Origin of the sequence: Variovorax paradoxus, assembly GCF_024734665.1 — a bacterium.
Taxonomy (GTDB): domain Bacteria; phylum Pseudomonadota; class Gammaproteobacteria; order Burkholderiales; family Burkholderiaceae_C; genus Variovorax.
Genome location: NZ_CP102931.1, coordinates 7,041,098 through 7,153,229 on the forward strand (window position 1 = coordinate 7,041,098; position 112,132 = coordinate 7,153,229).

103 protein-coding genes and 2 pseudogenes (2 of these 105 cut by a window edge) are annotated in these 112,132 nt (G+C 66.4%); 51 read left to right on the plus strand and 54 right to left on the minus strand.

Annotated elements, in window-relative coordinates; all coding sequences use genetic code 11:
* Nucleotides 1-2,271, minus strand: partial view of a DNA topoisomerase III gene (locus NWF24_RS32945; protein WP_258352188.1) — the 5' portion only. Its footprint begins 693 nt before the window's first position; only the first 2,271 of its 2,964 coding nucleotides appear in the window; it begins with the start codon at nt 2,269-2,271; its stop codon lies off the left edge, out of view.
* A gap of 85 nt (nt 2,272-2,356) precedes the next feature.
* Here NWF24_RS32945 and NWF24_RS32950 point away from each other — a divergent pair, with 85 nt between their 5' ends.
* Genes NWF24_RS32950 through NWF24_RS32960 form a run of 3 tightly spaced genes read left to right on the plus strand, consistent with a single transcriptional unit; the run spans nt 2,357 to nt 4,019 of the window.
* Entirely contained in the window at nt 2,357-2,998 is a 642-nt protein-coding gene (locus NWF24_RS32950) for an SET domain-containing protein (protein WP_258352189.1), read from the plus strand.
* A gap of 2 nt (nt 2,999-3,000) precedes the next feature.
* On the plus strand, nt 3,001-3,816 hold the full coding sequence (locus NWF24_RS32955; RefSeq protein WP_258352190.1) for a biotin--[acetyl-CoA-carboxylase] ligase: 816 nt from the start codon (nt 3,001-3,003) through the stop codon (nt 3,814-3,816).
* Nucleotides 3,817-3,821: 5 nt separating this feature from the next.
* The gene (locus NWF24_RS32960) at nt 3,822-4,019 is read left to right on the plus strand and encodes a sporulation protein (RefSeq protein WP_093055196.1); all 198 of its coding nucleotides are present in this window, start codon (nt 3,822-3,824) and stop codon (nt 4,017-4,019) included.
* A 13-nt stretch (nt 4,020-4,032) separates the two neighbouring features.
* Here the strand turns inward: NWF24_RS32960 and NWF24_RS32965 are convergent, their stop codons facing one another.
* The 3 genes from NWF24_RS32965 to NWF24_RS32975 all read right to left on the minus strand — a co-directional run bounded on the left by NWF24_RS32965 (nt 4,033) and on the right by NWF24_RS32975 (nt 6,751).
* Entirely contained in the window at nt 4,033-5,475 is a 1,443-nt protein-coding gene (locus NWF24_RS32965; protein ID WP_258352191.1) for a sensor histidine kinase, read from the minus strand.
* Between the two features lie 55 nt (nt 5,476-5,530).
* A complete protein-coding gene (locus NWF24_RS32970) occupies nt 5,531-6,202 on the minus strand; it encodes a response regulator transcription factor (protein ID WP_093055200.1) in 672 nt (223 codons plus the stop codon).
* Nucleotides 6,203-6,265: 63 nt separating this feature from the next.
* Entirely contained in the window at nt 6,266-6,751 is a 486-nt protein-coding gene (locus NWF24_RS32975) for a MarR family winged helix-turn-helix transcriptional regulator (RefSeq protein ID WP_093055202.1), read from the minus strand.
* Nucleotides 6,752-6,897: 146 nt separating this feature from the next.
* Between NWF24_RS32975 and recA the strand changes: the two genes are divergently transcribed.
* From recA to NWF24_RS32990, 3 genes are read left to right on the plus strand one after another with little or no spacing between them, the layout of a single operon-like run.
* Nucleotides 6,898-8,004 (plus strand): recombinase RecA, encoded by a 1,107-nt coding sequence (gene recA, locus NWF24_RS32980; RefSeq protein WP_093055204.1) that lies wholly within the window; start codon nt 6,898-6,900, stop codon nt 8,002-8,004.
* Between the two features lie 42 nt (nt 8,005-8,046).
* Nucleotides 8,047-8,505 (plus strand): recombination regulator RecX, encoded by a 459-nt coding sequence (recX, locus tag NWF24_RS32985; RefSeq protein WP_258352192.1) that lies wholly within the window; start codon nt 8,047-8,049, stop codon nt 8,503-8,505.
* Entirely contained in the window at nt 8,489-8,917 is a 429-nt protein-coding gene (locus tag NWF24_RS32990) for an SRPBCC family protein (protein WP_258352193.1), read from the plus strand. Before recX ends, NWF24_RS32990 begins: the two co-directional genes overlap by 17 nt.
* 9 nt (nt 8,918-8,926) lie before the next feature.
* Here NWF24_RS32990 and NWF24_RS32995 read toward each other — a convergent pair whose 3' ends face one another.
* The 8 genes from NWF24_RS32995 to NWF24_RS33030 are packed head-to-tail and all read right to left on the minus strand — an operon-like array spanning nt 8,927 to nt 15,269.
* A complete protein-coding gene (locus NWF24_RS32995) occupies nt 8,927-10,036 on the minus strand; it encodes a mandelate racemase/muconate lactonizing enzyme family protein (RefSeq protein ID WP_258352194.1) in 1,110 nt (369 codons plus the stop codon).
* Between the two features lie 5 nt (nt 10,037-10,041).
* Nucleotides 10,042-10,863, minus strand: a complete 822-nt coding sequence (locus NWF24_RS33000) for a transporter substrate-binding domain-containing protein (protein WP_375338430.1) — start codon at nt 10,861-10,863, stop codon at nt 10,042-10,044.
* Nucleotides 10,864-10,895: 32 nt separating this feature from the next.
* Nucleotides 10,896-11,624: an amino acid ABC transporter ATP-binding protein gene (locus NWF24_RS33005; protein ID WP_093076300.1), complete on the minus strand. Its 729-nt coding sequence runs from the start codon at nt 11,622-11,624 to the stop codon at nt 10,896-10,898.
* Nucleotides 11,608-12,264: an amino acid ABC transporter permease gene (locus NWF24_RS33010; RefSeq protein WP_371127368.1), complete on the minus strand. Its 657-nt coding sequence runs from the start codon at nt 12,262-12,264 to the stop codon at nt 11,608-11,610. The genes NWF24_RS33005 and NWF24_RS33010 overlap by 17 nt, the downstream gene beginning before the upstream one ends.
* A 22-nt stretch (nt 12,265-12,286) precedes the next feature.
* Nucleotides 12,287-12,970 carry an amino acid ABC transporter permease gene (locus NWF24_RS33015; protein WP_097197622.1) on the minus strand — a complete coding sequence of 228 codons (684 nt, stop codon included), beginning with the start codon at nt 12,968-12,970 and terminating at the stop codon, nt 12,287-12,289.
* A gap of 49 nt (nt 12,971-13,019) precedes the next feature.
* Nucleotides 13,020-14,261: a UxaA family hydrolase gene (locus NWF24_RS33020; protein ID WP_258352195.1), complete on the minus strand. Its 1,242-nt coding sequence runs from the start codon at nt 14,259-14,261 to the stop codon at nt 13,020-13,022.
* A gap of 14 nt (nt 14,262-14,275) precedes the next feature.
* On the minus strand, nt 14,276-14,602 hold the full coding sequence (locus NWF24_RS33025; RefSeq protein WP_258352196.1) for a UxaA family hydrolase: 327 nt from the start codon (nt 14,600-14,602) through the stop codon (nt 14,276-14,278).
* A gap of 7 nt (nt 14,603-14,609) precedes the next feature.
* Nucleotides 14,610-15,269 carry an RraA family protein gene (locus tag NWF24_RS33030; protein ID WP_093055222.1) on the minus strand — a complete coding sequence of 220 codons (660 nt, stop codon included), beginning with the start codon at nt 15,267-15,269 and terminating at the stop codon, nt 14,610-14,612.
* Between the two features lie 230 nt (nt 15,270-15,499).
* Here NWF24_RS33030 and NWF24_RS33035 point away from each other — a divergent pair, with 230 nt between their 5' ends.
* Nucleotides 15,500-16,270, plus strand: coding sequence for an SDR family oxidoreductase (locus tag NWF24_RS33035; RefSeq protein WP_258352197.1), 771 nt, complete (start codon nt 15,500-15,502; stop codon nt 16,268-16,270).
* A gap of 10 nt (nt 16,271-16,280) precedes the next feature.
* Nucleotides 16,281-17,123: an IclR family transcriptional regulator gene (locus NWF24_RS33040; RefSeq protein WP_258352198.1), complete on the plus strand. Its 843-nt coding sequence runs from the start codon at nt 16,281-16,283 to the stop codon at nt 17,121-17,123.
* A 23-nt stretch (nt 17,124-17,146) separates the two neighbouring features.
* Here the strand turns inward: NWF24_RS33040 and yiaA are convergent, their stop codons facing one another.
* Nucleotides 17,147-17,584 carry an inner membrane protein YiaA gene (yiaA, locus tag NWF24_RS33045; RefSeq protein WP_258352199.1) on the minus strand — a complete coding sequence of 146 codons (438 nt, stop codon included), beginning with the start codon at nt 17,582-17,584 and terminating at the stop codon, nt 17,147-17,149.
* A gap of 128 nt (nt 17,585-17,712) precedes the next feature.
* On the opposite strand from yiaA, the gene NWF24_RS33050 reads away from it, so the two are divergent.
* The gene (locus tag NWF24_RS33050) at nt 17,713-18,441 is read left to right on the plus strand and encodes a hypothetical protein (RefSeq protein WP_258352200.1); all 729 of its coding nucleotides are present in this window, start codon (nt 17,713-17,715) and stop codon (nt 18,439-18,441) included.
* Nucleotides 18,442-18,463: 22 nt separating this feature from the next.
* Here the strand turns inward: NWF24_RS33050 and argC are convergent, their stop codons facing one another.
* Complete coding sequence (gene argC / locus NWF24_RS33055) at nt 18,464-19,387, minus strand: N-acetyl-gamma-glutamyl-phosphate reductase (protein ID WP_258352201.1); 924 nt, start codon at nt 19,385-19,387, stop codon at nt 18,464-18,466.
* Between the two features lie 204 nt (nt 19,388-19,591).
* Between argC and sucC the strand changes: the two genes are divergently transcribed.
* The 9 genes and pseudogenes from sucC to NWF24_RS33105 all read left to right on the plus strand — a co-directional run.
* Complete coding sequence (sucC, locus tag NWF24_RS33060) at nt 19,592-20,758, plus strand: ADP-forming succinate--CoA ligase subunit beta (protein WP_042577345.1); 1,167 nt, start codon at nt 19,592-19,594, stop codon at nt 20,756-20,758.
* 10 nt (nt 20,759-20,768) lie between these two features.
* Nucleotides 20,769-21,662 (plus strand): succinate--CoA ligase subunit alpha, encoded by an 894-nt coding sequence (gene sucD / locus NWF24_RS33065; protein ID WP_007828710.1) that lies wholly within the window; start codon nt 20,769-20,771, stop codon nt 21,660-21,662.
* Nucleotides 21,663-21,766: 104 nt separating this feature from the next.
* Nucleotides 21,767-22,450 carry a TerC family protein gene (locus tag NWF24_RS33070; RefSeq protein ID WP_258352202.1) on the plus strand — a complete coding sequence of 228 codons (684 nt, stop codon included), beginning with the start codon at nt 21,767-21,769 and terminating at the stop codon, nt 22,448-22,450.
* Between the two features lie 28 nt (nt 22,451-22,478).
* Complete coding sequence (locus NWF24_RS33075) at nt 22,479-23,288, plus strand: Stp1/IreP family PP2C-type Ser/Thr phosphatase (RefSeq protein WP_258352203.1); 810 nt, start codon at nt 22,479-22,481, stop codon at nt 23,286-23,288.
* A gap of 66 nt (nt 23,289-23,354) precedes the next feature.
* Entirely contained in the window at nt 23,355-24,008 is a 654-nt protein-coding gene (locus tag NWF24_RS33080) for an FHA domain-containing protein (RefSeq protein ID WP_093174460.1), read from the plus strand.
* A gap of 51 nt (nt 24,009-24,059) precedes the next feature.
* The gene (locus NWF24_RS33085) at nt 24,060-26,315 is read left to right on the plus strand and encodes a CHASE2 domain-containing protein (protein ID WP_258352204.1); all 2,256 of its coding nucleotides are present in this window, start codon (nt 24,060-24,062) and stop codon (nt 26,313-26,315) included.
* A gap of 29 nt (nt 26,316-26,344) precedes the next feature.
* Complete coding sequence (locus NWF24_RS33090) at nt 26,345-27,148, plus strand: 3',5'-cyclic-nucleotide phosphodiesterase (protein WP_258355398.1); 804 nt, start codon at nt 26,345-26,347, stop codon at nt 27,146-27,148.
* A 208-nt stretch (nt 27,149-27,356) separates the two neighbouring features.
* The gene (locus tag NWF24_RS33100) at nt 27,357-27,872 is read left to right on the plus strand and encodes a pilin (protein ID WP_309148852.1); all 516 of its coding nucleotides are present in this window, start codon (nt 27,357-27,359) and stop codon (nt 27,870-27,872) included.
* Between the two features lie 100 nt (nt 27,873-27,972).
* Nucleotides 27,973-28,287, plus strand: a pseudogene (locus NWF24_RS33105) (IS3 family transposase); the annotation flags it as partial.
* Between the two features lie 417 nt (nt 28,288-28,704).
* On the opposite strand, the pseudogene NWF24_RS33110 reads toward NWF24_RS33105, so the two are convergent.
* From NWF24_RS33110 to NWF24_RS33140, 7 genes and pseudogenes are all read right to left on the minus strand, one after another.
* A pseudogene (locus NWF24_RS33110) lies at nt 28,705-28,931 on the minus strand (IS5/IS1182 family transposase); the annotation flags it as partial.
* 215 nt (nt 28,932-29,146) lie between these two features.
* Nucleotides 29,147-33,310, minus strand: coding sequence for a PilC/PilY family type IV pilus protein (locus NWF24_RS33115; RefSeq protein WP_258352205.1), 4,164 nt, complete (start codon nt 33,308-33,310; stop codon nt 29,147-29,149).
* 17 nt (nt 33,311-33,327) lie between these two features.
* The gene (locus NWF24_RS33120; RefSeq protein WP_258352206.1) at nt 33,328-33,924 is read right to left on the minus strand and encodes a pilus assembly PilX family protein; all 597 of its coding nucleotides are present in this window, start codon (nt 33,922-33,924) and stop codon (nt 33,328-33,330) included.
* On the minus strand, nt 33,921-35,066 hold the full coding sequence (locus tag NWF24_RS33125) for a PilW family protein (protein WP_258352207.1): 1,146 nt from the start codon (nt 35,064-35,066) through the stop codon (nt 33,921-33,923). Before NWF24_RS33125 ends, NWF24_RS33120 begins: the two co-directional genes overlap by 4 nt.
* 26 nt (nt 35,067-35,092) lie before the next feature.
* The gene (locus NWF24_RS33130) at nt 35,093-35,500 is read right to left on the minus strand and encodes a fimbrial assembly protein (RefSeq protein ID WP_258352208.1); all 408 of its coding nucleotides are present in this window, start codon (nt 35,498-35,500) and stop codon (nt 35,093-35,095) included.
* Between the two features lie 2 nt (nt 35,501-35,502).
* The gene (locus tag NWF24_RS33135) at nt 35,503-36,108 is read right to left on the minus strand and encodes a prepilin-type N-terminal cleavage/methylation domain-containing protein (protein ID WP_258352209.1); all 606 of its coding nucleotides are present in this window, start codon (nt 36,106-36,108) and stop codon (nt 35,503-35,505) included.
* On the minus strand, nt 36,102-36,602 hold the full coding sequence (locus tag NWF24_RS33140) for a type IV pilin protein (protein ID WP_258352210.1): 501 nt from the start codon (nt 36,600-36,602) through the stop codon (nt 36,102-36,104). The genes NWF24_RS33135 and NWF24_RS33140 overlap by 7 nt, the downstream gene beginning before the upstream one ends.
* A 158-nt stretch (nt 36,603-36,760) precedes the next feature.
* Here NWF24_RS33140 and NWF24_RS33145 point away from each other — a divergent pair, with 158 nt between their 5' ends.
* Nucleotides 36,761-38,449, plus strand: a complete 1,689-nt coding sequence (locus NWF24_RS33145; RefSeq protein ID WP_258352211.1) for a PglL family O-oligosaccharyltransferase — start codon at nt 36,761-36,763, stop codon at nt 38,447-38,449.
* An 8-nt stretch (nt 38,450-38,457) separates the two neighbouring features.
* Here NWF24_RS33145 and moaC read toward each other — a convergent pair whose 3' ends face one another.
* Nucleotides 38,458-38,940, minus strand: a complete 483-nt coding sequence (gene moaC, locus NWF24_RS33150) for a cyclic pyranopterin monophosphate synthase MoaC (RefSeq protein ID WP_258352212.1) — start codon at nt 38,938-38,940, stop codon at nt 38,458-38,460.
* A gap of 53 nt (nt 38,941-38,993) precedes the next feature.
* Here moaC and NWF24_RS33155 point away from each other — a divergent pair, with 53 nt between their 5' ends.
* Nucleotides 38,994-40,559: a M48 family metalloprotease gene (locus NWF24_RS33155; protein WP_258352213.1), complete on the plus strand. Its 1,566-nt coding sequence runs from the start codon at nt 38,994-38,996 to the stop codon at nt 40,557-40,559.
* 24 nt (nt 40,560-40,583) lie between these two features.
* Here NWF24_RS33155 and NWF24_RS33160 read toward each other — a convergent pair whose 3' ends face one another.
* From NWF24_RS33160 to NWF24_RS33170, 3 genes are all read right to left on the minus strand, one after another.
* Nucleotides 40,584-40,937, minus strand: coding sequence for a phage holin family protein (locus NWF24_RS33160; protein ID WP_093076271.1), 354 nt, complete (start codon nt 40,935-40,937; stop codon nt 40,584-40,586).
* Nucleotides 40,938-41,024: 87 nt separating this feature from the next.
* On the minus strand, nt 41,025-41,489 hold the full coding sequence (locus NWF24_RS33165; protein WP_093055263.1) for a hypothetical protein: 465 nt from the start codon (nt 41,487-41,489) through the stop codon (nt 41,025-41,027).
* Nucleotides 41,490-41,566: 77 nt separating this feature from the next.
* Complete coding sequence (locus NWF24_RS33170; protein WP_093055265.1) at nt 41,567-42,316, minus strand: TerC family protein; 750 nt, start codon at nt 42,314-42,316, stop codon at nt 41,567-41,569.
* 490 nt (nt 42,317-42,806) lie between these two features.
* Between NWF24_RS33170 and NWF24_RS33175 the strand changes: the two genes are divergently transcribed.
* Together NWF24_RS33175 and NWF24_RS33180 are read left to right on the plus strand one after the other, a co-directional pair.
* Nucleotides 42,807-43,277 carry a DUF3717 domain-containing protein gene (locus NWF24_RS33175; protein ID WP_258352214.1) on the plus strand — a complete coding sequence of 157 codons (471 nt, stop codon included), beginning with the start codon at nt 42,807-42,809 and terminating at the stop codon, nt 43,275-43,277.
* Between the two features lie 2 nt (nt 43,278-43,279).
* Nucleotides 43,280-43,585: a putative signal transducing protein gene (locus NWF24_RS33180; protein ID WP_258352215.1), complete on the plus strand. Its 306-nt coding sequence runs from the start codon at nt 43,280-43,282 to the stop codon at nt 43,583-43,585.
* Nucleotides 43,586-43,595: 10 nt separating this feature from the next.
* Here the strand turns inward: NWF24_RS33180 and NWF24_RS33185 are convergent, their stop codons facing one another.
* Nucleotides 43,596-44,156, minus strand: coding sequence for a YaeQ family protein (locus NWF24_RS33185; protein ID WP_258352216.1), 561 nt, complete (start codon nt 44,154-44,156; stop codon nt 43,596-43,598).
* Nucleotides 44,156-45,535, minus strand: a complete 1,380-nt coding sequence (gene purB, locus NWF24_RS33190) for an adenylosuccinate lyase (protein ID WP_258352217.1) — start codon at nt 45,533-45,535, stop codon at nt 44,156-44,158. The genes NWF24_RS33185 and purB overlap by 1 nt, the downstream gene beginning before the upstream one ends.
* Before the next feature lie 130 nt (nt 45,536-45,665).
* Between purB and NWF24_RS33195 the strand changes: the two genes are divergently transcribed.
* Nucleotides 45,666-46,277, plus strand: coding sequence for a glutathione S-transferase N-terminal domain-containing protein (locus NWF24_RS33195; RefSeq protein ID WP_093174417.1), 612 nt, complete (start codon nt 45,666-45,668; stop codon nt 46,275-46,277).
* A 53-nt stretch (nt 46,278-46,330) separates the two neighbouring features.
* Here the strand turns inward: NWF24_RS33195 and NWF24_RS33200 are convergent, their stop codons facing one another.
* The 4 genes from NWF24_RS33200 to NWF24_RS33215 form a co-directional block, all read right to left on the minus strand.
* Entirely contained in the window at nt 46,331-47,545 is a 1,215-nt protein-coding gene (locus NWF24_RS33200) for an SAM-dependent methyltransferase (RefSeq protein WP_258352218.1), read from the minus strand.
* Nucleotides 47,542-48,342, minus strand: a complete 801-nt coding sequence (locus NWF24_RS33205) for a DUF1365 domain-containing protein (RefSeq protein ID WP_258352219.1) — start codon at nt 48,340-48,342, stop codon at nt 47,542-47,544. The genes NWF24_RS33200 and NWF24_RS33205 overlap by 4 nt, the downstream gene beginning before the upstream one ends.
* The gene (locus NWF24_RS33210) at nt 48,339-49,685 is read right to left on the minus strand and encodes an NAD(P)/FAD-dependent oxidoreductase (RefSeq protein WP_258352220.1); all 1,347 of its coding nucleotides are present in this window, start codon (nt 49,683-49,685) and stop codon (nt 48,339-48,341) included. Before NWF24_RS33210 ends, NWF24_RS33205 begins: the two co-directional genes overlap by 4 nt.
* Before the next feature lie 293 nt (nt 49,686-49,978).
* On the minus strand, nt 49,979-50,593 hold the full coding sequence (locus NWF24_RS33215) for a glutathione peroxidase (protein WP_258352221.1): 615 nt from the start codon (nt 50,591-50,593) through the stop codon (nt 49,979-49,981).
* Nucleotides 50,594-50,722: 129 nt separating this feature from the next.
* Between NWF24_RS33215 and NWF24_RS33220 the strand changes: the two genes are divergently transcribed.
* The 3 genes from NWF24_RS33220 (at nt 50,723) to NWF24_RS33230 (ending at nt 53,090) form a co-directional block, all read left to right on the plus strand.
* The gene (locus NWF24_RS33220) at nt 50,723-51,580 is read left to right on the plus strand and encodes a ferritin (protein WP_093055286.1); all 858 of its coding nucleotides are present in this window, start codon (nt 50,723-50,725) and stop codon (nt 51,578-51,580) included.
* An 80-nt stretch (nt 51,581-51,660) separates the two neighbouring features.
* Entirely contained in the window at nt 51,661-52,542 is an 882-nt protein-coding gene (locus NWF24_RS33225; protein WP_258352222.1) for an RNA polymerase sigma-70 factor, read from the plus strand.
* An 86-nt stretch (nt 52,543-52,628) separates the two neighbouring features.
* The gene (locus tag NWF24_RS33230) at nt 52,629-53,090 is read left to right on the plus strand and encodes a carboxymuconolactone decarboxylase family protein (protein WP_258352223.1); all 462 of its coding nucleotides are present in this window, start codon (nt 52,629-52,631) and stop codon (nt 53,088-53,090) included.
* Nucleotides 53,091-53,096: 6 nt separating this feature from the next.
* On the opposite strand, the gene NWF24_RS33235 is transcribed toward NWF24_RS33230, so the two are convergent.
* Together NWF24_RS33235 and glnE are read right to left on the minus strand one after the other, a co-directional pair.
* A complete protein-coding gene (locus tag NWF24_RS33235) occupies nt 53,097-54,254 on the minus strand; it encodes a septal ring lytic transglycosylase RlpA family protein (RefSeq protein ID WP_258352224.1) in 1,158 nt (385 codons plus the stop codon).
* Complete coding sequence (gene glnE / locus NWF24_RS33240) at nt 54,247-57,042, minus strand: bifunctional [glutamate--ammonia ligase]-adenylyl-L-tyrosine phosphorylase/[glutamate--ammonia-ligase] adenylyltransferase (RefSeq protein WP_258352225.1); 2,796 nt, start codon at nt 57,040-57,042, stop codon at nt 54,247-54,249. The genes NWF24_RS33235 and glnE overlap by 8 nt, the downstream gene beginning before the upstream one ends.
* Nucleotides 57,043-57,067: 25 nt before the next feature.
* Here glnE and NWF24_RS33245 point away from each other — a divergent pair, with 25 nt between their 5' ends.
* The 4 genes from NWF24_RS33245 to NWF24_RS33260 are packed head-to-tail and all read left to right on the plus strand — an operon-like array spanning nt 57,068 to nt 64,777.
* Nucleotides 57,068-61,246, plus strand: a complete 4,179-nt coding sequence (locus tag NWF24_RS33245; protein WP_258352226.1) for a YhdP family protein — start codon at nt 57,068-57,070, stop codon at nt 61,244-61,246.
* Nucleotides 61,243-62,058, plus strand: coding sequence for a carbon-nitrogen hydrolase family protein (locus NWF24_RS33250; RefSeq protein ID WP_258352227.1), 816 nt, complete (start codon nt 61,243-61,245; stop codon nt 62,056-62,058). The genes NWF24_RS33245 and NWF24_RS33250 overlap by 4 nt, the downstream gene beginning before the upstream one ends.
* 2 nt (nt 62,059-62,060) lie before the next feature.
* Nucleotides 62,061-64,106 carry an ATP-binding protein gene (locus NWF24_RS33255; RefSeq protein WP_258352228.1) on the plus strand — a complete coding sequence of 682 codons (2,046 nt, stop codon included), beginning with the start codon at nt 62,061-62,063 and terminating at the stop codon, nt 64,104-64,106.
* Nucleotides 64,107-64,150: 44 nt separating this feature from the next.
* Nucleotides 64,151-64,777 (plus strand): response regulator transcription factor, encoded by a 627-nt coding sequence (locus tag NWF24_RS33260; RefSeq protein WP_258352229.1) that lies wholly within the window; start codon nt 64,151-64,153, stop codon nt 64,775-64,777.
* 4 nt (nt 64,778-64,781) lie between these two features.
* Here NWF24_RS33260 and NWF24_RS33265 read toward each other — a convergent pair whose 3' ends face one another.
* From NWF24_RS33265 to NWF24_RS33275, 3 genes are all read right to left on the minus strand, one after another.
* The gene (locus tag NWF24_RS33265; RefSeq protein ID WP_258352230.1) at nt 64,782-65,207 is read right to left on the minus strand and encodes an OmpA family protein; all 426 of its coding nucleotides are present in this window, start codon (nt 65,205-65,207) and stop codon (nt 64,782-64,784) included.
* A gap of 222 nt (nt 65,208-65,429) precedes the next feature.
* Nucleotides 65,430-66,089, minus strand: coding sequence for an OmpA family protein (locus NWF24_RS33270; protein ID WP_258352231.1), 660 nt, complete (start codon nt 66,087-66,089; stop codon nt 65,430-65,432).
* A gap of 196 nt (nt 66,090-66,285) precedes the next feature.
* Entirely contained in the window at nt 66,286-66,447 is a 162-nt protein-coding gene (locus NWF24_RS33275; RefSeq protein WP_258352232.1) for a hypothetical protein, read from the minus strand.
* Here NWF24_RS33275 and mltA point away from each other — a divergent pair.
* A complete protein-coding gene (mltA, locus tag NWF24_RS33280) occupies nt 66,446-67,594 on the plus strand; it encodes a murein transglycosylase A (protein WP_258352233.1) in 1,149 nt (382 codons plus the stop codon). The two genes, NWF24_RS33275 and mltA, sit on opposite strands and share 2 nt — an antisense overlap.
* A gap of 126 nt (nt 67,595-67,720) precedes the next feature.
* Nucleotides 67,721-69,991 (plus strand): PhoX family protein, encoded by a 2,271-nt coding sequence (locus NWF24_RS33285; RefSeq protein WP_258352234.1) that lies wholly within the window; start codon nt 67,721-67,723, stop codon nt 69,989-69,991.
* A 19-nt stretch (nt 69,992-70,010) separates the two neighbouring features.
* Here NWF24_RS33285 and NWF24_RS33290 read toward each other — a convergent pair whose 3' ends face one another.
* A complete protein-coding gene (locus NWF24_RS33290; protein ID WP_258352235.1) occupies nt 70,011-70,484 on the minus strand; it encodes an Lrp/AsnC family transcriptional regulator in 474 nt (157 codons plus the stop codon).
* Between the two features lie 105 nt (nt 70,485-70,589).
* Between NWF24_RS33290 and mdeB the strand changes: the two genes are divergently transcribed.
* The 10 genes from mdeB (at nt 70,590) to NWF24_RS33340 (ending at nt 81,997) form a co-directional block, all read left to right on the plus strand.
* Nucleotides 70,590-73,253 carry an alpha-ketoglutarate dehydrogenase gene (gene mdeB / locus NWF24_RS33295; protein ID WP_258352236.1) on the plus strand — a complete coding sequence of 888 codons (2,664 nt, stop codon included), beginning with the start codon at nt 70,590-70,592 and terminating at the stop codon, nt 73,251-73,253.
* Nucleotides 73,254-73,312: 59 nt separating this feature from the next.
* Nucleotides 73,313-74,089: a FadR/GntR family transcriptional regulator gene (locus NWF24_RS33300; RefSeq protein WP_097197659.1), complete on the plus strand. Its 777-nt coding sequence runs from the start codon at nt 73,313-73,315 to the stop codon at nt 74,087-74,089.
* Between the two features lie 152 nt (nt 74,090-74,241).
* Nucleotides 74,242-75,570 carry an MFS transporter gene (locus tag NWF24_RS33305; RefSeq protein WP_258352237.1) on the plus strand — a complete coding sequence of 443 codons (1,329 nt, stop codon included), beginning with the start codon at nt 74,242-74,244 and terminating at the stop codon, nt 75,568-75,570.
* Entirely contained in the window at nt 75,537-76,517 is a 981-nt protein-coding gene (gene ltnD / locus NWF24_RS33310) for an L-threonate dehydrogenase (RefSeq protein ID WP_258352238.1), read from the plus strand. Before NWF24_RS33305 ends, ltnD begins: the two co-directional genes overlap by 34 nt.
* 26 nt (nt 76,518-76,543) lie before the next feature.
* Nucleotides 76,544-77,560: a D-erythronate dehydrogenase gene (gene denD / locus NWF24_RS33315; RefSeq protein ID WP_258352239.1), complete on the plus strand. Its 1,017-nt coding sequence runs from the start codon at nt 76,544-76,546 to the stop codon at nt 77,558-77,560.
* Between the two features lie 6 nt (nt 77,561-77,566).
* Complete coding sequence (gene otnK / locus NWF24_RS33320) at nt 77,567-78,838, plus strand: 3-oxo-tetronate kinase (protein ID WP_258352240.1); 1,272 nt, start codon at nt 77,567-77,569, stop codon at nt 78,836-78,838.
* Nucleotides 78,835-79,500, plus strand: a complete 666-nt coding sequence (locus NWF24_RS33325) for a class II aldolase/adducin family protein (protein WP_258352241.1) — start codon at nt 78,835-78,837, stop codon at nt 79,498-79,500. Before otnK ends, NWF24_RS33325 begins: the two co-directional genes overlap by 4 nt.
* A gap of 12 nt (nt 79,501-79,512) precedes the next feature.
* On the plus strand, nt 79,513-80,334 hold the full coding sequence (gene otnI / locus NWF24_RS33330) for a 2-oxo-tetronate isomerase (RefSeq protein WP_093174382.1): 822 nt from the start codon (nt 79,513-79,515) through the stop codon (nt 80,332-80,334).
* The gene (locus tag NWF24_RS33335; RefSeq protein WP_258352242.1) at nt 80,331-81,527 is read left to right on the plus strand and encodes an amidohydrolase family protein; all 1,197 of its coding nucleotides are present in this window, start codon (nt 80,331-80,333) and stop codon (nt 81,525-81,527) included. Before otnI ends, NWF24_RS33335 begins: the two co-directional genes overlap by 4 nt.
* Nucleotides 81,524-81,997, plus strand: a complete 474-nt coding sequence (locus NWF24_RS33340; RefSeq protein ID WP_258352243.1) for a RidA family protein — start codon at nt 81,524-81,526, stop codon at nt 81,995-81,997. Before NWF24_RS33335 ends, NWF24_RS33340 begins: the two co-directional genes overlap by 4 nt.
* Here NWF24_RS33340 and NWF24_RS33345 read toward each other — a convergent pair.
* From NWF24_RS33345 to NWF24_RS33405, 13 genes are all read right to left on the minus strand, one after another.
* The gene (locus NWF24_RS33345) at nt 81,990-82,655 is read right to left on the minus strand and encodes a TetR family transcriptional regulator C-terminal domain-containing protein (RefSeq protein WP_258352244.1); all 666 of its coding nucleotides are present in this window, start codon (nt 82,653-82,655) and stop codon (nt 81,990-81,992) included. The two genes, NWF24_RS33340 and NWF24_RS33345, sit on opposite strands and share 8 nt — an antisense overlap.
* The gene (locus NWF24_RS33350; protein WP_258352245.1) at nt 82,652-83,611 is read right to left on the minus strand and encodes a PDR/VanB family oxidoreductase; all 960 of its coding nucleotides are present in this window, start codon (nt 83,609-83,611) and stop codon (nt 82,652-82,654) included. The genes NWF24_RS33345 and NWF24_RS33350 overlap by 4 nt, the downstream gene beginning before the upstream one ends.
* Before the next feature lie 27 nt (nt 83,612-83,638).
* On the minus strand, nt 83,639-84,229 hold the full coding sequence (locus NWF24_RS33355) for an NAD(P)H-dependent oxidoreductase (protein ID WP_258352246.1): 591 nt from the start codon (nt 84,227-84,229) through the stop codon (nt 83,639-83,641).
* 141 nt (nt 84,230-84,370) lie between these two features.
* A complete protein-coding gene (locus tag NWF24_RS33360) occupies nt 84,371-85,399 on the minus strand; it encodes an ABC transporter substrate-binding protein (RefSeq protein WP_258352247.1) in 1,029 nt (342 codons plus the stop codon).
* 412 nt (nt 85,400-85,811) lie between these two features.
* The gene (locus NWF24_RS33365) at nt 85,812-87,191 is read right to left on the minus strand and encodes an FAD-binding oxidoreductase (RefSeq protein WP_258352248.1); all 1,380 of its coding nucleotides are present in this window, start codon (nt 87,189-87,191) and stop codon (nt 85,812-85,814) included.
* On the minus strand, nt 87,181-88,068 hold the full coding sequence (locus NWF24_RS33370) for an ABC transporter permease (protein WP_176928797.1): 888 nt from the start codon (nt 88,066-88,068) through the stop codon (nt 87,181-87,183). Before NWF24_RS33370 ends, NWF24_RS33365 begins: the two co-directional genes overlap by 11 nt.
* On the minus strand, nt 88,046-88,846 hold the full coding sequence (locus NWF24_RS33375; protein ID WP_093055344.1) for an ABC transporter ATP-binding protein: 801 nt from the start codon (nt 88,844-88,846) through the stop codon (nt 88,046-88,048). Before NWF24_RS33375 ends, NWF24_RS33370 begins: the two co-directional genes overlap by 23 nt.
* Nucleotides 88,847-88,859: 13 nt before the next feature.
* Nucleotides 88,860-89,681 (minus strand): creatininase family protein, encoded by an 822-nt coding sequence (locus NWF24_RS33380; RefSeq protein WP_093076220.1) that lies wholly within the window; start codon nt 89,679-89,681, stop codon nt 88,860-88,862.
* A 176-nt stretch (nt 89,682-89,857) separates the two neighbouring features.
* Nucleotides 89,858-92,479 (minus strand): autotransporter family protein, encoded by a 2,622-nt coding sequence (locus NWF24_RS33385; RefSeq protein WP_258352249.1) that lies wholly within the window; start codon nt 92,477-92,479, stop codon nt 89,858-89,860.
* Nucleotides 92,480-92,636: 157 nt separating this feature from the next.
* Entirely contained in the window at nt 92,637-93,815 is a 1,179-nt protein-coding gene (locus NWF24_RS33390) for an MFS transporter (RefSeq protein ID WP_258352250.1), read from the minus strand.
* Nucleotides 93,812-95,437 carry an MFS transporter gene (locus NWF24_RS33395; protein WP_258352251.1) on the minus strand — a complete coding sequence of 542 codons (1,626 nt, stop codon included), beginning with the start codon at nt 95,435-95,437 and terminating at the stop codon, nt 93,812-93,814. Before NWF24_RS33395 ends, NWF24_RS33390 begins: the two co-directional genes overlap by 4 nt.
* Before the next feature lie 29 nt (nt 95,438-95,466).
* Nucleotides 95,467-96,237 (minus strand): amino acid ABC transporter permease, encoded by a 771-nt coding sequence (locus NWF24_RS33400; RefSeq protein WP_093076217.1) that lies wholly within the window; start codon nt 96,235-96,237, stop codon nt 95,467-95,469.
* Between the two features lie 80 nt (nt 96,238-96,317).
* On the minus strand, nt 96,318-97,091 hold the full coding sequence (locus NWF24_RS33405) for a basic amino acid ABC transporter substrate-binding protein (protein WP_258352252.1): 774 nt from the start codon (nt 97,089-97,091) through the stop codon (nt 96,318-96,320).
* 229 nt (nt 97,092-97,320) lie between these two features.
* Between NWF24_RS33405 and NWF24_RS33410 the strand changes: the two genes are divergently transcribed.
* The 4 genes from NWF24_RS33410 to NWF24_RS33425 all read left to right on the plus strand — a co-directional run bounded on the left by NWF24_RS33410 (nt 97,321) and on the right by NWF24_RS33425 (nt 99,415).
* Nucleotides 97,321-97,950, plus strand: coding sequence for a hypothetical protein (locus NWF24_RS33410; RefSeq protein ID WP_258352253.1), 630 nt, complete (start codon nt 97,321-97,323; stop codon nt 97,948-97,950).
* A gap of 57 nt (nt 97,951-98,007) precedes the next feature.
* The gene (locus tag NWF24_RS33415) at nt 98,008-98,550 is read left to right on the plus strand and encodes a GTP-binding protein (RefSeq protein ID WP_258352254.1); all 543 of its coding nucleotides are present in this window, start codon (nt 98,008-98,010) and stop codon (nt 98,548-98,550) included.
* Complete coding sequence (locus tag NWF24_RS33420) at nt 98,547-98,957, plus strand: roadblock/LC7 domain-containing protein (protein WP_258352255.1); 411 nt, start codon at nt 98,547-98,549, stop codon at nt 98,955-98,957. Before NWF24_RS33415 ends, NWF24_RS33420 begins: the two co-directional genes overlap by 4 nt.
* A gap of 98 nt (nt 98,958-99,055) precedes the next feature.
* Complete coding sequence (locus NWF24_RS33425) at nt 99,056-99,415, plus strand: hypothetical protein (protein WP_258352256.1); 360 nt, start codon at nt 99,056-99,058, stop codon at nt 99,413-99,415.
* Between the two features lie 103 nt (nt 99,416-99,518).
* On the opposite strand, the gene NWF24_RS33430 is transcribed toward NWF24_RS33425, so the two are convergent.
* Nucleotides 99,519-99,995, minus strand: coding sequence for an Lrp/AsnC family transcriptional regulator (locus tag NWF24_RS33430; RefSeq protein ID WP_258352257.1), 477 nt, complete (start codon nt 99,993-99,995; stop codon nt 99,519-99,521).
* A gap of 178 nt (nt 99,996-100,173) precedes the next feature.
* On the opposite strand from NWF24_RS33430, the gene NWF24_RS33435 reads away from it, so the two are divergent.
* The 5 genes from NWF24_RS33435 (at nt 100,174) to NWF24_RS33455 (ending at nt 109,917) form a co-directional block, all read left to right on the plus strand.
* A complete protein-coding gene (locus NWF24_RS33435) occupies nt 100,174-103,785 on the plus strand; it encodes an indolepyruvate ferredoxin oxidoreductase family protein (protein WP_258352258.1) in 3,612 nt (1,203 codons plus the stop codon).
* Nucleotides 103,786-104,076: 291 nt separating this feature from the next.
* Nucleotides 104,077-104,409, plus strand: a complete 333-nt coding sequence (yajC, locus tag NWF24_RS33440; RefSeq protein WP_013544185.1) for a preprotein translocase subunit YajC — start codon at nt 104,077-104,079, stop codon at nt 104,407-104,409.
* Nucleotides 104,410-104,498: 89 nt separating this feature from the next.
* The gene (gene secD / locus NWF24_RS33445; protein ID WP_258352259.1) at nt 104,499-106,382 is read left to right on the plus strand and encodes a protein translocase subunit SecD; all 1,884 of its coding nucleotides are present in this window, start codon (nt 104,499-104,501) and stop codon (nt 106,380-106,382) included.
* Between the two features lie 18 nt (nt 106,383-106,400).
* Complete coding sequence (secF, locus tag NWF24_RS33450; protein WP_093055365.1) at nt 106,401-107,354, plus strand: protein translocase subunit SecF; 954 nt, start codon at nt 106,401-106,403, stop codon at nt 107,352-107,354.
* 157 nt (nt 107,355-107,511) lie between these two features.
* A complete protein-coding gene (locus NWF24_RS33455) occupies nt 107,512-109,917 on the plus strand; it encodes a DUF1631 domain-containing protein (RefSeq protein WP_258352260.1) in 2,406 nt (801 codons plus the stop codon).
* A gap of 13 nt (nt 109,918-109,930) precedes the next feature.
* Here the strand turns inward: NWF24_RS33455 and NWF24_RS33460 are convergent, their stop codons facing one another.
* The 3 genes in view from NWF24_RS33460 to NWF24_RS33470 are tightly spaced (at most 34 nt apart) and all read right to left on the minus strand, a layout consistent with a single transcriptional unit that may run on beyond the window.
* On the minus strand, nt 109,931-110,449 hold the full coding sequence (locus tag NWF24_RS33460; protein WP_258352261.1) for a DUF494 family protein: 519 nt from the start codon (nt 110,447-110,449) through the stop codon (nt 109,931-109,933).
* A gap of 34 nt (nt 110,450-110,483) precedes the next feature.
* On the minus strand, nt 110,484-111,623 hold the full coding sequence (gene dprA / locus NWF24_RS33465; RefSeq protein WP_258352262.1) for a DNA-processing protein DprA: 1,140 nt from the start codon (nt 111,621-111,623) through the stop codon (nt 110,484-110,486).
* Between the two features lie 33 nt (nt 111,624-111,656).
* A protein-coding gene (locus NWF24_RS33470) for a LysM peptidoglycan-binding domain-containing protein (protein ID WP_258352263.1) crosses the window boundary here: on the minus strand, nt 111,657-112,132 show its end. Its footprint extends 742 nt past the window's final position; only the last 476 of its 1,218 coding nucleotides appear in the window; its start codon lies off the right edge, out of view; the stop codon is at nt 111,657-111,659.

Here is a 112,132-nt window from a genome sequence, read left to right on the forward strand (position 1 = left end):
GATGATCTCGCCGCTGTCTTCGTTCTTGTCGTCGCCGAAGTCGAACTCCAGCTTCCAGTTCTTCGCTTCCTCGTCGTACTTGATGACGATCTCGGAGGTGAAGGGCCAGCCGGCCTTGGAGCGGAAGCCTTCCAGCGGGCCGATGTGCTTGTCGCGCAGCAGCGCCTCGGCCTCGGCGACTTCGAAGGTGCGCCCGGCCGGCGACTTGCCGAACGAGAAGCCGCAGGCGTCTTCGCCGGTGCCGCTCTTGCCGGTGCAGGCGTAGCGGCGGTAGTTTTCGCGCACGATGCCGCTGCAGTTGGGGCACGGCGTCTGCAGGGTCGCGTAGTCGCCCGGCACGGTGTCGCGGTCGTATTCCTTGGCCTTCTTGACGATGTGCTCGGTCATCGCCGCGATCTCGCGCATGAAGGCGTCGCGGCTGAGCGCGCCCTTCTCCATCTGAGCGAGCTTGTATTCCCATTCGCCGGTCAGCTCGGCCTTGGAGAGTTCTTCCACGCCCAGGCCGCGCAGCAGCGTCATGAGCTGGAAGGCCTTGGCCGTGGGGATCAGCTCGCGGCCTTCGCGCAGCATGTACTTCTCGGAGATCAGGCCTTCGATGGTGGCCGCGCGCGTGGCTGGCGTGCCCAGGCCCTTCTCCTGCATGGCCTCGCGCAGTTCGTCGTCGTCGATGGTCTTGCCCGCGCCTTCCATAGCGCCGAGCAGCGTCGCTTCGGAGTAGCGTGCGGGCGGGCGCGTCTTCAGGCCCTTGGTGTCGACCGACTCGGCCTTCACGATCTCGCCCGGCTTCACCGGCACGAGGCGCTTGCCGTCCTTGTCGTCTTCCTTCTCGTCGTCTTGCGCTTCCTTGCCGTAGATGGCGAGCCAGCCGGGCTTGACCAGTACCTTGCCGTCGGTGCGGAAGGGATACTTCTTGCCGCCCTGCTCCACCGTGCTGATGCGCGTGGTCACCTGGTGTTCGGCGCTCGGGAAGAACACCGACATGAAGCGCCGCACCACGAAGTCATAGAGCTTCTGCTCGGCATCGCTCAGGCCGCTCGGGGCCTGCAGCGTCGGGATGATGGCGAAGTGATCCGACACCTTGGCGTTGTCGAAGATGCGCTTGTTGGGCTTGACGTAGTTGCCGTCGACCGCCTGCTGGGCGAACGGCGCCAGGTGCTTCATGCCGCTCGTGGCGAGCATGCCCATGGTCTGCTTGACCACCGGCAGATAGTCTTCCGGCAACGCGCGCGAATCGGTACGCGGGTAGGTCAGCGCCTTGTGGCGTTCGTACAGGCTCTGCGCCAGCGCCAGCGTGGTCTTGGCGCTGAAGCCGAAGCGGCCGTTGGCCTCGCGCTGCAGCGAGGTCAGGTCGAACAGCGCGGGCGAGGCTTGCGTGGTGGGCTTGCTCTCTTCCGTCACCGTGGCGGGCTTGCCGCGCGAGGCGTCGGCGATGGCGCGGGCTTCCTGCTCGTTCCACACGCGGTCGGCGCGCTGTTCGGAGTCGGGCTCGCCGTTAGCCAGGAGCGGCGCGTTGGCCTTCTTCCAGTCGGGGTTGAACCACTTGCCCGGGTACTCGCCGGCCTCGGCCGCGAAGCTGCCGTGGATTTCCCAGTAGTCGCGCGAGACGAACTTGCGGATCTGCTCCTCGCGCTCCACAACGACGGAGAGGGTCGGCGTCTGCACGCGGCCCACGGTCGTGAGGAAGAAGCCGCCGTCGCGCGAATTGAACGCGGTCATGGCGCGCGTGCCGTTGATGCCCACCAGCCAGTCGGCCTCGGAGCGCGAGCGCGCGGCGTCGGCCAGGCCCTGCATCTGCTTTTCGGTGCGCAGCGCGTCGAAGCCGTCGCGAATGGCCTGCGGCGTCATCGATTGCAGCCACAGGCGCTTGACCGGCTTGTGAAGGCCGGCTTTGCCGCCGGCGTATTGCTCGATGAGGCGGAAGATCAGTTCGCCCTCGCGCCCCGCGTCACAGGCGTTGATGAGCTGCGTCACGTCCTTGCGCTTGGCCTGCTTGACCACGGCGTTCAGGCGCGTCTTCGTCTTGTCGACCGGCTTGAGGTCGAAATGAGGCGGGATCACCGGCAGGTTGGCAAAGCTCCATTTGCCTCGCTTGACGTCGAACTCCTCGGGCGCCTGGATTTCGACCAGGTGACCGACAGCGCTGGTCACGACATAGGTGTCGTTCTCGAAATGCTCGTCATGTTTGTCGAATTTCCCTGCAACCGGCGTGAGGGCACGGACGATGTCCTGTGCCACCGACGGCTTTTCTGCGATTACCAAAGTCTTTGTCATCTAAGGGCTCTCTATACTCTGCGGCTTCCCGCGTGCGCACGCGCACACGCGCATGTGTGCATATTCAAACTAACAGACTTCGGCGATGCCTTCCAAATCCCCACTTTCCGCCGGTCGCCGAATCCAGACGCGGCGCTCCGATGTCCATGGCAATGGCGTGTTCGCCGTGCAGGACCTGGCCGAGGGCGAAACGCTGATCGAATACAAGGGCGAAGTCATCAACTGGAAGGAGGCGCTGCGCCGCCATCCGCATGACCCGGCCCAGCCGAATCACACCTTCTACTTTCACATCGATGACGGGCGTGTGATCGACGGCAACGTCAAGGGCAACGCCGCCCGCTGGATCAACCACTCGTGCGAGCCGAACTGCGAAGCCGACGAGGTCGATGGGCGCGTTTATATCAAGGCGCTGCGCAACATCTCCGCCGGCGAAGAGCTCAACTACGACTACGGCCTGATCATCGACGAGCCGTACACGCCGAAGCTCCTGTCCGAATTTCCTTGCTGGTGCGGCTCCGAGCAGTGCCGGGGCACGCTGCTGACGCCCAAGGACGATGAGGACGAAAAGAAGAAAAAGAAGAAGGCCAAGAAGAAGGCTGAAAAGAAAAAGGCCGAGAAGAAAGAAGCCAAGAAGGCTGAAAAGAAGGCCGACAAAAAAGCCGAGAAGAAATCCGAAAAGAAGGCGGAGAAAAAATCCGCCAAGAAGGAAAAGTCCGCCGAGGACTGACCATGAGCAGCAGCACCTCGGCCGCCTGGTTCGAAGACCGGATCGCCGCGTCGGTCGCTCCGCTGCTGCCCGGCTTCGTGGTCGAGGCCGTGGCCGAAATCGACTCCACCAATACCGAGCTGATGCGCCGTGCGCGTGCCGGCCGCGTCGAGCCCGTGCTGCTCGTGGCCGAGCGCCAGACCGCGGGGCGTGGCCGTCTCGGGCGGCCCTGGCAGAGCGCGCCGCAGCAGGAGGAGTCCGCCTCGCTGACCTTCTCGCTTGGCATGCCGCTCGCGCCCGCGGACTGGTCGGGCCTCTCACTGGCTGTCGGTGTCAGCGTGGCCGAAAGCCTCGATCCCTCGGGCGCGCACAAGGTCGGCCTCAAGTGGCCCAACGACGTGTGGGTGAACGACTGCAAGCTGGTCGGCATCCTCATCGAAACCGCGCTGCCGTCCACCGGCAAGCCGGATGCGCCGCGCTATCTCGTGATCGGCATCGGTATCAACATTGGCGCGCGCGAAGGCGACGGCATGCGTACGCCACCGGCCTGGCTGCGCCAGTGGCACCCCGGGGCCACTGCGCCGGAAGTGCTGTGCGAACTGGCCGAGCCGCTGGTGCGCAGCGTGCTCGAATTCGAGGCCAAGGGCTTTGCGTCCTTCGCCGAGCGCTTTGCCGCACGCGACGTGCTGCGCGGCCGCGAAGTGGTGCTCAGCGACGGCACCGCCGGCCTGTGCGAAGGCGTGGCCTGGGGCGGCGAGCTGCAGGTGCGTACCGACGCCGGCCTGCAGCTGATTTCCAGCGACGAAGTGAGCGTGCGCCCTCGCGGCATGGCGCTCTGATCAGTATGAAGCTGCGCCTGCTCCTCATCGTTCTGCTGCTGGCCAATGCCGGCTATTTCTTGTGGGCGCGCGGCGATCTTGCCGGCTTCGGCCTGGCTCCGGCCGCGCTCAACGAGCGGGAGCCACAGCGCATGTCGCGCCAGATCCACCCCGAGTGGCTGCAGATCCGCAAGGAAGCGAAGCCGGGCGCGCCTGCTCCCTGATTCCCCTGATCAATCAAGGTGCCGCTTCACCCTCGAAGCGCACCGTGAACAGCGCTCCCGGCGGCTGCTTGCCAGGATGCGCATCCTCCAGCTTTACCTGCGCGCGGTGCTGGTTCGCAATCTCCAGCACGATCGGCAGCCCCAGCCCCGAGCCGTCGGCCTCGTTGCCGAGCACGCGGTAGAAAGGCTCGAACACCAGTTCGCGGTCGGCCTCGGCGATGCCGGGGCCGTTGTCCTCCACCTGCAGCAGCAGCACATGGCCGAAGGGGTCGGCCAGCACGCGCACGGTGATCAGGCCGGGGCGCTCCGGCGTGGAGGGCGTGTAGTTGATCGCGTTGTCGACCAGGTTGCGCACCAGCTCCTTCAGCAGCGTCGCGTTGCCGTCGAACATCACGCCGGGTGCGCCAGCTTCCGCGCCGTCGTAGCCCAGGTCGATGCGCTTCTCGATCGCGCGCGGCACTGCCTCGCGCACCACCTCGATGGTGAGCCGCGCGAGGTCGCAGGGCTGGTGGTGCGCGTTGGCGCTGTTGCCTTCCGCGCGCGCCAGCGAAAGCAACTGGTTCACCGTGTGCGTGGCGCGCTTGCTCGCGCGACCGATCTGCTTGAGCGATTGCTTGAGCTCGTCGGCGTTAGCGCCTTCGCGCTGCGCCAGGTCGGCCTGCATGCGCAGGCCCGCGAGCGGCGTCTTCAGCTGGTGCGCCGCGTCGGCCAGGAAGCGCTTCTGCGTGCCGATCGAATCGTTGAGCTTGTCGAGCAGTTCATTCACCGACGACACCAGCGGCACCACTTCCAGTGGCACCGACGATTCGTCGAGCGGGCTCAGGTCGCCCGGGCGCCGCTCGCGGATGCGCGCCTCCACCACCGACAGCGGCTTGATGCCGCGCACCAGCGCCAGCCAGATCAGCAGCACCGCCAGCGGCAGGATGGCGAACTGCGGCAGCAGCACGCCCTTGATGATCTCGGCCGCCAGCACCGACTGCTTCTCGCGCGTCTCGGCCAGCTGCAGCAGCGTGGGCGGAACGTCGTCGGTGCCGCTGGCGATCCACATCGAGGCCACGCGTACCTCCTTGCCATGCAGGGCGCTGTTGTGCAGGAACACCTGGCCGGGCGGCAGCGGCTCGTCGAGGCCGGGCATCGGAATGTCGCGCTCGCCGCTCAGCAGCGTGTCGTGGCCGTCGAGCAGCTGGTAGTACACGTGGCCGGCGTCGTCGGCCCGCAGGATCTCGCGCGCCGATTGCGACAGCACGAACTGCGTATGCCCTTCCTTCACCGTCACCAGCTCGGCAAGGGCCTTCACGTTGTGTTCGAGCGCGCGGTCGAAGGGCGCGTTGGCAATGCCCTGCGCCACCAGCCAGGTGACGCCGATGCTCACCGGCACCAGCAGCAGCAGCGGCGTGAGCATCCAGTCGAGGATCTCGCCGAAAAGCGAGCGCTGCGCGCGCTGGAAGAGCTTCATCGCGCCGAGTCCTCTGGCATGCCGCCGCCCGCGCGTGGCGGCTGCCGCGTCGTCGTCACTGGATCTTTTCGAGGCAGTAGCCCAGCCCACGCACCGTCGCGATGCGCACAGGCCCCTTCTCGATCTTCTTGCGCAGGCGGTGGATGTAGACCTCGATGGCGTTGAGGCTCACCTCCTCGCCCCATTCGCAAAGGCGGTCGACCAGCTGGTCCTTGCTCACCAGCCGGCCGGCGCGCTGCAGCAGCACTTCGAGCAGGCCGAGTTCGCGCGCCGACAGCTCGATCATCTTGCCGTCGATGGTAGCCACGCGGCCAGCCTGGTCGTACACCAGCGGGCCGTGGCGGATGGCGTTGCTGGTGGTGCCCATGCCGCGCCGCGTGAGGGCGCGCACGCGCGCTTCGAGCTCCTGCAGGCTGAAGGGCTTGGCCATGTAGTCGTCGGCGCCGTGGTCCAGGCCCTTGACGCGTTCCTCGACGCTGTCGGCCGCGGTGAGCACCAGCACCGGCAGCTGCGAGCCGCGCGCGCGCAGGCGCTTGAGGATCTCGATGCCGTGCAGGCTGGGCAGCCCGAGGTCGAGGATCAGCAGGTCGAACTCGTCATGGGTCATGAGCGCGGTGTCGGCCTGCGAGCCGTTCGCCACGTGGTCGACCGCCGCGCCCGAGGTGCGCAGGCTGCGCAGCAGGGCATCGGCCAGCACCTGGTCGTCTTCGGCAATCAGAATCCGCATGCGTCACCTCCGGCCCGTTCGGGCGCCAAACTGGCGCCGTTCACATTTGTCTCTGGGGCGAGTCTAGCCCGCTGTGTAGGCTTCCAGTCCAATCGTTACCACGGTGGCGATCTCGTCGCCGACGCTGCTTCGGAACTCGCTCTCGGCCTGCGTCACCGCGCTGCGGAAGGCGTCGAGCCAGGCCAGTCCGTCGGCGGTGAAGAGCACGCGCCGCGCCCGCGCATCGAGCGGATCGGGCCCGCGCGTGACCAGCCCCCAGGCCTCGCACTGATCGACCAGCGCACCCATCGCCTGCTTGGTCATGCCGGCGCGCTCGGCCAGCTCCGTGAGGCGCGAGCCCTCGCGCGCCAGGTGCCGCGTGATGTGGATGTGCGCCGCGCTCACCTGCGCGCGCGCCGCGAGGTTCGACAGCGCCAGCGGCACGTCGACGTCGTGTGCCATCAGCTCCAGCACGCGCTCGTCGAAGCGGCGCATGGCGTGGCCGAGCAGGCGGCCCAGGTGGGTCTGGCGCCAGGCATCGGGGTCGGTCGGGAAAGCGGCTTCGGCCATGGCGGCAAATGGTAAAGCAAACTGACCAAAAAATGGGCTTACGCCAACCCATCAGCCCCTACACTACTGTTCAAGCATCCAGCCTGTAGTTAAAAGCAGATCGGATGAAACCCAACACAAACCGTTGATTTTCAAGGAGTTTCCACATGGACGCAGTCGTCAAGGGCGCAAGCATCTCGGTCGCCAACAGTGAAAAAGCCAAGGCGCTGCAAGCCGCGCTGGCCCAGATCGAAAAGCAGTTCGGCAAGGGCACGATCATGCGGCTCGGCGAAGGCGAGGCGCTCGAAGACATCCAGGTGGTCTCCACCGGCTCGCTGGGCCTGGACATCGCGCTGGGCGTCGGCGGCCTGCCGCGCGGCCGTGTGATCGAAATCTACGGCCCGGAATCGTCGGGCAAGACCACGCTCACGCTGCAGGTCATCGCCGCCATGCAGAAGCAGGCCGGCACCTGCGCCTTCGTCGACGCCGAGCATGCCCTCGACGTGCAGTACGCCCAGAAGCTCGGCGTGAACCTGTCCGACCTGCTGATCAGCCAGCCCGACACCGGCGAGCAGGCCCTTGAAATCGTCGACTCGCTGGTGCGCTCCGGCGCCGTCGACCTGATCGTCATCGACTCGGTCGCCGCCCTCACGCCCAAGGCTGAAATCGAAGGCGAAATGGGCGACTCGCTGCCCGGCCTGCAGGCCCGCCTGATGAGCCAGGCGCTGCGCAAGCTCACGGCCACCATCAAGAAGACCAACTGCATGGTCATCTTCATCAACCAGATCCGCATGAAGATCGGCGTGATGTTCGGCTCGCCCGAAACCACCACCGGCGGCAATGCGCTGAAGTTCTACGCCTCGGTGCGCCTGGACATCCGCCGCATCGGCACCATCAAGAAGGGCGACGAGGCCATCGGCAACGAAACCAAGGTGAAGGTGGTGAAGAACAAGGTCTCGCCCCCGTTCAAGACGGCGGAGTTCGACATCCTGTTCGGCGAAGGCATCAGCCGCGAAGGCGAGATCATCGACATGGGCGTGACCGCCAAGATCGTCGACAAGTCGGGCGCCTGGTACGCCTACAACGGCGAGAAGATCGGCCAGGGCCGCGACAACGCCCGCGAGTTCCTGCGCGAGAACCCCGAGCTGTCGCGCGAGATCGAGAACAAGGTGCGCGAGTCGCTGGGCATCCCGCTGCTGGCCGCCGATGCCGGCGCCACGCCCGAGAAGCCGCAGAAGGCGGCCAAGGCCGAGAAGGCCGACAAGGGCGAATAAGCCAGAGCGCGGCTCCCCGGGGGCCGCGCAAGCGACCCCCGCATGGCATTCAACGCCCCGTCCCTCAAAGGCCGCGCACTGCGCCTGCTGAGTCAGCGCGAGCATTCACGCGCGGAGCTGGAGCGCAAGCTGGCAAAGCATGAAGAAGAGCCCGGCACGCTGGCCAAGGCGCTCGACGAGCTGGCAGCGAAAGACTTCATCAGCGAGCCGCGCGTGGTGGCCTCGGTGCTCAACCAGCGTGCCGCCCGCTCGGGCGCGCTGCGGGTGAAGCAGGAGCTGCAGGCCAAGGGCATCGCCCCAGAGGCCATCGCTGAAGCGGTGGCCAGCCTGCAGGAGACAGAAGTCGAACGCGCCACGGCCCTGTGGCGCCACCGCTTCGACGCGCCGCCCGCCGACGCGAAGGAGCGGGCCAAGCAGATGCGATTCCTGATGGCGCGCGGTTTCTCGGGCGCCGTCGTGTCCAAGGTACTCAGGAGCGATTTCGATGAAGCCGACGAATGAAGACCACGCTGTGGAGTCCCGCGTCATCACGCAGCGCGTGCAGTGCGAATGGCGCCGCGCCTATGTGCTGGCGGCCGACCCGAAGCGGTTGCCCGACTGGGCCAGCGGCCTCGCCAAGAGCGCGCTGGTGCCGCATGGCGACCACTGGATCGTGCGCACCCCCGAGAGCGGCGAGGCCCGCATGCGCTTCGCACCGCGCAACGATCTCGGCGTGCTCGACCATTGGGTCGCGCCCGAAGGCGTGCCCGAGGTCTACCTGCCGTTCCGTGTGATCGGCGTTGCGCCCGACGCCTGCGAGCTGCAGTTCACGCTGCTGCGCCAGCCGCACATAGACGATGCGGCCTTCGAGCGCGATGCGCAGTGGATCGCCCGCGACCTGCAGGCGCTGCGCAACCTGCTCGAAGCGGACTGACCGGCCGACTCAGCCGCGCACCACGATCGGCGCGAACTTGCGCCGCGCCTTCAGCTGGTCGGCATCCCACTCGATGCCCAGCCCCGGCGTCTCCGGCGCCACTGCATGGCCGCCTTCGATGCGCAGCCGGCTCGTCGTGAGGTCATCGAGCTGCGGGATGTATTCCACCCAGCGCGCATTCGGCACCGCTGCGCACAGGCTCACGTGCAGCTCCATCAGGAAGTGCGGGCACATCGCGATGTTGTGCGCTTCCGCGAGATGCGCAATCTTCAGCCACGGCGTGATGCCGCCCACGCGCGCCACGTCGGCCTGCACGATGGAGCAGGCGCCCTGCTGGATGTATTCCGCAAACTGCGACGGGTGGTACATCGATTCGCCCACCGCGATCGGCACGCTGGTGCTGGCCAGCAGCTGCGCATGTCCGCGCACGTGCTCGGCCGGCATCGGCTCCTCGAACCATGCCAGGTCGAGCGGCGCGTACTGGCGCGCGCGGCGAATGGCTTCGGCCACGGTGAAGCTCTGGTTGGCATCGACCATCAGCTCGAAGTCCGCGCCCACAGCCTCGCGCACCGCAGAGAGGCGCGCGATGTCCTGTGCCACATGTGGCTTGCCGACCTTGATCTTCGCGCCGAGAAAGCCGTCGGCCTTCGCAGCGAGCGTCTGTTCCACCAGCTGTGCGGGCTCGACGTGCAGCCAGCCGCCCTCGGTCGTGTAGACCGGCACGCGCGCCTGCGCACCACCGGCCAGTCGCCACAACGGCAGCCCCGCCGCGCGCGCGTTGCGGTCCCACAGCGCGGTGTCGATGGCGGCCAGCGCCAGGCTGGTGATGGCGCCCACGGCGGTCGCGTGCGTGTGGAAGAACAGGTCGCGCCAGATGGCTTCGTATTGCTGCGGGTCGCGCCCGATCAGGCGCGGCACCAGGTGGTCGTTCAGCAGCGCCACGATGGACGAGCCGCCCGTGCCGATGGTGTACGTGTAGCCCGTGCCCGCCGAGCCATCGTCGCAGCGCACGGTGACCATCACCGTCTCCTGCGTCACGAAGGACTGGATGGCGTCGGTGCGCTTGACCTTGGGCGCAATGTCGATCTGCGCGATTTCTACCTGGTCGATCTTCGCCATCGTGCTCAGCCTGCGTTGCGCATCACGTCCGCCGGCAGGTCGGCGCCGTGGAATTTCTTGTAGATGGTGTTGAGCTCGCCGCTCTTGAGCTGTGCCTTCACGAACTCGTCGAGCTTGGCCTTCAGGCGCGGCTCGTTCTTGCGCATGCCGATGGCCAGCATGTTGGTCTTCATCGTGAATTTCGGCTCCATCTGCTTGGCCGGGTTCTTCTCGTTGATGGTCTTCAGCAGCGGCGGGGCGGTCGCGAAGATGTCGGCCTGTCCGCTCACCACGGCAGTGATGGAGGTGGCGTCGTCGTCGAAGCGCACGATCTGCGCGCCGGCCGGCAGCACCTTGGTCAGTTCCTGGTCGTTGGTGGTGCCGCGCGTGGCAATCACTTTCTTGCCGGCGAGGTCGGCCGGGCCGGTGATGGTCATGCTCTTGGGCGCGCCCACCACGGCCAGGATGGCGGCGTAGGGCACAGAAAAGTCGACAACCTTCTCGCGCTCCGGCGTGACCGACATGCTGGAGATCACGATGTCGGCCTTGTCAGTCTGCAGGAACGGAATGCGGTTGGCGCCGGTGGTCGGCACGATCTCCAGTTCGAGGCCCAGGCTCTTGGCCAGCAGGCGCGCGGTCTCGACGTCGGAGCCCGTGGCGTTGAGCTTCTCGTCCTTCAGGCCGTAGGGCGGCACTGCGAGGTCGATGGCCACGCGGATCTTCTTGGCGGCGGTGATGGTGTCGAGCTGGTCGGCATGCGCCGATGCGCTCGCGAAGGCCAGCGGCAGTGCCAGCATGAGCGCGGACAGCAGCGCGCCGCGGCGCTTGAGCGAGAGGGAAGAAGTCATCGAAGGTCTCCTGGAGTTGTCTGAAAGAAAAATCAAAGCCCGGTGCCGATGAACTGGCGCAGTTCGGGCGTCTGCGGGTCGCTGAGGATGCCGGCGTCGCCTTCCTCCCACACCAGCCCCTGGTGCATGTAGATGACCTTGTCGGCCACGCCGCGTGCGAACGCCATCTCGTGCGTGACGAGGATCATGGTCATGCCCTCGGCCGCGAGCTTTTCCATCACCTTGAGCACTTCGCCGGTGAGCTGCGGGTCGAGCGCGGAAGTCACTTCGTCGAACAGCATCAGCTGCGGCTTCATCGCGAGCGATCGCGCAATGGCCACGCGCTGCTGCTGGCCGCCGGAGAGCTGCTCTGGGTAGGCGTCGGCCTTCTCGGCCAGGCCCACGCGTTCGAGCACTTCCATGGCGATGGCGCCGGCTTCCGATGCGCTCATCTTCTTCACCGACTGCGGCGCGAGCGTGATGTTCTGCTTCACCGTGAGGTGCGGGAACAGGTTGTAGCTCTGGAACACGATGCCCACGTCCTTGCGCAGGTCGCGCAGGTTCAGCGCAGGGTCGTGCACCGCGTGGCCGCAGCACTGGATGGTGCCGCTGTCGATGGTCTCCAACCGGTCGATGCAACGCAGGGCAGTGCTCTTGCCCGAGCCGCTCTGGCCGATGATGGCGACCACCTGCCCGCGCGTCACCGAGAACGACACGCCCTTGAGCACATGCAGCTTGCCGAAGTGCTTGTGGACGTCGTTGAGTTCAACCACGGGCTGCATTGAGCTTCCTTTCAAGGGCGCGACTCCATCGCGACAGCGGATAACAAAGAATGAAATACAGGACCACCGCGCACCCGAAATACAGGAAGGGCTGGAACGTCGAGTTGTTCAGCACCTTGGCGTTGTAGGAAAGCTCGGCGTAGCCGACCACCAGCGACGCGATCGACGTGTTCTTGATGATCTGCACCAGGAATCCCACGGTGGGCGGCGTCGCGATGCGCAGCGCCTGCGGCAGGATCACGCGGCGCATGCGCTCCCAGCGCGTGAGCGCCAGGCACTCGGCCGCTTCCCACTGGCTGCGCGGCACAGACTGGATGCAGCCGCGCCAGATCTCGCCGAGGAAGGCGCTCGCGTAGATGGTGATGGCCAGCGCCGCCGCGACGATCGCCGGCACCGAGCCGATGCCCGCGATGTTGGGACCGAAGAAGCACACGCCCATGAGCACCAGCAGCGGCGTGCCCTGGATGACCTGGATGTAGCCCGCCGCGATGCGCCGCACCGCCTTCACGGGCGACACGCGCGCGAGCGCCACCGCCAGCCCGATGAGCCCGCCGCCCACGAACGCAAGCGCCGAGAGCTGCACCGTGCCCCATGCGCCCATCAACAGAAAGCCGAAGTGATCGATTGGCATGAAGGTCATGTCGAAACCTCTTTCGCCCGCCTCACAGCGGCGTGCCCAGCTTGCGCCGGCGCGGGAAGATCAGCATGCCCAGCAGCCAGAAGCCCAGGCGCATGGCGTATGACAGCGCCAGGTACACCACCCACAGCACGATGAAGATCTCGAAATTGCGGAAGGTGTCCGACTGGATGCGGTTGGCCACGCCGAAGAGTTCTTCCGCGCCGATCGAAGACATGATGCTGGAGGCCAGCATCAGCAGCACGAACTGGCTGGCGAGCGCCGGGTACACGCGCTCCACCGCGGGCCGCAGGATCACGTGCCAGAACACCTGCAGCTTCGACAGGCCCAGGCACTGCGCCGCCTCGAGCTGGCCCTTGTGGATCGACTCGATGCCCGCGCGGATGATCTCGCAGCTGTAGGCGCCGATGTTCACCACCAGCGCCAGCACCGCGCCCACCATGATTGGCATCGTCACGCCGGCGCTGGAGAGGCCGAAGATGAGGAAGTAGCTCTGGATCAGCAGCGGTGTGTTGCGGATGGCCTCCACGTAGCCGCCCGTCAGGCGCCGCAGCCAGCCATGGCGGCTGTTGCGGCCCAGCGCGCAGACCGTGCCCAGCGCAAAGCCCAGCACCGTCGCGATGAAGGACAGCTGCACAGTGGTCCACGCGCCTTCGAGCAGCAGCGGCCACTGCTCGAGCACGGGCATGAAGTCGAACTGGTAGTTCAATGCGTTGGGCTCCGGAAGTCCAATGGAAGAAAGCGGGGGAGGGCGCCGCTCACGCAGCGCGAGCAATGCTGGCGAGCGGCAGGCACGAAGGGCCGAGCGGTTCGAAGGCCTTGTAGGTCAGGATGAATTCGCGATGTCCCAGCGCTTCGGACTTGGTGGCCGCGCCGTCGGCAACGCTGCGCACCGCGTCGAAGATCTCCTCGCCCACCTCCTGCAGCGTGCCGCGCCCTTCGAGGATGCGGCCGGCATCCACGTCCATGTCTTCGCCGAGCTGGCGGTAGGTGTCGGGGTTGGCGCAGACCTTGATGACGGGTGACACGGCCGAGCCCACCACCGAGCCGCGGCCCGTGGTGAACAGGATGAGGTGCGCGCCGCAGGCGATCAGCTCGACGATCTCTGCGTTGTCGCTGATGTTCGGAAAGCCGAAGCGCGGCTCGCCGTCGGGCACCACGTCGAGCAGGTAGAGGCCGCCCTGCGGCGGCACGTCGCCCGGCTTCACGATGCCGTTGATGGGCGAGGCGCCGCTTTTCGCATACGCGCCCAGCGATTTCTCCTCGATGGTCGAGAGCCCGCCGTCGGCATTGCCCGGCGCGAAGCTGCCGTGGCCCATGGTGCTGTAGTAGCGCGCGGCCTTGTTCACGCATTCGACGATGGCTTCGCCGAGCTCCGGCGTGGCGGCGCGGCGCTGCATGTGGAACTCGCAGCCGATCAACTCGCCGGTTTCCTCGAAGATGCAGCGCGCGTCCTGTTCGATCAGCAGGTCGAAGGCGCGGCCCACGGCCGGGTTGGCGGTGATGCCGCTGGTGCCGTCGGAGCCGCCGCAGATGGTGCCCACGACGAGCTCGCTCAGGTCCATGGGCACGCGCTGCTGCTGCGCGAGTTCGGCCAGCGCCCACTGCACCCACTGCGTGCCTTCGCGGATGGTGGTGCGCGTGCCGCCCTTTTGCTGGATAGTGAGCGTGTGCACCGGCCGGCCCGAGGCGGCAACGGCCTCTTCGAGCTTGCGCTTGTTCATGCTCTCGCAGCCCAGCGAGATCAGCAACGCCGCGCCCACGTTGGGGTGCGTGGCAATCGCTTGCATCATGCGTTCGGCGTACTCGTTCGGGTAGCAGCCGGGGAAGCCGACGAGGTGCACTTCCGATTCACCGTCCTGCTGGCGGAAGTTGAGCGTGATCTCGCGCGCCACGTGGTGCGCACACTCGACGAGGTAGGCCACGACCACGACGTTGCGAATGCCCTTGCGGCCGTCGGCGCGCGGGAATCCGTTGATCTGGAGATTGGGAGCGTTCATGCGGGGAGGGCGCCTCAGGCGTGCCCGACGAAGGTCTTGCCTTCGTCCAGCGTGTAGGTGGGCGTGTAGTCGCTGTCGAGGTTGTGCGTATGGATGTGCTCGCCGGCCGCGACCGGTGCACGCAGGCTGCCGATGACGGCGCCGTACTTCAGCACCTTCTCACCGGCTGCGATGGCGTGGCGCGCGAGCTTGTGGCCCAGGCCGATGTCCTTGGCCAGCACGACGGTGCCGCCTTCGAGCTGCACGGCGGTGCCGGCCGCGAGGTGGGTGCAGGCGATCAGGCAGTTGTCGCCGGGCGAGAGCAGCACCAGCCGGGCGTCGATGGATTGCGGGTTCGGCATCCGGCGCTCAGAACTTGCGGTACTTCAGGTAGGCCTCTTGCGGGTCGGTGCCCGCGAGGATGGCGGTGCGCACGAGGTTCTCGCGGCCCATCATGTGTTCGGCCTCGGTGACGATGGCCTCGGCCTGCGCGAGCGGCAGGCAGATCACGCCGTCGGTATCGGCCAGCAACAGGTCGCCGGGGTTCACCGTGACGTCGCCGATGCGCACCGGCACGTCCATTGCGTCGGGCAGCCAGTAGCCGACGATGTCGCGCGGCGTGAAGTAGCGGTGCCACACCTGGAAGCCCTGCTGCAGGATGAATTCGGCGTCGCGCACGCCGCCGTCGGCGATCACGCCCAGCACGCCCTTGCGGCCCAGCGTCTCGGCCGAGAGCTCGCCCATGTGCGACACGGTCGAGTCGTTCGGCTGGATCACGGCGATGTGGCCGGGCTTGGCACGCGAGAGAAAGCCGGTCCACGCCATCAGCGTCTCGTGGGGATCGGCCGTCGGGTCGACGCGGCCGTTCACCGTGAAGGCCGGCCCGCACATCTTCTGGCCGGCGATCAGCGGGCGCAGCGTGGGCGGCAGCGTGAAGTCGCGCAGCCCCGCGGCGCGCATCACGTCGTGGAGGATGCCCGTGTAGCAGGCTTGCAGGCGGGTGAGCAGCGAGGAGGGTGCTTGGGCCATGGATGAATCTCGTTTTCTTATATAAAATTACTTTTCACAAATGAGATTAGCAGCGCGACCTTGAATGGAAGCTGGGGTTTGCGCCAATTCAAGGGTATTCACCAACGACAGAGCGATTGATCTCGGGTTTTTGAGAGGATGAAAGAGCCTGTGGGTCGCGTATATTTGATTTCATCAGTGAAATTTATATTTCACATATGCGTCAACACTCACTAAAAGGACATCGCCAAATGACTTCTCGCGTTCAGGGAAAGAACATCCTCGTCACCGCCGCCGGCAAGGGCATCGGCCGCGCCAGTGCGCTGGCGCTGGCGCGCGAGGGCGCCACCGTCTGGGCCACCGACGTGGACGAGGCTGCGCTGGCCGAACTCACCGTGCTGGCCCGTGAAGAAGGCCTGTCGGGCTTGAAGACCGCCACCCTCAACGTGCGCGACAGCGCCGCGCTGCAAGCCTTCGCGCAGACCGCGGGGCGGCTCGACGTGCTCTTCAACTGCGCCGGCTTCGTGCACAGCGGCAACATCCTGGCCTGCGAGGAAGCCGACTGGGACTTCAGCATGGACCTCAATGTGAAGTCGATGTACCGCACCATCCGCACCTTCCTGCCGGCGATGCTGGAGCGTGGCGGTTCGATCATCAACATGGCCTCGGCCGCGTCGAGCGTTAAGGGCGTGCCCAACCGCTTCGTCTATGGCGCCTCGAAGGCCGCGGTCATCGGGCTCACCAAGGCGGTGGCGGCCGACTTCATCCAGCAGGGCGTGCGCTGCAATGCCATCTGCCCAGGCACGGTCGAATCGCCCTCGCTGCGCGATCGCATCGCGGCCCAGGCCGAGCAGGCCGGCTCCGACGAAGCCGCAGTGCGCGCCGCCTTCGTGGCGCGCCAGCCGCTCGGGCGCGTCGGCAAGCCGGAGGAAATTGCCGCGCTGGTGGTGTATCTGGCTTCCGACGAATCGGCCTTCACCACCGGCGCGATCCATATGATCGACGGTGGATGGTCGAACTGAGCAGGGAACAATGAAGCAAGCACCAGCGCCGGAAGAACAACAGAGTCAGGAAGAGGCCGCGCCCGATGGGGAGGGCGCGCTGCGCTATGCCGCGCCAGCGCTCGAGAAGGGGCTGGACATCCTGGAGGCGCTGGCCGACAGCGCCACCGGCTACACGCTGAACGAACTGGCGCAGAAGGTCGGGCGCAAGGTCAGTGAGATCTTCCGCATGGCGGTGACGCTGCAGCGGCGCGGCTATGTGCAGGTCGACGAGAACGACCGCTACACGCTCACACTGCGCATGTTCGAACTGGCGCATCGCCAGCAACCGCTCAAGAGCCTGGTGAGCGCGGCGCTGCCGTTGCTGCGCGAGCTGGCCAACCGGGCGCGCCAGTCGTGCCACCTCACCATGTACCAGGGCGGGCGCGTGGTCGTCATCGCGCAGGTCGAGAGCCCCGAGCGCTGGTCGTTCGGGCTCAAGGTGGGGGTGGTGATGGGGCTGACGGACACGTCGTCAGGCCACGTGCTGCTGGCCTTCCGCGACGAGATCGACCGTGCCCGCATGCTGCGCGCCCACATCGGCGTGGAAGGCGAGCTCGACATGGACCCGGGCGAGCTCTTCGCCATCCTGCAGGAGGTGCGCGAGCGCGGCTACTCGGCCATGCCGAGCAAGCAGACGCGCGGCATCACCAACATCGCGTTCCCCGTAATGGGGGCGGCCGACCACGTGATCGCGTCGATCAATGTGCCGTACATCGAGCGCATCGACCAGAAGTCGGCGCCGGACGTGGTGCAGGTGCGCGGCATCGTCGGCAATATCTCCGCGCGCCTGTCGGCGCTGATGGGGGCCAGCGGCTACAACGACAACGAGTAGCGCCCGGCCCCGGGTGCTGCCCCTCAGTTTGCTTCGGGCGAGTCGTCGAGCGACGTCATCTCGCTCTTGTGCGCGGCGATGTCGCGCACGTTCTTCTGCACGGCCACCGCGCCGAACAGGCTCAGCAGGAAGGCCATGGCGTAGAAGCCCTTTTCGCTCGCGGCCAGCGTGGCGTTGAAGAGGCCGACGGCGAGCAGCGCCACCGACAGCAGCAGCGAGATCCAGCACAGGCCGTAGTAGATGCCGGTGACGGCGGTGCCTTCGAGGCGGTCGCGCACAGTCTTCTGCAGCGACACGGCGGCGAACAGGCCGTACATCAGGATGGTGAAGTAGTAGCCCTTCTCGTTGAGCTGCATGGAGGCGTTCCACAGCCCGATCAGGTAGACGATGGCGCCGATGAGCAGCGCGGCCCAGGATGCGGCGACGAATGCCGCGGTCGGTTTCTGGAATTTGACGGCCATGAAGTCCTCCTCGTGTGGTTGGTGCGCGATTATGGTGTGGGGCGCCGATGGCATGATCCGCGGCAGGCCGCCAGATTGCATCGCAAGCAGTCGAGCAGAACGGCCGTCAACTACGGAGGAGTTTTTCCATGTCATCCGACCCCGTCGGCCAGCCGTCTCTCGTTCGCACCGGCGCCAAGGCCGGCTTGTCTTTCGCCGGTTCCGTCATCAAGGGCGGCCTGCTTGGCGTCCTCCTTGGCGGCGGCGTTTTCTTCTTCTATCTGAGCCAGTTGCAGGGGCCGGGCAACACGGCTGCGCGTGCCGGTGGAGCCGGCGCCATCGTCGCGCTCATTACCTCGCCGCCGCTGCTGGTGGCGGTTCTGCTGCTGCTGTTCGTGGTCGTCTACGCGATGCTGGGCGTGCAGCAAGGGCGCGCGCGTGCGATGCAGCATCTGGTCGCGGCGCGTGGCGAGGCCGTGTCGCAGAGGCTCGGTGGCGCGATTGCCGGGCGCATCGAAGCGATGCCGCGCGCCCACGGCACTCTGCAGCGCGCGGCCGACTGGCTGTCGGTCGATGCATTGAGCAAGCAACTCGCGCCGGTACTGGGCGAAGGCAAGGCGGTGCGTTCGGTGGTGGGCTTCGTGCTCAACCGGCTGCCGCTGAGCGAGATGCTGGCCGAATGGCAGCAAAGTCGCGCGGAGCATGGCGAGCCGGTGGCAGGCGAGGGCGCTGTGCAAGACCCGGCGCTGCGCGCGCTACTCGCGCGCCGCATCCACGAGACGCTGCAGGACATGGCAACGCCTTCGCGCAAGCCGCTGTACATCGCGCTGGGCGCGCACGCGGCCCTGCTGGGCGTCGGGCTCTGGCTGGTGAACTGACGAAGCTGGCGAGGCGTGGCGCTCAGAGCGCCAGCATCAGCTTCAGGTTCTGCACCGCGGCGCCGCTGGCGCCCTTGCCGAGGTTGTCCAGGCGTGCGATGACCACGGCGTGGCGATGGTCCTCGTTGGGGAACACGCGGATCTCGAGCTCGTTGGTGTCGTTGAGTGCCAGCGCTTCGAGCTTGCCGTCCTCGGTGGGCGGCAGCACCTTCACGAATTTCTCGGGCGTGTTGCTGCGCGCATAGTGCGCGGCCAGCGCATCTTGCAGGTCGCCGGCCTTCGGCTTGCCGGGCAGCAGGTCGAGGTGCAGCGGCAGCTGGACCAGCATGCCCTGCTTGAAATTGCCCACCGACGGAATGAAGACCGGCCGGCGGGTGAGGCCGGTGTAGGTCATGATTTCGGGGATGTGCTTGTGCTTCAGGCCCAGGGCGTAGATTTCGAACGGCGATGCCTCGCCTTTTTCGTAGGCCTCGATCATGGTCCGGCCGCCGCCCGAATAGCCGCTCACGGAGGGCAGCGAGATGGGGAAGTCGACCGGCAGGATGCCCGCGTCGACCAGCGGGCGCACCATGGCGATGGCGCCGGTGGCGTAGCAGCCGGGGTTGCCGACGCGCTCGGCCTTGGCCACGGCTTGCCAGTGGCCTTCGGTGAGTTCGGGGAAGCCGAACACCCAACCGGGGGCGATGCGGTGCGCCGTGGAGGCGTCGATGATCTTGGGCTTCTTGCCGGGCAACTGGTCGATCAGCGCGACCGATTCGCGCGCCGCGTCGTCATGCAGGCACAGCACCACCAGGTCGACGCCCGCCATCAGGTCGCGCTTGGCGTTCACGTCTTTTCGCAGCTCGGGCGCGATGCTCACGAGTTCGATCTGCGGCATCGCCTGGAGCCGTTCGCGAATCTGCAGGCCGGTGGTGCCGGCTTCGCCGTCGATGAAAACCTTGGCCATGATGGAGGGTGCCCCGGGGTAACTAGAAGAAAGTACGTATTGCCCGCAACCCCACGTACAGTATTGGTGCGGCGCACCATGATACAGTCCGCGGTTGTTCGCCGCCCCCGGCCGTCAGGCCGCCGTCGCCCGCGAGCAACAGAGCAGAAACACTCTCACCCAGATCTCCCGTTCTCAACCTCCTCCTTCCGAGAGACATCCCTCATGAAGATTCACGAGTACCAAGGCAAGGAAATCCTTGCCAAGTTCGGCGTGCCGGTGCCGCGCGGCATCCCGGCCTATACGGTTCAGGAGGCGGTGGAAGCCGCCCAGAAACTTGGAGGCCCGGTCTGGGTCGTCAAGGCGCAGATTCACGCGGGTGGCCGCGGCAAGGGCGGTGGCGTCAAGGTCGCCAAGTCCATCGAAGATGTCAAGAAGCTCGCCGGCGAGATCCTCGGCATGCAACTCAAGACGCACCAGACCGGCCCCGAAGGCCAGAAGGTCCGCCGCCTCTACATCGAAGACGGCGCCGACATCAACAAGGAATACTACGTTTCGGCTGTGACCGACCGCGCCACCCAGAAGGTGGCCTTCATCGCATCGAGCGAAGGCGGCATGGACATCGAGGAAGTGGCTCACTCCTCGCCCGAGAAGATCATCACGGTGTTCGCAGACCCCGAAAAGGGCCTGACCGACGAACAGGCCAAGCAGATCGCCGACGGCATCGGCATGCCGGCCGACTCGACCGCCCAGACGGTCGACATCCTGAAGAAGCTCTACACCTGCTACATGGAGACGGACGCCTCGCTGGTCGAGATCAACCCGCTTAACCGTGACAGCAAGGGCAACGTCATGGCGCTGGACGCCAAGTTCAACTTCGACAGCAACGCGCTGTTCCGCCACCCCGAAATCGTGGCCCTGCGTGACCTCGACGAAGAAGACGCGGCCGAAGTCGAAGCCTCGAAGTTCGACCTCGCCTACATCTCGCTGGACGGCAACATCGGCTGCCTGGTGAACGGTGCCGGCCTGGCCATGGCCACCATGGACACCATCAAGCTGTTCGGCGGCGAGCCGGCCAACTTCCTGGACGTGGGCGGCGGTGCCACCCCCGAGAAGGTCACCGAAGCCTTCAAGATCATGCTGAAGAACAAGAACGTGGAGGCCATCCTCGTCAACATCTTCGGCGGCATCATGAAGTGCGACACCATCGCCACCGGCGTGATCGCAGCCTGCAAGGCCGTGAACCTGCAAGTGCCGCTGGTCGTTCGCATGAAGGGCACCAACGAAGTCGAAGGCAAGAAGCTGCTGGCCGATTCGGGCCTGCCGATCATCAGCGCCGACACCATGGCGGAAGCGGCCCAGAAGGTCGTGGCAGCAGTCAAGAAGGCCTAAGGAACAAGTCATGTCGATCTACATCAACAAAGACACCAAAGTCATCACGCAGGGCATCACCGGCAAGACCGGCCAGTTCCACACCGAGAAGTGCCAGGAATACGCGAACGGCAAGAACGCCTTCGTGGCGGGCGTGAACCCGAAGAAGGCCGGCGAGTCGATCTTCAACATCCCGATCTTCGGCTCGGTCAAGGAAGCCGCTTCGCAAACCGGCGCCACCGTGTCGGTGATCTACGTGCCGCCGGCAGGCGCCGCGGCCGCCATCTGGGAAGCCGTCGAGGCCGACCTGGACCTGGCGATCTGCATCACCGAAGGCATCCCGGTTCGCGACATGCTCGAAGTGCGCAACAAGATGAAGGCCAAGGAAGCGGCCGGCGGCAAGAAGACCTTGCTGCTGGGCCCGAACTGCCCCGGCCTGATCACGCCCGACGAAATCAAGATCGGCATCATGCCCGGCCACATCCATCGCAAGGGCCGCATCGGCGTGGTCTCGCGCTCGGGCACGCTGACGTATGAAGCCGTGGCTCAACTGACGGAAATCGGCCTGGGCCAATCGTCGGCAGTCGGCATCGGCGGCGACCCGATCAACGGTCTGAAGCACATCGACGTGATGAAGGCCTTCAACGACGATCCGGATACCGACGCCGTCATCATGATCGGCGAAATCGGCGGCCCGGACGAGGCCGACGCAGCCCGCTGGTGCAAGGAACACATGAAGAAGCCGGTGGTCGGCTTCATCGCCGGTGTTACCGCTCCTCCCGGCAAGCGCATGGGCCACGCCGGCGCGCTGATCTCGGGCGGCGCCGACACGGCTGATGCCAAGCTCGCCATCATGGAAGAATGCGGCTTCACCGTGACGCGCAACTTCTCGGAACTGGCCAAGCTGCTCAAGGCACAGCTCTAAACCGGAAAACGGCAGCAACATGCCGTAGGACCACGCAGAAACAAAGAAGCGCCCGCACTGGATTGCGGGCGCTTTTTTCAATAAAACACAGTGGGATCAGAGACATGGAAATTCTTCAAAGCACAGACTTCTGGTTAGGTCTGCTCAAGATCGTCTGGATCAACATCATCCTGTCGGGAGACAACGCGGTGGTGATTGCCATGGCGGCGCGTTCGTTGCCGCCCGCGCAGCAGAAAAAGGCCGTGCTCTTCGGCTCGGGCGCGGCCGTGGTGTTGCGTATCGTGCTCACGGTGGTGGCGGCCAAGCTGCTCGCGCTGCCTTACCTGCAGATCATCGGCGGCCTGCTGCTGCTGTGGATCGGCCTGCAGCTGCTGAGCGAGGACGACGAGGGCGAGGGCGAATCCAAGGAATACGGCAGCATGATGGCCGCCGTGCGCACCATCCTGCTGGCTGACCTGGTGATGAGCCTGGACAACGTGATTGCCGTCGCGGCCGCCGCGCAAGGCAGCATGGTCCTGCTGGTTCTCGGCTTGGCGATCAGCATTCCCTTGGTGATTTTCGGCAGCACGCTCATGATCAAGCTCATGGAACGTTTCCCGATCATCGTCATGCTGGGCGCCGCGCTGATCGGCTGGGTCGGCGGCGAAACCATCGTGCAAGACACGGTGCTGCGCGACACGCTGGCGGCCAACCCCTGGTTGCACTACGCGGCGGCTGCCGCAGGTGCGTTGCTCGTCGTGGCCGGTGGCCGCTTGCTGCAACGGCGCGCACGCGCCGCTGCGCACTGAGTTTTCGAGAAGTCGGCACTGACAAACCATGGCGAGTGTCGGCGTTTCCCTGTTCTCCACCCGCCCTCCGCTGACCTGGGAATTTGCCGCCCTGACCGACGTCGGGCGGACGCGCGCCCATAACGAAGACGCCGTGCACGTCGATCCTGCGCTCGGGCTGGCGTTGCTGGCCGACGGCATGGGCGGCTACAAGGGCGGCGAGGTTGCGAGCGCCATGGCTGTCTCGCTGATGCACGCCAGCTTCGGTCGGTGGTTCGCCCAGGCAGGGATGCAGGCGCCGACCCGCGTGATCCGGCGGGCGCTGCAGGCGGCCACGGACGAGGCCAACAGCTCGATCCTGCATGCCGGCATGACCAATCACGAACTGCAGGGCATGGGGACGACCCTGGTGCTCGCGGCGTTCCGGCCGCAGCGCGTGCTGGTCGGCCACATCGGCGATTCGCGGTGCTACCGGGTGCGCAACAACAAGCTGGAGTTGCTCACTCGCGATCACTCGCTGCGGCAGCAGCAGCTCGATGCTGGCGCCATTACCGCCGAGGAAGCCCTGAATTCGCCCACCCGCAACCTCGTTACGCGCGCCGTGGGCGTGGAGGCCCAAGTCTTGCTGGAGATGCACGAACACAGCGCAAGACCGGGCGATCTCTATATGCTTTGCTCCGACGGGCTCAGCGAGATGGTTTCGGATGAGCAGCTTTTCACGCTTCTAGGACACGATGTCGGGCTTCAGAAAAAAGCATCACTTTTGGTTTCAATTGCCAATGACAATGGTGGACGGGACAACATCTCGGTTGTCCTTGCCAGCGCGAGCGTTGCAGAAGCGCCTCGCACGGCCAAGTAGCAGGCCCTGGCGGCAATCCGCCAATGTGCTTGCCGTCATTCAAGCTCTGGATTCGGGGAGTCGGCAATGCCGAAGATGATCATCTCGGTCGATGGCGTTGTCATCGGGCAAGTGGCGCTTGCCAAGGAACGCACGACGCTGGGACGCCGTGCTTACAACGACATCGTGATCGACAATCTGGCGGTCAGCGGCGAGCATGCTGTGCTGCACATGAGCGGTGGCGAAGTCGAAATTGAAGATCTCAACAGCACCAACGGCACCTACGTCAATGCGCTCGCCATCCAGAAGCAGGCGCTCAAGGACAACGATGTCATCGAGGTCGGGGGCTGTCGCATCCATTTCCGCGCGCGCAGCAATCTGCCCATTGGCACTGGCTCGGTCCGCTCCCCGTCGGCCGAGTACCCCTCGGGGTCCATGCCGCTGTCGTCGGCGCCAACGGAATCCGGCGCTTTGGTCGAGCTCGGCATTCCGGTGCTGCGCGTGCTCTCCGGCGCCAACGAAGGGCAGGACGTGGCCCTGCAGAAGGTCGTCACCACCATCGGCAAGCCCGGTGTCGCGGTGGCTGTGGTCACGCGCCGCCGGCAGGGCTACGTGGCCGCGGGCGTCGAAGGCAATGTCACGCTCAACGGCCTGCAGCTCGGCGCCGAGGCGGTTGCGCTGCAGGAGCGCGACGTGCTCGAACTGGGCGGCGCCACGCGCATGCAGTTCGTGCGCATCTGAGCCGCTTTTTCTTTCGGCCCGCCGCGGCAACGCGCGTACGGACGCCGCGCCGTGAGGGAACTGCGGCGGCACTGGCCGCGCATCGCCATCACCCTGCTGCCCGTGTTGCTGGCGCTGGCGCATGCCACCGGCGCCTGGCCGCTGACCGCGCTCGAACGCCTTGACCGGCTGATCTACGACATTCGCCTGCGCGCCACCATGCCGGGTACACCCGACGCGCGGGTCGTGATCATCGACGTCGACGACGCCAGCCTGGCGCGCCAGGGCCAATGGCCTTGGGCACGCGACAAGATCGCCCGCCTCACCACGGAACTGATGACCCGCCAGCAGGCGGCCGTGCTCGGCTTCGACGTCATGTTTCTCGAGCCGGACCGCAGCTCGGGCCTCGACAGGCTGCGGGAGATGGCGAGCGGGCCTCTGGGCAGCGTGCCGGGGCTGGCCGCCGAGGTCGAGCGACTGGCGCCTGGCCTCGACCATGACGCCACCTTCGCCGCGGCGCTGAGCGGCCGGCGCGTGGCACTGGGCTACTACTTCACGCGGACCGAGGCGCCGAGTGCCAAGGGACAGCTGCCTGCTGCCCCCTTGCTGCCAGCCGGGGTCTTCCCCTCGGGCGGGATCTACGCAACGACCTGGAACGGCTTCGGTGCCAGCCTGCCGGCACTGGCGCAGGCCGCGCCAATGGCGGGTTTCCTGAATACGCTGGTCGGTGCCAACGGCGACGGCGTCATTCGCAGCGTTCCGCTCATCGCCCGCTACGAGGGCGACAAGGCGCAGCCGGGCTACTACGAGTCGCTGGGGCTCGCCGTCTACCGCCTCGCGAACGGATCGCCGCCCGTGCAGCCGGCCTTTGCGCCCGGAGGAGGCGCCACGCCGCAGCTCGAATCGCTGAGAGTGGGCCGCCTGCGAATTCCGGTCGACGGCACGGGCAGCATGCACGTGCCGTTTCGTGGCCCCGGTGGTGCGGACGGTGGATCGTTCCGCTATGTGCCCGCCGCCGACGTGCTCGAAGGCCGGCTCAGGCCGGGCGAGCTGAAAGACAAGATCGTGCTGCTGGGCGCCACGGCCCCAGGGCTGCAGGATCTGCGCGCCACGCCTGTCGAGGCTGCGTTTCCGGGCGTGGAAGTGCATGCCAACGTTGTCTCCGCCCTGCTCGACCATCGCCTGCTCAGCGTGCCCGACTACGCGGTGGGCTATGAAGTGCTGCTGGTCGCGGTGACGGGGCTCGTGCTGGCCTTCGGGCTGTCGTTGCTGTCGGCATCGCGCGCCCTGCTGCTGGCCGCGGGGACGATCGCCGCGCTGATCGGGCTCAACACCTGGCTGTACGTGAGCCACAGCCTCGTGCTGCCGCTGGCGTCGACGCTGGCGATGACGGCGCTGGCCTTCGTGTTCAACATGAGCTGGGGCTATTTCGTCGAATCGCGCGCGCGGCGCGGCCTGGTGCGGCTCTTCGGTACCTACGTGCCGCCGCAGCTCGTCAACGAAATGATGGAGCACCCCGGCCGCTACAGCATGCGCGCCGAGAGCAAGCCCATGACCGTGATGTTCTGCGACATGCGCGACTTCACCCGTCTGTCGGAGCAGATGGCGCCGGCCGAACTGCAGGCCTTTCTCAACACCGTCTTCAGCCGGCTCACCAACGTCATCAGCGCGCACCGCGGCACCATCGACAAGTACATGGGCGACTGCGTCATGGCCTTCTGGGGCGCACCCATCGACACGCCCGACCACGCCACGCTCGCCGTGCGGGCCGCGCTCGACATGGCCGATGCCGTGCACGACATCAACCGCATCCACCGCGCCAGCGGCCGGCCCGAGATCAGCGTGGGCATCGGCATCAACAGCGGCGTGATGAGCGTGGGCGACATGGGCTCCACCGCACGCCGCAGCTATACCGTGGTCGGCGACGCGGTCAATCTCGCATCCCGCCTCGAGGGCCTGAGCGGACACTATGGCGTGGAAGTCGTGGCCAGCGGCGCGACATGCGAACTGGCGCCCGACTACATCTGGCAAGAACTCGATAGCGTTCGCGTCAAGGGAAAGGCACAAGCCGTTGCCGTTTTTACGCCTCTGGCCGTACGCACACCCGAAGCCGCGGCGCAGACGCAGCAACTGCTCGGCCGCTGGAGCGAAGTGCTCGCGGCCTACCGACGGCAGGACTGGGCGATGGGCCGAAACTTGCTGGCCCCCCTGCTCGCCGCCGATGCCAAAAAAGTCCTTTACCAGCTCTACGCCCAGCGTTTAGCCTCGATGGCGTTGCGACCGCAAGACCCGAACTGGGATGGCGCGACCCGGTTCGAAACCAAATGACGACAGACGCATACAAGGGGTCTTTCACAATGCAGGTTCGTGTGCTGGGTTGCTCGGGCGCCATCGCCAAAGACTGCCGCACCACCTCTTTCCTGGTCGACACGGACCTGCTCGTCGATGCGGGCACGGGCGTCGGAGACCTCACGCTCGAAGAGATGGTCCGCATCGACGATGTCGTGCTCACCCACAGCCACCTCGACCACATTGCAGCGCTCCCCCTGATGCTCGACGCCGTGGGCAGCCGCCGCACTCAGCCGCTGCGCGTGCATGCGCTGAAAGCCACCATCGATGCGCTGCGGGCGCATGTGTTCAACAACGTCATCTGGCCGGATTTCGAGAGCATTCCCAGCATCGAGGCGCCGTTCGTGAGCTTTCACGACATTGCGGTCGGGCAACGGCTGCCGCTGGGCAGCCGCGAGCCCAAGCTGGTCGAGGTGCTGCCCGCGGTTCATACGGTGCCGGCTTGCGGCTTTGCCGTGCGACGGGCCGAAGGCGGCGCCCATTGGGTGTTCAGCGGGGATACCGAGCGCAACGCGCCCTTCTGGGAGCGAGTGAATGCGCTCGACGTGGCGATGCTGGTGATCGAAACAGCCTTCAGCAGCCGCGAGCAGGCGCTGGCCGAGCGCAGCCTGCACCTGTCGCCCGCGGTGCTGGCTGACGAGTTGGCGCACATCGGGCCGGGAAAGCAATACCCGATCTACATCACCCATACCAAGCCCACTGAAACCGACGAAATCATGAGCCAGATCGAGGCGCTGATGGACGAGCAGGTGGCGGGGCTGGCACAGCGGGATATTCGCTGGCTGAAGGCGGATGGGATCCTGATTTGCTGATGCTGGGTAATGCGTTGGCATGACAAATTTGTCACCAAACGTGGCATCTTGAAGCAACTTATGTCACACGACGTAACGTCAATGTGATCAAAGTTGACGTGTTCGGTCAGCAGGAGGCTCCGGGGACGGGTGGCACAGATGCTGCGGAAGGTACCTCGCTCCGGGCAGGTTCCCGGGCGTAACAACCAACCAACCTGGAGTTAGTTAAATGAACCGTCGTACTCTCGCCCGCCGCGCACAGGCCGGCTTTACCCTAATCGAATTGATGATCGTTGTGGCGATCATTGGTATTTTGGCTGCTATCGCGATTCCCCAGTACCAAACGTACATCGCCAAGTCGCAAGTGACGCGTGTTGTTGGCGAAACTGGCGCGCTGAAAACATCGGTCGAAACCTGTATTCTGGACGGCAAGCTGACTGTCGGTGCCGCGACCACGGCTGCTCCCAACCTTTGCGATCCCCAAGCAAGTGCATCTAACCTTCTGACGGGCGCAGTGCAAGGTACTGGCGCCGCCGCCAGCGGCAATGGTTACCCCCAAGTGAAGACGCCTTTGACCGGCACTGGCGGCGACACCATCACCGGCACGTTGGGTAGCAATGCAGCTGCTGCTATCGCGGGCAAGAAGATTCAGTGGACGCGTGACGCAAACGGTACGTGGACCTGTCTGACCGACGCTGACTCCAAGTACGCTCCGCCGGCTTGCAAGAACGGCACTGTTACGTAAGTTGTAGAAATTAAAAAAGCCGCCTTCGGGCGGCTTTTTTTATGGGCTGACCCGTCCTGACCTGGATTTACACCTTTTTCCCTCAAGAAAAGGCAAGTCAATGGAACCAAGCGTCAAACGCACACAGCGGGACTACACCCTGGATTTTAAGCTGTCGGTGGTCGACTAGGTAGAAAAAGGCGAACTCACGTACAAGCAGGCCCAGCAGCGCTACGGCATCCAGGGCCGTTCGACCGGACCGTGCTGGCGTGGCTGCGCAAGCATGGCCGCCAGAACTGGGGTGCGGCATCATGCCATGCCAGTACCGATCAAGAAATCCTCATCTGCACCCGCTGCACCGCTGATTCCCGAACAGAAGATCAAGGTCCTGGAAGTCCAGCTTCGCGAAGCCAACGAGAAGGCCCAACTGTTCCAAATCCAGGGTCAGATTCCAATTGAATCTGAATTGCCTCCGCTGTCGTTTCGTCTGCTGGGCTAGCGCAACAAACCAGCTACTGGGCGAGAGTCTTGGGAGCGCGCTACAAGTATCAGGGCGACGTTCAGACTGGCTGCCTCTGTCTTCCGTGAGGATCTTCACCTGCTCGAGCCGGTGTGTGGCTGCAGCCAATGTTGTCCGTGACGCTACGAGCACCACCACTAGGCCACGCTTGTGCGCGACAGCCACGCCACGCCATGCTGACCTTCACGCCGAATTTGCGAGGCCGGCGGGCCGATGCACTCGACTTTTGGCATGCTAGGGCATAGCGCTTGTGCTTGTTCTTGGCGGGGCAGATGCTGATGCGCCCGGCTCTGCCCATCAGCTCGCGCAGCACAACGCCGAACTTGTAGGTGTGTGCTTTAAACAAGACAGGCTGACCATGAGGTGAGTGGGAAGACGGAGGCAGCCTCTCGTTGCGACGCTGGCGCTTGCGACCGATAGGGAGGGCCGAAAAGATCGTCGTGTTGGAGGACGCGATCGGCGCGTATCCGGCGCGCGAAACAATGGGTTGCGGCCTCTTCAGTTTGCATCCAAGGAAGGCGGTTCGTCAGCACCACCAAAGAGTGACGAAGGTCGATCATCTCGGTCCGGCGGGAGCGGGGGGAGGAATTCAGCTACCTGTACAACGCAACGATTCCTGGGATTCGGCAGACCCGAAATATCGATGCAGCAGGGTTTATGCAGGGATGCGGAGTTCGCAGAGCCAACTGAAAACGCCCGATGAGATTCATCGGGCGTCTTGAACGGCTTTACCGAGTTGGGTGTCTGTCCTTCAAATTCTCTGAAACAACCGCCCTCAATCAATCGTCGGCACTTCCCGCCAATTCAACAACCGCAGCCCCGTCCCCTTGCCGAAGTCAATCGGCGGCTGGTTCACTTCACCCTTCACATTGCCCGCGATGCCCTGCATCCGGCCGTTGTTGTTGATGATTTGAATGTCCGTGATCGCACTGCTGTAGCCGACATACGCGGCCCCTGTGGTCAGCGCGGTCGTGCCGGACCCGTAGTTCACCGCATAGATGCGGCTCTGACCCGAGGGGCTGCAAGCATCGCCGGTGGTCAGCAGGCTGGAAAACACCACGACCCCGTTGAACGACGTCGGCCCCAGCGTCACGCGCCAGGTAATCCCCGAAGTCGCGTCCTTGCCCAGGTCGAGATACCAGCCCAACTGCGTTCCTAGGTTGAACGCGGTGGTACCTGTCAGGTTGGCCTCGGTGAGCGCACCCAGGTTGCTGCGTGTGATCGGGTAGGTGCCTCCGCTGCCGAAACCCGTCGCAGTGCCATCGATGATCGCGTAGAACGACTGACCCGCCGTCGAATTGATGTCCACTGTGTCGAGCAGTTGACCTGTGCCGAACAGCACATAGCGCTTCTTGCTCTTGGGATCGATTTCAATCAGAGGCTGCGTCGTGATCGGTTGGGCCGTACCGCTGGCATCCGCCAGGGTCGCCAGCTTCAATGGTGCAGGGTAGGAACCGCTGCTGCCCTTCGCCGCCGTCACGTCAAAGCGCCAGAGCTGCCCGTTCAGGTCGCCCGCGTAGAGTGCGTCGGCGGTACCGTCCGTGAAGTCGGTGATGTAGGCGGTCAGCTGCGTCAGGCCCGCCGACGCATTGCCCGTTTGCACCTTCTCGAGCAGCGCGCCAGTCTTCGGGTTCACAAAATACACATAGCCGTAGCCATCGGTGTTGTTGTAGCCCGAAGTGAGGACCACGACCCAGCCGTACTTCTTGGTCTTCAGAACCACTGGCGTACCGAAGCTGTAGCCCAAGGTATTGCCGACACCCGTGGTCGCGCTGGAGAACTCCCAGAGCACCTTGCCCTTGATGTTGTCCTCGCTGGTCATGCTTGTGGGGTCGGTGACATCGATGGCATAGAAGCCCTTGCCACCCTTGCCAAGACCGCCGATCAGCACGGTGTGCCAGTCCGAGTTGTTGCCGGTGGTCGTGGTGGTGAAGACGCCGCCCGCGGTATTGAAGTCGATGTCGAAGGTCTTCGGAGACGCGTCAACGTAGTAACGGTGTTCGTAGTCCGGGTTGCCGAGCTGTCCCAAGCCGTTGAGCGCCGGCGTGGCGGGGCTGCTGGGGCCCGAGAACAGCATGCTCGGCACGTACGCGAACAGCTCCTGGCCGGCGGTGGTTCCGGTCAATGCGCCGTTGAATGCGTGCATCATGCCGTCGTTGGCGCCTGCGTAGACGATGGTCGGTCGGGAGGCGTAGTCCGTCTTGAACTTCGCATAGCCGGGGTTGACCGTGTTCGAGAACTGGCCCGAGGGTGGTCCTACGGGTGTGACCTTCGCATTCACGATGTCCCCGAGCAGCAATGCGCGGCGGCGGTAAGGTTTGGTGTCGTCGGTGGTCGTCTTCTCCTTGCTTCGGTCGCCACGCAGATAGTTGAGAAAGTCGCCGCTGTCGTCGCCTGTCACCCACGGCGTATCGAGTGCGGTGGATTGGGCCGAGGTCAGGTTTGCCTTGCGGAAGGGCACGCCAGCAGTACCGTTCCAGGTGAGCACCCGACGTGCGGTATCCCAGCCGGCGCCGGCAAGTTGGTTTTCCAACGTGGTGGAGGTGTTCCACATCTCCGTGAGAGTCGGCACGCCGGCCGGGAAAGTGAGCTGGCTGCCGGAAAGCACGCCGGTCCATCCGTTCGAGTCATATTGCGATGCATAGGACGCCGCACCGGAAGACGACACCTGCGGGCTGGACAGCGAGAACGAAGTGGTAAACGACTTGATGGCGTTGGCAATGCTCGCGAATGCCTTCGTCAGACCATCCACCATCGAGTCGGGTCGGCCCGCGGTGAAGTAGTTGTCGGGCCGCGGCTGCGTGGTGCCGCCGTTTCGGGTATCCGTGAGCATGTCGCCGCTTGTTGCCCACCAGGCTTGCGGAATGGTGTCGTTGAAGGTGTATGGGTTGAAAGTGCTCTGCATGCTCGTGGGTATCTTGAGTCCCCCGAACTTCGCCGCCAGGTAGAACTGGTTGTTCGCCTGGAAAGCCTGCTCGAGCACGTCGACCCAGTAGGTTTGCACTGTCTGCTTGCCGACGGTGTTTGACTTGGTCGCGTCGTCAGGCCGGATGTCCTTGGTGTTCGCGTCGTAGGCAAGCCCGGCCATGCGCGCCGAGTTATTGCTGCAGCAGCCGTTCGAAATATTGGTACGCGTGCCGAGGTCGTCGCCCATGCCTTGCAGCTGGCCGACCTTGTTGGTGGCTACCACCGCATCGACGGTCGTGTCGGCCGTGACCTTTGCAGGCATCGCGGGTTCGTTCGCGTTGTTCGTATTGCCGGGCACGTTCTTGTCGGCGTGGGTGTAGATGTCGCCGATGCCCAGAACGAAGTTGCGCTGGCACGAATACTGGATCGGGTCGTCCCAATTGGTGATGACCGGAAAGCCGTCGAGGCGTTTCGCCGTCGTGTTGGTGTCGGTGGTGTTGAGGTTGCTCCACTCCGGCACGTTGCCCAGGTTGCGGTAGTAGCGCAGCGCCGCGTAGTAGAGCTCGCTGACCGGGTCGTTCGACTTGTAGTTACCGGGAATGATCTGGCCGAACTTGTTGAGGTAGTTGATCACGCCGCTGTCGGCAATGGTCACGCCGTTGGCCGAGGTGGCGGTGGCGTCGGCCGGGTTGGGGTTGCGAACGAACACGCCGGTGTTCTCATCCCATTCCTTCGATGCGTTGCTGGTGTCGGGCAGGCCGGGCACCGGTTGCAGCGGCCCCACGAACTTCTGGCGTGCGCGCATCACGCCGCCGTCACGGCCGTTGCCGTCCTCGTTCAGATAGCCGAAGGCGCTGAAGCGCATGCGGCGCGCGTACTGCTGGATCAGGCCCTCGGGCTTCCAGTTGTTCCCATACTGTTTGCAGTTGCTCTCCACGCCGCCAGGTGCGTTGGGGTTGCATACCCTGTTGCGCATTGTGTAGTCGTTGGTGACCGCGGCACCGATGTCGCTGGTGAAGGTGCTGAAGCCATTGTCCGTGGGCTTCTTCCACAGGAACTGCATCACCGCACCGCCGCCGTTCTCGTAGTACTCGATCTTCACGTCGAAGCTTTGCCCGGCAGTGAGCAGGACTGTGGCGTCATAGCTGGTCGCTCCTTGGTCGATCCACTTGTTGATCAACTGCACGCCGGAAATCCACAGGCGCACGCCGTCGTCCGCCCGCACCCGGAAGGTGTAGGTGCCGGTGGAAGGCGCCACGAAGGTGCCCGTGAAGCGCGCGGCGAAATTGTCCGCGCCAATGCCCGTCACGGGCGCGCCGTTGCCCCAGTCGTGGTCCACGGTGTCCTGATTCACCGTGACAGTGGGGGTGCCTGTAAGAGTCTTGTTGGCGGCGTTGTAGTACTCGCCTTTCAACGACGCACCGGATGCGGTGATGCGCATCGCATACTTGCGGCCATTGACCGAAATGCCGAGGCTGGTGGCGTTGCTGAACGGTGTGGCGCCCGCGATCTCGGTGGTGGGAAGGGTGCGGTCGTCGAACAGGCCTTGCCCCGCGTGATAGCCCTTCTCCAGGATGGTGTCGGTGGCTGTGTCCACCACGCGTCTGCCGCCGGTCATTGCCCAGCGGAACGGGTCGATGGTCGCCGTGGCCGCCCAGTTCAGGAAGTTGCCGCTCCACTTCGTGCCATCGCACTTGCGGTTGGTGCCCACGGCCGTCGGATCGAAGAAGCTCTTGTCGCCGGTGTTGGTTTCGTTGGCGGTGGTGTCTACCACATAGCTGTAGCACTTGGCCGGGTCGAAGTAACCCAGGAATGTGCTGGCGCTGGAGTAGGCGGCGGTGTGCGCGGTGCGGGAGGCCGTCGGCCATTCCACAGACAGCGTCAGCGCCAGGTTGCCGGGCACGTTGGACGTGGCGAAGACCGGCTGGTCCGCCAGACTGGCAGCGCCAGCCAACCCAGGCATGCCGAGGAATGCGCCGGCCAGCGCTGCGGTGCCGGCGAGACGCGCGGCAAGGATGGAAATCTTGTTCATGGTTCTTCCGCGATGCGTTATTCGGGCTTCGTGAAGGAGGACTGCAGGAAGACCTGCGTGTCGCGAGGGCCGTCCACGCGCACGCTCAGTCGGTAGACCAGCGCCTTGGGCGGCGGCGGGCGTCCCGATTCCTGGACGCTGCCGCCGCGCACGTCGGTGGTGGCGGGGGCGTAGACGCAGGTGCTCTTGCTTGCGGCGCCGGAGGTGTTGCACAGGCGGTCGATGAGGTAGCGGATCTTCACGAAATCTGCGGTCCGTTCGATGGTGTCGGATGCCTTGGCGTTGTAGAGATCGTCCTTCAGAAGCGCGAGCGGAATGCCGCGGTCGTTGGAGTCGAGCCTGACCGCGCTGTAGTTCGACGCCTTCGCGTCGTTGTAGTCGGCGCCCACGGCAGACAGGGCGCCAGTGCTGAACAGCGCCAAGGCCTTGACCCCCGCTTGCTCGCCCTGGTTGACGAGGTCGCGCTTGAAGGCAAGGTTGCCGGCACCGGAAAGTGATGTGTTCATCGAGCGCATCACCGCCACGCCGCCCGCGAGCAGGATGACAAGAACGATCAGGCAGATGAGCAGCACAACGCCGCGCTCCCGGCGCTGCCGGTGCAAGGAAGTAATCATGATTTGGGCAGCAACAGGATGTTGCGCAACGGGATGGTGAATTCGACGACGCGATAACGGTAGCGACGGTCGTCGTTCGTGAGAGTGACGGCGTCGCGTTTGAGGCCCGTGTCGCTGAACATTTCCGGAATGGTCTGCGAGACGAGGTCGCGCTCGAGGGTCGCGCTACGCAGGATCAGTCCCACGCGCACGGCGACCACCTGCCTGCTGAGCTTCCCGTCCTTCATCATGGTGCTGATGTCGAAGCCCGTAGCATCAGGTGCCTTCCACGTGTCGATGATGCCGTCCGTATTGGTGTCCAGGCCATAGAGCGCATGCATCTCCATGACGCCGTCGGCCAGGGTCTGTGGGGCGTCGGTGCCGTCGCTGCGCAGCAGGTCGTAGCTGACCAGCGTGTTGTTTGCACCGATGCTGAAGAGCTGAAACTGCACGTTGTTGGCCGCACCGTTGCCCAGCGGCGTGAAGTAAGCGCTGCCGCTGGCCGCCAGCGAGGCCAGCGTCGTGCCGACGCCTGCGGTGTAGTAGGTGCCGTTGAGCGTCGCGAGTTCGTTGTTCGCGCTGTCCACAAAGGAGGAGTCGACCTGCTCGAGCAGACAGTCCGTGGTGCCGACCTGGCTGACCAGCGCGATGTCGTTCTTCTTCAACTGCACTGTGTTGTCCAGTCGAACAATGTTGTCGCTTGCACCTGCCGAGATGATCGGGCGCGGAACATCGCCGGATGCGGCATTTCCACCCATCACCATCAGCACGTCGGACTTGCCGTCCGACGACTGCCCCTTGCCGATCAGCAGCGGTGCGACGCGCAGATCTGCGACACCGGTAGCGTTGCCGAGGAATTTCTCGAACGGCACCGGGAAAACCGTGGTGCGCGGCAGGATCGCTGTGTTGCTGCGCTTGGCCTGCAGCTTGCACCCGAATACGCCCAGGTCCCACGACTGGGTGAAGCCGGAGCCGGCGCTGCGCACTGCGCGGTCCAGCAGGTAGGCGGCGTAGGAGCCCGATTGATTGATGTCGTTGACGGACGTGGTCGTGCGCTTGGTCGATTCGCCGAAGATCACGGCGCTTGTGACTGCCAGCGTCACCACCAATGCGATGACCATGGCAACCAGAAGCTCGATCAAGGTGAGGCCGCGTTCGCGCATCGCGCGCCTGGGTTGCTGAATACTTATCAAGGCAGCTCCACATGTGTCGTGAGTTGGCTGCCCGTGCTGCGCGACGGGGCTTGCCAGGTGATAGTCACGTCGGCCGCCTTGCCTGTGCCGGCGACGTCGACCTTGCCGACGCCATTGGGCAAACCACCGGTCGTCGGCGTGGCGACACGCAGCTTCCAGGCATCCAGCGCCGCGGCCGGCACCGTGGATGATTGGTTGAGCCACATCAGCGCCACCACTTCATTGGCGAGCAGCGCCGCGCGGTTGCGGTCTTCGGCATCCACCGAGAAGCTGACGGCGCGTGCCTGCAGGCCGATCAGGCCCAGCAAGCCCAGGGAAAAGAGCAGTACTGACACCAGAACTTCAAGCAGTGCGATGCCGGCCTGGCTGCGGCGGCGGCGAGTTGTTTCGCGTGGGTGTTTCATCGCTAGGGGCAGCCGTCGGGCTGTGTGGCTGAAAGGGTTCTCGCCGGGTCGCACATGCGGACTTGCCCACCCAGCGAGACGAGGACGCGCAGCGGGCGGTCACCCGTCTTGCTGTCGCTCATCGAGATGTCGTACTGGACGGCTGCGGCTGTGCACTTCGCGCTGGTGGGGCCCGGCGTGTCGTTTGCCACGATGCGGCCGATCGAGCTGAAGCAGATGGAGATGGGGCCGGAAATCGCCACGCTGGAGCCGACATCGCGCAGGATGCCCGCTTCGACAAATGCCGCTGTTGCATCGGAGTCGGTCGGGACCACCGTGCTGATGGCCCAGTTGCTGCCTGAGGCCTTGGCTGTATAGCTGGTGGTTGTTGGCTTGTCGTCCGTGAGCGAGAACACCACTTGCCGGCTGCGGCGGGTGGCCTCTGCCTGAGCCTGCCGCAAGCCGTTCTGCAGCGAATCGCTGACCGTGCGAATCTTGTTGTTGCGTACCCAGCCGAGCATCGACGGCGCAGCGAGCGCCGCGAGCAGCCCCATGATTGCCACCACGACGATCATTTCGACCAGCGTGAACCCCCTGCGATGACGCTGGGAGAAGCTGGTTTTCAGCATGCTTGGCCCTTCTTGACGATCCAGGAAGTAGTGCAGGACGTTGTCCAGCCCGACCACGCGGAGGGCATGCCCGTCGTGGCGCGCACATTGAGTTCGGTGATGGTGTAAATAACGCCGTTGGCCGGTCCACTTCCCGTTGCCGTGAGCGTGAATTGCGTGGGCTTGAGACCGGCCGCTCCGGCGCAACTGACCACGAAGTTGCCGAACTTGCGTTTGCTCTCATCCAAATCGGCATGACAAGGCGGCAGCACCGTGGCGCTCACCTTCTCGTACGTTCGGTTGTCCTGAAAATACCTCTCCATGTCCGCACGCATGGTGGACAACCCATTCGTGCCGTCCACCACGTACCCGCGCCGCACATAGTCCTGATAGCTTGGAATCGCGATCGCTGCGAGCACGCCAATGATCGCCACCGTGATCATGATTTCGATCAGGGTGAAGCCACGAGACTGGTCACGGGAGGTGAGCCGGTTTCGAGCAGTTTGTTGTTTCATCAAAGACACCTTTAAGCCCCGCCCGGCAGAGCCGGAAACGGGTGGGAAACAATTACACAGAGTTGTTAAAGGATGTCTCTAGATGTTTGTTTTTGCAAAACCTTCCATCTCCCGGCAATGACCATTCGTCGGCAAGTCGGCCCGGCACAATCGGTCGGATGACGTCTTACGCAGCGCCCGCCAGTTCCGCTCTGCCCGCCTCCAAGGCTCTTGACGTCACCCGTACGGTTCTCGTCGCACTGCCTTTTCTCTGCCCCCTGGTCGCCGGTCCGTCCGTCAACGTGTGGCAGTTGCTGGTTTCCTGGGTTTGCCTCGCGGCGCTTCTTTTGACGGGCCCCGTCGGCTGGCCTGCTCTCGCAGTCGGAGGATGGCTGGGTCTCGGAGGCTTTCTTGTCGCACTTTCCGGGTGGGGCGCGCTGACTGCATGGGGGCCGGCCTGTCTCGCAATCGCAGGAATCGCGTCGGCGGCGAGCGTCGGCAGCGGACTGGCGCGCGACGGTCAAGCAGCTTCCTCGCTATTGGCCAAGGGCGTGCTTGTCGCCGGTCTTGTCAGCGCGGTCCTTGGTTTGCTGCAGTACTACGGTCTTGCCGAACCGCTCGTGCCGTGGACCACGTCTCCGGCCCTGGGGCAGGCCTACGGCAACCTGCGTCAGCGCAACCAGTTTGCTACGCTGATCAGCCTGGCCTGGTGTGCCGCCCTGTGGCTCTACGCCACCAGCGACGCATCGCGCGCGCGGCGCGGTCTCCTGGCAGCGGGTGGACTATTGCTGATCGCCGCCGCAGCGTCGACTTCGCGCACCGGCCTTCTGCAACTGCTGTCGATCACTGGTATAGCAGCCTTCATCGCAAGGCGAGAGCGGCAAAACGTACCGGTAGGCTCGACGGCCTCGTATTGCCTCCCGGCCCCGAAATGGCTGTTGGCGACGATCCCGTTGTACTTCTTGATCGCCTGGGTGCTTCCTCGACTGGCCGGTGGTGGCGGTGGTGCGGTCGAAAGCATGATCGAGCGCTTGAAGACCGGCGCGCCCGACGATCACAGCCGCCTGCTGCTATGGCGCAACGTGCTGGCGCTGATTTCAGAGCACCCTTGGACTGGCTGGGGCTGGGGTGAACTGGCCTTTGCTCACTACAGCACTTCGTACAGTGGTGGGCGCTTTGTCGAGATCCTCGATAACGCGCATAACCTGCCGCTGCATCTCGCGGTCGAACTCGGTATTCCCGCGGCGGTGCTGATTTGCGGCGGCTTTCTCTGGCTGATTCTTTCCGCTCGGCCATGGCACGAGCGCGACCCGGTTCGGCTCATGGGCTGGGGCATGCTCTGGGCGATCGTCCTGCACAGCCTGCTCGAATATCCACTCTGGTACGGACCGTTCCAACTGATCTTCGGACTTTGCATCGGACTGCTGTGGCCAAGCCGGAGCGCCCGATCCGTGGCAAAGGCGGCCCCGTTCGCCGCTGCGGCCCTGTTGGGTATTGCAGGCTATGCAGGCTGGGACTACGTCCGCATCAGCCAGATCTACCTGCCTCGCGAGGAGCGACTCGCGCAATATGAAGACAACACGTTGGCGAAAATCCGCAGCTCCCGGTTCTTTGCCAACCAAGTGCAATTCGCCGAACTAACGCTGACGACGGTCACGCGAGCTAATGCCGGCGCGGTGCATGAACTGGCGCGGCGCATCATGCATTTCTCGCCGGAGCCACGCGTCATCGTCAAGCTGATCGAAAGCGCTGAATTGCTCGGCCTCGAAGACGAGGCCAGGGCACAGGCGGAGCGCTTCAGGGACGCGTTCCCGTCGGATTTCGCCCGCTGGATGAGAGAGGATGCAGACGAAGGCGCCGCTCGCTAGTGGTGCGGCTACGGCGCCACCCAGCTCCCCGACTTCCCCCCATGCTTCTCCAGCACATGCACATCGTTGATCCGCATCCCCCGGTCCACCGCCTTGCACATGTCGTAGATCGTCAATAGCGCCACCTGCACCGCTGTCAAAGCCTCCATCTCCACCCCCGTCGGCCCGACAGTCTCGACGGTCGCCGTGCAGACCACTTGCGGCACGCTCCCCGCATCGGCAAGCGCAAACGCCACCGCCACCCGCGTCAACGCCAGTGGATGACACAGCGGAATCAGATCGCTCGTCTTCTTCGCAGCCTGGATCCCCGCGATCCGTGCGATGCCCAGCACGTCGCCCTTCTTCGCCGTCCCCGACTCGATCAGCGCCAGCGTCGCCGCCTGCATCTCGATGCGGCCCGTGGCAACGGCCACTCGGTGGGTTGCGGGCTTGCCGGCCACGTCGACCATGTGGGCCTGGCCCTGGGCGTCAAAATGGGTGAGAGTGCTCATGGTGAACGTTCGTTTTGAAGATGCATCATACGAGCCCGAGCCACAGACGAGGAATGCCGCGCTTGACTCTCCATCGCCCCACGAAAAGCCTGCCGATGCCTGCCTTGCGGTCGTTGTGCGCTACTTTTTTAATAGCTTCACAGGTGCTGTTGCCGGTGCCCGCGCTGGCGCAGATGCAGCAGATCCTGCCCGGGATGGGCGACGGCGGCGAGATGACCGCCAGCGCCGAGCGCCACCTCGGCGACCAGATCGCCCGCGAGCTGTATCGCGACACGGACTACATCGACGACCCGGTGATCGCTGCCTACGTACAAGACATCTGGCAGCGCCTGCTGACGGCCGCCCGCGCGCGCGGCGAGCTCACGCCCGAACTCGACGAGCGTTTCGCCTGGACCGTTTTGCTGGGCCGCGACCGCAACATCAACGCCTTCGCGCTACCCGGCGGCTACCTTGGGCTCAACCTCGGCCTGGTGGCGGTGGTCGGCAGTCGCGACGAGCTGGCCACGGTGCTCGGGCACGAGCTCTCGCACGTCACGCAGCGCCACATCTCGCGCATCATGAGCAAGCAGGGCAAGCAGATGCCGTTGATGATCGCGGGCCTGATCCTCGGGATGATCGCGGCCGGCAAGAGCCGCAACGGTGACGCAGGCCAGGCCGTGATCATGGGCAGCCAGGCGCTGTTCATGCAGAACCAGCTGAGCTTCTCGCGCGACATGGAGCGCGAGGCTGACCGCATCGGTTTCGGCGTGATGACGCAGGCGGGCTTCGCGCCGCAGGGCGCGGCCGCGATGTTCGAGAAGCTGCAGTACGCCTCGCGCCTCAACGACAACGGCTCGTACCCCTACCTGCGCAGCCACCCGCTGACGACCGAGCGCATCTCCGACATGCAGGGTCGCTTCCAGTTCCGCATGGACGCGGCGCCGCCGGTTCCGCTGGCCATGGACCACGCGATGATCGCCTCGCGCGCCCGCGTGCTGACGCGCCCGGGCGTCGACGTGCTGCGGCTCTGGATCGAATCGGCCTCCAGCGGCGAGTTCGCGAAAAGCTCACCGGCCCAGCAGGCCGGCACGCTCTACGCAGCGGCGCTGTCGGCCAAGGAAATGCGCGACTACAAGAGCGCGCGCACGCTGGTCGAACGACTGGTCGCACGTACGGCGGAAGACCCGGCCGCAGCGAAGCAGGCGCGTTGGCTCAGCGCGGAGATTGAACTCGCCGCAGGCGCGGCCCCCAAGGCAGCTGTGCTGCTCGACGCCAAGTCGAAGGAGCGGCCCGAGATGATGCTCGCCGCCGAAGCCGCCACGGCGATGCGCCAGCCCGCGCCGATGATTCCCGTGCTGCGCGACTGGGTCGCCGCGAACCCACGCGACGCCACGGCGTGGCGCACACTCGCCAATCTCTACGGTGCCCAGAACGACACGCTGCGCGCGGTGCGCGCCGATGCCGAGGCGAACGTGGCGATCCTCGACTACCCGGCCGCGCGCGACCGCTTCAAGGCCGCGCAGGAACTCGTGCGCCAGTCCAGGGTGGTCGACCACTACGAGGCGTCGATCATCGACACCCGTGCGCGGACAGTGGAGGCGTTGGTGAAAGAGCAGGCCGCGGAGCCGCCGCTGAAGTGACGCAGCGCGGCAGCCGCTGCAGATTCAGCGCTTGGACAGCAGCCCGCCCAGCGCGGACTCGATCAGCAGCCCCAGCAGCGAATACAGCAGCGAGCCGATCAGCGCGGCCAGGAAGCCGCTGACGTGAAAGCCGCCCAGCAGCCCTGACGCGGCCCAGAACAGCAGCGCGTTGATGATGAACAGGAACAGCCCGAGCGTGACGATGGTGACCGGCAGCGTCAGCACCACCAGCACCGGCCGCACGACCATGTTGAGCAGGCCGATCACCGCGGCTGCGATCAGCGCGGAGCCGAAGCTGTTGACCTGGACACCGCTGTAGAGATAGGCAACCGCCAGCAGCGCCACGGCGCTGAGCAGCCATTTGATGATGATGCGCATAGGGCGCTCAGGATACCCCAGGGCCCACAAAACAACGAGCCCCGGTGCGTTGCCGCACCGGGGCTCGTCAGGGAGACTCGTCCTGCCTTACTCGGCCAGTTCGTTCGCCAGCACCAGCAGCGCGCCCATGCCCATCACTGCGCCGGGAAAGGCCCAGCCCGATTGATGGGCCGGTGTCTGGTCGGGCGTCACCGGCTCCAGGTCGACGCCGATCTTCGGGCGGCGCGCATCGACCACGTGAACGGCCGAATGCTCGCGCTTGAGCTGTGCCGTCAGTTCGGTCAGCGGGCCCTTGGCCAGCACCGGGGTCACTTGGCCGCCATTGCGCTCCAGCAGCGGCAGCATCTGCGCCTGCACCTTGCTGAACCACTTGGCACGCCAGTTCTCGCGCGCGCTGTGGCTTACCCACTTGCTGATGCGATGCGTCATGCGCGGCGCACAGGCCACGAGCACCCAATGGCGCGCCACGACGGTGCTCGCGTCCGGAGCAAGTTCGGCGAACTGCTCGCAGGCGTAGGTGACGTCGTCGACATAAAGAATGATCTTTTCCATGGCGTGCTCCTTCAGGTAGTTAGAGTGACAGAGACTGGTTTGGACAGGAAGTTCGTGGTTGAGCAGTGACCACCGGCTCAGCCGGTCGTCACCGCCTGTTCTTCAGGCTTGTTGCGGGCGTGGCGCGCGGCCACCCACTTGCCGATTGCCAGCACCAGCAGCGCACCGGCGATACCGGCTGCGTACTTGACCACGTCGGTCTGCGGCACCTTCGGCACCCAGGTCCAGGCGGCGGCGTTTGCCAGCGCGGGGTCGGACACGGCCATCGTGCCGGCGATCCAGCCGAGCAGCATGCCGCCCAGCGTGATGATCATCGGGAAGCGGTCCATCAGCTTGATGACCAGCTGGCTGCCCCAGACGATGATCGGGATGCTCACGAGCAGGCCGAAGATCACGAGCGGCATCTGGTGGCCGTCGCCCGCGCCTTGCGCGGCACCGGCAATGGCGATCACGTTGTCGACGCTCATCACGAGGTCGGCCACGATCACGGTCTTGACCGCGCCCCACAGCTTGTCGCTGCCGGTGATGTTGCCGTGTGCGTCGTCGTGTTCAGGGGCCAGCAGCTTGACGCCGATCCACAGCAGCAGGATTGCACCCACCAGCTTCAGGAACGGAATGGCGAGCAGCGTCAGCGCGAAGAAGATCAGGATGACGCGCAGGATGATGGCGCCCGCTGTGCCCCAAAGAATGCCCTTGGTGCGTTGGGCCGGCGGCAGCTTGCGACAGGCCAGCGCGATCACCACGGCGTTGTCGCCGCCCAGCAGGATGTCGATCATGATGATCTGACCGACCGCGACCCAGAACTCCGGGGTCATGAACATTTCCATAGATTTCCTCTTTGTCTTCGCGCCCCAGCCTCTCCCTTCAGGGGCGACGACGGAAGGCGCATGTCGATGCGTTTCGATTCATCCCGTGCGGGAAGATCGAAAGCGAGGAATGAAGTCCGGGGGTGACACCGGGAGCTTGCGAACGCTTCGACCAAACCTGCACAGGTTCAAATCGAAGGTCTCGCTCGACAGCGCTCGCGCGAGTGCGCGCACGTTGCCCGGCAGGCCGGAAGTGTTTTGCTTCGTATTGACGACCTGACGATTCGCGCTGCCGTGGACAGCGGTCGGGAGCTACTCCCCTTCGTGGGGCGGATTAGAGCATCGAAGCTCGCGGCGGTGCAATCGAAAGTTTCCACGGGTTTAAAGAGAACACCTTTGAATTGCTGATGAACAGGGCGTGTGATGCTCTGTTTTTCATAGCAATCTTGTCCCTTCGGCGTTTCGGGACATTGCCGGACTATGATCGCCGTCCGCTGCTTTTTCACGTTCCATGGCTGCCATACACATCACCGACATCGAGGCCGCCATCAACCACTGGCGCGAGAAGACGCCGTCGCCCGACGGGGTCACGCTCGGCCCCGAATTGCGCGCGCTGGCCGAGGTCTACGCGCTCATGGTTTTCCATCACGAGGACGAGGTCGACGAGGTCGGTTTTCCGCCCAAGGCCTGGGCCGCGTGGATGGCTTGGTACGAGAGCACGTCCGATACGCCGTGCATCGCGATCTGCTCTACCAGCCAGGGCGATGACGAATGCAAGGGCTGCGGCCGTACCTTCGATGAAGTGCAGTTCTGGCCCGGCATGACACCCGTCGAGAAGCGCGTCACGTGGCGCCGCATCACGATGGAAGACTCGGCCTGGCGCTTCAACCGCTATGCGGAACGGGCGCGCGAGGCAGAACCGCCGCCGTCCGCCGCCGAGCCCGAGCTCGACCCCGACGACGAGAAAAACTGGGCCCCCTGACCATGCGCCGCCTCGCGCAAGCCCCCAACCTCGCGATCGCGACCGTGTGGGTGCACGCGCTGCGCGAAGAGGGCGTGGCCGCCACCGTGCAGCGCGAATTCCTCGGCGCGGTGATGGGCCAGTTGCCACCCGACCAGTGCCTGCCCGAGATCTGGATCGACGACGAGACCCAGTTCGATCTGGCCAGGAGGCTGCTGCACGAGCTGCAGCACCGTCCGCAGCGCAGTTGGCTGTGCGTATGCGGCGAGCAGGTCGAAGGCGGCTTCGAGCAGTGCTGGCAGTGCGGCGAGATGATGCCGGCGGTCTAGCCGCGCGGCATTACTTCCAGCGCAGCAGTTCGACGTCGATGCTGTTCGTGCCGTCGCCCAGCGTCAGCGTGTTTTCCTGAATGGTCGCTTGCAGCTGCATGCTGCGCTGCGCCAGCGCGGCCAGCGCTTGCGAAGCATTCGTCGGCACGCGATAGACCTTCAGGTTCTGCGGTCGCGTGAGCTTGTTCTCGATGCCGCGCCACCAGATTTCGGCGGCGTGGTTGAAGCAGTAGACGATCACCTCATCCGCCTTGCCGCAGGCCTTGATGATGGGCTTGTCTTCCGGCTGGCCGACCTCGATCCAGATCTTGACCTCGCCCGTGAAGTCGCGCAGCCACACGTCGGGCTCGTCGACGTTCGACAAGCCTGCGCCAAAGGCCAGCGTGCCGTCGCCCTGGCAGATGTCCTGCAGCTGGTGCGCATTGAGCGCGAGCGCGACGAGCCGGATCATCATCCGCTCGTCGGTTTCGCTCGGGTGGCGCGCCAGGGTCAGCGCATGGTCGGCGTAGTAGCCGTGGTCGATGTCGGCCACCGCGAGGGTGGCTTTGAAGATGGTGGACTTGAGGGCCATCAGATGCGCTTGGCCAGCTCGGCAGCCTTGCCGACGTAGCTGGCCGGCGTCATCGCCAGCAGGCGGGCCTTTTCGTCTTCCGGAATCTCCAGCGAGCGGATCAGCCCGTGCAGCGCCTCGGCCGTCACGGTCTTGCCGCGCGTCACTTCCTTCAGTTGCTCGTAGGCGCCCTGCACGCCGAAGCGGCGCATCACGGTCTGGATCGGCTCGGCCAGCACTTCCCACGAGGCGTCGAGGTCTTCGGCCAGCGCTTCCTCGTTGAGTTCGAGTTTGCCCAGGCCGGTGGCCAGGCTGGCGTAGGCCAGCGTGGCATAGCCGAAGGCCACGCCGATGTTGCGCAGCACCGTGCTGTCGGTCAGGTCGCGCTGCCAGCGGCTGATGGGCAGCTTCTCGCTCAGGTGGCGCAGCACCGCGTTGGCCAGGCCCAGGTTGCCTTCGGCGTTCTCGAAGTCGATCGGGTTGACCTTGTGCGGCATCGTCGAGGAGCCGATCTCGCCCTTCTTCAGCCGCTGCTTGAAGTAGCCCAGGCTCACGTAGCCCCAGATGTCGCGCGAGAAGTCGATCAGGATCGTGTTGGCGCGGGCCACCGCGTCGAACAGCTCGGCCATGTAGTCGTGCGGCTCGATCTGGATGCTGTACGGCTGGAAGCTCAGACCCAGACCCAGCGGCGCGGGCGTCTCGATGACCTTGCGGCTGAAGGCCTCCCAGTCGAAATCGGGCCAGGCGGCCAGATGGGCGTTGTAGTTGCCGACCGCGCCGTTCATCTTGCCCAGCAGCTGCACCGAGGCAATCTGCGCACGAGCCTTCGACAGGCGCACCGTCACGTTGGCGATTTCCTTGCCGACCGTGGTCGGGCTGGCGGTCTGGCCGTGCGTGCGCGACAGCATCGACACGTTGGCGAACTGGTGCGCCATTTCGCGCAGCTTGGTGATCAGGCCGTCGATGGCCGGCAGCACCACCTTGTCGCGCGCGGCCTGGATCTGCAGGGCGTGGCTGGTGTTGTTGATGTCTTCGCTGGTGCAGGCGAAGTGCACGAACTCGGCGGCTGCGAGCAGCTCGGGCCGGGCTTCGAACTTGGACTTGATCCAGTATTCGACCGCCTTCACGTCGTGGTTGGTGGTTTTCTCGATTTCCTTGATGGCCAGCGCGTCGGCCTCGGAAAAGTGCGACACCAGGCCCAGCAGGTACTTGCGGGCGCCGCCCGTCAGGGGCTTGAATTCGGCGAAGCCGCAGTCGGACAGCGCAATGAACCACGCCACCTCGACTTGCACGCGCCGGTGCATATAGCCCTGTTCGCTCATCAGCGGACGCAACGCCGCGAGTTTGGCCGCGTAACGGCCATCAAGGGGGGAAAGGGCGGAAACGGTGGAAAAGCTCATGCCCGAATTTTAGGCGGCCGGCGGTCCGTGGGGCGGTACCGACACATTGGGGTCGATTTGGGGCTCTGGTTTTCCCGTTCACCTAAAATGACTATTAACAAACGTCTTCAAAGTTAGGGAGAGAGCCTTCATGAAACTGATCGGATCCGCCGCCAGCCCTTATGTGCGCAAGGTGCGCGTGGTGCTGGCCGAAAAGCGGCTCGATTACCAGTTCGTGATCGAAGACGTCTGGGCTGCCGACACCACGATCTCCAACTCCAACCCGCTCGGCAAGGTCCCCTGCCTGATCATGGAAGGCGGCGAGGCGATGTTCGACTCCCGTGTGATCGTCGAATACCTGGATACCCTGTCGCCGGTCGGCAAGCTGATTCCGCAGCAGGGCCGCGAGCGCGCCGAGGTCAAGACCTGGGAGGCGCTGGCCGATGGCGTCATGGACGCTGGCGTGCTCTGGCGCCTGGAAGCCACCTGGGCCGGCCGCAACGACGGCGAGCGCAGCGCAGCCTGGATCGAGCGCCAGCGCACCAAGGTCGAGGACGGCGTCGCCGCCATGTCCAAGGGCCTGGGAGACAAGCCCTTCTGCAGCGGCATCCACCTGAGCCTGTCGGACATCGCGGTGGGCTGCACGCTGGGCTGGCTGGACCTGCGCTTCCCCGAAATCGACTGGCGCGGCGACCACGGCAACCTCGCGAAGCTGTTCGACAAGCTGATGCTGCGGCCCAGCTTCATCGACACCAAGCCCTGAGAAACGAGCCCTGAAGAAAGGCGCCGCACGGCGCCTTTTTCTTTTCGGCTTCTTCAGCGCTTGCGCAGCGTGTACTGCACCACGTCGATGTTCGCCTGCGAGAACGCGGCCTCGCAGTAGGCCAGGTAGAACTCCCAGATGCGCATGAAGCGCTCGTCGAAACCCAGCTGCAGGATGCGGCCGCGCTGCCCGAGGAAGCTCTCGCGCCAGCGGCGCAGCGTCTCGGCGTAGTCGGCACCGAAGGCGAATTCGTCCACCACCTCCAGCCCCGCGGCCTCGGCCTCGCGGCGGAACTCGCGCGGGCAGGGCAGGCAGCCGCCCGGGAAGATGTACTGCTGGATGAAGTCGGTCGAGTCGATGTAGCGGTCGAACAGCAAATCGTCGATCACGATGCTCTGCACGCAGGCGCGGCCGCCCGGCTTGAGCAGCCGGCTCACGCTCTGGAAGTAGGTCGGCCAGTACGCGCGGCCCACGGCTTCCACCATTTCGATGGAGCACACCGCGTCAAAGGGCGTGTCAGCGATGTCGCGGTAGTCCTGCAGGCGCAGGTCGGTGGCCAGCCCGGCGGTGCGCTCGCGGGCGTAGGCGAGCTGCTCGGTCGATAGCGTCACGCCTGTCACCGAGGCGCCGAAGTCCGTCGCCGCCATCTCGGCCAGCGCGCCCCAGCCGCAGCCGATTTCGAGCACGCGGTCGCCGGGTTGCACGGCCGCCAGCTCGAGCGCGCGGCGCACCTTGGCACGCTGCGCCTCGAGCATCGGCTTCGAGAGGTCGCCCTCGAACCAGGCCGACGAGTAGTTCATCGTCTCGTCGAGCCAGAGTTTGTAGAACGCGTTGCCCAGGTCGTAGTGCGCGTGGATGTTGCGCGAGCTGCCCGCCTTGCTGTTGCGGTTCATGAGGTGCCGCACGCGATACAGCAGGCGGCCGGGCCAGCTGCCGTACACCACGTCTTCGATGGCGCGGCGATTGGCGATGAACACCTTGATCAGCTCGGTCAGGTTGGGCGTGGTCCAGTCGCCGGCGATGTAGCTCTCGGCAAAGCCGATGTCGCCCGACTTGAGCGCGGCCTTGCAGGCGTTCCAGTTGCGCAGCGTGAGCGAGGCCGTGGGGCCGCTGCCCGGCGTGGCACCGAAGTGCCGCACCGAGTCGTCGGGCAGGCGCACGGTGAGCGAACCATGGGCCAGCCGCTGCAGCAGGCCGAGCACGGTGCGCGCGGCGGCGGGCGCGCCCTGGGGCAGCGAGAAGCGGGACGCGGTTGTTGTGGACGTCATGGATTCACCTGCTGCTGGTGGTTGTCGCGTGAAACGAAGTGCGTGGGCGGCGCCGGCTTGGCGACCAGAGGAACACGCTTGACCCACAGCTTCACGGCCTGCCAGTGGATGCGCGCGATCAGCCCGAAGGTCATGGCCGGATAGCGCCACAGCGCGCGCCGCACGCTGGCCGCGGTCATGGGACCGAGTTCGCCGCTCACGCTGGTCTGCAGCAGCGGGCCGTCGGTGTCATCGTGGTCGATGCGCACCACCGTATGTGCGCGGTCGGCATCGACGAAGAAGCGAAAGCGGTAGCTGCCGTCGACGCGGCAGAAAGGCGAGACGTGGAAGGCCTTGGTCGCCTGGAGCTCCGCACCGTACACCGGGCGGTCCAGCAGGTAGCAATGGCGCTCGCCGAAGGTGTTGTTGACCTCGACCACGATGGCCCGCAGCACGCCTTCGGGCGTGTGGCAGTACCAGAAGCTCACCGGCTTGAAGGTGTAGCCGAACACGCGCGGGTAGCAGTGCAGCCAGGCTTCGCCGCCGGCGTCGTGGATCTGGTGGGCGGCCAGCAGCTCGTCGAGCCAGGCCAACGCGCCGCCTTGTGCGGGCGGCCGGCCGTCGCCGTGATCGACGTCGTGAAAAGAGATGGCGGCCGCGCGGTTGAGCGCCACGGCTTTGCTGCCGTGCTCGCGCAGGGCGCGCATCGGCAGCATCAGGAAGTAGGTCGGATAGACGAAGGCATTGCGCGCCGGGCGCAGGCGTGTGTGGCGGACCTCGCCGAAGCCCATCAGCGGCACGGCCTGTGTCGGTGTCATGCCGCAAGCCTCGCCGTCGCGTTTTCGCCTGCGGACAGCCGTGCGCGCAGGCCCTCGGCCACGGCCAGACCGGCTTTCAGGCCGTCTTCGTGGAAGCCGTAGCCCATCCACGCGCCGGCGAACCAGGTGTTGCGCTGGCCTTGCAGGGCGGGAACCTCGGCCTGCGCTCGGATCGTGGCAAGGTCGAGCACCGGGTGGTCGTAGTCGTATTCGGCCATGACCTGACTACGCTGGATTTCGCGCACCGGATTCAACGAAACGACGACCGGTTGTTCCCAGGGCAGCGGCTGCAGCTTGTTCAGCAGGTAGTGCAGGCAGACGCGGCCCGATTCGCGCTCGCCGGCTCGTTCGTAGTCGGCGCGCTCGTAGTTCCAGGCGGCCCAGGCCGCGCGGCACTGCGGCAGCACCGAGGCGTCGGTGTGGAGCACGGCATGGTTCGACTGGTAGCGGATCGCGTCCAGCACCGAAGCCTCGGCGGGGCTCGCGTCGCGCAGCATGGCGAGCGACTGGTCGGAGTGCGTGGCCAGCACGACGTGGTCGAAGCGCTCGACGCCTGCGTCGGTGGTCACCAGCACCCCGGCGTCGCTGCGCGTGATGCTGCGCACGGGGGTGTTCAGTCGCTTGTCGGGCAAGGCCGCGACGATCTTCTCGACGTAGTGCCGCGAGCCGCCGCGCACGGTGCGCCACTGCGGCCGGTTGGCGATCTGGATCAGGCCGTGGTTGTGGCAGAAGCGGATCATGGTTGCGACCGGGAATCTCAGCATCCGCGTGGTCGAGCAGCTCCAGATGCAGCCCATCATCGGCAGGAAATACCACTCGCGAAACGCCGTGCCGAAGCAGTGGGCGTCGAGGAATTCGCCCAGCGGCTGGGCCATTTCGCCCTCGGTGCCGGCCTCGGCGATACGCGTCGTCAGGCGGTTGAAGCGCAGCAGATCGCCGAGCATTCCCAGGAAGCGGCGGTTGAAGAGGTTGCGCCGCTGGGCGAACACGGTGCCGAGGCTGTTGCCGCTCCACTCCAGCCGGCCGCCACCGTTGTCGCGCGCGGCCTGGACCGAGAACGACATGTCGGACGCGGCCGTCTCGACGCCGAGTTCGGCAAGAAGACGGATCAGGTTCGGGTAGGTGCGGTCGTTGTAGACCAGGAAGCCGGTGTCGACGCCATGGGCGACGCGGGTGGTGTCGGTGGAGGAGCGTGGAAGCTCGATCGTTGCCGTATGGGCGTGACCACCGAAGTAGTCACTGGCTTCGAAGAGGGTGACGGCGGCCGCGTCGCGCAGTGAATGCGCTGCGGCCAATCCTGAGATGCCGGCGCCGATGACGGCGATGCGAGGGGGCCGCGTCATCGCGAAACCCCAACCCGGCGGGAAGACAAAAATGCTGCGAGGCGCCCCGACGCGAAGGAGGGAGGGAGGGAGGAGGAGAAGAATCGCCTCGGGATTTCGACCAGACGGCAGGCGCCCGGAAGACCTCGCAACATGAAAACTGCTGGGCAATCACTGCCCACGCAAGTTAGGAGCGCGACATCCGCGGCACGGTTCCCGCGCGTTTGGTAAACGTTTGTGACGCCGAGTTCACGATGATTTAGACGCATCGGTAAATAATATTACCGATTCGTTTTCTTGTGAACTGCTCAGTCTCAATTTGGCCCGAGCTGCTTCTCGATGACGTTCACGAAGCCGTTTTCATCGGGCGCCGTCATGCTCGACCACGCCTGCACGACCTTGCCGTCGCGCCCGATCAGGTACTTGTAGAAGTTCCACTTCGGCGTGGTGCCGGAGGCCTGTGCGAGCTCCTTGAACAGCGGGTTCGCCTCGGTGCCGCGCACAGAAGACTTGGCGAACATCGGGAATTTCACGCCGAAGGTGCTTTCGCAGAAGTCGGCAATTTCCTTGTTGGAGCCCGATTCCTGGGAGAAATCGTTGGACGGGAAGCCCAGCACCACGAGCCCGCGCGAGCGGTATTTCATGTCCAGCGACTCCAGCCCCTTGTATTGCGGAGTGAATCCGCAGAAGCTGGCCGTATTGACCACCAAAACCACCTTGCCGGAGTACTGGCACAAAGATTGGGGTTTTTCATCCTGCAGCCGCGGGAAGGTGTGTTGCAGGATCGCCGGGCATCCTGCGGCCTCTGTCGGAGCGGGCGCGGCGGACGCCGTCTGGGCGTGGGCGGGAAGGGTCGAAAAGAGGCTCGCCACGAGGGAAATCGCGGGGGCGCAGCGCCAGAGCGTCGACAATCGGAAGAGGGTTCGCATGGCGGGCTCCTGGGTCAAAAAGGGGGGTGTGCATCCGTGCCGCAACGGCGCACGTATTCGCATCATCGCGCGTCTGTCATGGTCGCGCCAAACTGGCCGACTAAAATCGGCGGCCATAGAAAGACATTGATGCTCTATCCGGAACTCTTCAGACAACTCGAATCCGTCCGCTGGGACATGGACAAGGACATTCCCTGGCAGTCGTTCGACGCTTCCTTGCTGTCGGAAGAGCAGGCGCAAACCATCAAGATGAATGCCATCACCGAGTGGGCGGCGCTGCCGGCCACCGAGATGTTCCTGCGCGACAACCGCCACGATAGCGATTTTTCCGCTTTCATGTCGATCTGGTTCTTCGAGGAGCAGAAGCACTCGCTGGTGCTCATGGAGTACCTGAAGCGCTTCAGCCCCAAGCACGCCCCCACCGAAGAAGAGCTGCACGAAGTGCGCTTCGACTTCGACCCGGCCCCGCCGCTCGAAACCCTCATGCTGCATTTCTGCGGCGAAATCCGCCTCAACCACTGGTACCGCCGTGCCGCCCAGTGGCACACCGAGCCGGTCATCAAGCACATCTACACCACGCTGAGCCAGGACGAAGCCCGCCACGGTGGCGCCTACCTGCGATACATGAAGCGCGCGATGGAAAAGTTCGGCGACGAGGCCCGTGCCGCGTTCACCAAGGTCGGCGTCCTGATGGCCAGCGCGCGGCGTACGGCGCAGGCCCTGCACCCGACCAACTTGCACGTCAGCAAGGCGCACTTCCCGCGCGACACCATCCAGAGCCGCATGCCCGATCCGGACTGGCTCGAGCACTGGCTCGACAAGCAGATCAAGTTCGATGCCGTCTGGGAAACCAAGGTTGGCGAACGCATCCTGCACAACCTGAGCCTGCTGATGAACCGCAGCTTCAAGACGGTCCAGGAACTGAACCGCTACCGTAAAGAGTTGGCGGCCACCCTGGGGCCCAAGCCCGAATACCAGGGCGCATAAAGAAAAACGCCCCGCACGCCGGGGCGTTCTTTTTTGGAGGACCCGTGTCACAAACCGGGGACGCCAACCGTCTAGCTCCCATGGACGACGCCACCCTCACCTTCGACCGCCACCGCCCTCGCCTGCAGGGCATCGCCTACCGGATGCTCGGCTCCATGGCCGAGGCCGAAGAGGTCGTGCAAGACGCCTGGCTGCGCTGGCACGAAGCCGCCAAAGACACCTTCGACAGCGCCGAAGCCTGGCTCGTGACCGTGGTCACGCGCCTGTCGATCGACCGGCTGCGTGCCGCCAAGGTCCAGCGCGAGCACTACATCGGCGCCTGGATGCCCGAGCCCATGCTGACCGAGGCTCCCGACACGCCCGAGCAACTGCTGGAGCGCGCCGACAACATCTCCGTCGCCTTCCTCGCCGTGCTGGAGCGCCTTGCGCCCGAGGCTCGCGCCGCTTTCCTGTTGCGCGAAGTGTTCGATGCCGACTACGACGAAGTCGCCCGCACCCTCGGCAAGACCGAGGCCGCCTGCCGCCAGCTCGTGCATCGCGCCAAGGTCCAGGTGCAGGAAGGGCGTCCGCGTTTCACCGTGCCGCGCGAAACCCACGAGCGCCTGCTGCGCGCCTTTGCCGACGCCGCCGCGCGCGGCAGCCTGCAAGACCTGAAGGCGCTGATGGCCGAGGACGTCGAACTCATCGGCGACGGCGGCGGCAAGGTGCAGACCTTCAGCAAGATCCTGCGCGGCAGCCAGCGCCTGGCACAGCTGTACTACTCGCTGTGGCGCCGCATGGGGCCAGCGGTGCGCATGGAAATGGTCGACATCAACGGCGAGCCGGGCATGCTGCGTTTTCTCGACGGCGAACTCGAATCGGCCCAGACCTTCGAGATCGAGAACGACCGCATCGTGCGCATCCGCGCGCAACGCAACCCCGACAAGCTGGCGCGCATCGCGCAGCTTTTTTCTTCGAGATAGTTCGCGCGGCGTGTCACAGGGCGCGTGGTTCGCCCGTCTTCAGTGGGTAGCAAGCAGATTTCATCGCAACCCACCTGGAGAAACCCATGAACACCACCGCACGCCTGAACTGGTTCAAGCTCGCCCCGAAGTCCTTCGAGGCCATCCTCGCCGTCAACACCACCATCGAGTCGAGCACGCTCGGCAAGACGCTGGTCGACTTCGTCTTTGCCCGCGTCTCGCAGATCAACGGCTGCGCCTACTGCCTCGACATGCACGTGCGCGACCTGCGCAAGCAGGGCGAGGAGTGGCAGCGCATCAACAGCCTGCCCACCTGGCGCGAGGTGAGCTTCTTCAACGAGCGCGAACGCGCGGCGCTGGCCTGGGCCGAGTCGCTCACGCGCCTGGCCGACGACCATGACGAACGCGAAGCGGAATTCGCCGCGCTGAAGGCCAATTTCAGCGACGTGGAAATTGCAGAACTCACCGTGGCGATCGCGCAGATCAACACCTGGAACCGCCTCAACGTCGGCATGCGCGTGCCGGTCGCGGTCAAGCCACTGGCCTGAACGGGCTTACCTGCGCTCCACCACCATCGGCGAGATGCGCAGGCTCTCGCGCAATTGAGCGACCGCCTCGCCGGCCGCATTGCGCGAGGCGAAAGGCCCGGCCTGCAATCTGTGCGTGCCGGCTTCGCTGAACACATGCAGCTGCGGCGCCAGCGAAGGCAGCCCGCGCGCGGCCTGGTTCAGCAGGCTCTGTGCACCGTCGCGTTCGCGAAAGGCACCGAGCTGCACCCAGAAGCCCGGCAACGCCAGGGGCTGCGCCGCGCCGACAGGCGGCGGTGACGCGGGCATTGCTTGCAGTGGGGCCAGGTCGCTCACCACGATGGCCTGCCGGATCGGCGGAATGGAAGGCGGCGACTGTGCCGATTCCGGCTCGACCCCTGGCGGCAGCGCCGCAGCCATCGGTGTCTGCGGCGCGACGGGCATCGTCGATGCCGGTGGCGGCATGTCGTCATTCACTGTCGCGACCGGCGCCACCCATTCGGCCGGCACCCGCACCTGCTGCGCGCTCGCCACACGCACCGGCGCCGCGCGCACAGGAGCAGGTGCTTCAGCCGCTGCATACGCCGTCCCGGAATCCCGCCGCCATGCGCCCGTGCGGATGTCCTCGTTCGTGATCCGCTCGATCTCTACCGGCGCCACGCCGCGCAGCAGGTCGAGCTTGAGCGCGGCCGTGTAGCTCAGGTCGATGACGCGGCCGTCCACGAACGGACCGCGGTCGTTCACGCGCACGATCACCTCGCGCCCGTTGGCCGGGTTGCGCACGCGCACATAGCTCGGCAGCGGCAGCGTCTTGTGCGCGGCCGTCATGGCGTACATGTCGTAGGGCTCGCCGCTCGAGGTCGACGCCGCGTGGAACTTGCGGCCATACCACGAGGCCAGTCCCGACTCGCGGAACGGCCGATCGTCGGTGAGCGGTGCATAGCCGCGACCCAGCACCGTGTAAGGTTTGCTGGTGCCGCCGCTGGTGCGGATGGGCTCGATGCGGGGCTCGGCATCGGGCACGCTGGCGAGGTCCGGCGGAATGTTGGTGCCGGGCCCGTCACGGCCGCTGGCCACACCGCCCCCGCTGCGCGGACCGCTTGCACAGCCGGCCAGAAGGACGGCGACAGCCACCGCACACGCAGCCAGCGCGGTGGTGGCGGGGGAGCGGGCGCCGTCAGCCAAATACCGCCTTCCACAGCGCCAGCATGGCCTCGCGCTCAGGGGCCAGTGCGGGCGGGGTGACCTGCGTCGGTTCTTCGTTCAGGCGTGCGCGATGCTGCACGCGGCGCAACTCGCGATAGGCCCGCGCCGCGCTGCGGCCCACGCCTTCGGGCAGCAGCCCTGCCAGTTCGGCGCGCAGCAGCAGCGCGATGTTGCCCACGTTCGGAATCAGCTCGGGATGCTCGCCCGACGACGACAGCACCAGAAACTGCACCGCGAACTCGGCATCGACCATGCCGCCGGGGCTGTGCTTCACGTCGAAGCGGTCGGCTTTCACCGGCCGCGCGCCGCGCAGCTTCTCGCGCATCGCGATGATCTCGGCCTTCAGCGCCTCGCGGTCGCGCGGCGACACCAGCACGGCCTCGCGCACCTGGTCGAAGCGCGCGCCCAGTTCGGCGCCGTGGTCTTCGCTGCCCAGCACGAAGCGCGCACGCGTCATGGCCTGGTGTTCCCAGGTCCATGCGGTATTGCTGCCGCGCCCGAGCTGGTATTTTTCGTAGGCCTCGAAGCTGGTGGTGAGCAGGCCCGAGTTGCCGTTGGGCCGCAGGGCAGTGTCGATCTCGAACAGGTCGCCCTCGCGTGTCTTCACCGTGAGCCAGTTGATGAGCTTGCGCACGTAGGCCGCATAGACCTCGCCGGCGCGTTCGTCGTCATCGTCGTAGACGAACACGATGTCGAGGTCGCTGCCGTAGCCCAACTCTTTTCCTCCCAATTTGCCGTAGCCGATGATCGCGAACTGAGGCACCTCGCGGTGCCGGTTGCGCACATGCGGCCAGCACCAGTGGGCGGTCACGCGCAGCGTGGTGTCGGCCAGCGCGCTCAGGTCGTCGGCCACCTGCTCGACGGTGATGCGGCCGTCCACGTCGCGCGCCAACGTGCGGAACACCTCGGCGTGGTGCGCGTGGCGCAGCAGGTTCAGCAGGCGCTCTTCGTCGGCCTCGCCGGTGCGGGTGAGCGATGCATGGCGCGCTTCGAGCTCACGCTCGAACTCGGCGGCGACGAAGCGGCCCGAGAGCATCTCGTCGCTCGCCAGTTCGTCGATCACGCCCGGGTGCTGCATCAGGTAGCGTGCGGGCCACTTGGCCGCGCCCAGCAGGCGCAGCAGGCGCTCTTGCACGGCCGGCCGTTCGACCAGCAGCGCGAGATAGCTCTCGCGGCGCATCAGCGGCTCGATCCAGTCGGCCCAGCGCATTGCGGCATCGACGTGGCGCGGCGTCTGCCCGGCGCCATCGCCATCGGGCTCCTTGAGCCATTGGCCGGTGCGCTGCACCAACTGGCGCAACCGCCCGCGCGTTTCTTCGCGCAGGGCCAGCACACGTGGCTGTTCGCACCAGTCGCGGATGCGCTCGGCGAACACCGGTGGCAGGTCGTCGAGCAGGTCGGCCAAATCGGCGGGCGCGGCGGTTTTCTTGCCGCTGCACTTGCCGTTGCAGGGCTTCTCGCCGCCGAGCAGCTTGTCGAACTCCTGCGCGACGAACTCGCGATGCGTGTCGAGCTGCGCGAGGAAGGGGCAGCAGTTGGCATAGCCCATGGTCTGGGCAATCCAGCGCAGGTCGTCGTCGGACACCGGCAGCACATGGGTCTGCTGGTCGTCGAGGTATTGAATGCGGTGCTCGACGCGGCGCAGGAACTCATAGGCCGCGGCCAGCGCATCGGCCGTTTCCTGCGGCATGAGGTTGGCGCGCGCCAGGCGTTGCAGCGCATCGAGCGTGGGCCGCGTGCGCAGTTCAGGGAACTGGCCGCCGCGCACCACCTGCAGCAGCTGCACGGTGAACTCGATCTCGCGGATGCCGCCGCGCGACAGCTTCACGTCGTTCGCGCGCTCGGGCCGCCCGGCGCTGCGGCGCGCCGACTGCTCGCGGATCTGCCGGTGCAGCACGCGCAGCGAATCGAACACGCTGTAGTCGAGATAGCGACGGAACACAAAAGGGAGCACCGCGCCGCGCAGCCCCTGGGCCTGACCCGCGAGCACGATGTCTCGCGGTGCCACCACCCGGCTCTTCATCCAGGCGAAGCGCTCCCATTCGCGGCCCTGCACCTGGAAATACTCTTCGAGCGCATCGAGCGAGACCACGCTCGGGCCCGAGTTGCCGTTGGGCCGCAGAGCCAGGTCGACGCGGAACACGAAGCCGTGCTCGGTGGTATCACCCACCAGCGCATAGATGCGCTTCACGGCGCGCGAGAAGTACTCCTGGTTGGCCAGCCGGCCGCGCCCGTCGGCGTCGCCCTTGGTCTCGCCGTCCACGTCGTAGAGGTAGATCAGGTCGATGTCGCTTGACACGTTGAGCTCGCGTGCGCCGAGCTTGCCCATGCCCACGATCCACAGCTGCGCGCGCTGGCCCTCGGGCCCGAGCGGGGCGCCGTGCACTGCGTCGAGTTCGTGGCATGCGTCCTGGCACGCAATATCGAGTGCCAATTCGGCCAGCTCGGTGACGGCGGTGGTCACCACGGCCAGCGGCGCCTGCTCGTCGCAATCAAGCGTTACAAGCCGCTCCATCACGAGCTGCCGCACAATTCGCAGTGCATCGCCAACGCTGTCCCCACGCTGGCGCAATGCCTCGTAAGCCACCGTCATCGACTCGCGCCGCGGCGCACCAAGGGGAAGCAATGAAAGCTCGGCCGCATACCTGCGACGCAGGCGCTGCACGAAGCGTGAGTAAGAAGAGAGCGCGCTGCGCGTTGAAGTGGCTGGCAACTGGTTCACACTGATGCTGGTTTCCGTGGAACCCCTCTGAATGCTGGCGGTCATAATTCCCGACACAGCGCGATCCTCAATGAACGACACGGCGTCTACCCCTTCACGTCTGCTCAAAATCACCGCTGTGACGGCGCGCTGGCTGCTGGGTCTGTTGATCGCTGCATGGCTTCTGCTGGCGCTGTCAGTCGTTGTCCTACACGCGTGGATTGTGCCGCGAATCGGCGATTTTCGCGGCGCACTGGAGGCACAGGCTAGCAAGGCCATCGGCGTGCCGGTACGCATCGGATCGATCACCGCCCGCTCCGAAGGGCTTTTCCCGGCCTTCGAATTGCGCGACGTGGTGCTCCAGGATGCCGACCAGCGAGAGGCGCTGCGCCTCGTGCGCGTGGTGGCCAGCGTGTCGCCGCGCTCGCTTTGGCGGCTCAACTTCGAGCAGCTTTACGTGGAGGGCCCGGAGCTCGACGTGCGCCGCGACACTCAGGGAAAACTCCATGTGGCTGGATTGCACATGGCGACCGACACGACCGGAGAGACCCGCGGTGCCGACTGGTTTTTCGCCCAGCGCGAGCTGGTCATCGAAGGCGGCACCGTGCGCTGGACCGACGAGCAGCGCCAGGCCGAGCCCCTGCTGCTGACCGACGTGCGCTTCGTCGCGCGTAATAGCGCCCGGCGCCATAGCCTGCGGCTCGACGCCACGCCGACGGCCGGTTGGGGCCAGCGCTTCACCCTGCGCGGCCAGTTCCGCCAGCCGCTGCTGTCCATGCGCAGCGGCCACTGGCAGACCTGGGACGGCCAGCTCTATGCCGACTTGCCCTACATCGACGTCACCCGGCTCGGCCAGTACGTCTCGCTCGATGCCCGCATCCGCCAGGGCAACGGCGCGCTGCGCCTGTGGGCCGACGTCGACGACGGCCAGGTCGTCGGCGGCGCGATCGACCTGGGGCTCGACAAGGTCGACGTCTCGCTCGACAAGGGCCTGCCGCCGCTGGTGCTGAACGCCGTCACCGGTCGTCTCGCGGGGCGGCTCTCCGAGGAAACGCTCGAGTTCTCGACCACCGCGCTGCAGTTCGACACCAGCGACGGCCTGCGCTGGCCCGGTGGCAACCTGTGGCTGCAGCACACGCCGAACAGGGGCCGCACGCCCGAGCACGGCGCGCTGCGCGCCGATCGCCTCGACCTGGCCGCGCTCGCCCTCATCGCAGACCGGCTGCCGCTGGGCGACGCTACGCACCGCGTGCTCGACGCCTATGCGCCGCGCGGCCTCGTCGAGCACGTCGACCTGAACTGGCAGGGCTCGCTGGGTGCGCCCAGCCGCTACCAGGCCAAGGGCCGCGTCAGCGGCCTGCGCATTGCCTCGCAGCCCGGCGCGGCGGATGAGGCGGCGGGCCCGCCCGCGGCGGCGGCTTCGGCACCATCGGCGACCACTGCTGCTGCGGCCAACCCGCCCAGGGTCCACGCCGGCACCCCCGGCCTGAGCGGCGCCACGATCGACTTCGACGCCACCCACACCGGCGGCACCGCCACGCTCGCCATTGCAAAGGGCACGCTCGAATTCCCGGGCGTGTTCGAGGAACCGGTCATTCCCATCGACCGGCTCTCGACGCAGCTGCAATGGAAGCTCGACAACGGCAACGCGCAGCTGCAGATGTCGAAGCTGAGCTTCGCCAACGCCGACGCCGAGGGCGACGCCCAGGCCAGCTGGCGCACCAGCGACCCGGCCACCTCGAGCAGCAAGGCCCGCTTTCCCGGCGTGCTCGACCTGCAGGGCAAGCTGACCCGCGCCGACGGCACGCGCGTGTTCCGCTACCTGCCGATGGACATCCCCCAGCACACGCGCGACTACGTGCGCGAAGCCGTCACCAAGGGCGTTGCCAGCAGCGTCGACTTCCGCGTGCGCGGCGACCTGCACGACATGCCGTTCAAGGACCCGAAGCAGGGCGATTTCCGCATCGTTGCCAAGGTGGCGGACGTCAACTACGCCTACGCGCCGCCGTCCATCGCAGCGCTGCCGCGCAACGGCGTGCCCGCTCCGGTGTGGCCGCCGCTCACCGGCCTTTCGGGTGAACTGGTGTTCGAGCGCGACAGCATGCTGGTGCGCAACGCGCGCGGTCGCCTGGTCGGCGCCACCGGCGTCGAGGTGACCAAGGGCGAAGCGCAGATCCCCGAGCTGTCGCACCACGCGCAAGTGCTGCGCGTCGACGTGCAGGCCAAGGGCCCGCTCGGCGAGGTGCTGCGCGCGGGTGCACCGCTGGCAGGCGAAACCGGCGAGATCATGCGCACCGCGCGCGCCACCGGCTCGGCCGACTACAAGCTGCACCTCGAACTGCCCCTTGCGGCCATGGAGAACGCCAAGGTGCAGGCCACGGTCGTGCTGGCTGACAACGAGCTGCAGGTCGTGCCCGAGGCGCCTTCGTTCACGCAGGCCAAGGGCACGGTCAGCTTCACCGAAACCGGCTTCTCGCTGGCCGGCGTGCAGGCCAGGCTGCTGGGCGGCGACATCCGCGTCGAAGGCCGGGGCCGCTTCAGCGGTCCCAACCGAGAAGTCGCCCTGAAGGCACAGGGCACGGCCACCGCCGAGGGCCTGCGCGGCGCGCGCGAGATCGACTGGCTCGCCCGCCTCGCGAAGAACTCGACCGGCAGCACGCCCTACGCGGCCACCTTCTCGGTGCGCGACGGCACACCCGAGTTCTCGCTCACCAGCAGCCTGCAGGGCCTGGCGCTGCAACTGCCGCCGCCGCTCGTGAAGACGGCCGAAGAGCAGATGCCGCTGCGCATCGAGAAGAAGGTGCTCGCGCGCGAAACCCGCCAGGGCACGAGCGTTGCCACGCAGGACCAACTCTCGCTCGACCTCGGCCGCGTCGGTGCCATCCAGTACGTGCGCGATCTCGTCGGTAACGAGGCGCGCGTGCTGCGCGGCAGCATCGGCGTCGGCCTTGCGCAGGGCGAGACGGCCAGCCTGCCTGACAAGGGCGTGTTCGCGAACATCAACGTTGCCAAGCTCGACATGGCCGCATGGCAGACGCTGATCGGCGATGCCGCCAGCACCGGCACCGAGGCCGCGGAGCGGGCCGACGATCCGTCGCAGGCCTACCTGCCCACGCGCATCGCGGTGCGCGCGCAGCAGCTCGGCATCGCGGGCCGCACGCTGCACAACGTGGTGCTCGGCGGCACGCGCGAAGGCGCCGTCTGGCGAGCCAACATCGACGCCACCGAACTCAGCGGCTATGCCGAATACCGCCACACGCAGGCCGGGCGGCTCTATGCGCGGCTCGCGCGGCTGAAGATCGCGCCGGCCGAGGCCACGCAGGTCGAGGCCCTGCTCGACGAGCAGCCCGGCACCCTGCCGGCCCTGGACATCGTGATCGACGACTTCGAGCTGCTCGGCAAGCGCCTCGGCCGCGCCGAGATCGACGCCGTCAACCGTGGCGGTGCGGGCCGCGAATGGGCGCTCAACAAGCTGGTCTTCACCATGCCCGAGGCGAGCTTCGCGGCCAAGGGCAGCTGGGCCGCGGTGCCCGGCGCCGCGGCCGGCCAGCGCCGCACCGCCATGACCTTCAAGCTCGACATCGCCGACGCCGGCGAACTGCTCACGCGCTTCGGCATGCCGGGCGTGCTGGCGCGAGGCCGCGGGCGGCTCGAAGGCGACGTCAACTGGCGCGGCTCGCCGTTCTCGCTCGACTACCCGAGCCTGGGCGGGCAACTGCAGGTCGACGTGGAACAAGGCCAGTTCCTCAAGGCCGACCCGGGCCTGGCCAAGCTGCTCGGCGTGCTGAGCCTGCAGGCGCTGCCGAGGCGGCTCACGCTCGACTTTCGCGATGTCTTCAGCCAGGGCTTCGCCTTCGACTTCATCCGCGGCGACGCGAAGATCAACAAGGGCATCGCCAGCACCAACAACCTACAGATGAAGGGCGTCAACGCCGCCGCGCTGATGGACGGCTCGGCCGATATCGTGCGCGAGACGCAGAACCTGCGCGTGGTGGTGGTGCCCGAGATCAATGCTGGCACGGCCGCGCTCGTGGCCACCGCCATCAACCCCGCCATCGGCCTGGGCACATTCCTGGCCCAATGGGTGCTGAGCAAGCCGCTCGCGGCGGCCGCCACGCAGGAGTTCCACGTCGAGGGCACCTGGGCCGACCCCAAAATAGCGAAGGTGCCGCGTACTCTGCAGCTGTTGCCCCAGAGCATTCCAACCATCCCTGGCCTGCCGAGCTCCTCGGCCGCAGACGAAGGCAAGAAAACGGAGACCAAGCAATGAAAGTCGCAGCCATCCAGATGGTGTCGGCCATCGCCCGTGAAGCCAATCTGGCGCGCGCCCACGACCTGCTCGCGCAGGCGGCCGCGGCCGGCGCCGAACTTGCCGTGCTGCCCGAGTACTTCTGCATGATGGGCGCGCGAGACACCGACAAGCTCGGCCTTCGCGAGACCGCCGGCGCGGGCGCGGTGCAGGGCTTCCTGGCCGACGCGGCGCGCGAGTTCGGCCTGTGGATCGTCGGCGGCACGCTGCCCATCGAGAGCACCGACGCCGAGCACGTGTTCAACAGCTCGCTGGCTTTCTCGCCCGAAGGCCGGTGCGTGGCGCGCTACGACAAGATCCATCTCTTCTTCTTCGACAACGGCACCGAGCGCTACGACGAGCGCCGCGTCATCGCGCCGGGCAAGGAGCCCGTGGTGTTCGACCTGCCCTCGCGCGACGGCCATAGCTGGCGCGTGGGCATGAGCGTGTGCTACGACCTGCGCTTTCCCGAGCTGTACCGCGCGCTCGCCAAGCAGGGCGCCGACCTGCTGCTGGTGCCCAGCGCCTTCACGCGCACCACGGGCGCCGCGCACTGGGAGGTGCTGCTGCGCGCCCGCGCCATCGAGAACCTGGCCTGGGTGGTCGCGCCCGCGCAGGGCGGCACGCACGAGAACGGCCGCCACACCTGGGGCCAGTCGCTGGTGATCGACCCCTGGGGCACGGTGGTGGCGCAGCAGGCCAGCGAAGAGGGCCTGGTGCTGTTCGATATCGATGCCGCACAGGTCGAGCGCACGCGAACCCAGTTGCCCGTGCTCTCGCACTGCGTTCTCTAGCAATGTCCGATGCGCTGCTGACCGTCGCACCGCAGCGGTGGGCGCTGCTGGCGTACGCGCGGCTGCGCTCGCTGTGGCAGCGCTGGTTCTTGTGGCTGCTGCTGGCGGTGCTGGTGTCAGTGCTGCTGGTCACGGTGGTCTGGCTCGCGGGGCGGCATGAGGTCGAGCAGGTGCAGGCGGCGCTCGACCGCGACACCGCCGATGCGGTCTCCGACCTGCGCAGCGGCTTCCAGCGCAATGCGCAGAGCCTGCGCGCCACGCAGGCACCGGGTGTCGACCGCGCGCAGTGGTCCGATGTGGCGGCCGCGCTGCTGCGCGAGCACCGCGAATGGCTGCGGCTCGAATGGCGCGACGCCGCGCTGCGCCCGCAGCAGGCCGTCAACACGCCCTATCGCATGCGCATCCTCGACGAGGAAAGCCGCGGGGCCGAGCAGTCCGACGTGACGCTGGCCTGCGCCGCCGCGCGCAAGCTCGGCGCGCCGGCGTACTCGCCGAGCCACTACGTGCCGATTGCCGGTGGCGGTGGCATCGAGGTGATGGAGCTGTGCGTGCCCATCGATGCCGGGGGCTATCTCGTGGCCAGCTACTCGCTGCGCGACGCGCTGATCGAACTGGTCGGCCCCACGCTCACGCGCGGCCAGGAAGTGGCCTTCACCGAGGCCGACGGCACACGGCTGGTGGCGCTCGGCACCTCGCGGCGCACCGGCACGCGCGTGTTCACCTCGCAGCAGCTCATCGACCTGCCGGGCACCGCGCTGATGCTGCGCGTCGACGGCTGGCGCGCCGCGCCCGACCTGTTTCCGAACATGCTCACGGCGCTGGTCACGGCGATCTCCATCGCGCTGGTGTCGGTGCTGGTGCTGCTCGCGCGCGACACGCGCCGCCGCCTGCGCGCCGAGCGCGACCTGGCCGACGCGCTCGCCTTTCGCAAGGCGATGGAAGACTCGGTCATCACAGGCCTGCGTGCGCGCGACCTGCAGGGCCGCATCACCTATGTGAACCCAGCCTTCTGCGAGATGGTCGGCTTCAGCCCCGAAGAGCTCATGGCGGACAACGCCGATGCCCCCTATTGGCCCACCGAACTGGCCCACGAATACCAGCAGCGGCAGGCGCGACGCCTTGCGGGCGGCATGCCGCCGCGCGAAGGCTTCGAGTCGGTCTTCATGCGCAAGGACGGCACGCGCTTTCCGGTGCTGATCTTCGAGGCGCCGCTGATCAACGCACACAAGGTGCAGACCGGCTGGATGAGCGCGTTCATCGACGTGAGCGAGCAGCGCCGCATCGAAGAGCTTTCGCGCGCCAGCCAGGAGCGCCTGCAGGCCAGCGCGCGGCTTGCCACGGTGGGCGAGATGGCCTCGCTGCTGAGCCACGAGCTCACACAGCCGCTGGCCGCCATAGCCAGCTATGCGAGCGGTTCGCTCAACCTGCTCGGGCCGCATGCCAAGGGCGATCAGGGCGAGGTGGCGATGGCGGTGCGGCGCATCGCCGAGCAGGCCGACCGCGCGGGCCAGGTCATCCGTAGCGTGCACGACTTCGTGCGCCGGCGCGACCGCACGCGCGAGGCCGTGGCGCCGCAGGCGCTGATCGACGCGGTGCTGCCGCTGGTGCGGCTGCAGGCGCGCAAGCTCGGCGTGATCATCGAGGTGGTGCTGGAAGACCGCCTGCCCGCGGCCATGTGCGACCGCACGCTGGTCGAGCAGGTGCTGCTGAACCTTGCGCGCAATGCGATGCAGGCCATGGACGGCCCCGACAATGTCGGCAGCCGCGTGCTGCGGCTGCGCGTGGCGCGCGCCAACGCGATGGGCGCCGCGGTGCAGGAAGACGGCCGGCGCTGGCTCGAGTTCTCGGTGGCCGACCTGGGCAGCGGCATCAGCGAGGAAGTGGCCGAACGGCTCTTTACGCCCTTCTTCACCACACGCGCCGATGGCATGGGGCTCGGCCTCAGCCTGTGCCGCACGGTGGTGGAGCAACATGGCGGGGCGCTGGTGTTCGAGCCGAACAAGCCGCGCGGCACCGTGTTCAGATTCACGCTGCCGGCCGCGGGCTGACGGCGCTTTCAACAATCAAACAATCTTCTGCTGGATCTCACCGCATGCAACCGCTGATCGATGGCTTGATCTTTATCGTGGACGACGACGCCAGCGTGCGCGAGGCACTTGCATGGCTGCTGCGCTCGCGGCGCCTGGCCAGCGAGCACTTCGCAAGTGCCGAAGCCTTCGAGCAGTTTCTCGACCAGGGCCCGCTGCCCGAGCAGCCGCTGTGCCTGTTGCTCGACGTGCGCATGCCCGGCACCAGCGGACTGGTGCTGTTCGACCGGTTGGCCGAGCGCGGCCTGCTGCCTGCGATGCCGGTGATCTTCCTGACGGGCCATGCCGACGTGCCGACGGCCGTCGATGCGGTCAAGCGCGGTGCCTTCGATTTCTGCGAGAAGCCGTTCTCGGACAACGCGCTGGTCGACCGCATCGAGCATGCGTTGAATGCGTCGCTTCAGGCGCTGGAAGTGCAGCGCGTGCGGCGCGGGCTGGCCGAGCGCATCGGCGAGTTGACCGACCGCGAGCGCGACGTGATGCGGCTGGTGATCGAGGGCCTGCCCAACAAGCTCATCGCCGACCAGCTAGCGATCAGCGTGCGCACGGTGGAAGTCCACCGCGCGCGCGTGTTCGACAAGATGGAAGTGAAGTCGGCGGTGGAGCTGGCCAACCGACTTCGGGATCTCTAGAAGATCAGGCCTTTTCCGCGACGAAGATTTCGACGCGGCGGTTCTGGGCACGGCCTGCTGCCGTGCCGTTGTCGGCCAGAGGCTCGCGCGAGCCGCGGCCGTCGGTGGTGATGACCGTGGTCGACACGCCGCGGCCCACCAGGTGGTTGCGCACGCTGTCAGCGCGGCTCACCGAGAGGCGTTCGTTGCCTTCTTCGCTGCCCGTGTTGTCGGTATGGCCGACCACGCGCACGCTGGCGGCGGTGGCGTTCTTCAGGCCTTCGGCGACCTTGTCGAGCACCTGTGCCAGGTTGCGCTTGACGTTGGCGCGGCCGGTGTCGAACGACAGCTCGTTCGGGATCACCACGTGCAGCTGGTTGTCGGCGGTCTGCTCGATCACCACGCCCGTGCCCTTGGTCGAGGCTTCGAGGTCGGTCTTCAGTGCGGCCAAGCGAGCCGTCCAGCTGTTGGCTGGCGCAGCCGGGGCAGCAGCCGGAGCGGCGGCTGCCGGCGGCGGCGACTGCGAAGCGCAGCCCGCAATAAAAAGCAAAGCGGCCGCAGCCGCACTAGCAACAACAAACTTCCTCATGAATTTCCCTCTCTATGGACCAATGGAACGGTAGTGGTGGGAACCGGCCTTTCAGCGCGGCCGGTTTCCCGGGGTGGTGAACGCTCAGCCCTGCGGCGCGCGCTCGCCCACGTAGATTTCGACGCGGCGGTTCTGTGCCCGGCCCCCATCGCTGTTGTTGTCGGCAATCGGTTCGCGCGAGCCGCGGCCCTCGATGCGGAAGGCTGCTGCGTTCACGCCGCGCGCCACCAGGTAGTCGCGCGTGCTGGTGGCACGCTCGACCGACAGCGGGTTGTTGATGGCGTCGGAGCCTGTGCTGTCGGTGTGGCCGATGATGCGTACCTCGGCGTTCGGGTTGTTGCGCAGGCCGTTCGCGAACTGGTCGAGCACCGGCGCGAAATTCGACTTGATGTTGGCGCGGCCCACGTCGAAGGACACGTCGCTCGGGATCTGCAGCTTCAGCTCGTTGTTCGGCGTCTGCGTCACGGCGATGCCGGTGCCCTGCGTGGCGGCTTCCATCTGGCGCTTCTGGTTTTCCATGCGCTGCGACCACAGGTAGCCGCCGAGCGCGCCGGCTGCCGCGCCGAGCACCGCACCCGTACCGATGGCACCGCGGTTGCCGCCCGTGGCCGAGCCGATGGCGGCGCCGCCGAGTGCGCCGATGCCGGCGCCGATGCCGGTGTTGCGCTGCGTGTCGGTCATGCCGCCGGCGCAGCCGGACAGGATGAGCGCTGTGGCAGTGGTGGCGAGTACAAACTTTTTCATGGCGATCCCTTTCTAGGTTGAATCAGGCGGGCCACAGCTTAGCTTCCGGGCGTACGCGATGGTACGGGTTCAAAGCCCCACGGAAAATAAGAAAAGTTTCGCCATAGCGCATGAATGCTACGATGATTGCTACTAAAGTAATAGCGATGAGGTAGTTGTCCGACACGGCGGCGCGGCGCGGGACTGCACAAGCAATTCACGTTTCCGGCGGCGGCTTCCGATCGGTGGCGTCGCGGCCGGCTTCGGGCTCGTCGTCGTCATGCAATTCACCCTTGTTGCGGCCGGAAAACATGGTCCACCAGATGATCAAGATGAACACGAGTCCCGCGGCGAGGGCTTCAAGCAGAATCAAACCCATGAGAAATGGACTCCAGTGGCTGGTCGGGCTTGTGATCGTAGCAACGCTCGCCGCCTGTTCCACCGGCCCGCGCGCGCCCGAGGCCCCCACCCGCCCCCCCGCCACCCAGCCGCGCGACCTCGGTCCGCTCACCGGCTCGCTCGCGCACCCCAAGAGCCGCTGGGTGCCGGTCGGGTGGGGCGAACTGCCCGGCTTCGGCGAAGACCCGCTGCACGAAGCGTGGATTGCGCTGCTGGCGAATTGCTCGCGTCCCAACGCCGCCTTCGCGCCGCTGTGCCGCGACGTGCGCCAGCTGACCATTGCCACCCCCGAAGAGCAGCGCCAGTGGATGACCGACCGGCTGCAGCCCTACCGCATCGAGGCGCTCAATGGCCAGACCGAAGGCAAGCTCACCAGCTACTACGAGCCGGTGTACGAGGCCTCGCGCGTGCCCAGCGCCACCTTCAACGTGCCGATCTACCAGGCCCCCGACGGCCTGGTGCCGCGCCGCCCCTGGTACACGCGCCAGGAGATCGAGACCCTGCCCGAAGCCCAGGCCGCGCTGCGTGGCCGTGAGATCGCATGGATGGCCGACCCCATCGACGCGCTGATGCTGCACATCCAGGGCTCCGGGCGCTTGCGCATCACCGAGGCCAACGGCTACCAGCACACCGTGCGCGTGGCCTTTTCTGCCACCAACGAGCAGCCCTACCGCAGCGTGCAGCAATGGCTGATGAGCCAGGGCGTGAGCAAAATCGGCAAGTGGCCCGACGACACAAAAGCCTGGGCCGCGCAGAACCCGCAGCGCGTGACGCAGCTGATGTGGAGCAACCCGCGCTACGTGTTCTTCCGCGAAGAGACGATGAGCGAGGTCGACGCCGCCTTCGGCCCGCGCGGCGCCCAGGGCGTGCCGCTCACGGCTGGCCGCTCCATCGCGGTCGACCGCGAGAGCATCCCGTACGGCACCCCGGTGTGGCTGGCGTCCAACGGACCGGCGGCGCAACTGCAGAAACTGGTGGTGGCGCAGGACACCGGCAGCGCCATCCTCGGCGCCGTGCGCGCCGACTACTTCGCGGGCACCGGCGCCGATGCGGGCAGGCTTGCGGCGAGCATGAACCAGCCGCTGCGCCTGTGGGCACTGTGGCCACGGCAACTGCCTGCGCCGTAATGTGGGAGGCCGTCAGGTGGATCAAATCAACCTGACGGGAAGCTGAGCGTTTCATCGGGTCGTCATACGAAGTGCCTAACTTCGCGGGCTGGTTTCTCCCCCAACCCACGAAGAAAGACATTGCGCATGACCGCAAATACCCGCACCGACGATCTCTCGGTGGACCTCGACGACATCGGCACGAACCCCACGTCGAACCCCTCGTTCACCGACCTGATCGCCTCGCGCCTGAGCCGCCGCCATCTGTTCGGCCTGGGCGTTGGCACTGCCGGTACCGCGCTGCTCCAGGCATGCGGCGGTGGTGGTGGCGGCGGCACCAGCTTCCCGGTCCTGCCCCCGGCTCCGGCCCCCGCGCCTCCCGCGCCGTCGCCCGCTCCTTCCCCCGCTCCGATGAAGCTCGGCTTCAATGCCGTCGCAAAGAGCCTCGCCGACGTCGTGACCGTGCCCGCCGGCTACACCGCCAGCGTGCTGTACCGCCTGGGCGACCCGATCGCCTCGGGTGTCGCTGACTACAAGAACGACGGCACCGACGACGCCACCACCTACGACCGCCGCGCCGGCGACCACCACGACGGCATGACCTTCTTCGGCATGAATGCGTCGAACAAGTGGGATGCCGTCAACGCCTCGCGCGGCATGCTCGTGATGAACCACGAGGCCATCACGCCGCTGTTCCTGCACCCCACCGGCCAGACCATCACCGGCACCGGCAATGCAGCCGTGCGCACCGTGGCTGACGAAGTGCTGCGCGAGTTCTACCTGCACGGCGTGAGCGCGATCGAGGTCAACAAGAGCGGCAGCACCTGGAGCTACAAGAAGGATTCGAGCCTCAACCGCCGTGTCCACACGCTGACCGAGATGGCCTTCTCGGGCCCGGCCGCCAAGACCGACTACCTGAAGACCAAGTACTCAACCGACGGCAGCAAGACCCGCGGCACGCTCAACAACTGCGCCAACGGCACCACGCCGTGGGGCACGTACCTGACCTGCGAAGAGAACTGGGCCGGCTACTTCCGCCGCATTACCGCCACCGATAACGGCAACCGCACCGCCAAGGAGTTGACCTCCTTCACGCGCTACGGCATCGGCGGGATAGACAGCAAGACGGGCGCGGAGACAGGCACTGGCCGTGAATTCTGGGCCACCTTCACGCCCGACACCACCGACAACCTCTACGGCCGCTGGAACACCGAAGTCCTCGGCGCCACAGCCGCCGACGACTACCGCAACGGTTCCAACACCTACGGCTGGGTGGTCGAGATCGATCCGTTCAATCCGTCGAGCACGCCGAAGAAGCGCACCGCGCTCGGCCGTTTCGGCCATGAAGGCGCTTGCCTGGGCCCCGTCGTGGTCGGCAAGCCGCTGGTCTGGTACATGGGCGACGACTCGCAGAACGAGTACCTCTACAAGTTTGTCTCCACCAAGGCCTGGGACGCTGCCGACATTGGCGGCGGTATCGCAGCCGGTGACAAGTACATGGACGACGGCAAGCTCTACGTCGCCAAGTTCAAGGCCGATGGCACCGGCGACTGGCTCGAGCTCAAGCTCGGCGTCAACAACATCACCGCCAGTTATTCGAAGTACGCCTTCGCCGATGCGGCCGACGTCGTGATCAACGCGCGCCTCGCAGCCGATGCGGCTGGCGCCACGAAGATGGACCGCCCGGAATGGACGGCAGTCAACCCGAAGAACGGCGAGGTGTATCTCACCCTCACCAACAACTCGGCGCGCCCGGTCACCGGCACCGATGCGGCTAACCCGCGCTCGTACAACGACCCGAAGAATGGCGTGGATCAGAAGGGCAACCCGAACGGCCACATCGTCCGCTTTGCCGACACCGGTGGTAACCCGGCTGCCGTGACATTCAAGTGGGACGTCTATCTCTTCGGCGCGCGTTCCACCGCGGCAGCGGACGTGAACCTGTCGAACCTCGTTGCCGACAACGACTTCTCCAGCCCTGACGGCATGTGGTTCAGCCAGGCCGCGCCCGGCCTGCTGTGGCTCGAGACCGACGACGGCAAGTACACCGACGTGACCAACTGCATGCTGCTCGGCGCCCTGCCGGGCAAGGTCGGCGACGGCGCTGCGAAGACCATCACCAACGTCGATGGCAGCACCACCGCCACGCAGGCCACCTTCGTCGGCAAGGCTCCGGGCACCGACGGCCTGCGCCGCTTCCTCGTTGGCCCGGTGGATTGCGAAATCACCGGCATTGCCGAATCGGGCGACGGCCGTGCGCTGTTCGTGAACATCCAGCACCCGGGTGAAAACACGGCCAAGGCCAACATCAGCGATCCGACGAAGTTCCTCAGCCACTGGCCGCAGGGCGGCACCGCCCGCCCGCGCTCGGCGACCGTGGTCATCACGAAGGACGACGGCGGCCTGATCGGTCTCTGATCGAGCTTTTCGAGCGTTCCTACAACGGCGCTGCCGGCAACGGCAGCGCCGTTTTGTATCTGACCTGCTTGAGCGCAAAGCTCGAGCGGATCTTCTCGATCCCCGGAATCGGCGTGAGCTGTTCCAGGATGAATTTCTCCAGCGCCGCCATGTCGGCCACCGCGATTCGGATCAGGTAGTCGCTGTCGCCCGTCATCAGGTAGCACTCCATTACTTCGTCGTGCTCGGCAATGCGCTGCTCGAAGTCGGAGAGCGACTGCTTGCTCTGTGTCGTGAGGCTGATCGAGATGAACACGTTGAGCCCCAGGCCCAATGCCTTCGCGCTGACGAGCGCCACGTAGCGGTCGATTACGCCATTCGCTTCGAGCACCTTCACGCGCGTCAGGCAGGGCGACGGCGACAGGTGCACGCGCCGCGCCAGCTCCACGTTCGACAGCGCGCCGTCGCGCTGCAGCTCGTCCAGAATGCGCAGGTCGATGGCGTCGAGTTGCATGAAATGCTTTGAAATCAAGAAGTGGCGGAATTTTATGCTGCGGGGCTAGCGTGGGATTGCCCGCGCCAGTAGCTAATTTTCCGCAAGGCGGCCTAAAGTGCCGGTATGAACGCCCCGATTTCCGCCGACCAGATGCGCGCCTTGCTGCTCGACCCGCAGCTTTCGCACGACCCCGATCCCGCCGAGACCGCCGAATGGCGCGACGCCTTCGTGGCGCTGGCGCAAACGCAGGGGCCGCAGCGTGCCAGGCAGATGCTGGTCGAGCTGGCGCGTCTCGCGCGGCAGCAGCGCATCGGCTGGCAGCCCGAACTCGCGACACCGTACGTCAACACCATCGCCGCGGAAGACCAGCCGCCGTTCCCGGGCGACCTTGCCATCGAGGAAAAGCTCGCCTCGCTGATGCGCTGGAACGCGCTCGCAATGGTGGCCAAGGCCAACCAGGCGTATGGCGAACTCGGCGGCCACATCGCCAGCTATGCGAGCGCGGCCGACCTGTTCGAAACCGGCTTCAATCACTTCTTCCATGCGCGCAGCGAGCAGCATCGCGGCGACCTCGTGTTCTTCCAGCCGCACAGCGCCCCGGGCGTCTATGCGCGGGCTTACCTCGAAGGCCGCCTCAGCGAAGAAGACCTGAAGCACTACCGCCAGGAGCTCACCGCTCCCGCCTTCGTCGACGGCAGCGGCGCGCGCGGCCTGTGCAGCTATCCGCACCCGTATCTGATGCCGGACTTCTGGCAGTTCCCCACCGGCTCGATGGGCATCGGCCCCATCAGCTCGATCTATCACGCGCGCTTCATGCGCTACCTCACGCACCGCAACCTGCTGAACTGCGAAGGCCGCAAGGTGTGGGGCGTGTTCGGCGACGGCGAGATGGACGAGCCCGAATCGATGAGCGCGCTGACGCTCGCCGCGCGCGAAAAACTCGACAACCTCGTGTGGGTCGTCAACTGCAACCTGCAGCGCCTCGATGGCCCGGTGCGCGGCAACGGCCGCATCATCGACGAGCTCGAAAAGCTCTTCGCGGGCGCCGGCTGGAACGTCATCAAGCTCGTGTGGGGCAGCGACTGGGACGGCCTGTTCGCGCAAGACGTGAGTGGCGCCCTGGCCCGCGTGTTCGCCAACACCGTCGACGGCCAGATGCAGACCTTCGCCGCGAAAGACGGCCGCTTCAACCGCGACAACTTCTTCGGCCAGAACCCCGAACTCGCGCGCCTGGCCGAAGGCATGACCGACGAGCAGATTGACCGCCTCAAGCGCGGCGGCCACGACCTCGTGAAGATCCATGCCGCTTATGCGGCGGCGGCCAAGCACAAGGGCCAGCCCACCGTGATCCTCGCCCACACCAAGAAGGGCTACGGCATGGGCAGCGCCGCGCAGGGCAAGATGACCACGCACTCGCACAAGAAGATGGGCGACGTGGACCTCATCGAATTCCGCGACCGCTTCAACCTGCCGCTGACCGATGCGCAGGCCACCGCGATGGACTTCTACCGCCCGGCCGAAGACAGCGCCGAGATGCGCTACCTGCGCCAGCACCGCGAATCGCTCGGCGGCGCCATGCCGCGCCGCGAGACCGCCTGCGACGTGGTGGCCAAGCCCGACATCGCGAGCTACGCGCAGTTCGCCACCGCCGCCGCCGGCAAGGAAATGAGCACCACCATGGCCTTCGTGCGCATGCTGGGCAACCTCATGAAGGACCAAGCCCTGGGCCCGCGCATCGTGCCCATCGTGGCTGACGAGGCGCGCACCTTCGGTATGGCCAACCTGTTCAAGCAGGTCGGCATCTACTCGAGCGTGGGCCAGCGCTATGCGCCGGAAGACATCGGCTCGGTGCTGAGCTATCGCGAAGCCACCGACGGGCAGATCCTGGAAGAAGGCATCAGCGAGGCCGGCGCCATCGCGAGCTGGACGGCGGCGGCCACCAGCTACAGCGTGCATGGCCTGGCGATGCTGCCCTTCTACATCTACTACTCGATGTTCGGCTTCCAGCGCGTGGGCGACGCCATCTGGGCCGCGGCGGACCAGCGCGCGCGGGGCTTCTTGCTGGGCGCCACCTCGGGCCGCACCACGCTCGGCGGCGAAGGCCTGCAGCACCAGGACGGCAGCAGCCACCTCGTGGCCGCGACCATTCCCAACTGCAAGGCCTACGACCCGGCCTATGCGGGCGAGATGGCGGTGATCGTCGACGCGGGCATCCGCGAGATGATGGTCGAGCAGAAGGACGTTTTCTATTACGTCACGCTCATGAACGAGAACTACGCGCAGCCCGATGTGCCCGAGGGCGCGGAAGGCGACATCCTGCGCGGGTGCTATCGCTTCGGCACGTATGCGCCGGCCGCATCCGGTTCTGGCAAGGCGAAGAAGAAGGTCACGCTGATGGGCTCCGGCGCCATCCTCACCGAAGTCGTCAAGGCCGCGCAGCTGCTGGCCGACGAAGGCATCGAGGCCGAGGTGTTCAGCGTCACGAGCTGGAGCGAACTTGCGCGCGACGGGCTGGCCTGCGAGCAGCGCGCGTTGGCGGGCGAAGAAGCCGGCACTGCGTTCATCGCGCAGCAGCTCGGCAAGGGCAGCAAGGCGCCCATCATCGCCGCCACCGACTACGTGCGCGCCGTGTCCGAGAGCGTGCGCGCCTTCCTCCCCGAAGGCCGCCGCTACATCACGTTGGGCACCGACGGCTTCGGCCGCAGCGACACGCGCGCTGCGCTGCGCGGGTTCTTCGGTGTCGATGCGGCCAGCATCGCGCGGGCTGCCCGCCACGCGCTGAACTGAGGCTGCGGCGGTCGCGCAGGGCCTGCGTTAGAGTCGCAGGCCCCACCCCATTCGCGCCCATGACCGCCCGCTTTCAATCCCTCGCCCCCAGCGTCCGCCTGGCCGACCAGGTCGCCGATGCATTGGCCGCCGAGGTGCGCAGCGGGCGCCTGTCCGAAGGCGACCGCCTGCCGACCGAGACCGCGCTGGCCGAGCAGTTCGGCGTGAGCCGCACGGTGGTGCGCGAGGCCGTGTCGCGGCTCAAGTCGCTGGGCCTGCTCGATTCGCGCCAGGGCAGTGGCGTGTATGTGCGCGCTGCCGGCGTCGAGCCGCTGCGCTTCGAGATGCCGCACGTGGCCTCGCGCGAAGCCGTCATCCAGATGGTCGAGCTGCGCCGCGCGCTCGAAGCCGAAGTGGCCGCGCTGGCCGCCGAGCGCCGCACGCCCGACGACGTGCAGCGCATCCGCGACGCCATCGACGCGCTGCACGCCGCCGTGGAAGCGGGCGGCAACGGCGCCGACGAAGACGTGCGCTTTCACCGCGCCATCGCCGAGGCAGCGCGCAACCCCTTCCTCATCGGCACGCTGCAGTACCTGCGGCAGTTTTTGCACGGCGCTACCCGCGTCACGCGCGCCAACGAGGCGCGCCGCGCCGACTTCGCGCGCGAGGTGGCGCAGGAGCACGCGCGCATCGTCGAGGCCATCGAGGCCGGTGATCCGCTGCGCGCGCGCGAGGCGGCCAAGAACCACATGGACAACGCGATCCGCCGCATCGAGCAGGCCGATCCCGCGTTCTGGCAGCAGGAAGGCGCGCAACTCGCGCGGCCACTGGTCGAAGGCTGGCCGATTGGCAGCTGAGGGCAGTTGAGGCAGTTGAAGGCGGCCGAGCCGACACAGAAAGACACCAGAAAGTAGCCGCGAACGGCGCGATCTCCGGGTTTACCCGGGTCAATTCACAAATCTCAAATTTGTATGATGACCTGACAAATCAACCGAGACAAAGCTTTCTCATGACTTCCTCGACCCTCCAGGCCGGCGCCATGCCGTCGTCCGCCGCAGCCGATGCCGCGCTCGAAAAGCGCACATACGCCAAGGTGTTCTGGCGCCTCGTGCCCTTTCTCATGCTCTGCTACGTGGTCGCGTACCTCGACCGCGTCAACGTGGGCTTCGCCAAACTGCAGATGGGGCAAGACCTGGGCTTCAGCGAAACCGTGTTCGGCCTGGGCGCGGGCATCTTCTTTCTCGGCTACTTTTTGTTCGAGGTGCCGAGCAACCTGCTGCTCAACCGCGTGGGCGCGCGCATCTGGATCGCGCGAATCATGATCACCTGGGGCCTGCTCTCGGCCTGCTTCATGTTCGTGAAGACGCCGACCAGCTTCTACATCCTGCGCTTCCTGCTCGGCGTGGCCGAGGCGGGCTTCTACCCGGGCGTGATCCTGTACCTCACGCACTGGTACCCGGCGCACCGGCGCGCGCGGATCATCGCGGTGTTCATGTCGGCCATTCCGGTGGCGGGCATCTTCGGCAACCCGCTGTCGGGCTGGATCATGGACAGCTTCCACGGCGTCTCGTCGATGAGCGGCTGGCAGTGGATGTTCCTGATCGAAGCCGTTCCCGCCGTGCTCGTGGGCGTGATGGTGCTGGTCTACCTCGACAACGGCATCGCCCAGGCGCGCTGGCTCAGCGCCGAAGAAAAGGCGCTGCTGCAGCGCGAGGTGGTGCGCGACGCCGCCCACGGCGCCAAGGGCCCGCACTCGGTGGCTGGCGTGTTTCGCGATGCGCGCATATGGTGGATGGCGTTCATCTACTTCGCCTTCGTCATGGGCCAATACGCACTCACCTTCTGGCTGCCCACGCTGGTCAAGGCCACGGGCGTGCAGGGCAACCTGAACATCGGGCTGCTCAGCGCCATTCCGTTCGTCTGCGCCATCGTCGCGATGAACCTCTTCGGCCGCAGCGCCGACCGCCGCCAGGAGCGCCGCTGGCACCTGATCGTTCCCGCGCTGATGGGTGCGATCGGCTTCACCGTCGCGGCTTCGTACACGCAGAACACGGTCGTGTCGCTGGCGTTCCTCTCGCTCGCCGCAGCCGGCGTGCTGACCTGCGCGCCGCTCTTCTGGTCGCTGCCCACAGCCTTTCTCACGGGCACGGCGGCGGCGGCCGGCATCGCGGCCATCAATTCGGTGGGCAACCTCGCGGGCTTCGTGAGCCCGTACCTCATCGGTTACCTGAAAGACCTGACGGGCAGCACGCAGATCGGCATGTACGTGCTGGCCGGTGCGCTGGTGCTCGGCGCCATCGGCGTGTGGCTCACGCCCAAGCAACTCGTGAATCGCTGATCCTCGAAAGAAAGAATCCCTGCATGACTTCCATCACCAACTCCTCCGTCGTCGGCCTCGTGGGCCTCGGCGCCATGGGCGCCGGCATGGCGCAATCGCTGCGCCGCGCGGGCCATGCGCCGCATGTGTTCGACGTGCGCCGCGAGGTCGCCGAAGCCTTCGCGCGCGACGGTGGCACGGCCTGCGACACGCTGGCCGCGCTCGGCGCGCAGTGCGACATCGTGGTCAGCGTCGTCGTGAATGCGGCGCAGACAGAGTCTGTGCTGTTCGGCGACGGCACCACGCCCGGCTGCGCCGCGTCGATGAAGCCCGGCAGCCTGTTCGTGATGTGCTCCACCGTCGATCCGAACTGGTCCGTGGCGCTCGAGGCGCGCCTCGAGAAGCTGGGCATCCTGTACCTCGACGCGCCCATCTCCGGCGGCGCAGCGAAGGCTGCGAGCGGCCAGATGACGATGATGACCGCCGGCACGCCCGCCGCCTACGAGAAGGCCGGCGCGGTGCTCGACGCGATGGCCGCCAAGGTCTACCGCCTGGGCGACAGCGCGGGCGCGGGCAGCAAGGTGAAAGTCATCAACCAGCTGCTGGCCGGCGTGCACATCGCAGCGGCGGCCGAGGCCATGGCGCTGGGCCTGCGCGAAGGCGTGGACCCTGCGGCGCTGTACGAAGTCATCACGCACAGCGCCGGCAACAGCTGGATGTTCGAGAACCGCATGGCGCACGTGCTCGCCGGCGACTACACGCCGCTATCGGCCGTCGACATCTTCGTGAAGGACCTCGGGCTGGTGCTCGACGTGGCGCGCGCAAGCAAGTTTCCGCTGCCGCTGTCGTCCACCGCGCACCAGATGTTCATGCAGGCCTCGACCGCGGGCTACGCGCGTGAAGACGACAGCGCGGTGATCAAGATCTTCCCGGGCATCGAAGTGCCGGCGCCGAAAAAACAGGCCTGAACAAGACAAGAAGGACACACTCGCTCATGAACATCCTCATCACCGGCGGCTGCGGCTTCCTTGGCGCCCGCCTCGCCCGCACGCTGCTCGCGGGCGGCAACCTCGCACTGGCCGGCGGCGCCGCGCAGCCCGTGTCGCGCATCACCCTGGCCGACCGCGTGCCGCCACCCGCCGACCTGGCCGGCGACGCGCGCGTGCAGTTCGTGCAGGGCGACCTGTACGAGCAGGCCGGCAACGGCGCGCTGCCGCTGGCCGACACCGACGCGGTGTTCCACCTCGCCGCCGCAGTGAGCGGCGAATGCGAGGCGGATTTCGACCTCGGCATGCGCAGCAACCTCGACACCACACGCGCCCTGCTCGAAGCCTGCCGCCGCGCAGGCCACTCGCCGGTGTTCGTGTTCTCCAGCTCGGTCGCAGTGTTCGGCGATTCGCCCGAGCAGCGCCTGCCCGCCGTGATCGAAGACACCACGCTGCCGACCCCGCAGAACAGCTACGGCATCCAGAAATTCATCGGCGAGCAGCTTGTTGCCGACTTCACGCGCAAGGGCTTCGTGCAGGGCCGCAACGTGCGGCTCATGACGGTGTCGGTGCGCCCCGGCCGCCCCAACGGCGCGGCCTCCAGCTTCCTGAGCGGCATGCTGCGCGAGCCATTGGCCGGTGAACGCGCACGCTGCCCCGTGTCGCCCGACACGCCCGTCGCGCTGGCTTCGCCTGGCAACACCGTCGCCGGCATCGTGCGCGCGGCCACTGCCAGTGCCACCGAGTGGGGTGCCCGCACCGCCATCAACCTGCCGGCACTGACGACCACCGTGCGCGAGATGGCGCAGGCGCTAGAGCGCATCGCCGGCAAGGACGCCACCGGCCTGATCGACTGGGAGCCCGACGCCGCCATCGCGAAGATCGTCACCAGCTGGCCCAGCCGCATCCACGCGGCACGCGCCGAGGCGCTGGGCCTGAAGGCCGACGCGAGCTTCGACGCCATCCTGCGCGACTACGTGCGCGAGAACGCACAGGCCGTGAAGCTGCCCGTTGCGAAGGACTGAAGAGCCATGGCAAAGCTAGTGCTCGGCTGCATCGCCGACGATTTCACGGGCGCCACCGACCTCGCCAACAACCTCGTGCGCGCTGGTATGCGCGTGGTGCAGGCCATCGGCGTGCCCGAAGGCCCGCTCGATGCGGATGTAGATGCCGTTGTCGTCGCGCTCAAGTCGCGCACCATCGCACCGGCCGAGGCCATCGCGCAGTCGCTCGATGCGCTGCGCTGGCTGCAGTCGCAGGGCGCGCAGCAGATCTATTTCAAGTACTGCTCCACCTTCGACAGCACGGCCCAAGGCAACATCGGCCCCGTGACCGAGGCGCTGATGGACGCGCTGCAATGCGACTTCACCATCGCGACGCCCGCCTTCCCCGACAACAAGCGCACCGTGTTCAAGGGCTACCTGTTCGCGGGTGACGTGTTGCTCAACGAGAGCGGCATGCAGAACCACCCGCTCACGCCGATGACCGACCCGAACCTCGTGCGCGTGCTGCAGGCGCAGTGCAAGCGCAAGGTGGGCCTGATCGACTACACGGTGGTGGCGCGCGGCGCGGCTGCCATCGACGAGCGCATCGCTCAGCTGAAGGCCGAGGGCGTGACGATCGCCGTCGTCGACGCGGTGTCGAACGACGACCTTCTGCGCATGGGCCCGGCGCTCGCGAAGATGCCGTTGCTCACCGCGGGCTCGGGCGTGGCCATCGGCCTGCCGGCCAACTTCGGACTCGCGCCTTCTTCGCAGGCCAGTGCATTGCCAAAGGCCGGCGGCAAGACGGCGGTGGTCTCGGGCAGCTGCTCGCTGGCCACCAACCGGCAGGTGCTCGACTTCATCCAGCGCGGCGGCGCGGCAATGGCCATCGACCCGCTGCGCATCGCGGCGGGCGTGGACGTTGCCGCCGAGGCTCTGGCCTGGGCCACGCCTCTGATCGACAAGGGCCCTGTGCTCGTCTACTCGACCGCCGAAGCCGGCGCCGTGAAGTCGGTGCAAGGCAGACTCGGTGTCGAGGAAGCCGGCGCGATGGTCGAACGCACCATTGCAGCCATCGCGCGCGGCCTGGTCGAACGCGGTGTGCACCAACTGGTGGTGGCCGGCGGCGAGACCTCGGGCGCATGCGTGCAGGCACTGGGCATCGCGCAGATGCAGATCGGCCCGCAGATCGACCCCGGTGTGCCGTGGTGCTATGCGCGTTCTGACGCTGCGCCGGAGGCAGGCGTGCACATCGCGCTGAAGTCCGGCAACTTTGGCAGCGACGATTTCTTCACCAAGGCCTTTACAGTGCTCGCATGACCGAGAACGAAGCCCGCGAAGAAATCTGCCGCGTCGGCCGCAGCCTGTTCGAGCGCGGCTACGTGCATGCCACCGCCGGCAACATCAGCGTGCGGCTGGACGACGGCTTTCTCATCACGCCGACCGATGCCTGCCTCGGCTTTCTCGACCCGGCGCGATTGGCCAGACTCGATGCGCAAGGCCAGCAGACCAGCGGAGACCGCGCCAGCAAGACCATCGCACTGCACACGCGCATCTACGCCGCCGCGCGCAAGTTCGATGCGAACACGGCCTGCGTGATTCACACCCACAGCACGCACTGCGTCGCGCTCACGCTGAACGAGCCGGGCGACGAACTGCTGCCCGCGCTTACACCGTATTTCGTGATGAAGGTCGGCCACGTGCCAGTCATTGCGTACCACCGCCCCGGCGCGCCCGAAGCGGCCGAGCAGGTGGCACAAACCGTCGAGCGCTTCGGCACTGCCGGCACGCCGATTCGCGCCGTGATGCTCACGCGCCTCGGCCCCAACGTCTGGCACGACACGCCGGCCGCCGCCATGGCAGTGCTCGAGGAACTCGAAGAAACCGCACGGCTTCAGCAGCTCACGCAGGCCGCACGGCCCGAGCCGCTGAACGCCGATCAGATCGATGAACTGCGCCGTACCTTCGGTGCGCGCTGGTAGTACAAACACCCCATGCCCCAATTCGCCGCCAACCTCTCGATGCTCTACCCGGAGCTTGCCTTTCTCGACCGCTTCGACGCCGCCGCGAAAGACGGCTTCAAGGCCGTGGAATATCTCTTCCCCTACGACTTTGCGAAAGACGAAATCCTCGCGCGGCTCAAGCACAACGGCCTGCAGCAGGTGCTGTTCAACGGCCCGCCCGGCGACTGGAACGGAGGCGAACGCGGCCTGGCCTGCCTGCCCGGGCGCGACGCCGAGTTTCGTGAAGGCATTGCCAAGGCCATCGACTACGCCGTGGCGCTCGACTGCCCGCGCATCCATGTCATGGCTGGCCTCGTGCCCGAAGGCCTGGAGCGCGACGCGCTTCAGCCCGTGTACCTCGACAACCTGCGCTGGGCCGCGGCCGAAGCCGCCAAGGCGGGCCGCGACGTGCTGATCGAGCCGATCAACACGCGCGACATTCCGCGCTTCTTCCTCAACCGGCAAGACCACGCGCACGAGATCGTCGAAACGGTGGGCGCGCCCAATCTCAAGGTGCAGATGGACCTGTACCACTGCCAGATCGTCGAAGGCGACGTGGCGATGAAGATCCGCAAGTACCTGCCTACCGGCCGTGTCGGCCACATCCAGATCGCCGGTGTGCCCGAGCGCCATGAGCCCGACATCGGCGAGCAGAACTACCCGTATCTGTTCGACGTGCTCGACGAGGTGTCGGCGCAGTGCGGCTGGCAGGGCTGGGTCGGCTGCGAATACCGGCCGAAGCGCGGCTCGGAGCCGGGCGGCACCTCGGCCGGCCTCGGCTGGCTACGGGCCTGGGAGCAGCGGCACGCATGAAGCTCGAGGCGCTGCGCATTCCGGCGCCGCTGCGTGCATTCGCGGCGGGCGATGCGCAGCTGTTTGATGTCACGCTGGCCGGCGACAAGGTCGCATCCATCGTGCCCAGCTCTCAACAGAAGCACGCGAGCGGCACGCTGCTGAGCGCACTGGTCGAGGCGCATGCGCACATCGACAAGAACTACACCGTGCAGGACGTGGGTGCGGCGCAGGGCAACCTGTTCGCAGCCATCGACCGCATGAACAGGCACCGCGACAGCTGGACCGGCGAGTCGCTGCGGCTTCGCATGGAGCGTGCATTGAACGACGCGTGGCAATCGGGCACGCGTGCGCTGCGCACGCACCTCGACTGGGTGCAGGCCGAACCGCCGGCCGCGCTGGCCGTGTTCGAGGCGCTGCGCGAGGAATGGCGCGGCCGCGTCGAGCTGCAGTTCGTCTCGCTCACGCCGCTCGATCTGTTCGCCGATCAGACTGCTGGCGAACGCATCGCGCGCGAGGTGAAGCGCGCAGGCGGCGTGCTCGGTGCGTTCGTCTATCGCAACGAAGTCATTGTCCACAAGCTCGGGCGCGTGTTCGACCTTGCGCAGCAACACGGGCTCGGCCTCGACTTCCATGTCGACGAAGGGCTCGACGCCGAGGCCACCGGCCTGCGCAGCATCGCGCAGTTGGTGCGGGCGCGCGACTTCAGGCACGGCGTGGTCTGCGGCCATGCCTGCTCGCTCTCGGTGCAAGACGACGCGGTTGCCGGAGAAACGCTGGCACTGTGCGCCGGCGCGGGCATTCACCTTGTCGCGCTGCCCACCACCAACCTCTATTTGCAAGGCGCCTGGGACCGCACGCCGGTGCAGCGCGGCATCACGCGCATCCGCGAAGCTGCGGCACGGGGCTTGCGTGCAAGCCTCGCAACCGACAACGTGCAGGACGCCTTCTATCCCTACGGCAGCTACGACTTGTTGGAGACCTTCGGCCTCGGTGTGCAGATGGCGCACCTGGCCCCGGCCTCCGACTGGCTCGACACCGTCACCGTGAGCCCTGCGAAAGCGCTGGGGCTCGCATGGGACGGGCGCATCGCACCGGGCTGCCCGGCGGACCTGCTGGTGCTGTCGGCCACAGACGAACACGAACTCATCGGCTCGCGCGGGCGGCAACGTACTGTCATCCGCGCTGGCCAGGTACTGGAGAAAACACAATGAGCACGATGGGCAAGCCAATGGCCAACTACGCCGCAGCCAAGCGCGTCGGCGATTTTGTCTTCATGAGCGGCGTGGTCGCGGTCGATCCGGCCACGCGCCGCGCCGTCGCCGGCTACGACGCCATTCCCGAGGCGGCACGCACCGCGCTGCAGGGCGTGGGCTATGCCACTGGCCAGATGTCTGTAGACATTTTCGAAGCGCCCATCGTCGCGCAGAGCTGGTTCGTGCTCGAGCGCATCCGCCAGATCGCCGCCGAGCATGGCGGCACCATGGAAGACGTGGTGAAGCTGGTGCAGTACTTCCGCCATCTGCCGCACTACGCCTTCTACAACCGCGTGCGCGGCCTGTTCTATCCGGGCGAGCCGCCGGTGAGCACGGTGGTGGAGGTGTCGCGCTTCCTGCCGGGGGACGAAGTGCTGGTGGAAGTCGAAGCGACGATGTACCTGCCCCAGCGCTCTTCCTCTACTTGACCCCAGCCCCCTTCAGCAAGAACTCCGTCACCTGCTCGATCAGGTAGCGCCGGTCCTTGTCGTCCCCCTGCTGGGCGGCACTGCGGTAGTACGCAGCCTGCGTGGCGTGGTCGGCGTAGAACTGCGTCACCGCCCAGATGTGGAACAGCACCAGCATCGGGTCGGCCTTGTCCATCAGGCCCTGGTTCATCCAGTTCTGGATCACGGCGGCGGCCTGGTCGGTGCGCTGCTTGCTTGTGTCCATCATGTTGTTGATGACGGGCGCGCCGCGCATCATCTCGGCCGTGAAGATGCGCGAGCGCAGCGGGTGCTCGAACGAGAACATCATCTTGCGCTGGATCAGGTCGCCCAGCACCTTGCGCGGGCCGAAGGCCTCGTCGCTGAAGCCGAACACCACGATCCAGTCGGTGAGGATGTCCTGCAGCACCTGCCGGTACAGCGCTTCCTTGCTCTCGATGTAGTAATGCAGCTGCGCCTTCGACAGGCCGGCCTTGTCGGCGATGGCCTGCGTCGATGCGCCGGCCAGCCCTTCGCTTGCGAACACCTCGATGGCGGCCTGGTTGATGAGGCCGAGCACCTGCGTGTACTTGCGCGAGCGGCCGCGCGTGGCGGGCGCCTCGCTGTCGCTCTCTTCGTTGACGGGCGTGCGCGCGCTCACAGCTGGAGTTCCAGTTCCTGGCCTTTGGCGCGCGAGCAGCACAGGGCGACCTTGTGGCGGCGCTCGCTGCCCGTGAGGCAGAAGTCGCGGTGCTCGGCGCCCTCGCCGTCGCCCTCGACCACGCAGGTGCCGCACAGGCCCTGCTGGCACGACACGGGGATGTCGATGCCGACTTCGTGCAGCGCGTCGACGGCCGTCTGGTCGGCCGCCACCGGCACGCTGATGCCGCGCCGGGCGAGCTTCAGCGTGAAGGGCAGGCCGGTGGTGGCGTTGGCGTCGGTCGGTGCGGCGAAGTATTCGGCGTGCAGCGCGTCTTCGGGCCAGTGCGCGGCCGCGTCGCGCACTGCCTTCATGAAGCCGCCGGGGCCGCAGACGTAGAGGTGCGTGCCCGGTGCACGCCGGGCCAGCAGCGCATGCAGGTCGATGCGTTGCGAAGCATCGCCCTGGTCGAGATGCAGCCGCAGGTACGGCGCCAGCGAGGGCGCGTGCAGCGCCTCGGCGAACGCCAGATGCTCTTCGCTGCGCGCGAACACGCACAGCGTGAACTGCGCGCCGCGCGCGGCAAGCGCCTGCGCCATCGCCAGTAGCGGCGTCATGCCGATGCCGCCGGCCAGCAGCAGGTGGTGCGTGGCCTCCTCGCGCAGCGGAAAGGTGTTGCGCGGCGCGCTGATCGGCAGCAGATCGCCCTCGCGCACGCGATCGTGCATCGAGGCCGAGCCGCCGCGGCTGACAAGTTCGCGCTTCACGCCGATCACGTACGAGTTGGCGTCGGAAGGCGCGCGCGCCAGCGAGTACTGCCGCGAGAAGCCCCCGGGCATGTGCACGTCGATATGCGCGCCGGCCTCGTAGGAAGGCAGCGGCCGGCCCCACGGGTGGGCCAGCTCGAAGGCCAAAATTTCCGGCGTCTGACGCGATATGCGTTCGACGCGGACGGTGAGCGTGCGTTCGAGGCTCATGGAGTTGTCTCCCTGTGTCGATGTTTTCTAGATGCTGCCCAGCTTGCGCGACACGCGCTCGATGAAATGGGTGCGGTCGCGTGCAGTCACTGCGTTCATGTCGTGCAGCTGCAGCCACGTCACCTTGCAGCGCCACGCGAACAGCGCACGCAGCGCACGCGTGAACAGCCGCCGGCCCGGGTCGCCGATCATCAGCACGAACCAGCGCGGCGAGCCGCCGGTGGTCACTACCGTCAGCCGCCGGATGTGCCGCATGCCCGACTTCGCGAGCTGTCCCTTGCGTTCCGCCGGCAGGAAGGCCACGCCCGGCAGCCACACCCGTTCGAGCCAGCCCTTGAGCATCGACGGTGGCCCGTGGAACCAGGTGGGAAACACGAACACAAGATGCTCGGCCCACAGCAGCGCTTCGACGTGGGGTTTCACGCGTTCGCGGATCAGGTCGGGGTTGTCGAGGTAGGCGATGCGCTCTTCGCGGGTCAGCGTCGGGTCGAAGCCCTCGGCGTACAGGTCGATGGCCTTGACGGGGTGTCGCGGTTCGAGCGCCTCGAGGGCGGTGCGATAGAGCGCGTGGTTGAAGCTGTCAGGGTTCGGATGGCAGTGGACGACTAGCGTTTTCATGTGGAGGGCCGGTTCGCCTGTCGGCGAGACGGGGTCAGAGCCCAAGGAGTAAAAGGCCGCGCAGTGCCTTATGGCAACCCAGGCGCCGGCATCTGACCCCGGCGCAAGCCCCGCGCGACCCACGGGAAAAAATCGGTGTGCTTACTTGCCGGTGAGCTTCTTGCGGACGTCGACACCGACGCCCTTGTTGACGAACTGCGTGGTCACGACTTTCGAGAGATCGACCTCGCCTGTCTTGTACAAGCCGGCCTTGACCATCTTGTCGTAGAAGTCCTTCACGCGGGCCTCGTCCATTGCGCCGATGCCCTTGGTGAGCGATTCGCCGCTGTCGACGATGCCCATCTTCTTCATCAGCTCGATGGAGCCTTGCGAGGCAGCCACGGGCGAGTCGGGGTTGATCTTGGCGATCATCTCGTTGGCGGCCTTGTTGTCGCCGTAGAGGTAGTTGTTCCAGCCGATGATCGATGCCTCGACAAACTTGCGCACGGTCTCGGGCTTGGTCTTGATCAGGTCGGCGCGCGTCTCGATGGTGGTCGAGTAGGTCGAGAAGCCGTTGTCGGCCAGCAGCTGCACCACCGGGTCGAAGCCGGCCTGCGCCTTGATCGACAGCGGCTCCGAAATGGCATAGCCCTGCTGAATGGACTTCTTGTCCGCCAGGAACGGGCCGACGTTGAAGGTGTAGGGCTTGAGCTGCGAGTCCTTGAAGCCGTGCTCCGACTTCATCCACTGCCAGAAGCTGAACTGGCCGTCCTTGCCGATGAAGGCCACCGGCGCCTTGGTCATGTCCTTGAAGGTGTCGAAGCCCTGGCCCGGGTGGGCGAACATGGCCTGCGGGTCTTTCTGGAAGAAGGCCGCGACCACCACCGTGGGCACGCCGTTCTTCACGTTGTCGAAGGACTGCAGCAGGTTGCCGGTCATCAGAAAGTCGACCTTGCCGGCCGGCAGCATCGGCCGGTTGTTCACCATCGGGCCGCCCTGCTGGATGTCGACGTCGAGGCCGTACTTCTTGTAGGTGCCGTCCACCAGCGCCTGGTAGAAGCCGCCGTGGCCGGCCTGCGCCTTCCAGTTGGTGGCGAACACCACTTTTTCCTGCGCCTGCGCGGCGAAGGCGGCGGCCGCGAGGGCCAGGCCGAGAGCAAGCGGACGGATTGTCAGAGCGGGAACGCGCATGGCAGTGGACTCCTGGGTTGAATGCGACGGGGTATTTTCATGTCAGCGGTCCACCACGTGATGGATGAGGCTGATCGAGGTGCGTGTGTTGGGGGCGCTTCTGTTCGGGACGCGTGCACAGGCCGTCGGGTACTCCCCTCCGCGAATGTCCCCCGGCCTGCGGCCTCCTCCTTTATTTCGCTGCGGGGAGCACCCGACGGCCTGTGCACCTGGGCACGCTGCTGGTGTGCGGCCGATCAACGACTGCTCCGAATAACGATCACGTCGATGGGGTGCCTTGCGCAGCGAAATAAAGGAGGAGGCCGCAGGCCGGGGGACATTCGCGGAGCAAGGTACCCCGTCGGCGTGAGCGCGCCACGAACAGCAGCACTCAGAGCTACCAATGCGACGAATGGCAGAGCAAGGTTTCATTTCAACGCTCGACGGCCATGTCGGGATGCCAGCCGCGCGTCTTGCCGGGATTCATGAGCCCCATCGGGTCGCTGCGCTTCTTGAACTCGATCTGCTGCGTGTCGATGGTCTTCATGCCACCGTCCTCGATGGTCACGACGTGCGGGTTGAAGATCTTGCATCCGCCCTGCGACTCGATCTCGCGGATTAGCTCGTACTGATGGGCCTCGCCCTTCCAGCGCACCAGCAGGATGCCGAAGGTGCCGCACTCGCCGTTGGCGCGCGCGAAGTCCTGGTGCTGCAGCACGTCGTCGCCGAAGATTTGCAGATGCCGCTCGACCACCGCTGGGTCGAAGGGCTGGGCGTAGGCCACCTGCAGGTAGGTCCAGCCGCGGTCTGCCTTCAGTGCCTGCAGCGTCGTGTGGTTGAACGCGCACTCGTAGGCCGGGGGCAGGCCGTCGGCGAGCAGCTCGGCTTCGGTGCCGGCTACGGAGATCGTGCCGCCCTGCGCACTGGCCAGCGCACGGAAGTTCGCCATCGACTCGGGCGAGACCATGGCGAACACCGCATGACGGTCGGCCGGGAAGCGGTCGCGCATGGCCGTGTAGTAGGGCGAGAAGCGCGCCTCCACCGTCGAGAGCAGGAAGATGTCGAGCGAAGGCGCCTGCGCCGCAATGCCGAAATCGAGCGCGCCGCGATAGGTCTCGAAGAGCACCGTGCAGTGCACCCATTCGACGGCCGGGCTCAGCGCGACTTCCACGTCGAGGATCACGCCATTGGTGCCGTAGGCGTGGTGCACCTGCTGGATCTCGTCGCCGTGCAGTTCGATGATGCGCGGCTCGCGCTCCACCGTCATCACGCGCGCGCGCAGCAGGTTGCCCGGGTCGCGCAGGATGCCGTGGCGAAACGAGCCGATGCCGCCGAAGCCGCCCGCGATGAAGCCGCCGATGGACGCCACGTGCCAGGTCGAGGGCCACATGCGCAGCGCCTGGCCGGTTTCTCGCGCGGCGAGGTCGATGTCGTGCATGCGCGCGCCGGCCTCGACGCGGATGCGTCCGGGCTGGATGTCGAGCACGCGGCACATCTGCGTCACGTCGAGCACGATGCCGCCTTCCAGCGGCACGCACTGGCCGTAGTTGCCGGTGCCGCCGGCGCGCACGGTAAGCGGCAGCTTCCACCTGGCGGCCACGGCAGCGGCCTGCCGCACGTCGTCTTCGGTGCTGACCTTGACGACAAGGTCGGCCACGCAGCCCGCGAGCTGCGCGCTGAGGATGGGGCTGTACCAGTAGAAGTCTTTCGACAGCTGCTTGCGCTGGGCCGGCGCGGTGATGACGTTGAGGCCGCGCAGGTCGGCGCGCACGGCATCCCAGTCGACGGCAGGCACGATGGTCCTAGCGTTCACGGCGCATTTCGCTTTCGTGCCAATGCCCGAGCACCAGCCGCGACAGCGCCGCAAACACGATGAAGATCACGATGCCCAGCAACGACACCAGCAGCAGCGCCGCGAACATCATCGGAATCTCGGTGCGGAAGCTCGATTCGAGAATGCGCGAGGCAAGACCTGTTTCCTTGCCCGCGGTGCCGGCCGTGAACTCGGCCACCACCGCGCCGATCAGGCTCAGCCCGCCCGCGATCTTCAGGCCCGCCATGAAGTACGGCAGCGCGCTGGGCGCGAGCAGGTAGCGAAAGGTCTGCCACGGCGAGGCCTTGTAGAGCTGGAACAGGTCGCGAAGGTTGCTGTCCGCGCTTTTCAGGCCGATGACGGTGTTCGACAAAATCGGGAAGAAGGCCACGATCCACGCGCACAGCAGCAGCGCCGCCGTGGTGCTCGACACGTAGATCAGGATCAGCGGCGCAATCGCGATGATCGGCGTCACCTGAAGGATCACCGCGATCGGGAACAGGCCGATCTCCACCCACTTGAAGAGAGCGAATGCAATGGCCAGCAGCACGCCGCCGACGATGGCCGCAGCGAGCGCGAGCAGCGTGAGCTTCACCGTGAACCACAGCGCGCTGGACAGCGAATCCCAGTTGTCGAACAGCGTGCGAAGAATGAGCGAGGGCGCGGGCAGGATGTAGTGCGGGATGTTGTTGGCGCGAACCGTCCATTCCCAGATGAGCAGCAGCAGCACGACGATGCCCGCGGGCACCACGATGCGCAGCAGCGACTCGCGCCGGCGCAGCCTGTCTTCGTGCGCGCGCAGCGATGCCTCGGAGGGCGCCGCATCCGCATTGGCATCCGCGAGGGCGACGGGCTCAGTGATCGATGTCGAGGCCATGCAGGGCTCCGTGCAGGGATTGCGACACGGCAGTGCAGTGCGCGTTGTAGCGGCTCGATGTGCGGAACTCTTCGCCGCGCGGATAGGGTTCGTCGATGCGGATCTCGTCGATCACGCGGCCCGGGCGCGCGGCCATCACGACGATGCGGTTCGACAGGTACACCGACTCGTACACGCTGTGCGTGACGAACACGACCGAGAAGCGGTGCTCGCGCCAGATGGCCAGCAGGTCGTTGTTGAGTTTGATACGCGTCATTTCGTCGAGCGCGGCAAAGGGCTCGTCCATCAGCAGCAGGCGTGGGTGCGTGACCAGTGCGCGCGCGATCGACACGCGCATCTTCATGCCGCCCGACAGTTCACGCGGGTACACGTCGGCAAAGCGCGAGAGGCCGACCATTTCAAGCACCTGCTGCACCACCGGCGCGGCTGCATCGCGGCTCATGCCTGCGAGCTTGAGTGGCAGCCACACGTTGTCGAACACCTTGGCCCAGGGCATGAGCGTGGGCTCCTGGAACACGAAGCCCAGGTCGCGGTCGCTCTGCGTCTTTCCGGTGTTGGCACCCGACCAGTGCATGTCGCCCGAACTGAGGCGCGTGAGCCCCGCGATGAGGCGCAGCGCGGTGCTCTTGCCGCAGCCCGAGGGGCCGAGGAAGCTGATGAAGTCGTGCTCGCCGATGTCGAGCGTCATGCCCTGCAGCGCGAGCGTGCCGTTGGCAAAACGCTTGCTGACGTTGCGCAGGGTGACCAGCGGCGGGGTGGATGGCGTGGTGCTTTCCATGATGCGTGCGAGCCTAGCGCCAGGCGGGTTGGTTGGCGAGGCGCGACAGGGGGAAGCGGTCGACCTCGTGCAGCAGCTCGACGAAGCGGCGGCCCACGTGGTCGAGCACCGCCGCGCCCTTTTCGGCGGTGGCGCGCGTGGCGTCGCCGGCGGCGCCCGCGGGGTTGATGTCGTGCATCTGCCAGCCGAGCTTGCCGCTGGGTGTGATCGAGAGGAACTTGTTCTCGGCGGCCAGCTGCTCCGTCATGGAGCTGAAGTTCTGGAACTGGTCCTTGCGCACGTAGTCGGGCGTGAGGTGCAGCATGACCGAGCTCTCGAGGTCGCCGGCGTGGATGCCGTGCCTGCCCTCGTGCGCAGTGAACAGGCCCTCGGGCAGGCCCAGCGTGTACCAGTTGGCAGCCACGACCATCATGTCGTGGGCTTCGCGCAGGTCGCGCGCCACGATGTCCATCACGCTCATCTGGCCGCCGTGGCTGTTGTAGAGCACCAGCTTGCGCACGCCGGCTTTGGCAACACAGGCGCCGATGTCGGTCCACAGCGAGATCAGCGTGTTCGCCGACACGGTGAGCGTGCCCGGGTAGCGCGAGTGCTCGTTGCTCTTGCCATAGGGCACTGTGGGCAGGAACAGCACTGGCAGGTCGTCAGGCAGGTGCGGCAGCGTGGCGCGCACCATGCCGTCAATGGTGGCGGTGTCGGTCGACATCGGCAGATGGGGGCCGTGCTGCTCGGTCGCGCCCACGGGCAGCACGGCGATCAGCCGTTCACGGTCGAGGCGGGAGAACTCTTCGCTGGTCAGGTCAGACCAGAAACGGCTGCGCAGTGGGGGCGGATTCATCGTGGTGTACCTCGTGGCGACGGACGGGATGATGGTCTAAATTATCCATGTGGTCAAAAAAGATTGGCTATCCGTAGATACCCGTTGACCTTTCATGACAATTCTCATGCAAGCCGCATGCCATCAAATTTGCTCGAATGGTCAAAAATTGACCCCGAGCGTCCGCCGCCCGGGGTTCACCAGCGCAGGCGCAGCCCCAATTGCCCTTGCACGCCGGTCTGCTCGGTGATGCCGATGGCGCTGGTGTACGCCAGGCCGCCGTAGACCGCCAGCGTCTTGTTCACCTGGCCGACAACGCCGCCGCCGACTTCGAGCGCACTCGAGTTGCGGCGGTTCACGACCTGGTCGGTGGGCCCGAAGTAGAGCGCGTTGCTGCCGCTGAAGGTGTGCCACAGGTTGACCTTCAGGTAGGGCTTCCAGACACTGCCGCCCGCGTCGAAGCGGCCTTCGAGCCGCGCGCCCAGCCGGCCGGTGACGGCGTTGTCGCGCTGGAAGCGCACGGTGGAAAGGCCGTCATCGAAATCGTCGATCGAGCTGCGCTGCCAGATCAGCTGCGCCTGTGGCTGCAGCGTCACGGTGTCGCTCAGGGCAAACGGATAGCCCGCTTCCAGCGATGCGGTGATCGTCTTGCCGTGCGGCCTGCCGCCGCGGCCGAGCGTGGAAATCGCGTCGGTCTTGAAGCGGGTGGCCATGAGCACGGCGTCGCTGTACCAGCCGCTGCTCGCGATGCGGGTCCAGTACGCGCCAAGGCTGTAGCCCTCCACGCTCAGGCGGCCGGCCGCCTCGTTGGTGGCGCCGTCGGCGACGCCGCTCGCGCTGCCGCTGGCACGCGTGTAGCCGCCCAGCACGCCGACGCGGTGGCGTCCGCCGGCGGCGTCGGTGCCCACCAGGAAGTCATGGCCCAGCTGCAGGCCGTGGACGTTGCCGTCGAACTGCGGATTCGCATCGCCGCGCAGGCGCTGCCGTGTGCTCTCGCCGAACACGCGACCCCATGAGGCCTGCCGGCCTTCATCGTCTGAGAGCAGCTGTTGGTCGCCTTGCCGGTCGTGGAAGCTGCCCAGTTGCGCGAGCCCGAGGCGACGCACCGCGATCGGCAGGGCGCTGTAGAGCGGGACCTCGGGCCGGTAGAGCTTGACCGGTTCCACTGACATGGCGGCCGGGGGCGCGCCGGGCACCGGCGGTGTTTCGTTGATGACCGCGAGCGCCTCTGTCAGCGAGCCCACCACGGTGCCGCCGACGAGATAGCCGCTGTTGCGCAGGTACCAGTTGTCGGGGTTGTTGCCGGCCGCGCCGCCGCGGAACAGCCGGTAGTTGTAAGCGCCGGCCTCGACCGCCTGGGTCAGCGAGAAGGCCGTGCCGGTCGTGGTGGCGCCGTTGAGCGCCTGCACCACCAGGATGCCGTCGGCCAGCGTGGGCGCGCCCAGGCCGCCGCGGTTGACGACGCGGATGCCGGTGCTGCCCGATGCCGCGCCGCCGTCGATCACCAGCTTGTCCGAGGGCGAGTTGTCGCCCGCCAGCACGGTGTTGACCTGCATCCGCGCGCCGCTGCCGCCGAAGTAGTTGCCGCGCACGGTGAAGGCGCCGAAGTTCACGCCGTCGTTGGGCCCGGGCAGCAGCGTGCCCTGGTTGGTCACGTTGCCCGCGAAGGTGCCGGTGCCGGCGACTGTGGTGCCGGGGAGCACGGTGATGACGGGGCTCGTCAGCGACGCGGGGAGGTTGAAGCGGCCGGACTCGACGCGAATCGAGTCGGAGAAATTCGCGTCGGTCAGCCACGACCATTCGGTGCCGCGCATCGTCAGGTTCTGGAAATTGCGGAACGCGTTGTCCACCGTGCCGCTGCCTTCGAGGAAGGTGCTGGCAGTTTTTCCGACGCCGCCGTCGGCGCCGCCCCGGATGACCGAGCCGGTCTGCAATATCAGCGTGCCGTTGCCCAGCGCGCCCATGTAGATCGCGTCGGTGTTGGCGGCGCCGCCGTGTCCTTCGATGGTGCCGGCGTTGACCAGCACGTCGTTGCCGTTCTGGCCGCGATAGCCGTAGCCATTGGCGCTCGACAGCGTGGCGCCGGCCCGGTTTTCCACACGCGAGAAGAAGCTGGAGCCGAGCGTGTTCGCGTGTACCGCGTCGGCGCCGCCCGAGGGCGAGTTGGTGCCGGTGGTGGTGATGGTGCCGGTGTTCACCAGCAGGTTGGCGACGAGGTTGCCGCCCTGCAGATAGACGCCCTTGGCCGACGTGCCGCTGACCGAGATGGTGCCGTTGTTGAACACCGTGTTACCCGGGCCCAGCAGGGAGATGCCGTGCGAGCTGCCGCCCGTGGTGACGATGCTGCCGTTGTTGGTGATGAGCGTGCGCGTGCTGCTGTTCGACGTCACCAGGATGCCGGAGGTGACGCTGCTCGTCGTGCGGATGGCGCCGTTGTTGGTCAGGGTGTTGTCGTTGCCCGTGGCGACCATCGCCGCGCGGGCCGAACCCAAACCGCCAGAGACGGTGATGGTGCCGTTGTTCGTGATGGTGCTGGCATCGCGCACCAGCAGGACCTGCGTGGCGTTGGTGCTGAGCGTGGCGCCGTTGTTCACGGTGATGCTGACGCCGGTGCTGCCCGGCGTGGCGATCACGCTGGCCGAGCCGGTCGTCGCGCCGTCGCAGACCACGGAGGTGTTCGAGCCCGGCGTGGCGGTTGGCGCGCAGGCGGCATAGGCGCCATCGGCGGCCAGTGTGGCGAGTGTTGCCGCAAGGCAGCGAACAAGAGGGGAAGGGGAAGGAAGGTGACGCGGAATCCGGTGCGATCGCGCGATGCTCATGCTTGCTCCTTTGTTCTTGGTTGTCTCTCGTGCGTGCCCCAAGGCTGGGCGGTCGCTTCGCCATTTGCCGGGACATTTGGCACGATTAACAATCAGGAAACAATCGAGCGAATGTTTTCGTGTTGCTGTAGCGAGACGGCGCGGGCGCCGGTGCCTTTCAGGCCGCCACGGTCTGCGTCTTACGGCGCGGCCACGGAATGAGCAGGCATGCGCCGAGCAGCGTGACAACGCCCACCAGGCCGCAAAACAGGGTCACCGAAAAGCGCGGGACGACGGTGCCCAGCGCGAACGAGACCGAGAAGATGCCCAGGTTGAGCAGGCTCGCGTGGTATGAGTTGATGGTGCCCCGGCAGCGCTCGGACAGCGCGCTCAGCCTGGCATGGTGCAAGGGCCCGGCGCAGCCGTAGCCGAAGGCCCATGGCAGGCCCAGCAGCGCCAGCTGGGCCATCGACCCGACCGGCAGCATGAAGCCGAGCAGGCCCACGGCTGCGACGAGCGCGGCGCCCGGCAATGCCGCTTCGCCCGCCATGCGCTGCAGCTTGCCGCTCGCGAGATTGCCGGCGATCACGGCCAGCCCGTAGAAGCCCGCCAGCAGGCCGGTGTCGGTGGGAGACAGCGAGAGCTTCCGCGACGCGACTTCCGCCACGACCGCCCCGAACCCCGCGACCCAGCCGAGCCAGAGGTAGCTGGCCGACAGCCGGCGGCGGGCACCGGGCGTCTTCAATGCTTCGCGGTGCGTGGCCATGAAGTCCATGTGCGCCGCATGCGAGCCGGCGCCGGGCACGCGGTCGGCGAAGGCGCGCGAAACCGCCAGCGCGGCCAGCACGGCGAGGGCGGCCAGCGCGTAGTAGGCCGATCGCCATCCCCACGTATCCGCCAGCCGCCCCGCCAGCACGGGTGTGACGACGAACGCCAGCATCAGGCCGATGAAGACGTGGCCCAGGCGCCTGCCCACCTGCTCGGGCGGCGACTCGTCGGCCACCAGGGCCAGCGCATTGGGCTGCACGACGGCCGCGCACACGCCGGCCAATGCCGACAGGACGATGGCGGCCAGAAGATGGGGTGCACTGGGAATGAGCGCGCTGAGCAGCGCGAACCCGAGCAGCCCCGCCAGCAGCGGCCGCTTGCGCCCCCAACGGTCCGACAGCGGGCCAGCCAGCAAGGCCACCGCGCCATAGCTGAGCCCGTAGGCGGCGGGCAGGTAGGCGATGGCACTGGAGCGAACGCCGAAGTCGGCGCTCATGGCGCCCATCATCGGGCCGGCGAGCACCTCCGCCGAACCGATGAGGAAGAGGCAGCCGAAGAGCGTTGCGATCTGCGAGGTCTCCATGCTCATCGCCGCACTACATAGCGCGTGACCACAGGCGGCGATTCACCGAGGTGAAAGGCCAGCCGCCGCTCGCGCAGCGCCATGTCGCTGGCCGTCGCGCGGTTGAAGCGGCGCAGGTGGTCGGTCCACGACTCGTCGACGATCTGCTCCACGTAGCGCTCCGGCTGCGCGATGTCGTGCAGCAGCTCCCAGCCGATGGCGCCCTGGCTCAGGCGCGCGCGGCGGGTCTGCTGCATCACGAGGTGGAAGGCGGCGGCGCGGGCTGGGTCGATCATGAACTCGACGGTGATGACCACGCGGCCGTTTTCCTGCGGTGCCTCGGTCGGCGGGCCGGCGGCCCAGCCGGCCTGCGCGGGGCTCGTGTCGTCTTCGCCGCTCACGTCGGTCACCCAGCGCAGGGCCATGAGCATCAGCAGCGTGCCGCTGATGGCGGCGACGGAAAGACTGGCGACCAGCGAGGTGACCGTGGCCACCTGCCCCCAGATCGCCGCGCCGATCGCGCTCGCGCCCATGATCGCCATCTGGTACATCGACATGCCGCGCGCGCGCACCCAGTCGGGCAGCGCGAGCTGGGCCGACACCGACAGCGAATTGGCCACCGTGATCCACGCCATGCCGCCGAAGAACATCGCCGGCACCGCAACCCATGCGTTGGGCGCGAAGGCCATGACGGCCGTGGCGCCCGACTGCAGCAGCGTGCCGCGCAGCACCAGCTGGTCGCGCCCCAGCGCCTGGCGCAGCCGCGGCAAAAACAGCACCGCGATGATCGCGCCCGCGCCCATGGCGGCCAGCAGCAGCGTGAAGGTGCCTGCGCCGCCGCCCTGGAGGTTGCGCGCCAGCAGCGGCAACAGCGCCAGCAGGGCCGTGGAGTGAAAGAAGAAGATCGAGATGCGCGTGAGCACCGCCCGCATGCGCTGCGACTGCCGCACGAACTGCACGCCCACGCGCATCGCGCTGACGAGCTTCTCGCGGCCCAGCGGGTTGGGCGTGTGCTCGCGCCGCCAGCGCAGCACCACGAAGCCCGAGGCCACCGACAGCACCGCGTTCAGCGCAAAGACCCAGATGCTGCCCGCGCTCGCGATCAGCATGCCGGCGGTGAGCGGGCCGACGATGCGCGAGGCGTTCATCGCGATGCCGTTCAGGCCGAGCGCGGCCGGCAGCTGCGGTCGCGGCACCAGCTCGGGCACGATGGCCGCGAACACCGGCCAGCGCAGCGCCAGGCCGATGCCGTTGGCAAACGTGAGCGCCAGCAGCAGCGGCGCGGTCATGAGGTCGAGCGCCAGCGCGGCGCACAGCACGATGGCGGTGCCGGCCAGCCAGAACTGCGTGGCCACCAGCCAGCGCCTGCGGTCGAGGATGTCGGCCAGCGCGCCGCTGGGCAGGCCCAGCAGGAACACCGGCAGCGTGGAGGCCGACTGCACCAGCGCCACCCAGATGGGCGAGGTGGTCAGTGAGGTCATCATCCACGCGGCTGCCACGTCGTTCATCCACATGCAGATGTTGGCGACGAGCCAAGTGCTCCACAGCATGCGGAACACGGGGAGCTTGAGGGGCTCGAGGGCCGCGAGCTTCGTTGGCTGCGGCCGCGCGGGCGGGATCGGTGTCTCTTCGGGGGATATGGGCGGCATGTGCCGCTATTGTGGCGCGGCCTCTTCTCTCAACCCCTGTCGCTGCGTGCCAGGCGGTGTTCGAGGCGGCGCAGCATCGTCGTGAGCACCAGTGTCATGACCCAGTAGATGACCGAGATCGCAAGGTACGGCTCCCAGTAGCGCGCATACGCGCCGGCCACGGTGCGCGCGGCGTAGGCCAGCTCGGCCAGGCCGATTGCGGAGACCAGGGACGTGTCTTTCAGCAGCGCGATGGCGTTGTTGCCCAGCGGCGGCAGCATGCGGCGGAAGGCCTGCGGCAGCACCACATAGCGCATCACCTGCGCGGGCGAAAAGCCGATCGAGCGGCCGGCATCGAACTGTCCGCGAGAGATCGACTGGATGCCCGCGCGGAACACTTCGGAGATGTAGGCCGCCGAGTTGAGCGTGAGCGCCACCACGCCCGAGATGAGCGCGCCGTGCTCCTGCTTGAGCGTGCGCGCGAGTTCGCCGTCGATCAGGATGCCCGAGGTCGGGTGGATGAACACCGGCATCACCGCGAAGTGGATCAGCAGGATCTGCACGAACAGCGGCGTGCCGCGAAAGAAGCTCACGTACACCGTGGCCGGCCAGCGCAGGAAGAAGCGCGCGACCCAGGTCCACGGCGCGTGGCGCGGATGCGCCAGGCGCGCGAGCGCAAGGCACAGCCCCCAGCTGGAACCCAGCAGCACGCAGACCACCGTCATGCGCAGCGTCATCCAGGCGCCCTGCCAGAACAGGTCCTTGTATTCCACGAGGATGTCCCAGCGGAACCATCCGAAAAGCAGCACTGGTTGTTCCATGCTTGCGTCCTCAACTCTCAGTCAACGAAAAACGAAACGGCCGCGTGAGGGCGGCCGTGTTCAGGGAAATGCCGTGCGGCTCAGCGCACGTTCGGGTCCTTGTTGAACCACTTCTTGTAGATCGTCACGTAGCTGCCGTCGGCGCGGATGGCCGCGAGGCCGGCCGTGAGCTTGTCGAGCAGGGGCTTGTCGCCCTTCTTCACGACGATGCCGAAGCCCTCTTCGGGGAAGGACTTGTCGTCCAGCGTCTTCAGCTCGGGGTTCTGCGCCACGCGATAGGCAATGACGCCGTTGTCACCCATGGCGGCATCGACGCCGCCGCCGGCCAGCTCGGAAATGATGAGCGGCGTGCTCTCGAAGCGGCGGATGTCGGGGTTGGTCTTGCCGAATTCGCGCGAGGCGATGTCGTCGGCGGTGGAGGCGCTGACCACGGCGATCTTCTTGCCGGCCAGGTCCTTCAGCGAGGCGACCTTGCTGTTCTTCGGCAGCGCGATCAGCTGGCGGGCCGCGAAGTAGGGAGGCGTGAAGTCGTAGCTCTGCTTGCGCTTCTCGTTGATGGTGACGCCCGAGATCACGAGGTCGACGTCGCCGTTGTTCAGCGCGCCGAAGATGCCGGTGAAGGGCGTGTTGACGATCTTGATCTTCAGGCCCTGCTGCTTGGCGATGGCGTTGATGATGTCGATGTCGAAGCCGACGATCTGCTTGTCCTTGTTCTCGAAGGCGAAGGGCGCGTAGGTGGCGCTGGAGGCCACTGTCAGTTCGCGGTTCTGGGCCTGGGCGCCGAAGGCGAGGGTGGCGGCAGCGACGAGGCCGAGCGAGACGCCGAGCGAAAAGGCGCGCCGGATGCGGTTCATGGAGTCTCCCGGGGAGTGGATTGTGGCTTTGGAGGCCGGGGATTTTATGCCTGCAAGAGTGGTGCCCGTCCAAGGCCGCCCGCGGCCCGGGACGTTGCTGCAGCGCATCAAAAATGGATGTTCCTTGTGCATTTGTTCTCGCCGGCTCCCGTCAATTCATCCGGATGGAATCATTTAGTTCTCATATGTAGCAATATCTGACCACTTGAAACACGCGCCGGAAGCAGTTATGTCACTCGTCCTGGGGGTCATGGGAATCCCGAAAGTGGAGGTCGAACTCCTGAGGATCATCGTTCGCCTTAGCTCCAGTCTGCGCACCCCGTGGACTGTGAGCGAGTCGGGCAATTGCGACGTGCTGCTGGTAGACAGCACCACGCCCGCCGACGCCTGGCACGCACCTTCCGCTCCCTTTGTCGTCGTGCCCGTGGTGCAGCGCGGCGAAGCGCATGCCTCCCGCCGGGCGCTGGCGCGGCCGATCTTCGCGGAGGAACTGGTCGACCTGCTCAATGAGGTGACGCCGGGCGTTCACGACAGCAAGACGGCGGCCGCGGCCGTCTTGCGCTCGGCGCGCGACCGCGCCTCGCTGATCCGCTGGCCCGCACAGGTCACGATGCAGCGCAACCCCGTGTATCTGCGGCTGGCCGCCGCGCTCTCCAGGAGCGCGCAGTCCGCCGAAAGCCTGAGCGCGCTCAGCCGCGTGGACGTCGACGAATGCTCGACCTTCATGGGCCTGCTCGAGCAGGAGGGCGTTCTGGCCTGGTCGCCCGATGCCGTTGCCCGCGATGCCTTGGCCGCCGAAGGCGCGCGCGAGCGAACCGGCCTGCTCTCGCGCATTCGCCGGCGCCTCGGGCTGGCCTGAGCGCCGCGTGGCTCTTTCTTTCATCATCCATTCGTTCGCGCGTCCAAGGGAAATCGCTTGAGGGAATACAAACTCGTCTTCACGGGCCCGATGGGCGTTGGCAAGACCACCGCCATCGCCGCCATCAGCGAGCGGGCGCCCATCTCCACCGACGTCGCGAACGCCGACACCTTGGTGGTCAAGGCCACCACCACGGTCGGCTTGGACTTCGGCGAACTGACGCTGGACAACGGAGACCGGCTGCGCCTGTACGGCACGCCGGGGCAGAGCCGCTTCGACTTCATGTGGAAGATTCTGATCCGCGACGCGCTGGGCCTAGCCATCCTGCTGGACAACTCGCGCCCAGCGCCGCTGGAAGACCTGGACACCTACCTCGACGGTTTTGCCGGCGCGCTGCAGGACATGCCCTGCGCGCTGGGCATCAGCCGCAGCGAGTCTCACCCGTCGCCGTCGCTGGACGACTACGCACGCGCACTCCATGCCCGCGGGCTGGTGCTGCCGGTGCTCGCCGTCGACCTACGAAAGGGCAGCGACGTCATTTTCCTGATCGAGACGCTCCTGATGCAGATCGAAGTCACCGACACCGGAGCAACCCTGTGAACATCAGCCGTCTTCTCAAGCTCAAGGCCGCGTCCGAGGCGCAGCGCATCCTGGAGGACATCGCGGGCGTGACCACGGTAGTCATCGCCACGCCCGACGGCTTCGAGGTCGCCAGCGCCAGCCTGCGCAACGTTGATCCGTCGCGCATCGCGGCCATGGCCAGCTCCATTTCCGCGATGGGCGCCGTCGTGTCGCAGGAAGCGCGGCTGGGCCGCTGCAAATGCACGACCGTGGCCACCGACGACGGCTTCGCCCTGTTCAGCCCGGTGCGCAACGGCGAGACCGAGCTGGTGGTGAACGTGATCGCCGGCGCCAACGCGGTGCTCGCGCAGGTCATGTACCGCACAGCCGCCTGCGTGAAGCTGCTCGAGGCGCACCAGTCCGAAGAGGCGCAGCAGGCGTCCTAGCGCCGCCCCCGACCACCCACCGAATCAGCGAGCGGGGACGAGTTTGCATGCGGCGTCCCCGCTCTTTTCATACGCATGACCGATAGGAAACACCCGAGATGGCAACGATCCAGCAAAGCATTGACAACCTCCTGACCGCCGACGGCGCCATGTGCGCCGCCGTGGTCGATTCTTCCAGCGGCATGATGCTGGGCGCGGGCGGCACAGGCGTGGACCTGGAAGTGGCCGCCGCCGGCAACACTGAGGTGGTGCGCGCCAAGCTCAAGACGATGCGCTCGCTGGGCCTGAACGACGTGATCGAGGACATCCTGATCACCCTGGGCAAGCAATACCACCTTCTGCGCCCGCTGGCGCAGAAGGAAGGCGTGTTCATCTACTACGTGCTCGACAAGGCCAAGTCGAACCTGGCGCTGGCGCGCCGCAAGCTGCAGGAAGTCGAGAAGGAAATCTCTTTCTGATCACTGCCTGAGATGGCACGGGGCGCCCCCCGTTTCCACCTTTCACCTTTTGCCAGGAAGCCGGTTCCGCGAGGAGCTGGCTTTTTTCGTTTCCGGCCGCTCGTCAGCGCGACAGGTGTCCCAGCGGCAGCGCACTGCTGGCCTTGACCTCGCCCAGCGAGAAACTGGTGTGCAGGTCTTTCACGTTCGGCAGGTTCATGAGGTGCTGGCGCGCGAAGGTCGAGAAGCTGTCGAGGTCCTGCGCCACCACCTGCAGCTCGAAGGTGCCGGTGCCGCTGATGTAGTGGCAGGCGATCACGTCGGGCAGCTTGCGGATCGCGTCTTCGAGCCTGCGGGTGGCTTCGTGGGTGACGCGCTCGGTGTCCACGCGCACGAATGCGAGCACGCCCAGCCCGATCTTGTGGCGGTCGATCTCGGCGTGGTAGCCCTTGATGAAGCCGGCCTCTTCCAGCGCGCGCACCCGGCGCCAGCAGGGCGCGGCCGAGAGGCCCACGCGCTGCGCAAGCTCGGCGTTCGTGAGGCGGCCGTCGGCCTGCAGTTCTTGCAGGATTGCGAGGTCGAACTTGTCAATGCTTTCCATGGATGGCAATCTTAAGCAAGATTCTTTCTGGAAGCGGGTTTTTCAGGGCAAAGAACGCAAACACCTGTCGCGGACCCCGGCATACACTTTGCACGATCATGGGCTCGTGCCCTACCCGGGCACAGACCCACAGTAATCAGCCAGGCTCACAAGGCCCTGCCATACGGAGACAAAGAACATGAATGCACCGCTACCTGCGCACATTCGCAAGGCCCTGGAGACCGTCACGCTCGACGACAAATACTCTCTGGACTACGGCCGTGCCTTCATGAGCGGCGTCCAGGCCCTCGTCAAGCTGCCCATGCTGCAGCGACTGCGGGACCAGCAGGCCGGCAAGAACACCGCCGGCTTCATCAGCGGCTACCGCGGCTCCCCGCTCGGCGGCTACGACCAGGCGCTGTGGAAGGCCAGCAAGTTCCTCAAGGAACAGAACATCGTCTTCCAGCCCGGCGTGAACGAAGAGCTGGCGGCCACCGCGCTGTGGGGCACCCAGCAGTTGGGCTTCTCCCCGCAGGGCACCAACAAGTTCGACGGCGTCTTCGGCATCTGGTACGGCAAGGGCCCGGGCGTGGACCGCTGCTCCGACGTGTTCAAGCACGCCAACATGGCCGGCACCACCGAGTTCGGCGGCGTGATCGCGGTGGCGGGCGACGACCACATCTCCAAGAGCAGCACGGCCGCGCACCAGAGCGACCACATCTTCAAGGCCTGCGGCACGCCGGTGTTCTTTCCGGCGAACGTGCAGGAAATTCTCGACCTGGGCATTCACGCCTTCGCGCTGAGCCGCTTCTCGGGCGTGTGGTCGGGCATGAAGACGATCCAGGAGATCGTCGAATCGAGCGCCACGGCCATGATCGACCCCGAGCGCGTCGAGATCGTCATTCCCACCGACTTCGAAATGCCGCCTGGCGGTCTGCACATCCGCTGGCCCGACCATGCGCTGGAGCAGGAAGCCCGGCTCATGCACTACAAGTGGTACGCCGCGCTGGCGTACATCCGCGCCAACCGGCTGAACCACAACGTCATTCAAGGCCCGAACGACCGCTTCGGCATCATGGCCAGCGGCAAGGCCTATAACGACACCCGCCAGGCGCTGATCGACCTGGGCCTGGACGACGCGGCCTGCCGCCAGCTCGGCATCCGCCTGCACAAGGTGGGTGTGGTGTGGCCGCTCGAAGCGCAGCTCACGCGCGAGTTCGCCACCGGCCTGCAAGAGATTCTGGTGGTCGAGGAGAAGCGCCAGGTCATCGAATACCAGCTCAAGGAAGAGCTCTACAACTGGCGCCCCGACGTGCGGCCCAACGTGGTCGGCAAGTTCGACGAGGGCGAGGTGCACGCGGCCGAGGGCTACTCCGGCGGCGAATGGTCGATGCCCAACCCGACCTCCCACACGCTGCTGCGCGCCAACGCCGACCTGAACCCGGCACTCATCGCCAAGGCCATTGCCACGCGACTCAGGAAGACCGGCCTGCTGGCCGCTGCCGGCGCCGACATGGCCGCGCGCATCGACGCGCAGCTCGCCATCCTCGAAGCCAAGGAGCGTTCGATGGTGGTGCAGCAGGCTTCCACCAGCGTGGTCGACGCCACGCGCCAGCCCTGGTTCTGCTCGGGCTGCCCGCACAACACCAGCACCGTGGTGCCCGAAGGCTCGCGCGCAATGGGCGGCATCGGCTGCCACTTCATGGCGACCTGGATGGACCGCTCCACCATCGGCTTCACGCAGATGGGCGGCGAGGGCGTGCCGTGGGTGGGCCAGCAGCCCTTCACGACCGACCAGCACATCTTCGCGAACCTGGGCGACGGCACGTACTTCCACAGCGGCCTGCTGGCTATTCGCCAGAGCATCGCGGCGGGCGTGAACATCACCTACAAGATCCTCTACAACGACGCGGTCGCCATGACGGGCGGCCAGCAGGTCGGCGAGCGGCCCGAAGGCCACTCGGTGCTGCAGATTGCCGAGAGCCTGCATGCGGAGGGCGCCAAGAAGGTCGTGATCGTCACCGACGAGCCCGAGAAGTACGAGGGCGTGAACATCCCCGGCGACCACGTGGCGGTGAAGCATCGCGACCTGCTCGACGACGTTCAGCGCGAGTTCCGCAAGATCCCCGGCACCACGGCCATCATCTACGACCAGACCTGCGCCACCGAGAAGCGCCGCCGCCGCAAGCGGGGCACGGCCGTCGATCCGGCCAAGCGCGTGGTCATCAATGAGCTGGTCTGCGAAGGCTGCGGCGACTGCAGCGTGCAGAGCAACTGCCTGAGCGTGGAGCCGCTGGAAACCGAATTCGGCCGCAAGCGCACCATCAACCAGAGCAGCTGCAACAAGGACATGAGCTGCCTGAAGGGCTTCTGCCCGAGCTTCGTGACGGTCGAAGGCGGCCAGCTCAAGAAGAAGAGCAAGAACAAGGCGGCCACGCCGGCCGAGTTCGGCCTGCTGCCCGAGCCCGCGATTCCGTCGCTGGTCGGCGGCAAGGTCTGGGGCGTGGTGGTGGCGGGCGTCGGCGGCACCGGCGTGATCACCATCGGCCAGCTGCTGGGCATGGCCGCGCACATCGAGGCCAAGGGCATCGTCACGCAGGACGCGGCCGGCCTTGCGCAAAAGGGCGGCGCCACCTGGAGCCACGTGCTCATCGGCGATACGCAGGACGACATTCGCACCACGCGCGTGGGCACCGCAGCGGCCGACCTGATCCTGGCCTGCGACCCGCTGGTCACGGTGAATGCCGAAACCATGGCGCGCATGCGCGAAGGGCGCACGCACGTGGCGCTCAACAGCCACAGCGCACCGACGGCCGCCTTCGTGCGCAACGCCAACTGGCAGAACCCCGAAGACGCCTGCGCAGCCGAGATCGCGCGCGCCGTGGGCATCGACGGCATGGGCACCTTCGACGCCGACGCCGCCGCGACCACGCTGATGGGCGACACCATCTACGTCAACCCGATGATCCTGGGCTACGCCTGGCAGAAGGGCTGGATCCCGCTGGAGCACGAGTCGCTGATGCGCGCCATCGAGCTGAACGCCGTGGCCGTCGAGAACAACAAGACGGCGTTCGAGTGGGGCCGCCAGGCGGCTGTGCGCCCGGAAGAACTGCAGAAGCGCGTGCGCCCGGGCCAGGTCATCGAGTTCAAGAAGCGCGAGTCGGTCGAGAGCCTCGTGGCGCGCCGCGTGGAGTTTCTGACCGGTTACCAGAACGCGGCCTATGCCGACGAATACCGGCAGTTCGTAGGCAAGGTGCAGCAGGCCGAATCGGCCACAGGCAAGAGCACGGCGCTGACCGAGGCGGTCGCGCGCTACCTGTTCAAGCTGATGGCATACAAGGACGAGTACGAAGTCGCCCGCCTGCACACCGACCGCACTTTCCTCGATCGCGTCGAGGGCATGTTCGAAGGTGACTACAAGCTCAACTACCACCTGGCTCCGCCGATCATCGCGAAGAAGAACTCCAAGGGGCAGCTGCAGAAGCAGAAGTTCGGCCCCTGGATGCTCACCGGCTTCAGGTTCCTCGCGAAGCTCAAGGGCCTGCGCGGCACGGCGCTCGACATCTTCGGCCGCACCGAAGAGCGCAAGACCGAGCGCGCACTGATCGGCGAATACCGCGCCAGCATCGAGGAGGTGATCGGCGCCCTGCGCGCCGACAACCACGCGCTGGCGCTGGAGATCGCCAGCCTGCCCGAGCAGGTCCGCGGCTACGGCCATGTGAAGGATCGCAACCTGGCGGCCGCCCGCACCCGCTGGAGCGAGTTGATGGCCAAGTGGCGCAATCCGCAGGCGCAGCGCGTGGCGGCCTGATTTTCAGGGCCGGTTGATCATGCAAAGGGCGCCCATGGGCGCCCTTTGCTATTGAAAACGTAGCAAAACACGATCAACCCGAATAGCAGGAAAGCCCTCCCCACCGCGCCGGATAAGCGCCCGGAGCGGTCATCCGCCCCGAATACAATGCCCGGTGCTGTGCGCGGCCAAGCCCCGCGAAGCTTTGATTTGCGGCCCGTTTCCCTTGTGGCCGCGAAGCCGCGAAGAGGCGGAATGACGGACCCCGGTCCGCGCTCCTCTCGTTTTCTCTTCCCTCTGCTGGAGACTCTCTTGTTCATTTCCTCTGCTTTCGCCCAGACCGCGCCCGCTGCAGCCGGCGGCGGTGACATGTTGTCTTCCCTCGGCAGCATGCTGCCCCTGGTGCTGATGTTCGTGGTGCTGTATTTCGTCATGATCCGGCCCCAGATGAAGCGCCAGAAGGAAGCCCGCGCCATGATCGAAGCCCTGGCCAAGGGCGACGAAGTCGCCACCGCCGGTGGCGTGCTCGGCAAGATCACCTCGCTGGGTGACCAGTACCTCGGCCTCGAGATCGCCAACGGCATCGAGATCAAGATCCAGCGCAGCGCCGTCGTGCAGGTCCTGCCCAAGGGCGCCGTCAAATAAAAGCGTGAGCCGAGCCTTGCGCTTTGCGGCGCAGGGCCCCATTTCACGCCGTGTTCCATTTCTGAAAAGCTTGTAAAAAGCGCCCTCTCATGAACCGTTACCCGGTCTGGAAGTACGCGATCATCGTGATCGTGTTGCTCGTGGGACTCGTCTACGCCCTGCCCAATTTCTTCGGTGAGGCGCCTGCAGTGCAGGTGTCGGCGGCCAAGTCCACCGTCAAGATCGATGCGGCTACCCAGGCCAAGGTCGAAGGGTTGCTCAAGACAGCGGGCCTCACGCCCGATCTGCTGAGCCTCGAACCCACCGCGGTGCGTGCGCGCTTTGCCACCACCGACGACCAGATCAAGGCACGTGACACGCTGCAGCAGGCGCTGGTGCCCGATGCGGACGACCCCTCTTACGTGGTGGCGCTGAACCTGGTGTCGCGCTCGCCCTCGTGGCTGACCGCGCTGCACGCCTTCCCGATGTACCTGGGCCTCGACCTGCGCGGCGGCGTCGACTTCCTGTTGCAGGTCGACATGCGCGGCGTGCTCGACAAGAAGGCCGAGTCCTTCGCCGGCGACATCCGCATGGGCCTGCGCGAAAAGAAGGTGCGCGGCAGCGCCGTGAACCGCAACGGCCAGACCGTCGAGATCACGCTGCGCGACGCCGACAGCGTGGAAACCGCCCGGCGCCTGATCCAGGACCAGATGCCCGACCTCACCACGGTCGAGAGCCAGCAGGGCTCCGAATGGCGCATCGTGGCCAGCATCAAGCCCGAAGCTGCCCGCCGCATCCAGGACGCCGCGCTCAAGCAGAACGTGACCACGCTGCACAACCGGATCAACGAACTCGGCGTGGCCGAGCCGGTGATCCAGCAGCAGGGCATCGACCGCATCGTCGTGCAACTGCCCGGCATGCAGGACCCGGCCCAGGCCAAGCGGATCATCGGCCGCACCGCCACGCTCGAAATGCGCCTGGTGGACGAAAGCGCCGAAGGCCGCTCAGCCGAACTGAACGGCGGCCCGGTGCCCTTCGGTTCCGAGAAATTTCTCGACCGCTCGGGCCGTCCGGTGATCGTGAAGAAGCAGGTGCTGGTCACCGGCGAAAACCTCACCGACGCGCAGCCCGGCTTCGACCAGCAGAGCAACCAGCCCAAGGTCGACCTGACCATGGACTCCAAGGGCGGCACCATCATGCGTGACGTCAGCCGCGAGAACTACAAGAAGCGCATGGCCATGCTGATCTTCGAGAAGGGCAAGGGCGAAGTGCTCACGGCCCCGTCGATCAACGGCGAGCTGGGCAATCGCTTCCAGGTGTCGGGCTCGATGACCGTGGCCGAAGCCAACGACCTCGCGCTGCTGCTGCGCGCCGGCTCGCTGGCCGCGCCGATGGAAATCATCCAGGAACGCACCATTGGCCCGACGCAGGGCGCGGAGAACATCAAGAAGGGCTTCGACAGCGTGATGTACGGCTTCGCCGCGATCATGGTGTTCATGTGCATCTACTACGCGCTGTTCGGCCTGTTCTCGTCGATCGCGCTGGCCGTCAACCTGATGCTGCTGGTGGCCATTCTCTCGATCCTGCAGGCCACGCTCACGCTGCCGGGCATCGCGGCCATGGCGCTTGCCATCGGCGTGGCCATCGACTCCAACGTGCTGATCAACGAGCGCGTGCGCGAAGAGCTACGCAACGGGGCGTCGCCGCAGGCGGCCATCCATGCAGGCTACGAACGCGCCTGGGGCACCATCCTCGACTCCAACGTGACCACGCTGATCGCGGGCATCGCGTTGCTGGCCTTCGGTTCGGGACCGGTGCGCGGCTTCGCGGTGGTGCACTGCATCGGCATCGTCACCTCGATGTTCTCGGCGGTGTTCTTCTCGCGCGGCCTCGTGAACTTCTGGTACGGCCAGAAGAAGAAGCTCAAGACAGTGTCCATCGGCACGGTCTGGCGCCCCAAGACCGACGGCGCTGCCGTGGCCGAAACGAAGTAAGAGGCAGAAGAGACAGTCATGGAATTCTTCCGCATCCACAAGACCATCCCGTTCATGCGCCACGCGTTGGTGCTGAACATCGTTTCCTTCGTCACCTTCGCGCTGGCGGTGTTCTTCCTGCTCCACCGCGGGCTGCACCTGTCGGTGGAGTTCACCGGCGGCACGGTGATGGAAGTCGCCTACACGCAGTCGGCCGACGTCGGCAAGGTCCGCGAAATCGTCGGCACGCTGGGCTACACCGAAGTGCAGGTGCAGAGCTTCGGCAAGTCGGTGCAGATCCGCCTGCCCGTGAAGAAGGGCGCAACTTCCGCCCAGCAGAGCGCCGAGGTGATGACCGCGCTGAAGGCGGCCGAGCCGACGGTGGAGCTGCGCAGCAACGAATTCGTCGGCCCGCAGGTCGGCGACGAGCTCACCACCAACGGCCTGAAGGCCCTGGCCATGGTGGTCGTCGGCATCATGATCTACCTGGCGTTTCGCTTCGAATGGAAGTTTGCGCTGGCTACCGTGCTGGCCAACCTGCACGACGTGGTGATCATCCTGGGCTTCTTCGCCTTCTTCCAGTGGGAGTTCTCGCTGGCGGTGCTGGCGGCGGTGCTGGCGGTGCTGGGGTACTCGGTGAACGAGTCGGTCGTGATCTTCGACCGGATCCGCGAGAACTTCCGCCGCTACCGGAAGATGTCGACCACCGAGATCATCGACAACGCGATCACCTCGACCATCAGCCGGACCATCATCACCCACGGCTCCACCCAGCTGGTGGTGCTGTCGATGTTCTTCTTCGGCGGCCCGACCCTGCATTACTTTGCGCTGGCCCTGACCATCGGCATCTGCTTCGGCATCTACTCGTCGGCCTTCGTGGCGGCGGCAATCGCCATGTGGCTCGGCGTGAAGCGCGAAGACCTGATCAAGGGCGGCCCGGCCAAGCGCGATGGCGAGTCCGAAGACGACCCGAACGCCGGCGCCGTGGTCTGACGGATACTTCGGGGTTCAACAAAGCGGTGGCGGCAGCGCTGCCACCGCGGTTTGCAGGCAACGCCGGGCACTCTCCACACTTGTGCGGTAGCGCTTCCCGATGCAAGCTCGCGGTTGTTGCCGATGAATCGATTACCCAGGCCTTTCCGACTTTTCAATGAGCATTGCGCGGTCCGCCTCTTCCCTGCAGCTCGCACGCGAGACGCGTGAGCGTTTCGTATTGGCCACGGAAGGCGCCATTGCGCCGCTGGCCCGCGCGATCCGGGACCGGCTGACATCGCTGTCCTCCGAGGCCGGCACAGCCCGCGCCATGCAGGAAAACCGCGACGACTTCGTCGCATTCCAGGGACAGGCCACGCAGTGGGTGACGCTCGCGCAGACCGGCTGGCGCAAGGCGCTGGGCGCCGGCTCCGGCAGTCCGTCGACCCTGCCTTCGGCGCTGCGGCTCGAGCTGATCGGCGACGAAGTGGTGGAAAGCAACATCCTCTCCTCGCGCCTCGCGCAGCTGATTCACGACAAAGCCAGCTTCGAACTCAGCGACCTGCGCCTGCGCATCCAGCACCTCGAAGGCACCACCGAACTCGATTCCAAGGACGTGCTCAAGCCCGAGACGCTCGCCAAGCTGCTGGTCGAGCAATGGCTGGCGGTCGGCCTGAGCCGGGGGCTCTGGACCCGCGTGCAGGACACAGTGCAGCAGGGTCTGGTCGAGGTGGTCGTCAAGGCCTACGAGAGTGCCAATGCCTATCTGATCGCCAACGGCGTGATGCAGGAGATCGACCTCAAGAGCTTCGTCCGTCGCACTGGCAGTGCGGGGGGCGGCGGTGGCAGCGGCGGCGGATCGGGCGCCGCGCCTGTGGACAGCGGCATGTCCTCCGGCGGACCCCACAGCGCGCAGCGGCCTGGTTATGGATTCGGAGGGCAGCAGGCGTCCGTGCCGTCGACCGTGGCTGCGGCGCCCGCGTCGACCACCGGCGGCTCGCCGCTTTCGATCGCGCGGCAGCGTGCGCAGACCGCTCTGCTGAGCCTCAAGCGCTTCGTGACCGCACGTATCGGTGGCGAGGCGGGCGGTTCCGCCGGGCAGTTCCAGACTGCAGGCGCGGAAGGGCGCGCCACGGGTGGTAGCGGCCAACCGGGCCAGGGCGGCGGCATTGCGGCGCCCCGCGTGTTCTCCCGGACCTTCGCCGGCGCCATCGCCGACGCCGAGGTCGCCTACCGGATGGCGGCTACGCAGTACATGGACGGCGCGGCCGAACAGGCCACGCTGATCCAGCAGACGGCAGTCGACCTGCGCCGGCGCAGCACCGAGCTCAAGAAGCGCGCGCCCACCACGGCTGACAAGGCCACGGTCGAGATCGTGGCGCTGATGTTCCAGGCCATCCTGGCCGAGGAGCGCATTCCGTTCTCGGCGCGCGTCTGGTTCGCGCGCCTGCAGATGCCGGTGCTGCGCGTGGCCATTGCCGAGCCCGAGTTCTTCGGAACCCTGCAGCACCCCGCGCGCATGCTGATCGACCGCATGGGCTCGTGCGTCATGGGCTTCGACGCGGCCGCCATCACTGGCAGCGCGCTGGAGGGCGAGATCCGCCGCGTGGTGCAGGTGATCGAGCAATACCCCGAAACCGGCCAGCGCGTGTTCAAGCTGGTGTTCGACGAGTTCGTCGCCTTCCTCAACCGCTACCTGACGCAGAGCGACACCACGCAGCGCGTGATGAGCGTGGCACAGCAGGTCGAGCAGAAGGAAACAATGGCGATCCAGTACACCATCGAGTTGCGCAAGATGCTCAACGACATGCCGGTGCGCGACGAGATCCGCGAGTTTCTCTTCAAGATCTGGGCCGAGGTGCTGGCCATTGCCGCGCTGCGCTACGGCGCGCAGGGCGAGCAGACCGTCATGCTCAAGCGCGTGGCCTCCGAGCTGGTGTGGGCCGCGAGCGCCAAGCCCAACCGCACCGACCGCGCCCGCGTCATCCAGGACCTGCCGCAGCTGCTGCAGCGCCTGCGCCAGGGCATGGCGCTGCTGGGCATCGTCGACGAGCCGCAGGAAGCCCACATCAAGACCATCGGCGCCACGCTGTCCGACGCCTTCCTGTCGAAGACCGAAGCCATTCCGCAGGCCAAGATCGAAGCGATGGCCGAGCGGCTGGCGCACCTGGAAGACTTCGTGAGCGACGTGGGCGGCACCGCCGACCTGCCGCTCGATGCCCACAGCATCGAACTGCTGCTGGGCGTGGATGCGGCATCGATCGAAGTCATTCCGGACGCTGCCGGCACCAAGGTGCCCGAGGACATGGTCGCTTGGGCGCACGAGCTGCAGGTGGGCAACTGGTTCATGCTCGATCACAACGATCGCGTGAGCCAGGTGCAGTTCGTCTGGCGCAGCGAGCGCAAGCAGCTGCATCTGTTCGCAACGTCGGACGGGCGCAGCTTCCTCATTCAAGCCGGCCGGCTTGCAACCTACCTGCAGGCGGGTCTGCTGGTGCCGGCCGAAGAAGAAACGCTCACGGTGCGCGCCACGCGCGAGGCGCTGGCGAAGCTGGATGCCAACCCCGAACGCCTGCTGAACTAGCAGCGAGCCTGGGTCAGTGTGCCGTGCGGCCTTCGCGGCTCTCGCACAGTTCGTCGAGCACCAGCGCATCAGGCTCGATGCCGGTGCTCCAGTGCACCATCAGCACGATGATCTTCAGCTCGTCGAGCGCGACCGGATCGCCGGGCGCCGCCATTGCGCGTTCGACGACGATCTCGCGCAGGCCGCAGGGCAGCACGTTCGACGATTCGAGAAAGCGGATGAAGCCGAGGCACTCGGCACCAAGGTGTTCCTGCTCGGCCTGCGAGTAGACGCGCATTGCGTCGTCTGACTGCGGCATGGCCGCTTCGGGTGTGCCTCGAAGAACGACCGTGGCGCTGGCCTCGTCGTTGGCGCTGCGTTCGATCTGCATGCCTTGCGTTGCAAGGCTGAGGCCGTCGAGCCAGTGAAGGGCCTCGCGGATTTCTTCTGCCTCGAAGCCGTGTGCACTGAGCTTGCGGCCCAGTTGCTCCGGCTCTGGGCAGGCATCGCCGCGCCAATAGTTTTCGTACACAAAAACAAGCACTTCGAACATGAGCCCAATATAGCCGACGTTCGTGCAATCCAGACTAGGTGGAAGCCGCTCGCTGGAAGAGTCCGCCCGGCAGGCGTGAGATATGGCCTTCCAGCTCGAGCTCGAGCATCTTCGCCTGCAGCGCGGCCGCGCTCCATCCGGTGCGCGCGCTCAATGCGTCGAGGCTGACGGGGTCGAAGCCGAGGGCCTCCAGCAGCGGGTCTTCAGTGGCGGCAGCAGGGTGCCCGTTGCCGGCAGGGGCCGCGGCCGCAACTGGTGCCCCGAGGGGCGGAAGTTCTTCGAGGATGTCGCTCACCGACTCCACGAGCTTTGCGCCCTGGCGGATCAGCGCGTGACAGCCGCGCGATTGCGGCGAATGGATCGAGCCCGGAATGGCGAACACTTCCTTGCCCTGCTCCGACGTGAGCCGCGCGGTGATCAGCGAGCCCGATTGCAGCGCCGCCTCGACCACCAGCGTGCCGCGCGCCAGCCCGGCGATCAGCCGGTTGCGCTTCGGAAAATTCTGCGTGAGCGGCGGCGTGCCCAGCGGCAGCTCGCTCACGATCAGCCCTTGCAGCGTGATGCGGTGCGCCAGGTCGCGGTGCCGGGCGGGGTAGACGCGGTCGAGCCCGGTGCCCACCACGGCCACCGTCGCGAGCCGCGGGGCGTCGCCGGCCGCATCGAGCGCGCCCTGGTGCGCCGCGCCGTCGACGCCCAGCGCCAGTCCTGAGACCACGGGCAGCCCCGCCTCGCCCAGCGCCCGCGCGAAGCTGCGCGCATTGGTCGCACCCTGCGGCGTTGGATTGCGGCTGCCCACCACGGCGATGCTGTGGCCGAGCTGCGTGAGGTCGAAGCTGGCGGCGCCGACCACGTAGAGCATCAACGGCGGGTCGGCCATCTCGAGCAACGAGGCCGGGTAGCTGGCATCGCCCAGCGTCACGACGCGGCGCGAGACACCGTTGTCGGTCGTGTGGAGCCACTGCCAGGTCTGGTCGATCTGTGTCTGCAAGCCCACGGGCGGTTGCAGCAGCGCCTCGGCCTGCGCAGAGGAGACGACCTCGCGCAGCGCGGCATGCGGCTGCGCGAAGACGCCCTCAGGCAGGCCAAAGGCCGCGAGCAAACGGCGCGCGGCACCGTCACCGATGCCGGGCGTCAGTGAAAGTCGCAGCCAGCCTGCGAGTTCTGCGCGTTCCAAACGAGTGTCGAGAAGGAAAGCCGGAGTCGCAGGTCAGGGATTGACGAGGAAGTCGCCGGCGCGCGGAGTGTCGTTGATTTCGAGCACCAGTGCGTACGAAACCTTCTCGAAGGTGCGGAACACCATCAGCAGGCCGATGCGTTCGTTCGGCAGCTTGATGGTTTCCTTGCGGGCGCCGGTGCGGTCGAGGATGGTCTCGCCGTTCTTCAGGATGGCCAGCACGTGGCCGTTGTCGATGCCGTCGCGCGTGCCCTTGTTGATGGCCACCACCTGGTTTTGCGCCGCGAACTGCACCGCGTTGCCGTAGACCGAGATGATGCGGCCGTCGACCTGCGTCGACGGTGCGCGCGGCACGTAGCTCAGCAGCTGGCGCGGCGGCTCGGGCAGCAGGCGGTCGCCGGCGCGCATTTCCTCGCGCGACGCGATGATGTCGATGCTGGCCGGAACCACGGTGATGACGTCCTTGTCTTCCACCGTTTCGACGGTGGTCGATTCGCCGCGCTGCAGCC

What these genes read in the sequence shown, in the direction of transcription:
- NWF24_RS32950 (WP_258352189.1), top strand. Translation starts at nt 2,357, where the DNA reads ATGCCTTCCAAATCCCCACTTTCCGCCGGTCGCCGAATCCAGACGCGG.
- NWF24_RS32955 (WP_258352190.1), top strand. Translation starts at nt 3,001, where the DNA reads ATGAGCAGCAGCACCTCGGCCGCCTGGTTCGAAGACCGGATCGCCGCG.
- NWF24_RS32960 (WP_093055196.1), top strand. Translation starts at nt 3,822, where the DNA reads ATGAAGCTGCGCCTGCTCCTCATCGTTCTGCTGCTGGCCAATGCCGGC.
- NWF24_RS32965 (WP_258352191.1), bottom strand. Translation starts at nt 5,475, where the DNA reads ATGAAGCTCTTCCAGCGCGCGCAGCGCTCGCTTTTCGGCGAGATCCTC.
- NWF24_RS32970 (WP_093055200.1), bottom strand. Translation starts at nt 6,202, where the DNA reads ATGCGGATTCTGATTGCCGAAGACGACCAGGTGCTGGCCGATGCCCTG.
- NWF24_RS32975 (WP_093055202.1), bottom strand. Translation starts at nt 6,751, where the DNA reads ATGGCCGAAGCCGCTTTCCCGACCGACCCCGATGCCTGGCGCCAGACC.
- recA (WP_093055204.1), top strand. Translation starts at nt 6,898, where the DNA reads ATGGACGCAGTCGTCAAGGGCGCAAGCATCTCGGTCGCCAACAGTGAA.
- recX (WP_258352192.1), top strand. Translation starts at nt 8,047, where the DNA reads ATGGCATTCAACGCCCCGTCCCTCAAAGGCCGCGCACTGCGCCTGCTG.
- NWF24_RS32990 (WP_258352193.1), top strand. Translation starts at nt 8,489, where the DNA reads ATGAAGCCGACGAATGAAGACCACGCTGTGGAGTCCCGCGTCATCACG.
- NWF24_RS32995 (WP_258352194.1), bottom strand. Translation starts at nt 10,036, where the DNA reads ATGGCGAAGATCGACCAGGTAGAAATCGCGCAGATCGACATTGCGCCC.
- NWF24_RS33000 (WP_375338430.1), bottom strand. Translation starts at nt 10,863, where the DNA reads ATGACTTCTTCCCTCTCGCTCAAGCGCCGCGGCGCGCTGCTGTCCGCG.
- NWF24_RS33005 (WP_093076300.1), bottom strand. Translation starts at nt 11,624, where the DNA reads ATGCAGCCCGTGGTTGAACTCAACGACGTCCACAAGCACTTCGGCAAG.
- NWF24_RS33010 (WP_371127368.1), bottom strand. Translation starts at nt 12,264, where the DNA reads ATGACCTTCATGCCAATCGATCACTTCGGCTTTCTGTTGATGGGCGCA.
- NWF24_RS33020 (WP_258352195.1), bottom strand. Translation starts at nt 14,261, where the DNA reads ATGAACGCTCCCAATCTCCAGATCAACGGATTCCCGCGCGCCGACGGC.
- NWF24_RS33025 (WP_258352196.1), bottom strand. Translation starts at nt 14,602, where the DNA reads ATGCCGAACCCGCAATCCATCGACGCCCGGCTGGTGCTGCTCTCGCCC.
- NWF24_RS33030 (WP_093055222.1), bottom strand. Translation starts at nt 15,269, where the DNA reads ATGGCCCAAGCACCCTCCTCGCTGCTCACCCGCCTGCAAGCCTGCTAC.
- NWF24_RS33035 (WP_258352197.1), top strand. Translation starts at nt 15,500, where the DNA reads ATGACTTCTCGCGTTCAGGGAAAGAACATCCTCGTCACCGCCGCCGGC.
- NWF24_RS33040 (WP_258352198.1), top strand. Translation starts at nt 16,281, where the DNA reads ATGAAGCAAGCACCAGCGCCGGAAGAACAACAGAGTCAGGAAGAGGCC.
- yiaA (WP_258352199.1), bottom strand. Translation starts at nt 17,584, where the DNA reads ATGGCCGTCAAATTCCAGAAACCGACCGCGGCATTCGTCGCCGCATCC.
- NWF24_RS33050 (WP_258352200.1), top strand. Translation starts at nt 17,713, where the DNA reads ATGTCATCCGACCCCGTCGGCCAGCCGTCTCTCGTTCGCACCGGCGCC.
- argC (WP_258352201.1), bottom strand. Translation starts at nt 19,387, where the DNA reads ATGGCCAAGGTTTTCATCGACGGCGAAGCCGGCACCACCGGCCTGCAG.
- sucC (WP_042577345.1), top strand. Translation starts at nt 19,592, where the DNA reads ATGAAGATTCACGAGTACCAAGGCAAGGAAATCCTTGCCAAGTTCGGC.
- sucD (WP_007828710.1), top strand. Translation starts at nt 20,769, where the DNA reads ATGTCGATCTACATCAACAAAGACACCAAAGTCATCACGCAGGGCATC.
- NWF24_RS33070 (WP_258352202.1), top strand. Translation starts at nt 21,767, where the DNA reads ATGGAAATTCTTCAAAGCACAGACTTCTGGTTAGGTCTGCTCAAGATC.
- NWF24_RS33075 (WP_258352203.1), top strand. Translation starts at nt 22,479, where the DNA reads ATGGCGAGTGTCGGCGTTTCCCTGTTCTCCACCCGCCCTCCGCTGACC.
- NWF24_RS33080 (WP_093174460.1), top strand. Translation starts at nt 23,355, where the DNA reads ATGCCGAAGATGATCATCTCGGTCGATGGCGTTGTCATCGGGCAAGTG.
- NWF24_RS33090 (WP_258355398.1), top strand. Translation starts at nt 26,345, where the DNA reads ATGCAGGTTCGTGTGCTGGGTTGCTCGGGCGCCATCGCCAAAGACTGC.
- NWF24_RS33100 (WP_309148852.1), top strand. Translation starts at nt 27,357, where the DNA reads ATGAACCGTCGTACTCTCGCCCGCCGCGCACAGGCCGGCTTTACCCTA.
- NWF24_RS33115 (WP_258352205.1), bottom strand. Translation starts at nt 33,310, where the DNA reads ATGAACAAGATTTCCATCCTTGCCGCGCGTCTCGCCGGCACCGCAGCG.
- NWF24_RS33120 (WP_258352206.1), bottom strand. Translation starts at nt 33,924, where the DNA reads ATGATTACTTCCTTGCACCGGCAGCGCCGGGAGCGCGGCGTTGTGCTG.
- NWF24_RS33125 (WP_258352207.1), bottom strand. Translation starts at nt 35,066, where the DNA reads ATGCGCGAACGCGGCCTCACCTTGATCGAGCTTCTGGTTGCCATGGTC.
- NWF24_RS33130 (WP_258352208.1), bottom strand. Translation starts at nt 35,500, where the DNA reads ATGAAACACCCACGCGAAACAACTCGCCGCCGCCGCAGCCAGGCCGGC.
- NWF24_RS33135 (WP_258352209.1), bottom strand. Translation starts at nt 36,108, where the DNA reads ATGCTGAAAACCAGCTTCTCCCAGCGTCATCGCAGGGGGTTCACGCTG.
- NWF24_RS33140 (WP_258352210.1), bottom strand. Translation starts at nt 36,602, where the DNA reads ATGAAACAACAAACTGCTCGAAACCGGCTCACCTCCCGTGACCAGTCT.
- NWF24_RS33145 (WP_258352211.1), top strand. Translation starts at nt 36,761, where the DNA reads ATGACGTCTTACGCAGCGCCCGCCAGTTCCGCTCTGCCCGCCTCCAAG.
- moaC (WP_258352212.1), bottom strand. Translation starts at nt 38,940, where the DNA reads ATGAGCACTCTCACCCATTTTGACGCCCAGGGCCAGGCCCACATGGTC.
- NWF24_RS33155 (WP_258352213.1), top strand. Translation starts at nt 38,994, where the DNA reads ATGCCGCGCTTGACTCTCCATCGCCCCACGAAAAGCCTGCCGATGCCT.
- NWF24_RS33160 (WP_093076271.1), bottom strand. Translation starts at nt 40,937, where the DNA reads ATGCGCATCATCATCAAATGGCTGCTCAGCGCCGTGGCGCTGCTGGCG.
- NWF24_RS33165 (WP_093055263.1), bottom strand. Translation starts at nt 41,489, where the DNA reads ATGGAAAAGATCATTCTTTATGTCGACGACGTCACCTACGCCTGCGAG.
- NWF24_RS33170 (WP_093055265.1), bottom strand. Translation starts at nt 42,316, where the DNA reads ATGGAAATGTTCATGACCCCGGAGTTCTGGGTCGCGGTCGGTCAGATC.
- NWF24_RS33175 (WP_258352214.1), top strand. Translation starts at nt 42,807, where the DNA reads ATGGCTGCCATACACATCACCGACATCGAGGCCGCCATCAACCACTGG.
- NWF24_RS33180 (WP_258352215.1), top strand. Translation starts at nt 43,280, where the DNA reads ATGCGCCGCCTCGCGCAAGCCCCCAACCTCGCGATCGCGACCGTGTGG.
- NWF24_RS33185 (WP_258352216.1), bottom strand. Translation starts at nt 44,156, where the DNA reads ATGGCCCTCAAGTCCACCATCTTCAAAGCCACCCTCGCGGTGGCCGAC.
- purB (WP_258352217.1), bottom strand. Translation starts at nt 45,535, where the DNA reads ATGAGCTTTTCCACCGTTTCCGCCCTTTCCCCCCTTGATGGCCGTTAC.
- NWF24_RS33195 (WP_093174417.1), top strand. Translation starts at nt 45,666, where the DNA reads ATGAAACTGATCGGATCCGCCGCCAGCCCTTATGTGCGCAAGGTGCGC.
- NWF24_RS33200 (WP_258352218.1), bottom strand. Translation starts at nt 47,545, where the DNA reads ATGACGTCCACAACAACCGCGTCCCGCTTCTCGCTGCCCCAGGGCGCG.
- NWF24_RS33205 (WP_258352219.1), bottom strand. Translation starts at nt 48,342, where the DNA reads ATGACACCGACACAGGCCGTGCCGCTGATGGGCTTCGGCGAGGTCCGC.
- NWF24_RS33210 (WP_258352220.1), bottom strand. Translation starts at nt 49,685, where the DNA reads ATGACGCGGCCCCCTCGCATCGCCGTCATCGGCGCCGGCATCTCAGGA.
- NWF24_RS33215 (WP_258352221.1), bottom strand. Translation starts at nt 50,593, where the DNA reads ATGCGAACCCTCTTCCGATTGTCGACGCTCTGGCGCTGCGCCCCCGCG.
- NWF24_RS33220 (WP_093055286.1), top strand. Translation starts at nt 50,723, where the DNA reads ATGCTCTATCCGGAACTCTTCAGACAACTCGAATCCGTCCGCTGGGAC.
- NWF24_RS33225 (WP_258352222.1), top strand. Translation starts at nt 51,661, where the DNA reads ATGGACGACGCCACCCTCACCTTCGACCGCCACCGCCCTCGCCTGCAG.
- NWF24_RS33230 (WP_258352223.1), top strand. Translation starts at nt 52,629, where the DNA reads ATGAACACCACCGCACGCCTGAACTGGTTCAAGCTCGCCCCGAAGTCC.
- glnE (WP_258352225.1), bottom strand. Translation starts at nt 57,042, where the DNA reads ATGACCGCCAGCATTCAGAGGGGTTCCACGGAAACCAGCATCAGTGTG.
- NWF24_RS33245 (WP_258352226.1), top strand. Translation starts at nt 57,068, where the DNA reads ATGAACGACACGGCGTCTACCCCTTCACGTCTGCTCAAAATCACCGCT.
- NWF24_RS33250 (WP_258352227.1), top strand. Translation starts at nt 61,243, where the DNA reads ATGAAAGTCGCAGCCATCCAGATGGTGTCGGCCATCGCCCGTGAAGCC.
- NWF24_RS33255 (WP_258352228.1), top strand. Translation starts at nt 62,061, where the DNA reads ATGTCCGATGCGCTGCTGACCGTCGCACCGCAGCGGTGGGCGCTGCTG.
- NWF24_RS33260 (WP_258352229.1), top strand. Translation starts at nt 64,151, where the DNA reads ATGCAACCGCTGATCGATGGCTTGATCTTTATCGTGGACGACGACGCC.
- NWF24_RS33270 (WP_258352231.1), bottom strand. Translation starts at nt 66,089, where the DNA reads ATGAAAAAGTTTGTACTCGCCACCACTGCCACAGCGCTCATCCTGTCC.
- mltA (WP_258352233.1), top strand. Translation starts at nt 66,446, where the DNA reads ATGAGAAATGGACTCCAGTGGCTGGTCGGGCTTGTGATCGTAGCAACG.
- NWF24_RS33275 (WP_258352232.1), bottom strand. Translation starts at nt 66,447, where the DNA reads ATGGGTTTGATTCTGCTTGAAGCCCTCGCCGCGGGACTCGTGTTCATC.
- NWF24_RS33285 (WP_258352234.1), top strand. Translation starts at nt 67,721, where the DNA reads ATGACCGCAAATACCCGCACCGACGATCTCTCGGTGGACCTCGACGAC.
- NWF24_RS33290 (WP_258352235.1), bottom strand. Translation starts at nt 70,484, where the DNA reads ATGCAACTCGACGCCATCGACCTGCGCATTCTGGACGAGCTGCAGCGC.
- mdeB (WP_258352236.1), top strand. Translation starts at nt 70,590, where the DNA reads ATGAACGCCCCGATTTCCGCCGACCAGATGCGCGCCTTGCTGCTCGAC.
- NWF24_RS33300 (WP_097197659.1), top strand. Translation starts at nt 73,313, where the DNA reads ATGACCGCCCGCTTTCAATCCCTCGCCCCCAGCGTCCGCCTGGCCGAC.
- NWF24_RS33305 (WP_258352237.1), top strand. Translation starts at nt 74,242, where the DNA reads ATGACTTCCTCGACCCTCCAGGCCGGCGCCATGCCGTCGTCCGCCGCA.
- denD (WP_258352239.1), top strand. Translation starts at nt 76,544, where the DNA reads ATGAACATCCTCATCACCGGCGGCTGCGGCTTCCTTGGCGCCCGCCTC.
- otnK (WP_258352240.1), top strand. Translation starts at nt 77,567, where the DNA reads ATGGCAAAGCTAGTGCTCGGCTGCATCGCCGACGATTTCACGGGCGCC.
- NWF24_RS33325 (WP_258352241.1), top strand. Translation starts at nt 78,835, where the DNA reads ATGACCGAGAACGAAGCCCGCGAAGAAATCTGCCGCGTCGGCCGCAGC.
- otnI (WP_093174382.1), top strand. Translation starts at nt 79,513, where the DNA reads ATGCCCCAATTCGCCGCCAACCTCTCGATGCTCTACCCGGAGCTTGCC.
- NWF24_RS33335 (WP_258352242.1), top strand. Translation starts at nt 80,331, where the DNA reads ATGAAGCTCGAGGCGCTGCGCATTCCGGCGCCGCTGCGTGCATTCGCG.
- NWF24_RS33340 (WP_258352243.1), top strand. Translation starts at nt 81,524, where the DNA reads ATGAGCACGATGGGCAAGCCAATGGCCAACTACGCCGCAGCCAAGCGC.
- NWF24_RS33350 (WP_258352245.1), bottom strand. Translation starts at nt 83,611, where the DNA reads ATGAGCCTCGAACGCACGCTCACCGTCCGCGTCGAACGCATATCGCGT.
- NWF24_RS33355 (WP_258352246.1), bottom strand. Translation starts at nt 84,229, where the DNA reads ATGAAAACGCTAGTCGTCCACTGCCATCCGAACCCTGACAGCTTCAAC.
- NWF24_RS33360 (WP_258352247.1), bottom strand. Translation starts at nt 85,399, where the DNA reads ATGCGCGTTCCCGCTCTGACAATCCGTCCGCTTGCTCTCGGCCTGGCC.
- NWF24_RS33370 (WP_176928797.1), bottom strand. Translation starts at nt 88,068, where the DNA reads ATGGCCTCGACATCGATCACTGAGCCCGTCGCCCTCGCGGATGCCAAT.
- NWF24_RS33375 (WP_093055344.1), bottom strand. Translation starts at nt 88,846, where the DNA reads ATGGAAAGCACCACGCCATCCACCCCGCCGCTGGTCACCCTGCGCAAC.
- NWF24_RS33380 (WP_093076220.1), bottom strand. Translation starts at nt 89,681, where the DNA reads ATGAATCCGCCCCCACTGCGCAGCCGTTTCTGGTCTGACCTGACCAGC.
- NWF24_RS33385 (WP_258352249.1), bottom strand. Translation starts at nt 92,479, where the DNA reads ATGAGCATCGCGCGATCGCACCGGATTCCGCGTCACCTTCCTTCCCCT.
- NWF24_RS33390 (WP_258352250.1), bottom strand. Translation starts at nt 93,815, where the DNA reads ATGAGCATGGAGACCTCGCAGATCGCAACGCTCTTCGGCTGCCTCTTC.
- NWF24_RS33395 (WP_258352251.1), bottom strand. Translation starts at nt 95,437, where the DNA reads ATGCCGCCCATATCCCCCGAAGAGACACCGATCCCGCCCGCGCGGCCG.
- NWF24_RS33400 (WP_093076217.1), bottom strand. Translation starts at nt 96,237, where the DNA reads ATGGAACAACCAGTGCTGCTTTTCGGATGGTTCCGCTGGGACATCCTC.
- NWF24_RS33405 (WP_258352252.1), bottom strand. Translation starts at nt 97,091, where the DNA reads ATGAACCGCATCCGGCGCGCCTTTTCGCTCGGCGTCTCGCTCGGCCTC.
- NWF24_RS33410 (WP_258352253.1), top strand. Translation starts at nt 97,321, where the DNA reads ATGTCACTCGTCCTGGGGGTCATGGGAATCCCGAAAGTGGAGGTCGAA.
- NWF24_RS33425 (WP_258352256.1), top strand. Translation starts at nt 99,056, where the DNA reads ATGGCAACGATCCAGCAAAGCATTGACAACCTCCTGACCGCCGACGGC.
- NWF24_RS33430 (WP_258352257.1), bottom strand. Translation starts at nt 99,995, where the DNA reads ATGGAAAGCATTGACAAGTTCGACCTCGCAATCCTGCAAGAACTGCAG.
- NWF24_RS33435 (WP_258352258.1), top strand. Translation starts at nt 100,174, where the DNA reads ATGAATGCACCGCTACCTGCGCACATTCGCAAGGCCCTGGAGACCGTC.
- secD (WP_258352259.1), top strand. Translation starts at nt 104,499, where the DNA reads ATGAACCGTTACCCGGTCTGGAAGTACGCGATCATCGTGATCGTGTTG.
- secF (WP_093055365.1), top strand. Translation starts at nt 106,401, where the DNA reads ATGGAATTCTTCCGCATCCACAAGACCATCCCGTTCATGCGCCACGCG.
- NWF24_RS33455 (WP_258352260.1), top strand. Translation starts at nt 107,512, where the DNA reads ATGAGCATTGCGCGGTCCGCCTCTTCCCTGCAGCTCGCACGCGAGACG.
- NWF24_RS33460 (WP_258352261.1), bottom strand. Translation starts at nt 110,449, where the DNA reads ATGTTCGAAGTGCTTGTTTTTGTGTACGAAAACTATTGGCGCGGCGAT.